General features: G+C 46.7%; 94 protein-coding genes and 1 tRNA gene (2 of these 95 running past the window's edge). 64 read left to right on the forward strand and 31 right to left on the reverse strand.

Annotated features, from left to right (window positions below; all coding sequences use genetic code 11):
- From glsA to UNH61_RS00535, 4 genes are all read left to right on the forward strand, one after another.
- Positions 1-767: the 3' portion of a glutaminase A gene (glsA, locus tag UNH61_RS00520; protein ID WP_326990146.1), read on the forward strand. 235 nt of this gene lie to the left of the window's left edge; only the last 767 of its 1002 coding nucleotides appear in the window; its start codon lies off the left edge, out of view; it ends in the stop codon at positions 765-767.
- A 67-nt stretch (positions 768-834) separates the two neighbouring features.
- Complete coding sequence (locus UNH61_RS00525) at positions 835-1782, forward strand: J domain-containing protein (protein ID WP_326990147.1); 948 nt, start codon at positions 835-837, stop codon at positions 1780-1782.
- Between the two features lie 30 nt (positions 1783-1812).
- The gene (locus UNH61_RS00530) at positions 1813-3234 is read left to right on the forward strand and encodes a DHA2 family efflux MFS transporter permease subunit (RefSeq protein WP_326990148.1); all 1422 of its coding nucleotides are present in this window, start codon (positions 1813-1815) and stop codon (positions 3232-3234) included.
- 43 nt (positions 3235-3277) lie between these two features.
- Positions 3278-4726: an ATP-binding protein gene (locus UNH61_RS00535; protein ID WP_326990149.1), complete on the forward strand. Its 1449-nt coding sequence runs from the start codon at positions 3278-3280 to the stop codon at positions 4724-4726.
- On the opposite strand, the gene UNH61_RS00540 is transcribed toward UNH61_RS00535, so the two are convergent.
- Positions 4723-5553, reverse strand: coding sequence for a S1-like domain-containing RNA-binding protein (locus UNH61_RS00540; RefSeq protein WP_326990150.1), 831 nt, complete (start codon positions 5551-5553; stop codon positions 4723-4725). The two genes, UNH61_RS00535 and UNH61_RS00540, sit on opposite strands and share 4 nt — an antisense overlap.
- 134 nt (positions 5554-5687) lie before the next feature.
- Between UNH61_RS00540 and UNH61_RS00545 the strand changes: the two genes are divergently transcribed.
- Positions 5688-6527 (forward strand): sulfite exporter TauE/SafE family protein, encoded by an 840-nt coding sequence (locus UNH61_RS00545; protein ID WP_326990151.1) that lies wholly within the window; start codon positions 5688-5690, stop codon positions 6525-6527.
- 4 nt (positions 6528-6531) lie between these two features.
- Positions 6532-6927, forward strand: a complete 396-nt coding sequence (locus UNH61_RS00550; protein WP_326990152.1) for a DUF1634 domain-containing protein — start codon at positions 6532-6534, stop codon at positions 6925-6927.
- 62 nt (positions 6928-6989) lie between these two features.
- Here the strand turns inward: UNH61_RS00550 and UNH61_RS00555 are convergent, their stop codons facing one another.
- Positions 6990-8366 carry an alpha-L-fucosidase gene (locus UNH61_RS00555; RefSeq protein WP_326990153.1) on the reverse strand — a complete coding sequence of 459 codons (1377 nt, stop codon included), beginning with the start codon at positions 8364-8366 and terminating at the stop codon, positions 6990-6992.
- Positions 8367-8610: 244 nt separating this feature from the next.
- Positions 8611-10134, reverse strand: a complete 1524-nt coding sequence (locus UNH61_RS00560; protein WP_326990154.1) for a malate:quinone oxidoreductase — start codon at positions 10132-10134, stop codon at positions 8611-8613.
- 214 nt (positions 10135-10348) lie between these two features.
- Between UNH61_RS00560 and UNH61_RS00565 the strand changes: the two genes are divergently transcribed.
- Positions 10349-11185, forward strand: a complete 837-nt coding sequence (locus tag UNH61_RS00565; RefSeq protein ID WP_326990155.1) for a metallophosphoesterase — start codon at positions 10349-10351, stop codon at positions 11183-11185.
- 4 nt (positions 11186-11189) lie between these two features.
- Here the strand turns inward: UNH61_RS00565 and UNH61_RS00570 are convergent, their stop codons facing one another.
- The gene (locus tag UNH61_RS00570) at positions 11190-13556 is read right to left on the reverse strand and encodes an ABC transporter permease (protein ID WP_326990156.1); all 2367 of its coding nucleotides are present in this window, start codon (positions 13554-13556) and stop codon (positions 11190-11192) included.
- A 148-nt stretch (positions 13557-13704) separates the two neighbouring features.
- The gene (locus UNH61_RS00575) at positions 13705-14091 is read right to left on the reverse strand and encodes an SRPBCC domain-containing protein (RefSeq protein ID WP_326990157.1); all 387 of its coding nucleotides are present in this window, start codon (positions 14089-14091) and stop codon (positions 13705-13707) included.
- 58 nt (positions 14092-14149) lie between these two features.
- Between UNH61_RS00575 and UNH61_RS00580 the strand changes: the two genes are divergently transcribed.
- The 6 genes from UNH61_RS00580 to UNH61_RS00605 all read left to right on the forward strand — a co-directional run bounded on the left by UNH61_RS00580 (position 14150) and on the right by UNH61_RS00605 (position 24812).
- Positions 14150-14518 carry a hypothetical protein gene (locus tag UNH61_RS00580; protein WP_326990158.1) on the forward strand — a complete coding sequence of 123 codons (369 nt, stop codon included), beginning with the start codon at positions 14150-14152 and terminating at the stop codon, positions 14516-14518.
- A 136-nt stretch (positions 14519-14654) separates the two neighbouring features.
- Positions 14655-17126 (forward strand): glycoside hydrolase family 9 protein, encoded by a 2472-nt coding sequence (locus tag UNH61_RS00585; RefSeq protein WP_326990159.1) that lies wholly within the window; start codon positions 14655-14657, stop codon positions 17124-17126.
- 149 nt (positions 17127-17275) lie between these two features.
- Positions 17276-20395: a SusC/RagA family TonB-linked outer membrane protein gene (locus UNH61_RS00590; RefSeq protein ID WP_326990160.1), complete on the forward strand. Its 3120-nt coding sequence runs from the start codon at positions 17276-17278 to the stop codon at positions 20393-20395.
- A gap of 18 nt (positions 20396-20413) precedes the next feature.
- Entirely contained in the window at positions 20414-21712 is a 1299-nt protein-coding gene (locus UNH61_RS00595; protein ID WP_326990161.1) for a RagB/SusD family nutrient uptake outer membrane protein, read from the forward strand.
- 120 nt (positions 21713-21832) lie between these two features.
- Complete coding sequence (locus UNH61_RS00600) at positions 21833-23842, forward strand: WG repeat-containing protein (RefSeq protein ID WP_339071604.1); 2010 nt, start codon at positions 21833-21835, stop codon at positions 23840-23842.
- A 643-nt stretch (positions 23843-24485) separates the two neighbouring features.
- Positions 24486-24812 (forward strand): hypothetical protein, encoded by a 327-nt coding sequence (locus UNH61_RS00605; protein WP_326990163.1) that lies wholly within the window; start codon positions 24486-24488, stop codon positions 24810-24812.
- Between the two features lie 104 nt (positions 24813-24916).
- On the opposite strand, the gene UNH61_RS00610 is transcribed toward UNH61_RS00605, so the two are convergent.
- Complete coding sequence (locus tag UNH61_RS00610; protein ID WP_326990164.1) at positions 24917-26092, reverse strand: acetyl-CoA C-acyltransferase; 1176 nt, start codon at positions 26090-26092, stop codon at positions 24917-24919.
- A gap of 160 nt (positions 26093-26252) precedes the next feature.
- Between UNH61_RS00610 and UNH61_RS00615 the strand changes: the two genes are divergently transcribed.
- Positions 26253-26329: transfer RNA gene (locus UNH61_RS00615), tRNA-Lys, on the forward strand.
- Between the two features lie 38 nt (positions 26330-26367).
- Here the strand turns inward: UNH61_RS00615 and UNH61_RS00620 are convergent.
- Positions 26368-26652 carry a helix-turn-helix transcriptional regulator gene (locus UNH61_RS00620; RefSeq protein WP_326990165.1) on the reverse strand — a complete coding sequence of 95 codons (285 nt, stop codon included), beginning with the start codon at positions 26650-26652 and terminating at the stop codon, positions 26368-26370.
- Positions 26653-27347: 695 nt separating this feature from the next.
- On the opposite strand from UNH61_RS00620, the gene UNH61_RS00625 reads away from it, so the two are divergent.
- The 4 genes from UNH61_RS00625 (at position 27348) to UNH61_RS00640 (ending at position 33523) form a co-directional block, all read left to right on the forward strand.
- A complete protein-coding gene (locus tag UNH61_RS00625) occupies positions 27348-28982 on the forward strand; it encodes a DUF1800 domain-containing protein (RefSeq protein ID WP_326990166.1) in 1635 nt (544 codons plus the stop codon).
- 11 nt (positions 28983-28993) lie between these two features.
- Complete coding sequence (locus UNH61_RS00630; RefSeq protein WP_326990167.1) at positions 28994-30574, forward strand: DUF1501 domain-containing protein; 1581 nt, start codon at positions 28994-28996, stop codon at positions 30572-30574.
- Between the two features lie 103 nt (positions 30575-30677).
- Positions 30678-30974: a hypothetical protein gene (locus tag UNH61_RS00635; protein ID WP_326990168.1), complete on the forward strand. Its 297-nt coding sequence runs from the start codon at positions 30678-30680 to the stop codon at positions 30972-30974.
- A gap of 86 nt (positions 30975-31060) precedes the next feature.
- Entirely contained in the window at positions 31061-33523 is a 2463-nt protein-coding gene (locus UNH61_RS00640; RefSeq protein ID WP_326990169.1) for a TonB-dependent receptor, read from the forward strand.
- Between the two features lie 28 nt (positions 33524-33551).
- Here the strand turns inward: UNH61_RS00640 and UNH61_RS00645 are convergent, their stop codons facing one another.
- The 3 genes from UNH61_RS00645 to UNH61_RS00655 all read right to left on the reverse strand — a co-directional run bounded on the left by UNH61_RS00645 (position 33552) and on the right by UNH61_RS00655 (position 36712).
- On the reverse strand, positions 33552-33977 hold the full coding sequence (locus UNH61_RS00645; RefSeq protein WP_326990170.1) for a hypothetical protein: 426 nt from the start codon (positions 33975-33977) through the stop codon (positions 33552-33554).
- Between the two features lie 454 nt (positions 33978-34431).
- Entirely contained in the window at positions 34432-34893 is a 462-nt protein-coding gene (locus UNH61_RS00650) for a DUF983 domain-containing protein (protein ID WP_326990171.1), read from the reverse strand.
- 40 nt (positions 34894-34933) lie between these two features.
- Positions 34934-36712 (reverse strand): ABC transporter ATP-binding protein, encoded by a 1779-nt coding sequence (locus UNH61_RS00655; RefSeq protein ID WP_326990172.1) that lies wholly within the window; start codon positions 36710-36712, stop codon positions 34934-34936.
- Between the two features lie 140 nt (positions 36713-36852).
- Between UNH61_RS00655 and UNH61_RS00660 the strand changes: the two genes are divergently transcribed.
- Positions 36853-38979 carry an elongation factor G gene (locus UNH61_RS00660; RefSeq protein ID WP_326990173.1) on the forward strand — a complete coding sequence of 709 codons (2127 nt, stop codon included), beginning with the start codon at positions 36853-36855 and terminating at the stop codon, positions 38977-38979.
- Position 38980: 1 nt separating this feature from the next.
- On the opposite strand, the gene UNH61_RS00665 is transcribed toward UNH61_RS00660, so the two are convergent.
- The 5 genes from UNH61_RS00665 to ubiE all read right to left on the reverse strand — a co-directional run bounded on the left by UNH61_RS00665 (position 38981) and on the right by ubiE (position 45028).
- A complete protein-coding gene (locus UNH61_RS00665) occupies positions 38981-40519 on the reverse strand; it encodes a YifB family Mg chelatase-like AAA ATPase (protein WP_326990174.1) in 1539 nt (512 codons plus the stop codon).
- Between the two features lie 88 nt (positions 40520-40607).
- Positions 40608-41936: a DNA mismatch repair protein MutS gene (locus tag UNH61_RS00670; RefSeq protein ID WP_326990175.1), complete on the reverse strand. Its 1329-nt coding sequence runs from the start codon at positions 41934-41936 to the stop codon at positions 40608-40610.
- A gap of 193 nt (positions 41937-42129) precedes the next feature.
- Positions 42130-43473, reverse strand: coding sequence for a dihydroorotase (locus UNH61_RS00675; RefSeq protein ID WP_326990176.1), 1344 nt, complete (start codon positions 43471-43473; stop codon positions 42130-42132).
- Positions 43474-43604: 131 nt separating this feature from the next.
- The gene (locus UNH61_RS00680) at positions 43605-44309 is read right to left on the reverse strand and encodes an outer membrane beta-barrel protein (RefSeq protein ID WP_326990177.1); all 705 of its coding nucleotides are present in this window, start codon (positions 44307-44309) and stop codon (positions 43605-43607) included.
- Positions 44282-45028, reverse strand: a complete 747-nt coding sequence (gene ubiE, locus UNH61_RS00685; protein ID WP_326990178.1) for a bifunctional demethylmenaquinone methyltransferase/2-methoxy-6-polyprenyl-1,4-benzoquinol methylase UbiE — start codon at positions 45026-45028, stop codon at positions 44282-44284. Before ubiE ends, UNH61_RS00680 begins: the two co-directional genes overlap by 28 nt.
- Before the next feature lie 88 nt (positions 45029-45116).
- On the opposite strand from ubiE, the gene yihA reads away from it, so the two are divergent.
- The 5 genes from yihA (at position 45117) to UNH61_RS00710 (ending at position 52405) form a co-directional block, all read left to right on the forward strand.
- Positions 45117-45725, forward strand: coding sequence for a ribosome biogenesis GTP-binding protein YihA/YsxC (yihA, locus tag UNH61_RS00690; protein ID WP_326990179.1), 609 nt, complete (start codon positions 45117-45119; stop codon positions 45723-45725).
- A 91-nt stretch (positions 45726-45816) separates the two neighbouring features.
- Positions 45817-46407, forward strand: a complete 591-nt coding sequence (locus UNH61_RS00695; RefSeq protein WP_326990180.1) for an RNA polymerase sigma-70 factor — start codon at positions 45817-45819, stop codon at positions 46405-46407.
- Positions 46408-46476: 69 nt separating this feature from the next.
- On the forward strand, positions 46477-47451 hold the full coding sequence (locus UNH61_RS00700) for a FecR domain-containing protein (RefSeq protein ID WP_326990181.1): 975 nt from the start codon (positions 46477-46479) through the stop codon (positions 47449-47451).
- A 19-nt stretch (positions 47452-47470) separates the two neighbouring features.
- Positions 47471-50818: a SusC/RagA family TonB-linked outer membrane protein gene (locus tag UNH61_RS00705; RefSeq protein ID WP_326990182.1), complete on the forward strand. Its 3348-nt coding sequence runs from the start codon at positions 47471-47473 to the stop codon at positions 50816-50818.
- A 27-nt stretch (positions 50819-50845) separates the two neighbouring features.
- A complete protein-coding gene (locus UNH61_RS00710; RefSeq protein WP_326990183.1) occupies positions 50846-52405 on the forward strand; it encodes a SusD/RagB family nutrient-binding outer membrane lipoprotein in 1560 nt (519 codons plus the stop codon).
- A gap of 307 nt (positions 52406-52712) precedes the next feature.
- Here the strand turns inward: UNH61_RS00710 and UNH61_RS00715 are convergent, their stop codons facing one another.
- The 8 genes from UNH61_RS00715 to UNH61_RS00750 form a co-directional block, all read right to left on the reverse strand.
- Positions 52713-53186, reverse strand: a complete 474-nt coding sequence (locus tag UNH61_RS00715) for a ribonuclease H-like YkuK family protein (RefSeq protein WP_326990184.1) — start codon at positions 53184-53186, stop codon at positions 52713-52715.
- Positions 53187-53390: 204 nt separating this feature from the next.
- A complete protein-coding gene (locus UNH61_RS00720) occupies positions 53391-53768 on the reverse strand; it encodes a CoA-binding protein (protein ID WP_326990185.1) in 378 nt (125 codons plus the stop codon).
- Between the two features lie 4 nt (positions 53769-53772).
- A complete protein-coding gene (locus UNH61_RS00725; protein WP_326990186.1) occupies positions 53773-54729 on the reverse strand; it encodes a TIGR01777 family oxidoreductase in 957 nt (318 codons plus the stop codon).
- A 57-nt stretch (positions 54730-54786) separates the two neighbouring features.
- Positions 54787-55293 carry a MarR family transcriptional regulator gene (locus tag UNH61_RS00730; RefSeq protein ID WP_326990187.1) on the reverse strand — a complete coding sequence of 169 codons (507 nt, stop codon included), beginning with the start codon at positions 55291-55293 and terminating at the stop codon, positions 54787-54789.
- A 184-nt stretch (positions 55294-55477) separates the two neighbouring features.
- Positions 55478-57100: a pyruvate dehydrogenase complex dihydrolipoamide acetyltransferase gene (locus tag UNH61_RS00735; RefSeq protein WP_326990188.1), complete on the reverse strand. Its 1623-nt coding sequence runs from the start codon at positions 57098-57100 to the stop codon at positions 55478-55480.
- 119 nt (positions 57101-57219) lie between these two features.
- Positions 57220-59199 (reverse strand): DNA polymerase III subunit gamma/tau, encoded by a 1980-nt coding sequence (locus UNH61_RS00740; protein WP_326990189.1) that lies wholly within the window; start codon positions 59197-59199, stop codon positions 57220-57222.
- A 76-nt stretch (positions 59200-59275) separates the two neighbouring features.
- Positions 59276-61411: a M48 family metallopeptidase gene (locus tag UNH61_RS00745; protein WP_326990190.1), complete on the reverse strand. Its 2136-nt coding sequence runs from the start codon at positions 61409-61411 to the stop codon at positions 59276-59278.
- Positions 61412-61602: 191 nt separating this feature from the next.
- Entirely contained in the window at positions 61603-62769 is a 1167-nt protein-coding gene (locus UNH61_RS00750) for a hypothetical protein (protein WP_326990191.1), read from the reverse strand.
- 65 nt (positions 62770-62834) lie between these two features.
- On the opposite strand from UNH61_RS00750, the gene UNH61_RS00755 reads away from it, so the two are divergent.
- Both UNH61_RS00755 and UNH61_RS00760 read left to right on the forward strand, forming a co-directional pair.
- Positions 62835-63452 carry a hypothetical protein gene (locus tag UNH61_RS00755; RefSeq protein WP_326990192.1) on the forward strand — a complete coding sequence of 206 codons (618 nt, stop codon included), beginning with the start codon at positions 62835-62837 and terminating at the stop codon, positions 63450-63452.
- Positions 63453-63489: 37 nt separating this feature from the next.
- The gene (locus UNH61_RS00760) at positions 63490-63999 is read left to right on the forward strand and encodes a GNAT family N-acetyltransferase (RefSeq protein WP_326990193.1); all 510 of its coding nucleotides are present in this window, start codon (positions 63490-63492) and stop codon (positions 63997-63999) included.
- 88 nt (positions 64000-64087) lie between these two features.
- Here the strand turns inward: UNH61_RS00760 and UNH61_RS00765 are convergent, their stop codons facing one another.
- Together UNH61_RS00765 and UNH61_RS00770 are read right to left on the reverse strand one after the other, a co-directional pair.
- Positions 64088-65677, reverse strand: a complete 1590-nt coding sequence (locus UNH61_RS00765) for a DUF6600 domain-containing protein (RefSeq protein ID WP_326990194.1) — start codon at positions 65675-65677, stop codon at positions 64088-64090.
- 306 nt (positions 65678-65983) lie between these two features.
- A complete protein-coding gene (locus UNH61_RS00770) occupies positions 65984-67198 on the reverse strand; it encodes an FN3 domain-containing metallophosphoesterase family protein (RefSeq protein ID WP_326990195.1) in 1215 nt (404 codons plus the stop codon).
- A 329-nt stretch (positions 67199-67527) separates the two neighbouring features.
- Here UNH61_RS00770 and atpD point away from each other — a divergent pair, with 329 nt between their 5' ends.
- Both atpD and atpC read left to right on the forward strand, forming a co-directional pair.
- Positions 67528-69030 (forward strand): F0F1 ATP synthase subunit beta, encoded by a 1503-nt coding sequence (gene atpD, locus UNH61_RS00775; protein WP_326990196.1) that lies wholly within the window; start codon positions 67528-67530, stop codon positions 69028-69030.
- Positions 69031-69090: 60 nt separating this feature from the next.
- Positions 69091-69348 (forward strand): ATP synthase F1 subunit epsilon, encoded by a 258-nt coding sequence (gene atpC, locus UNH61_RS00780; protein WP_326990197.1) that lies wholly within the window; start codon positions 69091-69093, stop codon positions 69346-69348.
- Positions 69349-69842: 494 nt separating this feature from the next.
- Here atpC and UNH61_RS00785 read toward each other — a convergent pair whose 3' ends face one another.
- Positions 69843-70400 (reverse strand): YqgE/AlgH family protein, encoded by a 558-nt coding sequence (locus tag UNH61_RS00785; RefSeq protein ID WP_339070609.1) that lies wholly within the window; start codon positions 70398-70400, stop codon positions 69843-69845.
- A 437-nt stretch (positions 70401-70837) separates the two neighbouring features.
- Between UNH61_RS00785 and UNH61_RS00790 the strand changes: the two genes are divergently transcribed.
- Both UNH61_RS00790 and UNH61_RS00795 read left to right on the forward strand, forming a co-directional pair.
- Positions 70838-72205: a HAMP domain-containing sensor histidine kinase gene (locus tag UNH61_RS00790; protein WP_326990199.1), complete on the forward strand. Its 1368-nt coding sequence runs from the start codon at positions 70838-70840 to the stop codon at positions 72203-72205.
- An 11-nt stretch (positions 72206-72216) separates the two neighbouring features.
- Entirely contained in the window at positions 72217-73029 is an 813-nt protein-coding gene (locus UNH61_RS00795; protein WP_326990200.1) for a HesA/MoeB/ThiF family protein, read from the forward strand.
- Here UNH61_RS00795 and UNH61_RS00800 read toward each other — a convergent pair.
- Positions 73026-73913 carry an LD-carboxypeptidase gene (locus tag UNH61_RS00800; RefSeq protein WP_326990201.1) on the reverse strand — a complete coding sequence of 296 codons (888 nt, stop codon included), beginning with the start codon at positions 73911-73913 and terminating at the stop codon, positions 73026-73028. The genes UNH61_RS00795 and UNH61_RS00800 overlap by 4 nt on opposite strands.
- Before the next feature lie 153 nt (positions 73914-74066).
- Between UNH61_RS00800 and metG the strand changes: the two genes are divergently transcribed.
- The 7 genes from metG (at position 74067) to lpxB (ending at position 82879) form a co-directional block, all read left to right on the forward strand.
- Positions 74067-76208, forward strand: a complete 2142-nt coding sequence (gene metG / locus UNH61_RS00805) for a methionine--tRNA ligase (protein WP_326990202.1) — start codon at positions 74067-74069, stop codon at positions 76206-76208.
- A 206-nt stretch (positions 76209-76414) separates the two neighbouring features.
- Positions 76415-78814 carry a 3-hydroxyacyl-CoA dehydrogenase/enoyl-CoA hydratase family protein gene (locus tag UNH61_RS00810; protein WP_326990203.1) on the forward strand — a complete coding sequence of 800 codons (2400 nt, stop codon included), beginning with the start codon at positions 76415-76417 and terminating at the stop codon, positions 78812-78814.
- Positions 78815-78893: 79 nt separating this feature from the next.
- Positions 78894-79793 carry an ATP-binding cassette domain-containing protein gene (locus tag UNH61_RS00815; RefSeq protein WP_326990204.1) on the forward strand — a complete coding sequence of 300 codons (900 nt, stop codon included), beginning with the start codon at positions 78894-78896 and terminating at the stop codon, positions 79791-79793.
- A complete protein-coding gene (locus UNH61_RS00820) occupies positions 79790-80566 on the forward strand; it encodes an ABC transporter permease (protein WP_326990205.1) in 777 nt (258 codons plus the stop codon). The genes UNH61_RS00815 and UNH61_RS00820 overlap by 4 nt, the downstream gene beginning before the upstream one ends.
- An 85-nt stretch (positions 80567-80651) precedes the next feature.
- Complete coding sequence (gene surE / locus UNH61_RS00825; RefSeq protein WP_326990206.1) at positions 80652-81425, forward strand: 5'/3'-nucleotidase SurE; 774 nt, start codon at positions 80652-80654, stop codon at positions 81423-81425.
- A 29-nt stretch (positions 81426-81454) separates the two neighbouring features.
- Positions 81455-81757, forward strand: a complete 303-nt coding sequence (locus UNH61_RS00830) for a hypothetical protein (RefSeq protein ID WP_326990207.1) — start codon at positions 81455-81457, stop codon at positions 81755-81757.
- An 18-nt stretch (positions 81758-81775) separates the two neighbouring features.
- Entirely contained in the window at positions 81776-82879 is a 1104-nt protein-coding gene (lpxB, locus tag UNH61_RS00835; RefSeq protein WP_326990208.1) for a lipid-A-disaccharide synthase, read from the forward strand.
- Here the strand turns inward: lpxB and UNH61_RS00840 are convergent.
- The gene (locus tag UNH61_RS00840; RefSeq protein WP_326990209.1) at positions 82876-83046 is read right to left on the reverse strand and encodes a DUF6728 family protein; all 171 of its coding nucleotides are present in this window, start codon (positions 83044-83046) and stop codon (positions 82876-82878) included. The genes lpxB and UNH61_RS00840 overlap by 4 nt on opposite strands.
- Before the next feature lie 53 nt (positions 83047-83099).
- Here UNH61_RS00840 and UNH61_RS00845 point away from each other — a divergent pair, with 53 nt between their 5' ends.
- The 7 genes from UNH61_RS00845 (at position 83100) to UNH61_RS00875 (ending at position 93581) form a co-directional block, all read left to right on the forward strand.
- Positions 83100-85661: a glycoside hydrolase family 2 protein gene (locus tag UNH61_RS00845; RefSeq protein WP_326990210.1), complete on the forward strand. Its 2562-nt coding sequence runs from the start codon at positions 83100-83102 to the stop codon at positions 85659-85661.
- 2 nt (positions 85662-85663) lie between these two features.
- Complete coding sequence (locus UNH61_RS00850; protein WP_326990211.1) at positions 85664-87097, forward strand: alpha-L-fucosidase; 1434 nt, start codon at positions 85664-85666, stop codon at positions 87095-87097.
- 112 nt (positions 87098-87209) lie between these two features.
- A complete protein-coding gene (locus UNH61_RS00855) occupies positions 87210-87953 on the forward strand; it encodes a response regulator transcription factor (RefSeq protein WP_326990212.1) in 744 nt (247 codons plus the stop codon).
- Between the two features lie 137 nt (positions 87954-88090).
- Positions 88091-90331 (forward strand): RelA/SpoT family protein, encoded by a 2241-nt coding sequence (locus UNH61_RS00860; protein WP_326990213.1) that lies wholly within the window; start codon positions 88091-88093, stop codon positions 90329-90331.
- Positions 90332-90451: 120 nt separating this feature from the next.
- Positions 90452-91723, forward strand: a complete 1272-nt coding sequence (locus UNH61_RS00865) for an adenylosuccinate synthase (RefSeq protein ID WP_326990214.1) — start codon at positions 90452-90454, stop codon at positions 91721-91723.
- A gap of 93 nt (positions 91724-91816) precedes the next feature.
- Positions 91817-92260: a hypothetical protein gene (locus tag UNH61_RS00870; RefSeq protein WP_326990215.1), complete on the forward strand. Its 444-nt coding sequence runs from the start codon at positions 91817-91819 to the stop codon at positions 92258-92260.
- A 112-nt stretch (positions 92261-92372) separates the two neighbouring features.
- Positions 92373-93581 carry an anthranilate synthase component I family protein gene (locus UNH61_RS00875; RefSeq protein ID WP_326990216.1) on the forward strand — a complete coding sequence of 403 codons (1209 nt, stop codon included), beginning with the start codon at positions 92373-92375 and terminating at the stop codon, positions 93579-93581.
- Here the strand turns inward: UNH61_RS00875 and UNH61_RS00880 are convergent.
- The gene (locus UNH61_RS00880; RefSeq protein WP_326990217.1) at positions 93571-94485 is read right to left on the reverse strand and encodes a TIGR01777 family oxidoreductase; all 915 of its coding nucleotides are present in this window, start codon (positions 94483-94485) and stop codon (positions 93571-93573) included. The two genes, UNH61_RS00875 and UNH61_RS00880, sit on opposite strands and share 11 nt — an antisense overlap.
- A 182-nt stretch (positions 94486-94667) precedes the next feature.
- On the opposite strand from UNH61_RS00880, the gene UNH61_RS00885 reads away from it, so the two are divergent.
- The 5 genes from UNH61_RS00885 (at position 94668) to UNH61_RS00905 (ending at position 100713) form a co-directional block, all read left to right on the forward strand.
- Entirely contained in the window at positions 94668-96206 is a 1539-nt protein-coding gene (locus UNH61_RS00885) for a hypothetical protein (protein ID WP_326990218.1), read from the forward strand.
- 15 nt (positions 96207-96221) lie between these two features.
- On the forward strand, positions 96222-97199 hold the full coding sequence (locus UNH61_RS00890) for a hypothetical protein (RefSeq protein WP_326990219.1): 978 nt from the start codon (positions 96222-96224) through the stop codon (positions 97197-97199).
- Between the two features lie 186 nt (positions 97200-97385).
- Positions 97386-98078, forward strand: a complete 693-nt coding sequence (gene purQ, locus UNH61_RS00895; RefSeq protein ID WP_326990220.1) for a phosphoribosylformylglycinamidine synthase subunit PurQ — start codon at positions 97386-97388, stop codon at positions 98076-98078.
- 35 nt (positions 98079-98113) lie between these two features.
- Positions 98114-98569, forward strand: a complete 456-nt coding sequence (locus UNH61_RS00900; RefSeq protein ID WP_326990221.1) for a protein-disulfide reductase DsbD domain-containing protein — start codon at positions 98114-98116, stop codon at positions 98567-98569.
- Between the two features lie 104 nt (positions 98570-98673).
- Positions 98674-100713 carry a cytochrome c biogenesis protein CcdA gene (locus UNH61_RS00905; protein ID WP_326990222.1) on the forward strand — a complete coding sequence of 680 codons (2040 nt, stop codon included), beginning with the start codon at positions 98674-98676 and terminating at the stop codon, positions 100711-100713.
- A gap of 83 nt (positions 100714-100796) precedes the next feature.
- Here UNH61_RS00905 and hisS read toward each other — a convergent pair whose 3' ends face one another.
- Both hisS and UNH61_RS00915 read right to left on the reverse strand, forming a co-directional pair.
- A complete protein-coding gene (gene hisS, locus UNH61_RS00910; protein WP_326990223.1) occupies positions 100797-102146 on the reverse strand; it encodes a histidine--tRNA ligase in 1350 nt (449 codons plus the stop codon).
- An 18-nt stretch (positions 102147-102164) separates the two neighbouring features.
- On the reverse strand, positions 102165-102602 hold the full coding sequence (locus UNH61_RS00915; RefSeq protein WP_326990224.1) for a low molecular weight protein-tyrosine-phosphatase: 438 nt from the start codon (positions 102600-102602) through the stop codon (positions 102165-102167).
- Positions 102603-103169: 567 nt separating this feature from the next.
- On the opposite strand from UNH61_RS00915, the gene UNH61_RS00920 reads away from it, so the two are divergent.
- The 15 genes from UNH61_RS00920 to nuoL all read left to right on the forward strand — a co-directional run.
- A complete protein-coding gene (locus UNH61_RS00920) occupies positions 103170-104093 on the forward strand; it encodes a substrate-binding domain-containing protein (protein WP_326990225.1) in 924 nt (307 codons plus the stop codon).
- 36 nt (positions 104094-104129) lie between these two features.
- Entirely contained in the window at positions 104130-105890 is a 1761-nt protein-coding gene (locus UNH61_RS00925) for a tetratricopeptide repeat protein (protein ID WP_326990226.1), read from the forward strand.
- 69 nt (positions 105891-105959) lie between these two features.
- Positions 105960-106451, forward strand: coding sequence for an NADH-quinone oxidoreductase subunit A (locus tag UNH61_RS00930; RefSeq protein WP_326990227.1), 492 nt, complete (start codon positions 105960-105962; stop codon positions 106449-106451).
- 25 nt (positions 106452-106476) lie between these two features.
- On the forward strand, positions 106477-107040 hold the full coding sequence (locus UNH61_RS00935) for an NADH-quinone oxidoreductase subunit B (protein ID WP_326990228.1): 564 nt from the start codon (positions 106477-106479) through the stop codon (positions 107038-107040).
- A gap of 43 nt (positions 107041-107083) precedes the next feature.
- Complete coding sequence (locus tag UNH61_RS00940) at positions 107084-107599, forward strand: NADH-quinone oxidoreductase subunit C (protein WP_326990229.1); 516 nt, start codon at positions 107084-107086, stop codon at positions 107597-107599.
- A 12-nt stretch (positions 107600-107611) separates the two neighbouring features.
- The gene (locus UNH61_RS00945) at positions 107612-108832 is read left to right on the forward strand and encodes an NADH-quinone oxidoreductase subunit D (RefSeq protein ID WP_326990230.1); all 1221 of its coding nucleotides are present in this window, start codon (positions 107612-107614) and stop codon (positions 108830-108832) included.
- 51 nt (positions 108833-108883) lie between these two features.
- Positions 108884-109387, forward strand: coding sequence for an NAD(P)H-dependent oxidoreductase subunit E (locus tag UNH61_RS00950; RefSeq protein WP_326990231.1), 504 nt, complete (start codon positions 108884-108886; stop codon positions 109385-109387).
- Positions 109388-109404: 17 nt separating this feature from the next.
- Positions 109405-109599 carry a hypothetical protein gene (locus UNH61_RS00955; RefSeq protein WP_326990232.1) on the forward strand — a complete coding sequence of 65 codons (195 nt, stop codon included), beginning with the start codon at positions 109405-109407 and terminating at the stop codon, positions 109597-109599.
- A 63-nt stretch (positions 109600-109662) separates the two neighbouring features.
- Positions 109663-111021: an NADH-quinone oxidoreductase subunit NuoF gene (nuoF, locus tag UNH61_RS00960; RefSeq protein WP_326990233.1), complete on the forward strand. Its 1359-nt coding sequence runs from the start codon at positions 109663-109665 to the stop codon at positions 111019-111021.
- Between the two features lie 87 nt (positions 111022-111108).
- Positions 111109-112197 (forward strand): 2Fe-2S iron-sulfur cluster-binding protein, encoded by a 1089-nt coding sequence (locus UNH61_RS00965; protein WP_326990234.1) that lies wholly within the window; start codon positions 111109-111111, stop codon positions 112195-112197.
- A gap of 21 nt (positions 112198-112218) precedes the next feature.
- Positions 112219-113262 carry an NADH-quinone oxidoreductase subunit NuoH gene (gene nuoH / locus UNH61_RS00970; protein ID WP_326990235.1) on the forward strand — a complete coding sequence of 348 codons (1044 nt, stop codon included), beginning with the start codon at positions 112219-112221 and terminating at the stop codon, positions 113260-113262.
- Positions 113263-113308: 46 nt separating this feature from the next.
- The gene (gene nuoI / locus UNH61_RS00975) at positions 113309-113812 is read left to right on the forward strand and encodes an NADH-quinone oxidoreductase subunit NuoI (RefSeq protein WP_326990236.1); all 504 of its coding nucleotides are present in this window, start codon (positions 113309-113311) and stop codon (positions 113810-113812) included.
- 58 nt (positions 113813-113870) lie between these two features.
- Positions 113871-114362 carry an NADH-quinone oxidoreductase subunit J gene (locus tag UNH61_RS00980; protein ID WP_326990237.1) on the forward strand — a complete coding sequence of 164 codons (492 nt, stop codon included), beginning with the start codon at positions 113871-113873 and terminating at the stop codon, positions 114360-114362.
- A gap of 78 nt (positions 114363-114440) precedes the next feature.
- Positions 114441-114758, forward strand: a complete 318-nt coding sequence (gene nuoK, locus UNH61_RS00985) for an NADH-quinone oxidoreductase subunit NuoK (RefSeq protein ID WP_079469422.1) — start codon at positions 114441-114443, stop codon at positions 114756-114758.
- A 55-nt stretch (positions 114759-114813) separates the two neighbouring features.
- Positions 114814-115343, forward strand: partial view of an NADH-quinone oxidoreductase subunit L gene (gene nuoL, locus UNH61_RS00990; protein WP_326990238.1) — the 5' portion only. 1369 nt of this gene lie beyond the right edge of the window; only the first 530 of its 1899 coding nucleotides appear in the window; its start codon is at positions 114814-114816; the stop codon falls past the right edge of the window.

Consider the following 115343-nt stretch of genomic DNA (forward strand, 5'->3'; position numbering starts at 1 on the left):
ATAAATTCGAATTCGGTATTGAATCTATTGAGAAGGTTTTCACGCTTTGTGTGGCAATGGATCTTTTTGGAGATACCGCTATTCTCCGCAAAGTAGGCGCCAATCAGACCGGCATGCCTTTCAACGCAGTAGCAGCCATTGAAAGCGAAGGCCAGCAGCCATCCAATCCCCTGGTGAATGCAGGTGCATTGACTACCGCCAGTATGTTGACTGGTTATTTCGGACATGCTGATGCCTGGAATAAAATGGACAACTATTTCGCCAGGTTCGCTGGCCGCCGGCTGAAAGTAATTGATGAGTTGTACAAATCGGAAGCTGCTACCAATGCTCATAATCAGGCAATAGCCATGTTATTGAAATCGTATGGCTATATGTACGACGACCCGTTGTTTGCCTGTGATTTCTACACCAAACAATGCTCTTACGGCGTTACTACCCGTGACCTGGCTGTTATGGCGGCTACCCTGGCAAATGGTGGCGTAAACCCGCTGACCCGGGAAAGAGTGATGCAGGAGGCAAATGTTGCTAAAGTGCTGGCTATAATGGGAACTACAGGGCTATACGAAAATACAGGCGAGTGGATGTTTAAGGTGGGATTGCCCAGCAAGAGCGGTGTTGGTGGCGGTATTATTTCAGTGGTACCCGGGAAATACGCGATCGCAGTGTTTTCACCTCCATTGGATAAAGCCGGAAACAGCGTGCGGGCGCAACGGGCCATTCAATATATTTCTGACCGCTTGAATGCAAATATCTATAGGAGCTTTTAGCTAATAGCTTTCCCGGTTAATTCGTAAATTCATAAAACAAGTTATCACTTTAACATGTTTTAGTGCTATGGATGTAAAGGATTATTATAAGATACTGGGAGTAGAGAAAACCGCGACAGCAGAGCAGATTAAGAAAGCCTACCGGAAACTGGCCGTGAAGTATCATCCTGATAAGAACCCCAATGATAAGGCTGCTGAGGATAAATTCAAAGAGATCAACGAAGCGTATGAAGTACTGAGCGACGAGGAGAAACGCAAGAAATACGATCAGTTCGGAGAAAACTATAAACATTACGAACAACATGGAGGCCGGCCGGAAGACTTTGACTGGTCACAGTTTGGCGGAGGTGGCGGGCGCAGCCGTACATATAACTACGGCAGCGGCAACATGGAAGATATCTTCGGTAGTGGAGAAGGCAGTTTCTCCGATTTTTTTGAACAGCTCTTTGGCAGCAGTTTCTCAGGAGGCCGGCGGCAGCAGCAGGGCCCGGGCCGTGGCCGGGATGTACAGGCAACGATGGACGTATCTCTCGAAGATGCCTATTCAGGCGCAACGCGACAAGTGGAAGTAGGGGGCAGTAAGCTTAATATTAAACTGAAGCCCGGCTTGCACGAAGGCCAGGTGATCAGGCTGAAAGGGAAAGGTGGCGCCGGCCGTAAAAGCGGCGAAAACGGGGATTTGCTGATCACCATAAAAATAGCTCCACATCCGCAATTTGAGCTGAAAGGTCTGGATATCCACACAGAACTGGCAATACCTTTGTACACGGCGATACTTGGAGGTAAACTAACCATCAACACACCGGGGCCTTCCCTTAGTATGAATATACCGGCCGGAACTGATAGCGGGAAAATATTCCGCCTCAAGGGAAAGGGGATGCCTGCTTTTGATAATAAAGGAACCGCAGGCGACTTGTATATAAAGGCAATTGTGCATATTCCGGCAAACCTTTCCGATAAAGAAAAAGAATTGTTTCAGCAACTTTCACAATTAAATAAGAATGGCCATGCTTAAACATTTTGACTACCTGAAGAAAGGCAAAGTATGAGAGACGTCAACCGGACAGGCGTTCTGGTAGTGGTGATCATGGGCACTACCATGGCCGGCATAGATTCGAGCATTGTTAATATATCCCTTCCCGTTATGAGCAAGCAGTTTAACTGTACGCTCGACGAGATAGAATGGGTGATCACGGCCTATATGCTGAGTTTTTCAGTGCTGATGCCATTGACGAACTGGCTGAAGAACAGAATAGGTTTTTTCAATCTGTATGTTGGCGCTGTGTCCCTTTTTACATTGGGCTCACTGATGTGTGCATTATCTACCAGCCTGGGATCGCTGCTCGTAGCAAGGGTCATACAGGCATTGGGAGGAGGCGCCATGGCGCCGGTTTCCATGGCCATCATTTCTTACATATTTCCCGCCCGGGTGAGAGGCTCCGTGTTGGGATGGTGGGGATTGGGAAACCTTGTAGGGCCAGCGATCGGACCTACGCTGGGGGGTGTATTGACGGAGAAGTTTGGATGGCCGTCTATCTTCTATATTAACCTCCCTGTTGGGCTGGTAACGGTACTGCTGGCCTTCCGCTTTCTGAATGTACTCCGCAAACAGCCTAAGCTTAAACTTCCATTTGACCTTACCGGTTTCATCGCATTGACTATTTTCCTGGTATGCCTGCAATATGGCGTGGCACGGGCAGAGGTAACAGGAATCAATTCCCCGGAAATACTCGTTACGCTGGGAGTGGCGCTGGTGGCTTTTGCTTTTTTTATATGGGTAGACAGACAGAAAAGCGAGCCGATTATTAATCTCGATCTCTTTTCCAACTACTCATTTGTAAGTTGTATACTGGTGACCATATCCCGGTCGGCCGCCCTTTACGGCGGCCTGTTCCTGATGCCTTTCCTGCTGCAGGAACAGATGGGTTTTTCAGAAGGAATTTCAGGGCTGCTTATATTGCCTAACTCCGTGTTTATGGCGGCGCTGATGCCGTTCGCCGGAAAATGGTCGGATAAGCATGGCTCAAGGGAAGTATCTATTATGGGACTCTTTCTGCTGGCCGTGTCGATGTATCTTTTCTCATGGCTCGACAGGGGAAGCAGCATCCATGGAGTTATCGCCGCGATGGTGGTCAGGGGAATAGGAATGGGGTTACTGGTGGCGCCATTGAATGCGGCAATACTTAGCTCTGTGAAGCCCAGTGAAGTAACAATGGCTTCTTCTATCAGTACCCTGATGCAACAGGTGGGCGGCGCCATCGGCATAGCAGTGCTGGCAATTATTACACAGGCTGCATATAACCGGCATGTGCTGGAAGGTATTGCTAACCTCACTGCGCATCATATGGCGCTCCGGGAGGGATTTCTTATCTCGCTGGCCATACTGCTGGTGTCTATTGTACCAGCCTGGTTTCTGCCACGGAGGAATGTGGCGTTGAAAGATGCGGATGCTCATATCGACACCTGACCAGCATGATTATTGGTAGTTATACGATAATATTTTCCCGGTTATGCCCTTAAGTAGCAAGAAACATATTCTGATGATCGATGATGACGAAGATGATTTTTTCCTCGTAAACGCTTTGTTGCAGGATATTTCGCCAGATCAGTATGTTTTGCAGTGGGTATCGTCCTATAAAGAAGGGCTGCTGGCAATTGAATCCCGGGCACATGATCTGTACCTGGTAGACTATCGGTTGGGAGCTCACACGGGAATCGACGTGTTGCATCATTTCCGCAATCTGGGCTATAAAGCCCCGGTTATATTGTTTACCGGGAAAGGCGATTACCTGATCGATAAGGAAGCTATGCAGGCCGGTGCGGCCGATTATCTGGTGAAGAGTGAAATCACTGCTGCCCTGCTGGAAAGGGCGATACGTTATACCCTCGATAAGTTCGGCCACCTGCTGGCAATTGAGAAAAGTGAGAAACGCTACTTCAGCATCTTCGAAAAATCGAACGACCTGATTCTGCTGGCAGATGCAGGCCTCCGGATTGTGGCCGCTAATCCCGCTGCACTGAACATCCTGAAATACGAGGAAGAAGAATTGTATAGCTGCCACCTGCATCATCTTTTTGCAGATGAAAGCCTGGTGAAGGAATTCCAGGAACAGCTTCAAACCAATGAAGGAGTTGTGCAGAAGGAATACATCTTCAAAAGTAAATTACGGCAGCAACTGGATGTCATGATCAACGCTTCTCTATTGGATGAGAAGAAACAATTATACCTCATCATCATCCAGGATATTACCGCCCGTAAGCGTAAGGAACGGGAGAAGCAACAGCAGGAGAAATTCGCCATTACCGGGCGTATAGCCAGGCTGATTGCACATGAAGTACGTAATCCGCTTACTAATATACTGCTGGCAGTATCGCAGCTTAAAATTGAACCTGCAGGCGCTACCGAAGATGCACAACTGTACCTGGATATCATGGAGCGGAACTGCCACCGTATCAATCACCTGGTAACAGAATTGCTGCAGTCTACAAGGATGACGGAATTGAATATGCTGCCGCAGGGACTGAATGTATTATTGGAAAAAGCATTGCTGCTGGCCGCCGACAGGTTGCAGCTGAATAATATTACAGTCAGCCAGGTCTGGTGTGATCCGGATTGTATGATATTAGCCGATGAAGACAAATTGCTGATCGCTTTCCTGAATATCATTATTAACGGCATTGAGGCCATGAAGGCGGGCGAAGGTCAGCTTAGCCTGCAATCCTGGCAGGACTCCGACCGTGCATTTGTTCGTATATCCGATAACGGTAGTGGAATCTCTCAGCAGAATGTACCCAAATTATTTGAACCATTTTTTACCAGCAAAACCAAAGGCACAGGGCTTGGACTTACAGCTACTCAAAACATCATCCTACAGCATAAAGGCACGATAGCAGTTGACAGCGAGCTGGGAAAAGGCAGTACCTTTATTATCAGTTTCCCGATTGCGGATAATGATTAGTGGTCCGCTTTGCGGATGCCTCCCTGCGTAAGTTCTATTTTACGTTGCTTATACAGGCTACCGATGGTCATCTTGAAGGTTTTCTTGCTCATGCCAAAGAATTCCTGTATTTCTTCCGGGGTGGATTTGTCGTAATAAGGTAGGTAGCCATTGTTTTCCTCCAGCAGACGCAGGATTTTTTCACCCTCATCTTCTACTTTATCAAATCCTGGTTTACCAGCTATGACATCTATTTTACCATCACGGATCTGGCGGATGAATCCAGTGAATTTATCGCCGATATCAACGGCACGGAATATCTCATTATGATGTAATATCCCGGTATGCTGGTTGTTGATGATCACCACATAGCCGATATCTGTGCGGCGGTACGCGACCAGATCTACCTGGTCTTTTTCTTTTATAGTGAGGTTTTCGTTGCTGAGGTACCGGTCGATTTTTTCGGTAGCGGCAAGCCGGCCGGTCAGTTCATCGATGTATATTTTTACGAGGTATTCCTGGCCGGGAGCCATGCGGGTCAGTTGTTGCGACTGTGGCACGAAAAGGTCTTTCATCAGGCCCCAGTCGAGGAACGCTCCCTGCCGGGTGGCGCTGACTACTTTGAGCATTACAATATCTCCGGCTATACCGTAAGGACGCTGGGTGGTGGCAATAAGCCGGTTTTCAGAGTCGTGGTACAGAAACACTTCCAGCTCGTCACCGATTTTGGTTCCTTTAGGTACAAACCTCGACGGGAGCAATATTTCCTGGTCTACTCCTTCCAGGTATACGCCAAAATCTGCTTCTTTTTTAACCCTCAACAGGTTGTATTCACCCACCTTTATCATAAAACTTAGTTATATATGGCTGCAAGTTACTTATAGATTGCGGATTACCGGAATCATATTCTACTTACTTTTGTAAGAACCAGCTTTCGGCTCCTGTAATTCCCGATGCTGTATAAAAACCAACCTGACACCTTATGACTATTCTATCATTCACCCTGGTCCTTTTATGCGGGGCTTTCATTGCTGGTCTGTTGGGATCGCTGACCGGTTTAGGCGGAGGTGTTGTCATCATTCCCCTGCTTACCTTACTATTTCACGTCGACATCCGTTATGCCATTGGAACAGCCCTGGTGGCATCTATTGCAACTTCTTCCGGTTCAGCTTCTGCTTATGTGCGGGAAGGGATTACCAATATACGGTTGGGAATGTTCCTCGAAATAGCCACCACTACGGGTGCGGTCGTCGGTGCCTTCATTGCGGTATATATGCCTACCAATGTAGTGACGATTATTTTCGGACTCGTGCTGATTTTTTCATCGCTGATGTCGTTCCGCAGGAAGATGGAGCAAACAACAGATGACGGCAAGAGCCAGCTGGCTGCCCGTTTACGTCTTAATAATAATTATCCTGGGGAAGATGGGAAAGAAGTGGATTACAAAGTGCACCATGTGCCGGGAGGATATTTCATGATGACATTCGCAGGTATCATGTCGGGCTTACTAGGTATAGGTTCCGGGGCTTTAAAAGTATTGGCGATGGATGGCATCATGCGTATACCCTTTAAAGTATCCACTACTACCAGCAATTTTATGATCGGCGTTACGGCGGCAGCCAGTGCAGTTGTATATCTGCAGCGGGGTTACATAGCGCCTGGTTTGTGTATGCCGGTAGTATTGGGCGTACTGGCAGGTGCGTTGGCAGGATCGCGGATGCTTACCCGGGCTAATGTGAAATGGTTACGTATAGTCTTTAGCGTAGTGATCAGCTTTCTGGCACTGCAGATGATCTACAATGGTATAACCGGAAAATTATAATCCTATGAAGAAGTTATTTTCAAAATTTCTCCGTGATCAGGATATTGAGCAGTTCATCGGACTGCAACTGCGTGTAGGCGTTATCGTTTCCAGCATTGTTGTTTTTATAGGTGGCGTGATATATCTGATCCGTCATGGCCACGAGCAGCCTTCTTATTCTACGTTTACAGGGGTAAGAGAAGGGCTGAATAACCTGCAGGGGATATGGCAGGGCGTGTTAGAGAACAAAGGCATGAACATTATTCAACTGGGGGTTGTGTTGCTGATTGCCACTCCGATCATTCGTATTGCTTTCTCTGTTATTGCATTCCTGTTGGAAAAAGATTATCTCTATGTGGGGCTTACGCTTGTAGTGCTGGGGGTTATTGCATACAGTATGCTGGGAGGGATAGCTGGATAGTCTTTAGCAAATGCAGCGGAGATTAACATATGATCTTCGCTGCATTTGTTAATGACTCAGCGCTAAAGACTCACAGCTATTACCGAATCTATATTATCCGGTGCTTTATCCGGCAAACTTACTACCAGTTCGTTGTTGCTGACGGAGGTAGGTAATTGTTTGTTATTCGCCAGCAGGCGGGCCTGGGTTACAGTGCCTTTTATGCCTGGTACATGGAGCTGGCCATTGGCAGGCCAGTTAAATACATGCAGGTAGATGATGGTTTTGCCGTTTTCTTCTTTTGCTGTGCACCGGCCCCAGTCCTGTGTGGGAAGCGGGCTGCCTTTGGTGCCATAGATGGATGCGCCGTTTATCTTCATCCACTGCCCGATGCCTTTCAGGGCAGTAAGACTACCCTCAGGGATCTGACCCAATGCATCCGGCCCTACGTTCAGCAGGTAATTCCCATTCTTGGACGCGATGTCAACAAGATTTCGTATAAGCGTTTCCGTGCTTTTCCATTTAACATCATAACTTTTATATCCCCAGGTGCCATTCATGGTCATACACGTTTCCCAGTCGCTGCCATCCAGTTCCGCGGCGTTCGGGATCTTTTGTTCAGGGGTTTTATAGTCGCCCGGGAAATTGGGGCGCTTCAGCCGGTCGTTGGTAATGATATTGGGTTGCAAAGTCAGCACCTCCTGTAGCTTTTGGGCATATTCATCTGTCATGTTGGTAGGAGTATCCCACCAGAGTACAGCTACTTCGCCGTAATTGGTGAGGAGTTCTTTTACCTGTGGAACCGCTACTTTGTTGATGTATTCCGACATGGAGACAGATGTTTGCACGGGATCCCAATGCCCGGAATGTGCCTGGGTGTATTCGTCTATCCTGGTGGAATCGGGATTGGGCCAGCCTTCAGCAGCTATCTTGCGGGCAGCAGCGCCACCTGGATTATTCCAGTCCTGCGCCTGGGAGTAATAGAAGCCTAGTTTAATACCATATTTCTTACACGCTGCAGCGAGCGGTTTCAACACATCTTTACCGTAAGGAGTGGCATCTACGATATTCCATTTGCTGGCGGCTGATTTGAACATCGCAAAACCATCGTGGTGTTTGGCGGTAATAACAATATATTTCATGCCGGCATCACGGGCAGCTCTTACCCAGGCATCCGGGTCGTATTTCACAGGGTTAAACTCCCGGGCATATTGCTGATATTCAGCAACCGGTATTTTAGCCCGATTCATGATCCATTCTCCTCCGCGTCCTACCTGATGCCCTTTGTAGTTACCTGCCAGTACAGCATAATCGCCCCAATGAATGAACATCCCGAACCGGGCTTCCCGCCACCACTGCATCCGCTGGTCGCGGGACTGGTTACTCTGAGCCGGTAGCCATATCGCTGGCGCCAGCAAGACCATTGATAATAGTAAGCGCTTTAGGTTTTTAGCATTCATAAAGTGGATATTTTGTATTTATGCAAACGATTGCATTCTTTGCGTAAAAAATAGGCGTATAACGCCATTTATATGAAAGACATACTCTAATATCCGCTAAAAAAACAAGAAAAGGTGAATTGATTTTATCAGAGAAAGATAGTTTTTTATCAATTGAGAATGTGGAATTAAGAAATAAAGCGGAGATAGTAGTGGATTGGTGTTCGCGTTTACTATCTCCGCTTTATTTCCTGGTATTTTGTGCTTAATTTTCCGCGATTTTTTCTTTTTCGCTCAATCCCAGCACGGCTGTGGTCCAGTTGCGAAGTTCATCGCAGAGGGCCGGATTGTTGAGCAGTGACTGACCATAAGAAGGGATCATTTTTTTCAATTTGATCTGCCAGGCCTCGGTTTCCACATCTTCTTTGAAGCAGCGTTTCAGCAGATTGAGCATAATGGAAACTGCGGTAGACGCTCCGGGCGAAGCGCCCAACAGGGCAGCAATAGAGCCATCAGCAGCACTTACCACTTCAGTGCCGAACTCGAGTATACCTCCGTGCTCGGGATCTTTCTTAATCACCTGTACCCGTTGGCCTGCTATTTCCAGTTCCCAGTCTTCCATCCGGGCTTCAGGGAAATATTCTCTCAATGCTTCCAGGCGATCTTCCGGTTTTTGACGTACCTGGGCAATCAGGTATTTCGTCAGGGGAATATTATCAAGACCGGCAGAAACCATTGGCCGGATGTTGTTCACTTTAATAGACAGCGGCAGATCCATGAAGGAACCGTTTTTCAGGAACTTGGTAGAAAAACCGGCATATGGCCCAAAAAGCAACGCACGTTGTCCGTCGATCATGCGGGTATCCAGGTGGGGCACCGACATGGGAGGAGCGCCCACAGAGGCTTTTCCGTATACTTTGGCCTGATGTTGTGCAATGATTTCGGGATTGGTGCAACGCAGCCATTGGCCGCTTACCGGGAAACCACCGAAACCTTTTCCTTCAGGAATGTCTGATTTTTCGAGTAATGGCAGGGAACCACCGCCTGCGCCTATAAATACAAAGCTGGCGTTAATGTTTTCCTTTTCGCGGGTGTCGCGGTTCTTTACCTTCAACAACCAGGTACCGTCGTCCTGTTTCTTGAGATCACGTACATCATAATTGAAGTGCATGGATACGCCATCCAGTTTCTGAAGATGGTTGAACAGCGCGCGGGTCAGTGCACCGAAATTCACGTCGGTACCCAGTTCCATGCGGGTTGCAGCTACTTTCTGGGAAGCTTCGCGGCCTTTCATCACCAATGGTATCCAGTTTTCCAGTTGTGCATGGTCTTCGGAATACTCCATGGATTTGAAAAGATGGCACTGTTGCAATGCCTTGTAGCGCTTTTTCAGATAATCCACATTGTCTTCTCCCCAAACAAAACTCATATGAGGAATGCTTTGAATGAAGCGCTCAGGATCCGAAATGATGTTATTGTCTACCAGATAGGCCCAGAATTGGCGGGATACTTCAAATTGCTCTGCAATGTTCACCGCTTTCTTGATATCTACTGACCCATCAGGTTTTTGTGGTGTATAATTCAATTCGCAAAATGCGGAGTGGCCGGTACCTGCATTGTTCCATGCGTCGGAACTCTCAGCAGCAGCCACATCCAGTCGTTCATATATTGCTATGGTTAACTCAGGCTCCAGCTCTTTCAAAAGCATTCCAAGAGTGGCGCTCATAATCCCGGCGCCGATTAAAACCACATCCGGACCTGTTCCAGCCGTACTTTTGCTTCTAAACATAACCCCATTTTTATTCGAGGTGCAAAGTTACAATCAAAACATTTATGCAGGTAGGAGAAAATGGTCCTTTGGGACACAATTAACAATATTATTACAATTCTTTCTGAACGGATTGAAAGTTTTGAATTCATGGATTCTTATATATAATTTTATCTTTTAGTTAAGCATCTGGCACTGAAATAATTGACAGCCTTGAAAATGTACTTTTACTCCTATGATGAACAGAAGAACTTTCCTGAGAGGAGTGTCTGCAGCAGTGGCAATTTCCGCCGCCGGAAAAATAGCCACCGCCGTTACTCCCCGGCACTTTAGCCGCAAAACCGTATTCCGTTTTGCTGTTGGATCCGACCTGCACTACGGAGAACCTAAAACCCAGTATGATCAGTTTTTCCAGGATCTGCAGTCGGCCTTTCACCAGTTTGAGCGGCAGCATCCCTGCGAGTTCTTTGTATTCAACGGCGATATCTTTCATAACGACCCGGCACTGCTGCCCACAGCTGCGGCTAAGCTGAAAACGCTGCACCCGAAACTGCTGGTGACCCACGGTAACCACGATATGGTAAACGCCGCTACCTGGGAACAGGCCTGGGGCATGCCGCTGAACCACGATGTAGTGATCGGAGATCATGTTATCCTCCTTGGCAATACGGCCGACGACAAAGGAAAATATATCTGCCCGGATGTGGAATGGTTCGCCGCCAAACTGGAACAATACAGGAATGCCAAAAATATTTTCATTTTCCTTCATATAACACCCGTTAAATGGACCGATAACGGACTGGATTGCGCATCATTCCAGGAACTGATCAGGAAGTATCCTAATATCAGAGCAGTATTTAACGGTCATGACCATGACCAGGACGGGGTGAAAATGATGGAAAATTCCAAAATACCCTTCCTTTTCGATGGCCACGCCGGTGGCAGCTGGGGCGTGGGCTACCACGGATTCAGAGTGGTGGAGCTCAAAGACGATGGCAGTTTACTTTCTTATATCATGAATCCATTGAGTAAACAGGATGAAAGAACCTTTGAGAGAATTACGAATTCGTAATTCTCTATTCTGCTTTCAAACTCTTCACAGGGTTGGTCAGTGCAGCTTTGACTGACTGGAAACTGATAGTGAGCAGGGCGAGCAGGACAGTGGAGGCCCCGGCGATGATATAAATTCCTACGCCTACCTGTGCACTATACGCAAAACCTTTGAGCCACTGCACGGTTGCCCACCACGCCAGCGGTATTGAAATGGCAATAGCCGCTATTACCAGTTTAATGAAGTCTTTTGTAAGCATGATGACAATAGTGCCTACGGTAGCCCCCAGTACTTTCCTTATGCCGATCTCTTTATTTCTTCGTTGAGCCGTAAAGGTGGCCAGGCCGAATAGCCCCAGGCAGGATATCAGGATTGCCAGGCCGGCAAAATACCGTGATAATGCGGAGATCTGATTTTCTGCTGTATATGATTCCCGGTAATTGTCATCAAGGAATTGATAGTCGAAAGAGAATCCCGGATTCAGCTGCTGATACAGCAACCGCAATTGAGCAACGACTCGTCGCTCCATACCCACTTCAGTTTTGATCATAAACCGATAAGTGCGATCGGGGGCCAGTACGAAGAACAGGGGCTTTACCTTTTCATAGAGCGATTGAAAGTTGAAGTCCCTGACAACCCCCACTATCTCCATATTGGCTCCTTGTACCTGTACTCTTTTCCCAATGGGATCTTTCAAACCCATAAAGCGGATCGCCGCTTCATTGAAGATCACCTTTGAACTATCTGCACCATAGCTGCGCGAGAAGGATCTGCCATCTTTCAGCTTCACATCGAGGGTTTCCAGCATATCAAAATCTACCGGTACCTGCTCAAATTCTGTTCTGTCACCAGGTGCCTTACCTTCCCAGTAAACGCCACTGGTACCGCTGCTATGCCCGGTAAGACTGTGCGCAATATCAGATGCACTTTTCACTCCGGGTATATTTCGTACCTGTGTGAGGAAAGCTTCCTGCTGTTGCTGATCCTCCAGCGCCCCTTCTTTATAAAATGTAATAATCTGATCCCTGGTATAGCCCAGGTTTTTTTGTTGTATGAAGTTGATCTGTTTCTGTATGACCAGCACTGCAACAATCAGTACAATAGATACCGTAAATTGAAAAATTACTAATCCTTTCCGAGCCAGCAGCTCGCCCAAAGATCCGGTGAGCCTGCCTTTTAATGCAGTTATCGGTTTGAAGCCAGATAGGTACAAGGCGGGATAACTACCCGCTAGTAATCCGGTTAACAGGGTGATGAGGAGAACCGGTACAATAATACCGCTGGCGATTTGTAAGCTAAGTTGCTTACTGGTGATTGCATTAAAAGCAGGCAGGAACAACGCTACTAATATCACGGCAAACAGGAGAGAGATGAAAGCCATCATGACCGACTCACTCAGGTACTGCAGAATAAGCATGCCGCGGCCGGCGCCTATTGCTTTTTTGATACCCACTTCTTTCGCCCGGCTGCCAGCTTTTGCGGTCGACAGGTTCATGAAATTAATACAGGCTACCGCCAGAATAAAAAGTGCAATGAGTGAAAACAGATGTACATAATCTATCCTTCCGCCTACCTGAACGCCATTGCTATAGCGGCCATACAGGTACCGGTCAGAATAATGTGTTATAAATGGGGTACGATAAGCGATCTCATCTTTTGTTTTGAGCTTGATATAGTTGGCTATCCTGGCATTGAACCTGTTGATGTTGGTACCTGGTTTCAGCAGCAGGTAAGTACGGCAAAACGTGGCTCCCCAGTTATCGGTGTTGTTCCGGGCTTCTGAATAATCCATTATAGGAGCTACGAAATCGAACCGGTTGGATGAATTGGTCCCCGGTGCTTCAAACACACCAGCAACTGTGTATGGCTGCTTATGCATCATCATCACTGTTTTGCCCATCGCATTACTGGTACTGCCGAATAATTTTATGGCCAGCTCATCTGTCAGTACAATGGTTTTGCTGCCGGTCAGCACCTGGTCGGCATTTCCGAGGATCAGGCGGTAGGAGAAGATTTTGAAAAAATCCCTGCTGGCATACCGGCCCTCGGCCCTTATATTTTTTTCGTTATTAAAAGAGAGGGTAACATCACCTTCTGCTGTTGTGTTAACGGCATATTCCACTTCCGGCATATCCTTCGCCAGTGCATCGGCCATCGGAATAGGAGAAGATGGGGATGTCCAGATGCCGCTGGCCTGCACACGGTTCTCCATCACCTGGTAAAGCTGCGCATCATTTTTATGGAACTTATCAATGTGCAATTCATCATTTACCCATAAGTAAATCAGTAATGCGCAGGCCAGCCCTGTAGATAAACCAATCAGGTTGAGGAAAGTGAAGCGGCGGTCTTTCATCAGATTACGCCAGGCAGTGTAGCAATAACTCCGAAACATAGTAAAGGTATTGTTGCCAGGGCGACAAAGGCGATGCCACCACATTCCATCTCTGTCAGCCAGTATAATAAATATTATTTATTTACTTATGTGTCCGCTTTTAATACAGCTGTTGTTCACTTGCGAAGCAGTGGTAATTTGATGAAGTTTAGTCTTTGTAGAAATCGATCAGCGACCCGAAATATTGATTGTTCCATCCTGCTACCATATCTTCATAAGCTTCATCAGGTATATTGGTATGCCTTAGTTCTACATCGGTGCCTTTAGGGGAGGCGTGTAAAATAATAGTAACGATGGAAGGGGTTTCATCTTCGTCATCTCCAAAATACCATTGCTGTACAATTTTCTTCCCCGTTTCAAATTCCAGGTTCCTGCCAACGATACTATCTTCCCAAAGAGAGAATTCAGAACCGGGTACGGTCGACATTTCAGCTACATCTCCCGTCCACAGCTGTATAGTGGCCGGGTTGGTAAGCGCTGCATAAACTTCTTCAGGAGCAGCGTTCAGGATAAAGTGTTTTTTATAATCTTTCATGCGGCCAAAGCTACTGAATTGGCGAATTATTAGTTACTTTCCTGTAAAATTTGAGCGTATGCAATTCACCAAACTGATCCCGACTATTTTCTACGCTGATATGGAGGTAGCTTTGCAGTTATTTGTGGATACACTCGGTTTTACAATCGCCTACCGGGATGATAAAGGAGAGCAGCCATTTTGTATCATCAAGCACGACACACTCACGATACACCTCGTCGAGAGCCCGGAATGGGCTGTAAAAGACCGGCCGGAAATAAGGCTGGAAACAGATGATATAGCAGCGGTACATGCGATGGTGAAGGGAAGTCATCCTGAATTACTGCATCCTAATTTACCCGAGGTCAGGCTGCAACCCTGGGGCTGGCACGAGTTTGCACTGCTGGATAGAGAAAATGTATCAGTAGTAGTACAGCAACAGGCCTGACCGCGCTTATTTCCGGGCATAACCTATCCATAAGCATATGCATCATATTCATATGCTACCACTAAATAATTTCCTAAATCGTTTTTTTAAGGTATTTTTATTCATTGCTCTATTCATCTCAACCTGGATAGTAAATATGAGAAAAACCTGTTTGTTTACTGTATACCTGTTTTGTTCATTGTTGCTATGCCTGAATACCCATGCTCAGTCTGCCTGGATACGTGTTAATCAGCTGGGATATCTGCCCGAAGGAATAAAAGTAGCGGTATGGGGAGGAAAAGACATTCAACAACCGGCCTCTTTCGAATTAGTGGACGCCACCACCGGAAAAACTGTTTTCATTACCGGCACAGGTAAGCATTTCGGTGCATATGGTCCGTTCAGTCAGAGCTGCCGGCTGGACTTCAGCGTGTTTAAATCTACCGGAAAATATTACCTGAAAGCAGGCAATACCGTTTCTCCGGAATTTCGTATAGGCGATAACGTTTATGCAGGTACGCCGGATTTCCTGTTACGTTATCTGCGTCAGCAAAGAAGCGGTTTTAATCCATTCCTGAAAGATTCATGTCATACCCGTGACGGCTATACGATGTATGGACCAATGCCCGACAGTACGCATATTGATGTGGTTGGTGGCTGGCATGATGCCAGCGATTATCTGCAATATGTGACCACCTCTGCCAATGCCACTTTTCATTTACTGGCTGCCTGCCGCGATTTTCCGGAAGTATTTGCAGATAAGTATGCCGCTAACGGGTTACCTGGCGCCAATCATATCAGGGATGTGCTGGATGAAGCACGATGGGGGCTCGACTGGCTGTTGAAAATGCATCCGGGTGAAAACCTGATGTTTAACCAGATTGCAGACGACAGAGATCATCACGGAATGCGCCTGCCGGGAGAGGATAACTTCTATGGAAAAGGGTTTGAACGGCCTGTATATTTCTGTACCGGAAAGCCACAGGGACTGGGGAAATACAAGAATAAAACTACCGGTGTAGCATCTACTGCTGGTAAATTTTCCAGCGCCTTTGCATTGGGGGCCGGTTTATTTGCACTAACGGATAGCGACTACTCGAAGAAGCTGGCAGAAAGGGCATTGTCTGCCTGGAAAATGGGAGTGGCTCAGCCAGGTGTTTGCCAGACGGCGTCGGTATTGTCGCCCTACATTTATGCGGAAGATAATTGGACAGATGACATGGAACTGGCGGCCGCCGCGATGTACCATATGACCAGCGATGTTACTTACCGCAACGCTGCGTTCCGCTATGCAGAACAGGAAAAAGTTACACCCTGGTTGGGTGCTGATACGGCTAATCATTACCAGTGGTATCCGTTTATTAATCTTGGCCACTACGCGTTAGCGAAGCAAACTACCGGCGCTGAAAAAGCAGCACTGACCGGTTATTACCGGGAAGGAATTGAAAGAGTATGGTCAAAAGCGCAACACAATGCTTTTTACAGGGGAATACCATTTATATGGTGTAGTAATAACCTGACAGCGGCATTTGCCATTCAATGCTATTGGTACCGGCAATTAACAGGTAAAGATACCTACGCCGTCTTAGAGCAATCCAATATCGACTGGCTTTTTGGTTGCAATCCCTGGGGAACCAGTATGGTATGCGGTCTGCCAGGAAACGGAGATGCGCCGTCGGACCCGCATTCAGCGTTCTCCGTGATCGGCCATTATCCGGTGGATGGAGGGCTGGTAGATGGACCTGTGTATACGAATATCTATAAGAACCTCATTGGGATACATTTGTCGGCCCCGGACGAATATGAAACATTTCAAAGTAACCTGGCGGTGTATCATGATGATGCCGGCGATTACAGCACCAATGAACCAACGATGGATGGAACAGCATCACTGGTATACCTGCTGGCAGCCAAAGCGCACGAGGGAACCGGCGGACGAACTTATGATCATGGTGGAATTGCGAGGGGAGATAGTACCCACCGGCGGCTTACGCTGGTTTTTACGGGAGATGAATTTGCAGACGGCGGCGCTGTAATACGGAATGTGCTGCATGTACAGCGGGTGCCGGCGGCTTTCTTTTTTACGGGGAAGTTTTACAGGAATCCTGCCCATCGGCGGTTGGTTAAACAGCTGAAAGCAGACGGTCATTACCTGGGTTCGCACGGCGATCAGCACCTGCTGTATTGCGACTGGAATAACCGCGACAGCCTGCTGGTAACCCGTGAGCAGTTCCTGGCTGATCTGGATGCGGGGTACGCCAGCGGACATCTTACAAAAAAAAGTGCACCGTGGTTTTTACCGGCTTATGAGTGGTATAACGACAGTATCGCCAGCTGGGCTGCAGCTGCGGGAACGCGGCTGGTGAATTTTACGCCTGGTACCCGCTCCAATGCGGATTACACATTTCCGGAAATGGGAAAACGGTATAAGTCGGCCGCAGAGATCTACGAGTCAGTGTTGCAGTATGAAGCCACGCATCCGGGCGGATTGAACGGGTTTCTGCTGCTGATGCACATCGGCACAGATCCCCGCAGAACAGATAAATTATATTCTAAACTTTCTTCTCTGATAACTGTTCTTAAAGCAAGGGGTTATCAGTTTAGCACAATTGAGCAGACGCTGAAGTAAGGGGTGTCATCAAATAAGCGATTCGGATAAAGTTTACAACAAATAACCAAAATTAGCCTGTCAACCAAAATCAATCGTCACTTGTCATGCCATCTAACTAATCAGAAGTCTGCATAGTACCAGAATTTAAACGCAATTAAAACATTTCTATGAAGCTGTTTTTGTTTATGAGAATAGCCAGAGGCAGGGCCTTTGCGCTATTACTATTCCTGAATTTTGCAGCGGTTGCTGCATATTCGCAGGTGAAAATTTCCGGCCGCGTTACAGATGAACAACAGGCGCCTGTTCCGGGGATAACGGTGGTTATTAAGAATACCAGGTCGGGAGCAATGACGGATCCCGATGGGCGTTACACGATCAACGCGCAGCTACAGCCTGGGAATTACACGCTTTCCTTTTCCGGTATTGGTTTTGCGCCAAAGGAAGCTGTGCTGGTGATCGCAGCTGGTACTTCGGTGTATGTACAAAATGAACAATTATCGTCCGCTGTATCCAGGCTGGATGAAATTGTCGTAACCGGTACATCAGAAGGAACAACCCGCCGCCAGTTAGGAAACTACATCAGCACCGTGAAAGCTGATGAATTGAATAAGGGAGGAACGGGCAACGTGCTGGCGGCATTGCAGGGAAAAACAGCCGGTGCACAGATTACGCAGAATTCCGGAGATCCTTCAGGTGCCATCTCTGTAAAGCTGCGAGGTATCAGTACTATATCCGGATCTACAGAGCCGCTGTATATTATTGATGGTGTGATCATAGATAACTCAACCACTCGTGTTACCAACGCAGATCCAAACTACGCCGGTGATAATTTTGTAGGAAGTGTGGGCCAGAACCGGTTGGCGGATATAAACCCGGCGGATATCGAAAGGGTGGAAGTGCTTAATGGCGCTGCTGCCGCCGCCATATACGGATCACGGGCTAATGCGGGCGTGGTACAAATTTTCACTAAACGCGGCAGCTCCGGTGCTCCGGTGGTGAGTTTTTCTACCAGTCTTTCTATTAACCAGCTCCGGAAAAAACTGGATGTGAATCAATCTCCAACAAAGTTCGGTGGTTCACCTGACGACTCTACACAGAATATACTCACGCCTGCAGTAGTGAGCACCACGCCGGTAAACAGGCATAACTACCAGGACTATATTTTCCGTACTGGCGTGGGTACAGATAACAACGTGTCGGTGGCCGGAGGTCAGAACAAAACGAAGTATTATGCATCTGCCAGTTATTTTTATAACCAGGGTATTATCAGGAATACAGACTTCAGCCGTTACAGCTTCCGCCTCAATCTCGACCAGGAGATTAACGACTGGATCAGTATGAATGCCAGCATGAACTATGTATATAGCAGTTCTGATGAAAAGCCGGATGGGAACACATTTTATTCACCTATGAATGCAGTTACCATCATTGGTAATTATTACGATATACAACGGCGCAACGCGCTGGGCCAGCTGATGAAAGTTGGTGAACGCGGAAGAGTGAATCCTGTTTCAGTGATAGAAGATTTTAAGCAACAGGAACATGTAGGCAGGATCATTGCGGGAGCGGGAATCAAGCTGCGTCCGATCAAAAATCTGACAGTAGATTACAGGCTGGGTATCGATAACTACAATCAGGAAGGAACCACGTTTATGCCGGCATTTGCATATAATGTGAGCCCCGCCTTTTATGGCGGCGGCCCCTCGCTTGATCCGTCGCAGAATGGTTACGCCAGTGCGGGAAACAATAATTCCTTCATGCTTAACCACGATCTCAACGCTACCTATAACTGGGATATCAACAGCAAACTGACTTCTGTAACACAGGTTGGTTATTCCGTACAATACCAGCGGATGCATTTTACGCTGGAGCAGGGAAGAGGTATGCCGCCGTTTGTACAAACAGCAGACAAGGCTACTACCATCATTCCTGGCGCCGATCAGCGTACTGAATTATCTGTTTCCGGAGAGTACATCCAGCAAAATTTTAAATATCGCAATCAACTGTTTGTGACAGGTGCGTTACGTATGGATGGATCTTCGGTATTTGGGGTAGATCAGCGTAATCAGCTATATGCAAAGTTGAGCGGCTCTTATGTATTATCAGGAACGGATTTTTGGGAAAAATCAGCGGTTAATAAATGGTGGAACCTGCTGAAGATTAGGGCCGCCTATGGCGAATCCGGCAACCTGACTGGTATACCGGCGTATGGCCGGTATAATACTTATAATGCCACCGCCTTTATCGGTGCCGCAGCGTTTCAGTCGCCCGGTACCTATACCAATCCTAATGTGAAACCAGAAAAACAAAAAGAACTGGAAGTGGGAACCGATCTGGCATTCTTAAATAATCGTATATCCGTTTCCGTTAACTACTATCATAAGCGTGTGGAAGATTTGCTGATCAGCAGAGCGATTGCACCAACCAATGGTTATTCTTTTTATCTCAACAATATAGGCACGCTGCAGAATACCGGTGTGGAAGTAATGCTGAGTGCTACTCCGGTTAAAACAAAGGATTTTTCCTGGAACCTGACAGCAATCTATAACCGTAACCGCAATAAAGCCGTGGATATTGGCCAGTCGCTCATCCTGTACAATACGGTGGGAGGAGCGCCGGTAGGCATTGCTAATGGCGAGCCGATAGGTTTTTTCTACGGAACCTTCTTTGCGCGGGATGCCAGCGGCAATATGCTGAAAACACCGGCAGGTATACCTGTTACAGAAGCAGGTACTCAGAATACCCCACTAACGTATACGGTTGCACGTGATCCGGCAACAGGGTTACCCCCTGCAAAAGCAACGGCGCTAAATAGAAAGATCGGAGATCCGAATCCGATGTATACAGGAACATTGACAAACGATTTTCAGTATAAGCAACTGGGGCTGCATGTGCAGCTGGATGCGGTACAGGGAGTGGATGTATTTAATGCCGACTTCAGAACCCGTCAGGGAGTTGATAACGGTAAGGTGGCAGAAATGGAAGACAGAGGGCAGCTGCCGCGAGGCTACATCTCAGGGGTTTATAATATCCAGGAGTGGAGAGTCGACAATGGTTCATTTGTTAAGCTAAGAGAAGTATCATTAAGCTATGATTTCGGTAAGCTAAAGCCGTTCAGCGATCTGGCTGTCAGCCTGGGAGGGCGCAACCTGGTTTCCTGGGATCATTACAAAGGCTATGATCCGGAGATCAACGCAGCAGGACAAAGCACAGTATTGCGTGGAATTGATTTCGGAGCAGTGCCTATTCCCAGAAGTTATAACCTGACAGTTCGTGCAAGATTCTAATACTTTAAAAGATCAACTATGAAACGATATATTTCATTTGGCTTATTATTGATAGTTTTATTTTCCTGTAAGAAGGATTACAGGGATCCATCGGGTCCATCATCCCAGGAAGCGTACAGCACACCGGCGGCATTGGCTAATACAGCCGTAGGGCTGCAGGCCTGGTATTCGAAAGACAGAACAGGGTTACTTTATACAACAGTAGCATCCGGAAGTTTGCTTACGGGAGAAACCTTTGTGACAAACCCCGGAAATACCGACGAGGCGCAGATTGGCGCAGGGGGCAGTAAAATTCTGACTACGAACGCTGTAGTGACCGGCATGTGGGCAGTGTCGAACAAGATACGTTATGAGGCGGATAGTATTCTGCGCCACACTAACGTAATCGTTTCTGATAAAGCGTTTGCGAGTGGACTTATCGCTTATGCCTCTATATTCAAAGCGCTGGCAATAGGTGTACAGGCTAATTTCTGGGAGCAGATACCAGCTAACACCGGTAAGCCGGACACCATTACAACGGATGTAACATTCATTCCCGGTAAACAGGGATATGCGCTGGCAGTGGCAGCATTGGACAATGCCATCAATACAGTAACAACAACGCCGATAGGTGGTGGTTTTAGTGCCTACTCTACCGATACGATAAAAATGGTGAGTACACTTTATGCATTGAAAGCCAGGTACGCGCTATGCGCCGGTGATTATGCAGGCGCGCTGGCAGCAGCAGGCAAGGTGCCATTGCAGGACAGATCTCCGTTTGCATTCAATGCGCAGATCACAAACCCGATCTTTACACTGGTAACAGCAACGAACAATATCTACAACGTAGTAGATTCTTCCATGGGGCTGCCAGTTGGATTACAACCCAATCTGGCTGACAAGCGGGTACCGTTTTACATACTAACACAGCAAACCAAAAAGCCACGGTTCATTATCAACGGCTTTTTCCGGTCCAACGTAATTTCGGTGCCCATTTATCTTCCGGGGGAAATGACATTGATCAAAGCAGAGTGTTATACACGTATGCATGATATAGCCAACGGGCTGGCAGAGCTGAATAAAGTAGTGACAAAGAGAATTGCGGATGATGCTTTTGGCGTGGGAGCGGAGCTGCCGCCGGTAACAGCAACCACAGAAGCAGCATTGCTGACACTTATTTATCAGCAGAGAAGGATAGAATTATTTATGAATGGTCAGGAGCTGGAAGATAGCCGCCGGTTTGGACGGCCGGTAGCGGAACGGAAGAGGAATTATTTCCCGTATCCGTTTGTGGAGAGGAATGATAATCCGAATACACCACCGGATCCGGATTTTTGAGGAAAAGGAAAAGCCGCGGAACCCCGCGGCTTTTTTGTGGAATCAGGTGGGCCGGGCTTTTCCGCCGCTTGCATTTTCGTATATTTGCAGGATTGAACATTGTTGATTATGACCCACAATATGCATTTATATAACCTGGCGGATGTTCCGGCGATAGTAAAAGAGAAACATCAGGAGTTGTTGCCCGCTGAAGCCGATCGTGAGACCAACTATTTTTTTACCATGTTGATGGATTGGGAGGAGGAATTTCCTTTGTTCTTCCATCCATTGTTTATCCATGGCATCACAGCGTTGCCAAAGGAGAACGGTGGCACCGAAGGCGGCTTGTATGCGCTGTCGGAAAAAGGAATTGCGGCTCTCCGTGAGTTTTATGATTTTATTGAAGCACATCAGGCCGTGTTGTTAGATGACGTGGGTGCTTTTCTTCAGGCTAAAAAGAAACTGTTTCAATATTTTGACGAGAAAATTAAGCAGAACTATTTTCGTTTGTTTTCTACAGACATATACACCATTGGAGAGGATGATGAAAGCTATATACAGTTTGTAGAAGTGTTGAAAGGTGGTATAGAGAAAAATAATACACTAATCCGCGAAGCCATTGCAGCCGATGATCCTTTGTTGCTGGATAAATGTTTGTTCTCATCAGCAGCAGGCAGCATACAATCGTTCCGGCAATATCTGAATATGGCATTGTACGACTATGGCTGGGCGCTGATCAGATCTTCTGCACATCCTTCACAGAACATGCTGTTTGAGGAGAATGAACTATTGGGGATAAAAGATTCGCTGGGGGATATCTTACTGCCAGCCGAATATGATGCGATATATGAGTACCCTTTTTATGGAGAGCTCGCAGTAGTTTCTAAAGATGGAAAATACGGTTATATCAACCGTCGTGCTAAACTGGTAATCCCCTGCAGCTATGATGAGGCGTTCGAGTTTTTCGGAGGCTATGCACGCGTTGTAATCAATGGAAAGTTTGGTGCGATTGATGAGGATGGCGAAATTGTTATACCAGCTATTTATGAAGATGCCAGTGTACTTGATGGGGGCGTATTTGCTGTTAAAAAGGAAAACGAATGGGGAATTGTTGTTGCTTCCGGCGCAGTGATGCTGCCATTTCAACCCGCGGAAAGTATCACTCCGATAGAGGGTGGCAGTCATGTCTATTTCCGGGTAGAAACACCAGCCGGAGATAGTCTGTTTTTTACACACCGGTTCAAACCCTTATCTGTACAGCCGGATGATAAGATAGCTGTTGCCGGAGGATATTATGTCATTACCCGTGGAGATAAAACAGCGTTGCTGGATGTAACAGGCGAAGAACTGTTGCCCTTTGCAACGCAGCAATTCTTCTGGATGGCGGAGTTGTCCGTATTCATGATAGCGATCAATAAAGGCAAGGGCCTTTATTTGCCGGGAAGTGGCTGGCTGGTGGAGCCTTTATATAGTAATATATCCTCCCTGCATATACCAGAAGAAGAAGAGCACAGGGAGCATTATGCTGTTATCAACAATCGGGAGAAAGCAGGACTTTTCGCTATTGGTGAAAAATCTCATTGGGTGTTTCCGGTAGCATATTTTAATTTCAGCTACCTGAAAAAAGGTTTTTGGGGTTATAGTACTTCGTCTGCAAACTGGGGAGTGGCCGGGGCAGATGGAACGATCGTTACCGAGCCTATATATAATTCTCTGAACGGGAAAATGGGATGGATTCCCGATGCGGTTGCCATTGGAATCAAAGAGAATGAAATTTTAAAGGTTCGGGAAGATGGAAGTGCACGGCCTATGTCGGCGCAGGAAGTATTGGATGAGATGGAGCATTTCAATTCAGCAGGTGCCATTAATCCCGGGATAGATGTATGGCTCAAAGCCAGGCGGGCAGCAAAGAAAGCGATAGGGCTATATCATGAGGGAATGGAAGCATTCAGTGAGGGCAGGTACGAAGAGGCGGTGCGGAAATTGGAGCAGTCGGCGGCGGGGCATTGTTTTGAAGCGATGACGGATTTGGGGCGGTTGTATGAAACGGTGGATGGGTATGGGGATGGGGAGAAGGCGATGGGGTTATATAGGAAGGCAGCGCAGCTGGGGGAGAAGAGGGCGGTGAAGAGAATGAAGGAGGATGGATAGCACAAGGTTAGTGTCTCCAAATACCTATATCAGTTTTTTTATCCTCTTATTTCTGATTGAGAAGTTGATTTTTTAAACTGAGCATTTGAGGTTTCATTTGATCCATATCTTGTTGTAGCTGGTTAAGACTTTTATTTCCCCGAGATCCATATCTTGTTCTTTTACTTCTTTCTGAGATGGAATGTCAGGAAGATGTTGATGGGTTTTAATATAATTTTCAACATGCTGAAGTGTCGGTAAAATATAATCAGCATGAAAAACAAAATAGGACTAGCTACTTTTTTCACTTTAACTTTGCGTACGCCAACAGTACCTTCCACTGTAAGTTTATAACTGCCAGGAAGTGTAGTCCCAATACCTATGTTCCCATCCGCATTGGTAGATAGCGTGTCCGTATTTGTAGTAACATCAAAAAATCTTAAATCCTGTGAAAGATTTAGGTAAATTAAGCAGAGGCACTATATTACGAGAACCACCAGGGGATGGGTGTGGCAGCATCATACTGAGCGGGAATAATGTAATTAGTCCCCCAACCTCAACATCCTGATATTCCTAGAGGGACATTTTGGAGGATTATGAATCCCAATGGAAATGGAGGTATGTCACTCTTGGGAAAGAAATAAGGGTTTAAAAACTAAATAACATGAATATTGTTAGCTTTATTGACCAATTGAAAAGTGTTGCACTTACAGAGCAATTTATTGCCCAAGAGTTACCGGGCGTTGATCTTGGACTTATTGAGATTTATATGCGAGAAAGGGTGGCTTTAGATTCCGAAATAATGCTTTTTGATGCGGAATCAATTTCAAATGAACTTATAATGGAAATTGATGGGATTAAATATGAGAATTTTTTCCCCTTATTTGAAGCACGAGAAATGGTGGAGGCATATGTAACAGAGTATAATAATAAACTCAATAATTTAGATATTGCCAAAAGGATGCTTGATTATTGGTATCAGGATGCCTGAGTAAGTATAAATAAATTGCTGGAATAAAACGACAATAATAAAATAGAAAAAGCCTTTAACCATCAGCTGCCAGCTAACAGTTAAAGGCGTTATTAACAGTTAAATCAAAGTCTTTCAATAATACCGGCAATTCCCTGCCCACCGCCTACGCAGGCTGTAACAATACCGTATTTTTTATTCAATCTTTTCAAATCGCCAAGCATCTGCACCGTCAGTTTAGCGCCGGTACAACCCAGCGGGTGGCCCAGTGCAATCGCCCCACCGTTGATATTGACGATATTGGGATCTATTCCCAGTTCGCGTATTACTGCGATCGACTGCGAAGCAAATGCTTCATTCAATTCCACCAGATCAATATCCTGTAGCTTTTTTCCGGTACGCTGCAGCACTTTAGGAACCGCTGCCACAGGGCCTATTCCCATGATACGCGGGTGAACGCCGGCGGAAACGCAGCCAACGAGGCGACCAATAGGTTGCAGTCCCAGTTCATTTACCATACGCTCACTCATTACCACCACAAAGGCTGCACCATCGGATGTTTGGGAGGAGTTGCCTGCTGTAACAGAACCGCCGGCAGCAAACACAGGTTTAAGTTTGGCCAGAGCGTCTAAAGAAGTATCTGCGCGAGGCCCTTCATCGGTATCAACTGTAAACGATCGTTTTTGTTTCTTCCCTTTCTCATCTACATATACTTCCTCCACAGAAATGGGGAGTATTCCTTCCTTAAAATAGCCGTTTTTAATGGCATTCAGGGCTTTCTGGTGCGAATTATATGAGAACTCATCCTGGTCCTGGCGGCTTACTTTGAATTCATTAGCCACTGCTTCAGCGGTGAGTCCCATACCGATATAATAATCGGGATTTGTACTTGCAACGGTATAGTTAGGTACTGTTTTCCAACCTGCAACCGGCACCAGGCTCATACTTTCCGTCCCACCGGCAATGATACAGTCGGCCATACCGGATTGTATCTTAGCCGTAGCGATGGCGATAGTTTCCAGTCCGGATGCACAATACCGGTTTACCGTCATTCCCGGCACATCAATTCCCAAAGCTCTTACCGAGATCATGCGACCGATCTGCAGGCCCTGCTCTGCTTCCGGCACGGCGTTTCCGACGATCAGATCATCAACCCTTTTAGGATCCAGCTGTGGCAGAGATTTGAGTAATCCGGTAATAACATCCACTGCCAGGTCATCGGATCTGTAAAAGCGAAATCCCCCTCTTTTGGACTTTCCTACCGCGGTGCGGTATCCGGCAACTATATACGCTTCTTGCATGAAAAAAAAATTTTATAATGAGCTATCGGTTAGATTATCAACATAATGGGTATTTATCCACATTTTGCGGTTGTTTCCAAATTTAATTAAATAAAGTACACAAATATTCAGAAGATCCATTAAATTTGCGTCCCGCTTCAGAAGAAGATAACGGAAAAAAGACTCCCTAGCTCAGTTGGTTAGAGCTACTGACTCTTAATCAGTAGGTCCTGGGTTCGAGCCCCAGGGGGGTCACCAAAAAAATAAAAAAAGTGGCTATAGGCCACTTTTTTTATTTAACCATTATCATATATCTCCAGCTTACTCAGATATCTATACACATCAAGACGCACCTTTCCCGGATCATCAAATACAATTCTGTGCATCTCTGCCGGTTGCCTCATATCAATTCCAAATACCTCCAGCATTCGCTCAAAAAAGAAATCACCGCCATTTCGCCGCCCCAGTTCATAGCTGGCATAGCAGGCACGCTGTACGCCAAGTCGACCGCTCATTTCCTGCTGCGAAAGCCGAAGGGCTTTCCTGATCTTTTTCAGAAATCGTTTATTATATGCGTTCATATTTAGTCTTGTTAAAAGTTCTCAAAATTGTGTCACTATCATATTTAATAACTATATTTGTGTATAATATGTAAGTGATTGGTACTAAATAGATTCAAATTGACATGAACGACACATCTATGATAAACGGAATTGCATAATGAGCAATAAATATCCGTTACCGGCGGACCGGTAAAATCATAAAAAATGTATCTGCTTTTTGGTACTATAGATGATCAGGGGCCTGGAGAATGGTAAAAAAGGAGAATTGAAGAAAATTCAAACCGGAGAACCACGGGGTAACCCGTTGAGGAACTCCTTGAAAACAGTAGATCACGCATGGTGAGATATGTTTTGTTGTAAGACAAAAACCAAAGGGGCTGCTACGCTTTGCGAGGGCAGGCAGCCCACTTTTGGTTGTACACCTTTTGCATACAGGCATCAAAGTTAGGTTATTTTATATTAGTTGTCAATTTTTTATTTTTCGTAAATTATTGATTATTATGTAATTAAAACTATCATTTTGATAAATTACCCCCTGTTTTGTCAGCGATTAATATCATAATTGCATGACGATTCTCATGATCAGTGCCCTCATTCTCACGACAGGAAATATCTTCTTTATAAGATAATATCCCCCTTCTGCTAATTAGATTAAACTTTTTGTTAATTTGGAGTTGTAAATCGGTATTCCCCGGTCATTACCATATCGCTTTATGGATCGCAGACAATTCCTAACCTTATCGCCAGATCGCTCCCACACGCGGGCTCAGGCCCCTTTTGCCCGCGCCGCTACTGGCATGGCCCCGTACGCCGGCGCCTGGAGCACCCTACAAATTATTCATCTCCTTAAACGCACCATGTTCGGCGTTTCACCCGCCGATCTCAATGCCTTTAAAGGATTGGGCATGCAACAGGCAGTCGATAAACTCCTGTCCACCCAGCCCGATCCCCAGCCTCTCATCAATAACTATGGGGTGGATAGCACCGGCGTTGCTCCCGGCGCCGTCTGGGTCAGAGCCGCCCTCGGTGATGATATGCTGGAGAGAAAAAGGATGGCTTCCTATAAAGCCTGGTGGACAGGCCAAATGATTAACCAACAGCAAAGCATACACGAAAAAATGGTGCTCTTCTGGCATAATCATTTCGTGACCGAAACAACGACGGTGAACGATAGCCGTTTCATCTACCAGTATAACCTTACCCTGCGCCAAAATGCACTCGGTAATTTCAAGGCGCTTACCAAGGCAATCACCCTGGATCCCGCTATGTTGGTATATCTCAACGGATATCTGAACTCCAAAGGAGCTGCCGATGAAAACTATGCCCGGGAATTACATGAGCTTTTTACCGTTGGTAAAGGCCCTGATTCTCATTATACGGAAGATGATGTAAGGGCCACTGCACGCGTGCTCACCGGTTTTAGAGTAGATCGTGTAAACATCTCCAGCTACTTCGATACCACTAAGCACGACATCACCAATAAAGATTTTTCCAGCTTTTATGGCAACAAAACCATATCCGGTAAAACCGGCCCGGATGGCGCTACTGAGGTCGATGATCTGCTGAATATCATCTTCGCGCAACCGGAAGTGGCGAAATTTATCTGCCGGAAATTATACCGCTTCTTTGTTTACTATGATATCGATCAGGCTACCGAAACCAATGTGATAGGTCCGCTGGCCGATATCTTCCGCAGCAGCGGATATGATATCAAAGTGGCGCTCAACGCCCTCTTCACCAGCGAACACTTCTTCGATCCCGCTAACATGGCCTGCCTGATTAAAAGCCCCGCTGATTTCTGCATTGGCCTCTGCCGGGAATATAATGTACAGTTCCCTGCAGATTATCCCACCAGATACGCGGCCTGGGGAGCTATCCACGACCGTGCCGCTTCCATGCTGCAGGACTTTGGAGATCCGCCGCTGGTGGCCGGTTGGGAGGCCTATTACCAGGCTCCGTCCTTTCATGAATTGTGGATAAATACAGATACGCTGCCTAAACGCAACCGGCTCTCTGATGCATTCATCAGCACCGCCGGATTCAGTAATCTGCATATCGATTCGCTCGCCTTTGCCAGTCAGCTGCCCCACCCCGAGGACCCTGCTGCATTGGTCAGCGATTCCTTGGATATATTATATCGTGTAGGCGTTTCCGATAATGTAAAAGCTTTTCTGAAAAATACTATCCTGCTCAGCGGGCAAAACCCCGACAGTAACTACTATTGGACGCAGGCCTGGAACGCCTGGAAGGCGTCGCCCGGTGATGCCACGCTGAAAGAAAATGTGGAAACACGCCTGCAGGCACTGTATAAATACATTATGGATCTGTCGGAATACCAACTCGCCTGAAATACCTTTTTATGAAAAGAAGAGACTTCATCAAGTATACTGCACCGGCTGCCCTGTTGCCAACGCTTATCAATGGCTTCGCCGTTAAAGCCTTTGGTGCATCCCCTATGCTGAATGCACTCGCGGCTGCGGCCGACAATGATCACGTGTTGGTCATGATTCAGCTGACGGGCGGAAACGACGGGCTCAATATGATCATTCCGCTGGATATATACAGCAAATACCAGGCTGCACGTAGTAACATCGCCATACAGGAAGGCAAGGTACTGCGTCTGGATAGCTACCTGAAATCGGGACTGCATCCGGCGATGAAAGGAATCCAGCAATTATATTCCGATGGAAAAGTGTGTATCGTTCAAAGCGTTGGCTATCCGTCGCCTAACTATTCGCATTTCCGTGCCACTGATATCTGGCTCACCGGCTCTGATTCCAACCAGGTACTAACTACCGGTTGGGCAGGCCGCTACCTGGATACCCAATACCAGGGCTTTCCCGATGGTTACCCGAACTCGGATAACCCCGACCCGCTTGCTATCCAGATAGGTTCTATCGTTTCGCCTGCTTTTCAGGGCCCTAATGCCAGTATGGGAATTGCCATTACCAGTGCTACCAATTTTTATAATTTGATAGATGGGGTAACAGATCCCGTTCCTAATACGAAATGGGGGAAGGAACTCCAGTATATTCGCCTCATCGCCAAACAAACCAACAGCTACGAACAGGCCATCAAGAATGCTGCTACCAAAGTAACGGCCCAGGGCCCGTATCCGGCAAACAACGGATTGGCAGAGCAATTGAAAATTGTTGCACGCCTGGTGGCTGGTGGCCTGAAAACCAGGCTCTACATGGTAAGCACAGGTGGTTTCGATACACATGCCAACCAAACCGAAGGAGGTGATACCAGCAAAGGCGGCCACGCTGCGCTGCTGGGAGGTATCTCCGACGCTATCAAGGCCTTCATGGATGACCTGAAAGGCCTGCATGTTTCCCGCCGCATCGTTGGCATGACCTTCTCCGAATTCGGGCGCCGTATCAAATCTAACTTTAGCATGGGTACCGACCACGGCGCTGCTGCTCCCATGATCATCTTCGGCGATTATGTGAACCAGGGTGTACTGGGTAATTCGCCTGCATTGCCCGATAACAGCACGGTCATCGACAATATCCCCATGCAGTACGATTTCAGGTCTATATACGCGTCTATACTGGAACAATGGTTCTGCGTGGATCAGACAACGCTGCAGAACATTCTGCAGAAAGATTATCAACGCCTGCCTATCATCAGCGGTGTTGCCTGCGGTACCATCACCGGTCTGCCTGACCTGAATACTGATGGGAAGAAACTGATCACTAACGCTCCTAATCCTTTTACCGGGTATACCACCATCACTTACATCACCGGCAGCGGTAACACCATGATCCAGATATTTGATACTACTGGCCGATTGATTAGTGTGCCCGTGAATAAAACACATACGCCGGGCACCTATTCGTTTACATTTGATGCCCATTTGTTGGCACCAGGGATCTATTACGCCAGGTTCCAGAACGGACCGGTACAACAGGTGAGACCCATGCTTAAAGTGGATTAAGCTTATAATTCGATTAATAATGCTGCAACGCTGTTGCAAATAATTGAATTTTGCTACCTTTGCAGTTGTGTATAAAAACTGTCTGCATAAAATATTAGCAGTTATGCTGTTGGGGGTATTTACTATTAATACCATCCCAAGGGAATTTATACACACTTTCGCCGGGCACCACGATACGGAGGATGCCATCCATTACCACGATGGACTCACCATTTCAACAGAACACCGCCACTGCGATTTTCTGCAGATCGGTGTGGAACCTTACGAGGTATTTGTTACTTCATATATAGCCCCGGCTCTTAAAGTGAGCTGGGTATTTTATCCCCTTCCCCTGACAGCACTTGCCGGGGAAATTTATTACAACCTTAGCCCCAGGGCACCTCCACATGTTATTGTATAAGCTTCATTTTTCTTTAACGTGAATAAAAAGAATACGTTCATTATTATTGCTGGCAAAAGCCAGTATTTCATTGATTTTATATTAACATGAATATGTATCATCTGCGTGTATTTATACTCGGACTGTGGAGCGCCATGCTATTTGCGCTACCAGCTGCCTATGCGGGCAATAATCCCAACGATGGAGATTTTTCCAACTCTTTATCCGGTAAGGTGGTAGATAAGTTATCCCACACGCCGCTGCCCGGCGCTACCGTTTACCTGCCCGACCTCCATGTAGGTGCCGCGGCAGATGCACAGGGGAACTATGCTATCAAAAACCTTCCAAAAGGAAAATATGCGGTAGAAGTACACTATGTAGGCTATGCGGCTTATACCGCGTCTGTTGCCATCACTGGGGCTACTACCCAGGATTTCGAACTCTCCGAAACACTGATCGAAAAAAATGAAATAGTGATCACCGGCGTCAACCTGGCTACCTCTGTGAAGAAAACACCTACTCCCATCAGCATTATCCGCCGCGACTATCTGGATCAGAGCATTTCTACCAATATCATTGATGCAATCGCGAAAGTGCCTGGGGTAACACAATTATCGACCGGTCCCGCTATTTCCAAGCCATTTATCCGTGGACTTGGCTACAACCGCGTAGTAGTGGTGGGCGACGGTATTCGTCAGGAAGGCCAGCAATGGGGCGATGAACATGGTATTGAGGTGGATGACTATAATGTAGGGCGTATCGAAATACTGAAAGGCCCTGCCTCCCTGATCTATGGATCCGATGCCTTGGCCGGTGTGGTAAATATCGTACCCCCTGCAACGTTACCGGAAGGAAGAATAAAAGGTAACGTGGAGGCTAACTACCAGACCAACAACGGACTGATGGCGTATCATGCCGATATCGCCGGTAATAACAACGGCTTTAGCTGGGGAGCGTATGTTACCCAGAAACAGGCACACGATTACAAAAACAAATATGACAACTATGTTTTCAATTCCCGCTTTAACAACACCAACTTTGGTGCTGATATCGGTGTGAATAAACAATGGGGATATTCTCATCTGAGCTTTAGCTCCTTTAATCAGCATCTTGGACTGGTAGAGGGAAATCGCGACAGCACCGGCGGTTTTGTGAAACAGGTCATCTTAGATGGTAATGCCGATAAGGCACCCGTTACCTCACACGATGACAAGTCGTATAGTATGATGGTGCCTAAGCAACAGATCAACCACCAGAAAATAGTATGGGACAACAGCCTGTACCTGCACAATGGAGGGCGTTTCGGTCTTACGCTCGGTTATCAGCTTAACCAGCGCCGGGAATTCGGAAATGTGCTGGAGCCCAATACACCCGGATTATACCTCTATCTCCAAACCTTTAACTACGGCCTGAAATACTACCTGCCTGAAATGAATGGCTGGCAAACAACCGTTGGTGTGAATGGTATGTGGCAGCAAAATCAGAATAAAGGAAGTGACTTCCTGATACCGGCGTACGACCTGTTCGATCTCGGCGCTTTTGCCGTAACCAGCAAAACATTCAATAAACTCACGCTCAGCGGCGGTTTACGTTTCGATAACCGTTCCCTCAATTCCAAAGCGCTGTTCCTGGATGCCAACGGCAAACCTGCTTCCGGTGGCGATGCAAAATTCGATCCTTTCAAACGCAACTTCAGCAATGTGTCTGGTAGTGCGGGGCTCAGCTATGAGGCAAGCGACCGTGTAGTGCTGAAACTAAATGTTGCCCGCGGTTTCCGCGCACCGAATATCGCCGAGCTTTCCGCAAATGGTGTACATGAAGGTACCATCAAATATGAATATGGTAACCAGGATCTGAAGCCGGAAGTAAGTTCACAGATAGATGCTGGAATCGATTTCAATACCCAACACGTGTCACTAACAGCGAATGTGTTTTATAATCACATTAATAACTTTATTTTCTCCCGTAAGTTGTTCAATGATGCCGGAGCAGATTCGATTCCTGTAAACGATAATGCGGACGGCTTTGCTGCATTCAAATATCAGCAAACAAATGCGAATCTCTATGGAGGTGAGTTAATGCTGGATATCCACCCGCATCCGATCGATTGGCTGCATTTCGAAAATACCTTCTCTTATGTGCGCGGAACGGCTGCCAATGGAACCGACTCTACAAAGTATCTGCCCAATATTCCGGCTTCCCGCTGGCTGTCTGAATTAAAAGGGAAATTTAAAAAGATAGGAAAAAGCCCCCTGAAGAATGCTTATGTAGGCGTACAGATGGACCTGAACTTTGCACAAAATGATGTGTTCTCAGCCTATCGCACAGAAACAGTCACTGATGGTTACACCTTGCTGAATGCTGGTTTGGGTACTGATTTCGTTAACAGAAAGAATAAAACGTTGTTCTCTCTGCACTTCGCAGTGAATAACCTGACAGACGTGGCTTATCAAAACCACCTCAGCAGGCTGAAATATGCGCCGGAGAATCTGGTAACCGGCAGAGTCGGAGTATATAATGTCGGCCGGAATTTCAGCGTGAAGCTGGCTATTCCAATCGATTTCAAATAAGTGAGAATGAAGATCAGATTGTGTTACATTAAAAAGCTCCTGCATCTGCAGGGGCTTTTTTTGTAGCTTTTTCAGACCGGTTGTGTGTCGCTTTGTTGTTCTTTATTTTGAAGATAATAGGGCCTGATGAGTCCTTTCGTTGGACGTTTAGCACCACAGCAGTATCTGTACCCGCTATATGCAATTGAGGAGTAGGGATAACATTGTTGCCCGTATCAACAGCCCGCATATAATTGATCAGCCGTTTCCCCTGGCGCATAATGTGAATGGTTTGCATGCCTGATCCGGTATTCGCAATGGTGGTAACTATATCTGCCGCTTCAAATACTGCACTGTCGCCCGCAGTATTACCGCTTATCAGCCTAAAGGGTTGGTTGTTTATCTTATCTGATGAGGTAGGCGTTGTAACATGATCCCCCGCTTTTTTATCGGCAGAAGATTGACAACCAGCCATCAGAAATGGGATAAGTATTAAAAATCTATACACGGATACTAAAATATTTGAAGGATAAAGCTATCAATTTTTACTGAACTGATCATGATTACATCCTATGATATAACGCTTCTTTATATATTATTTTCAAATTTAAAATTATGTGTTTTTATAATTTATATAACTTTGCGCCAGCGTCGTTAAATCCAGTACCGGTGGGCTTGATAAGTACATTTGTTTTTTCAGTATAAATGCGACGTTTATTTACCATTGATGTAAATATTTATTTGAAATAAAGGGGGATTTTGTAGTTTAGTGGCTCGTTATACGAAAATTATTGAGCGTCCTGCCAATGTGAATGAACAGTTTCCCTCATTTTCGAAAATTGGTTTTTGTGCTAAGTTTTTTCTGACCACCATTGGTTCAGATTTTGGTTGAAAAAGAAAGGGGCTGTTTTTACAGCCCCATACTTTTATTAGTTATTGTGATGATGTTCATGTTCATGTTTGTGTTCGTGCTCCTCCAGATTTGCAGTATCCTCGTCGTAATAAACAAAGAAGTACAAATAAATCACTCTCGATAATCTCATCAGCCAGGGCTGAATCAGCACCAGCAAAACACCATTCACTGCCAGCCAGATGAAGATGCTGTTATCGCGCCAGGTCAGGCCAAAGAAAAACCAGAACCAGATCAGGTTAAATACACTGAACGCAACAGATAACGCGTAACTCACGTAGCCAGTCCCAAACCAGAAACCAGTTTCCAGTTCATATTTCTGGCCGCACACCGGGCAGTTGTCGTACATGGCGAAGATCTTCGAAAATCTTACGTGAAAAGGATTCTGATCCTTGAACATATGTCCTTTCCGGCATCTTGGGCACTTCATCGTCAGTATGCTGACAAAGTAGTTCGGGCGCTTGGGCTGTTGTGTACTCATACTGCAAAAATAACCAATATATCTGGAGTATCCCAGATCCTTACACCAATTCAGTCTTACGTTCGCCAATCTGCTGGCGCCACATCGCGTAGTACAGGCCTTTTTCCGCCACCAGGTCTGCATGCTTACCCATTTCCACAATCTGTCCTTTCTCCAGCACATATATGCGATCGGCGTGCATGATGGTACTAAGCCGGTGTGCAATCATCACCGTAATATGCTGTTTGCTCTCGGTTACCTCGCGCACTGTTTTAGTGATTTCTTCTTCCGTGATAGAATCAAGCGCCGATGTTGCTTCATCAAATACCAGCAGCCGTGGCCTGCGCAACAACGCCCGCGCAATGGACAGCCTTTGCTTTTCTCCGCCGGAGATTTTGATACCGCCTTCTCCGATCACGGTCTCAATACCCTTGTCGGCCCTTGCCAGCAACGAGTAACAGGAGGCTTTGTCCAGCGCTTCCATGACTTCGGCATCGCTTGCACCAGGATTTACGAACAACAGGTTCTCCTTGATCGTACCCGCAAATAGTTGCGTATCCTGTGTTACAAAACCTACCTGGTGACGCAGGTCTTCCATGTCTACTTCATTGGCATCTACACCGTTGTAGTAAATATGCCCCTCGTTAGGTTTATAAAGTCCCACCAGTAGTTTTACCAGCGTGGTTTTTCCTGATCCGGATGGTCCTACGAAGGCAATGGTTTCGCCAACTTTTACATTGAAGCTTACTTTGTCGAGCGCCTTTGTCGCGGCTGTCAGGTGCTTGAACCCCACCTGCCTGAACAACAGTTCATCGATATGCGATACTTTCACCGGATTAGCCGGCATTTCCTCCACTGGCGTGTTCAGGATGCTCTGAAAATTCAGCAGCGATACCTGCGCTTCGCGGTAGTTAAGAATGATGTTGCCCAGCTCCTGCAACGGTCCGAAGATGAAGAAGGAATACAGCTGCAGCGTCATCAGCTGACCGATACTCACCACATCGCGGTAAATGTAGAATAACAGCAGGAACAGGATGGAAGATCGCATCAGGTTCACGAAGGTGCCCTGCACAAAGCTGATCATACGGATACTCCGTACTTTTGTCAGCTCCAGCGTCAGGATCTTCAGCGTGGTACTGTTCAGCCGCCTGATTTCCTGGTGGGTCAAACCAAGACTTTTCACCAGCTCAATATTTCTCAGCGACTCAGTGGTAGAACCTGCCAGCGCCGTGGTTTCTTTCACGATGGTTTTTTGTATTACCTTAATCTTACGGCTTAATACACTCATGAGTACTGTCAGCAGAATACAGCCGGTGAAGTATACAAAAGGTAACGTCCAGTGTACCGCAGTTGCATAAAACATCACGAATACTACACCAATCAATGAAACGAATAATACATTCACAAAAGATGTAATGAATTTCTCGCAGTCTGTTCTTACTTTCTGCAGTATTGCCAGCGTTTCTCCGCTGCGCTGATCTTCAAATTGCTGATAAGGCAGGCGGAGAGAATGTTTGAGGCCATCCTGGTAAACCTGGGCCCCGAACTTCTGTACGATCACGTTTACAAAATAGTCCTGGAATGCCTTGGCAATCCTCGACACCATAGCTACTCCAATGGCGGCGCCGATAAGCAGCAGTACACCTGTAAGGTACTGGTTCTCCGGCCTGAATATGCTACCTCCTTTCTGGGTAGCCCTGGGATGTGAGGCAAATCTGTCAATCATCCATCCGAATATCATCGGATCCAGCAATGAAAAAAGCTGGTTAATACTGGCTAAAGCCATGGCTAATACAACCAACCATTTATATCTCTTCAAATAATGCAGTAATAGTTTCATATGTCCGTTTTCCTGAGGTGCAAAGTTACTGTATGTTGTCACATATTCCCTGTGAAAAGTACTGGCTATTTTGACCAAAAAACGTTAACTTAATAGTAACGTTCTTTAAGGCACAGCTTTTTCCACATAAATCTCCACATATGAAAACGTATGATGAAAAACATATTAAAAACATCGTACTGTTAGGTGCACCCAAAAGCGGCAAAACAACCCTCTCCGAAACCATGCTGTTCGAAGCCGGCATCATCAGTAAAAGAGGAACGATTGAAGAAAACAATACTGTTTCCGACTATCATGATATTGAGCAGGAACGCGGTAATTCCGTATATGCGACCCTGATGCACACCGAATGGAAAGACTATAAGATAAATATCATAGATACACCCGGACTGGAAGATTTCATAGGCGAGGTCATCGCTGCCATCCGAGTATCTGATACCGCCGTTATGCTCCTGAATGCTCAGTATGGAGTAGAAGTAGGAACTGAACTGATCTGGGATTATGTGGATAAGTACCGGCGACCAACCATCATCGCAGTCAATCAGCTGGATACAGAGCTGGCGAATTTTAATAAGACCGTTGATGACGCGAAAAAAGCATTCGGCCACCAGGTAACGGTGATGCAATATCCCGTTAACCAGGGAACCGGATTCAATGCTATCATCGACCTGCTGAAAATGACGATGTACCGGTTTCCGGAGAAAGGAGGAAAACCGGAAAAATTACCGATCCCTGACAATGAGAAGGAAAAGGCCGATCAACTCCATAATGAACTGGTGGAAAAAGCTGCTGAAAATGATGACTCCCTGATGGAGCTGTATTTCGAGAAAGGCAGCCTCGATGAAGATGAACTGAGGCAGGGAATAAAAATCGGAATGATGAAACATGAAGTATTTCCTGTTTTCTGCCTGTCGGCCCGCAATAATATGGGCAGCGGGCGCCTGATGGGGTTCATCGATAATGTAGCTCCCTCTGCTGTGGAAATGCCCGCTGAAGTAACTGACAGTGGTAAACCTGTTCCCTGTGATCCTGCCGGCCCGGCAGGATTATTTGTTTTTAAGACGCTGCAGGAACCTCATATCGGCCGGCTTACTTTTTTTAAGGTAATGTCGGGAGAAGTGAAAACGGGGATGGAACTGATCAACGAGCAGGGAAACACTACCGAGCGTATCGGGCAGCTGTTTATTGCCGACGGAAAGAACCGCAATAATGTAGACCGGCTGCAGGCGGGCGACATTGGCTGCACCGTTAAACTGAAAAATACGCTTACTAATCATACACTCGCGGAAAAGACCTTCCCCGGTCAGATAGCCCCCATCGATTTTCCATCTCCCAAAGTAAGGGTGGCTATTGAAGCTAAAAATAAGGCAGATGATGAAAAACTCAGTGAAGTGCTCGCCGAGATCCACATGGAAGATCCCACCTTACTGGTGGAATTTAACCGGGAGCTGAAACAGGTGATCCTGCATGGCCAGGGAGAACTGCACCTCCTCGTCACCAAATGGCGGCTGGAGAATATCTACAAAATGCAGGTGGCCTATAACGTCGCAAAAATACCTTACAGAGAAACCATTCAAAAGCCGGCCCAGGCTTCCTACCGTCATAAGAAACAATCCGGTGGAGCAGGGCAGTTCGGAGAGGTATTCATGAAAATAGAGCCCTGGTACGAGGGGATACCACCCTATAAAGAGCATACCGTCCGCGAAACCGAAGAAATCAATCTCAGCTGGGGCGGTAAGCTGATATTCAATAACTGTATCGTAGGTGGGGCCATCGACAGCCGCTTCCTGCCTTCCATACTCAAAGGTGTAATGGAAAAAATGCAGGAAGGACCACTAACGGGTTCGTATGTACGGGATATTCGCGTCAGCGTATATGACGGGAAAATGCACCCGGTCGACAGTAACGATATCTCCTTCAAAATAGCCGGCATGATGGCTTTCCGCGAGGCTTTCCATCACGCCGCCCCCCAGCTGCTGGAGCCGGTTTTCGACCTCGAAGCCGTAGCCCCGGATGTAATGATGGGCGATATCATGAGCGAATTGCAAAGCCACCGTAGTATCATAACGGGAATGGATACACTGAATGGATACCAGGTGATCAAGGCCCGCACGCCGCAGGCGGAAATAGACAAACTGTTTGCCGCACTCCGGAATGTTACGCAGGGTAAAGCCAAACTTACATCGCATTTTGCAGAGTATGCACCTGTTCCCACTGAGTTGCAAAAGAAGCTCAGCGATAGTTATAAGGAAGATCTCAACATCTGAATCAGTTGCCCCAGTTCTCTCTGTCGAGGCTCCGGTATTGTATGGCTTCGGCCATATGCACAGGCTCCACGGTATCGCTGCCAGCCAGGTCGGCGATCGTACGACTTACTTTCAGTATCCTGTCGTACGCCCTGGCAGATAGTTTCAACTTATGCATGGCCTGTCCGAGCTGCTCCCGGCAGCTGTCGCTCACGGCACAAACCTTTGTCAGCAACCTCGTATGCATCTGAGCATTGCTGTAAATCCCCGGGTAACTGCGAAACCGTTGCGCCTGTATATCCCGCGCGGCTATCACACGTTCACGGATACACGAACTTTTTTCTGCCTCTGAGTTGGACGCAAGATCTGCAAATTTAACCGGCGTTACCTGTACATGCAGGTCTATCCTGTCAAGCAGCGGACCGGATACCTTGTTCAGGTAAGCCTGTACCTGTCCGGGTGCACAGCTGCATCCCTTTTCCGGATGGTTGAAATAGCCGCAGGGGCATGGATTCATGGAAGCCAGCAACATGAAGCTGGCAGGAAAATCAATCGCTGTACGTGCGCGTGATATCGTAACCTTCCTCTCCTCCACCGGCTGGCGCATTACCTCCAGTACTTTACGCTTAAATTCAGGCAGCTCATCGAGGAAAAGTACGCCATGATGAGCAAGGGATATCTCGCCGGGTTGTGGAATACTGCCTCCGCCAACAAGGGCTGCATCACTGATGGTATGATGCGGAGAACGGAATGGTCGCCGCGAGATCAGTGAGGTGTGGCCGGGCAGCTTCCCTGCCACGGAATGTATTTTGGTGGTTTCCAGTGCCTCCTGCAACGTAAGCGGAGGTAGTATACTGGGCAAACGCCTGGCCAGCATGGTTTTACCGGCCCCCGGCGGTCCTATTAGTATCGCATTATGTCCGCCTGCTGCGGCAATTTCCAGCGCGCGTTTTATGTGGTGCTGTCCTTTTACCTCACTGAAATCCAGGTCGGATTCATGAGGGGCGAGATAAAAATCATTCCCGGCAGAACGGGTAACAGCAAGACTTTCCGGGGTAGTGAAGAATTTCACTGCATCTGCAATATGAGAAATACCATACACATCCAGCCCTTTTACCATCGCTGCTTCCAGCGCGTTCTGCCTGGGCAGTACAAAGCCGCGGAAGCCATCTTTCAACGCCTGCATGGCCATGGGCAACGCCCCTTTGATAGGTTGGATGGTACCGTCGAGCGACAGCTCGCCCATCATCAGGTAATGTTCCAGGTGCAGGGCCGGAACTTGTGCAGATGCAGCCATGATGCCAATGGCAATAGGAAGGTCGTATGCAGCCCCGGCCTTGCGGATATCGGCAGGAGCCATGTTTACCACCGTTCTGGTACGGGGCATTCTCAGCCCCATACATTGTATGGTGGATTCGATACGCCGTTCGCTTTCTTTTACGGCATTGTCAGGCAAACCAACAATAAACAGTTTGTTGCCTCTTGCTGATACATTTACTTCTATGGTGATGCTAATGGCATTTACGCCGAGAATGGCGCTGCCGAAGGTTTTAACAATCATATGGATATTGGGTTAACTCGTACAAAGATAAGACAAAAAAGCGCCGGTACATTCCTGTTAAATTGTACCGGCGCAATGTCCTGGTTGTTTATCGGATCTCTTTGAGCAGATCCAGCACTTTCTCCCGCTTCAGAATGAGGTATCCGATTTTCTCTTTCGCTATCCCATCTCTCAAAATATAGGTAAAATGCAGGTCATCATCTATTACGTTGGATTCAAAATATTTGAACTGTATTCTTTTTTCGCTGCTGAGGTCTTCGGCAATTTCATAGAGGTGAGTAGAAAGTATAAACAGGCAGTTAGTACTCTGTAACAGGCCGCGGATAACGGCCAGTGAGCAGTTTCTGGCATCTTCCACATTGGTACCTTTAAACATCTCATCTATCAGTACCAGCCAGTTCTTTCCGTTATTGATCTGCAGAATAGTGTTTTTAATACGCAGTACTTCGCTGTAGAAATAACTTTCACCTTTGAATATGTTATCCTGTACCTGTATGTTACTGAAGATACCATCGAAGAAACTGAGTTCCATTTGTGCTGCCGGCACGCCCATTCCGAGATGTGCCAGGAATACAGCTACCCCCACGGCTTTGATAAAGGTAGTTTTTCCAGCCATGTTGGCGCCTGTAAGAAACATGAAATGGCTGTTTTCGTCCAGCGTTACATCATAGGCAACAGGCGAAGAAAGAATGATATGATACAGCTGCGTAGCCTTGATCATCGGCCGGTTGGTAGCAGCGAACGAAGGAAAATGCAGGCCGAATTTTTTAATAGCCTGGGCCATGGCGTAATATGCGTCCAGTTGCTGATACAGCTCCACCAGCTCCTGGATTACTTTCCGGTGCCTTTTCCGGATGTAGTTATCGTATCGCAATATATCCAGGAAGCCCAGCTTTCCATCCTCGTCTGCTTTCAGAATATCGTAGAAATCCTTTCGCGTAAGCAGGTGTTGCGCCCTGTCCAGTAGCGTTTTCAGCACTTTCGGCGCATGATCCGAATTAAACCCGTTGATGAGTAAACGAAATCCTTTCAGTAACAGAACAAGTTGAGTGAAGGAGAATTTGATAAAGCCAAAATCCGGCGCGTACAGTGTTTTTTTGATGGTGCCTTCTATATACAGTCCCAGCCCATCGGTATTGGATATAGGTTCTATCTGGGCTTCCATGTAGTTTTCTACTACTACAATAGTGCCGTTGGTAATAACAGTAGGCCAGCTGCTTTCCATTTCCAGAATATACTGCAGCATTTTTTGCCGGTTGGAGATGGCATTGATGTCCTGTAACGGATTGCTGAACAGATGGCGAAGGAACTCCCGGCCGCCGGCTGTAGTAGTGCAATCAAGCCGGTGAAAAAGCGAAAATTCTTCCTCCCGGTTGAAGATCGACAGGTCGTAATAGGATGTTTTGTCCAGTTGCATGCAGCATCGTTTTTTGTGAATATACGGTGAAGATGCTAAGATTGGAAAAATCCATAAAGAAGAGAATTACGAATTAGGAATTACGAATTACGAAAATGCCGGGGAGATAGTAGCGAAGTGAATCTTCGTGTTTACTATCTCCCCGGCATTTTCGTAATTCGTAATTCCTAATTCGTAATTCTTTTCAACAAGACTATCTGCTGAACAGTAATCTTTTCCCCTTCTCATTCTCATTGAAAACGCCGTTTTCGTAAGCCAGATGACCACTTACAAATGTATGCGTGATGGCCGCAGGGAAAGTATGGCCTTCAAATGGGCTCCAGCCGCATTGATAGTAGATATTTTGTTTATCTACCTGCGTTTGTCCGCGGAGGTCGGCAATTACACAATCAGCGTAATAGCCTTCCCGCAGGAATCCTCTTTCTTTTATCTGGAAGCAGATAGCGGGAGCATGGCTCATCTTTTCTACTACTTTTTCGAGACTGATATCGCCTTGTTTCACATGTTCCAGCATCAGCAGCAGGCTGTGTTGTACAAGCGGAACCCCTGATGGAGCCTGCATATAGGGGAGTTGCTTTTCTTCCCGGGTATGAGGCGCATGGTCGGTCGCAATGATATCCAGCCGGTCGTCGAGTAGGCCCTGCCATAATGCTGTTTTATTTTCTGCTGCTTTGATAGCAGGATTACATTTGATCAGGTTGCCATATTGCGCATAATCGTCGGCTGTGAAATGGAGATGATGCACGCAAACTTCTGCAGTGATCCGTTTTTCCGCCAGTGGCAACATATTCCCGAACAGCTGCAGCTCCTTTGCTGTGGAGATGTGCAGGATATGCAAACGGGCATCATGTTTCTGCGCAAACTGGATGGCTACCAGCGATGACTCAAAACAGGCTTCCACACTTCGTATCAGGGGATGATCGGCCGCTGTGAGCCGATCCCCCTTTTCCCGCTGGAAAGCTTCCATATTGGCCCTTATAATTTTCTCATCCTCGCAGTGAGTAGCAATCAGCAGCTCACTGTTAGCGAAAACGGTTTCCAGTGTGAGGTAGTTATCTACCAGCATATTGCCGGTAGAAGATCCCATGAAGATCTTCACCCCGCACACCGTTTCCTTTTTTGTATTTGTTTTCAGTATTTCTTCCACATTATCATTGGCTGCTCCCATGAAAAAGGAGTAGTTGGCCAATGAGTGTTGAGATGCAATGGTATATTTGTCTTCCAGCAACTCCTGCGTAAGCGCTGCCGGCTTGGTATTCGGCATTTCCATAAAACTGGTGGTGCCGCCAGCTACAGCAGCCCTCGACTCTGAGTAAATAGTGGCCTTATGCGTCAGGCCCGGCTCCCGGAAATGTACCTGGTCATCTATAACCCCCGGAAGCAGGTGCTTACCTTCTCCGTTTATTTCCGTGTAATTGCCGCTGACAGTGATATTAGGTGCTATTTTTTCAATCCGGCTGTCTTTGATCCATACATCCTGAACCGTGGTGCGCCCTTCGTTTACCACGGATATATTTTTGATAAGGTAGTTCTGCATGTTGCGAAAATAAAGAATAAAGAATTAAGAATATGGAATGAAGAATTAAGAAACAGCGCGAAGACCTCGGCAAATAGTGCATCCGCTAAGGCCTTCGCGCTGTTTCTTAATTCTTCATTCCATATTCTTAATTACCCTTCGAGGTGTATCGAAAACACAAACATCCTCGACTGTAACTTATCTATCACATTTGAATACCGCAGGTTGGGATCTTTTACGTGTACATTGCCAAACCCGTTGCTGATCTTGAATTCAGGGGCAAAAATGAAGCTTTCAAAGTAGAATTCGAAGCCGGCGCCCACTTCATAGCCGTAGTCGCTTTTGCGGATCTTTACCAGATCTTCCGCCCGGCGCAGGCGCGCGTTGGAGGCAAGGTCGTAGTCGTATTTAAGACCGGCAATGGTATACACCCGCATATTGCCGATGCGGTCCGATTTGAATTTGACCTGTAATGGGAAACTCAGCAGTATGGATTCTATCTTCTTATCAGTATCCTGTGGCTTGGGATAGGTGTCCCGGTAATACAGGTTCTTGGAAGCAAAGATCAGCTGAGGATTAAAGCGAAGGTCGAAATGCTCACTGAGCCTGGCATTAGCCAGTAACCCCAGGTTGAACCCCATTGTTTTAAGGGGCTCGGCTATCATAATGGAATCAGTAGCCAGGAAGGCCGGCGAATGCTCCAGTTTAAAATACGACTGGTTGGCTGCCAGCGTAATACCAAAATAATAGGGCTTTGCATCATGTTCCTCCATATTCAGGTTGGTACGCTGCGCCATAATCGGGAGCGAACCAGCTAATAATATGAAAATCAGCGCGTAGCGCAATAAATGGAACATATGCCGAATGTAAGCGTTTTGCATGTAACGGCCTGGAAACCTACGTTAGTTAAAATGGTTCTCATTGCTTCACCCTGCGGAAACGCTTTCACAGATTCAGGTAGATAGCTGTAAGCCGCCTGGCTTTTGGCTATAAATTTTCCAATCAGGGGTACTATATAACGAAAATACGAATTATATAATTGTTTAATGGGAAAAACTGTTGGATTGGAAAACTCCAGGATCACCAGTTTACCCCCCGGCTTTAATACGCGCAACATCTCGGATAATCCCTTTTCCAGGTGCTCAAAATTCCTTACGCCAAAAGCCACAGTTATCGCATCAAACGTCTGGTCAGGAAAACTTATTGTTTCACTGTCACCGTTCTGAAGGGTAATTTTATCACTCAGACCCAGTTTCCGGATCTTTTCCCGGCCATTTGCCAGCATGCCGTCAGAAATATCGATGCCCACTATCTTTTCCGGGCGCAGGCGCTTTTCAGCCATGATGGCAAAATCACCGGTTCCGGTAGCCACATCCAGCATCAGCTTGGGCTGCAGCGACTTTAGATACCCCAGGGCTTTCTTACGCCAGATAATATCGATTCCGAGCGACATAAAATGGTTGAGAAAGTCGTACCGGAAGGCAATATCATCGAACATGGTCGCTATCTGCTCCTTCTTGCTTAATTTTGACCCTTCAAAGGGAACAATCTTCTGAACATTTGCATTTTCTGACATAGTGCGCAAAGTTAAAGAAATGTAGTCATGTGACAGTATGTAAAAAGCAGAGATCCCCAAATTTTTAATGGAATAAAGTATTATCATTATGGTTATTAAATCGGCGGAATATCTTATCAGCAGCCCGGATTGGGAAAAATGTCCTAAACCCGTCTGGCCGGAATATGCGTTTATCGGCCGTTCTAATGTAGGTAAGTCTTCTTTGATCAATGTACTGGCCAATAATGAGAAATTAGCCAAAACTTCCGGAACCCCGGGAAAAACGCAGCTGATCAACCATTTCGCCATCAACGATTCCTGGTACCTCGTGGATCTGCCCGGCTATGGATTTGCTAAAAGAAGTCTGACCCAGCGCCGCCAATGGGAGAAAATGATTGAAAACTATCTGCGTAAACGCCAGAACCTCGTCAATGTATTTGTGCTGATCGATAGCCGTCACCAGCCACAGAAAATAGATATCGACTTTGTCAACCAGCTGGGCGAATGGGAAATCCCTTTCAGCCTGGTGTTTACCAAGGCCGATAAAAGCACGCAGGCGGAAGTAAGCCGCAATGTGAAAACATTTCTCAATAAAATGAAGGAAACCTGGCAGTTCCTGCCTCCCCATTTCGTCACCTCTACCGTGAAAAAAACAGGCAGGGACGCTATTCTTGGATACATTGAAGAGCTGAACGCACAGTTCAGGGCCATCGCCTGAAAAAGTTAAGTGCTGCCCATCTTCTCTCCATTTTCTGAACACTATCTTTTTATTCAATTTACTTTTATCTTGTACACAAATAGCTGTTGGTATGTTGGAAGTAACCGATGAAATATTGTGCAGGCAGATAATGGAGAGAGATGAAGATGCCTTCCGGCAACTGTATGAAAAATACAGGGATCCCATTTATGGCTATACCCTGAAACTTTGCGGACTGCCGGAGATAGCTTCCGATGCCGTTCAGGAGGTGTTCATGAAAGTTTGGGCCAAGAAAGATACCCTCGACCCATCCCTGTCGATCAAAGCATATCTCTATAGCTGCACACGTAATTATGTATTTGATTATCTGAGAAGAGCCGTACACGATAGAAACTTCCGGGAGTATTTTCTCCGGATGTATACGGAAGATATCGGCGCTATGGATGACCTGCTCTACACCCGGCAGCTGGAGCAGATTAAAATGGATGCAATTGCACGCCTGCCCGCACAACGACAGCTTATTTTCAAGATGAGTAAAATGCAGGGGCTTTCAAATCAGGAAATAGCCGATCACCTGGGCATCTCTGTAAATACCGTCAGAGACCAGCTGGTGAAGGCTTCCCGCTTTGTCAGACATTTCCTGTATCAGCATGCTGATATCACTGTGCTGATGGCCGTTTTCTTTCATATCAACAGACTCTGAAAAAAATTTTTTCAACCAATCGTCTTTTCTCTTCCTCCGATCGTATTAGTACCATGTCAACGCTGAACAATGGAAGAAAATAATGATCGTATCAAAACCCTTTTTATAAACCTGGCCAAAGGGAAAGGTACACGGGATGAGCGTTTACAGATTATTCAATGGCTGCAGAATAACCCATCGCCGGAACAGCTGCCGGAAGTGGAAGAACTGTTAGCCGGTAACAACCTGCCGGTAATGCCTGCCGATACCGCCGATGCAGTGTTTGCTGTTATAGCGGGTCATGACGCGCGGCAACCAAAACGGTTGTTTTGGAAACGCCCGGGCATCAGGGTGGCTGCTGCATTAGTACCATTGCTGGGGCTGACCACCATTTTGTTGTTGTTCCGGAAGATGGAAACGCCGCAGGTATTTGTGAATAATACGCGGGCCGTGAAAACTGTGCTGCTGGACGACGGGACTACCGTACAGCTCAACCGCAATACTACCCTGAAAGCCATTGGGCTGAATGGCAAAGGAAAACGCCGCGAGCTGTGGCTGAACGGAGAAGCATTCTTTCATGTCACACACAGCGCTACACAGCCGCTCACATTGCATGCCGGCAACCTGTTGGATGTGAATGTACTCGGTACTGCTTTTAATGTCAATACCCGGGAAGGAATCGCCAACGTGGTATTGAATGAAGGAAGTGTGAATGTACAGGTGGGAACTGAAAAACCACTGCTCCTGAAACCTGGTGAGATGGCCGGTTTCAACAGCAAAACAGGTATCCTGTCCAAAAGCTATGTCGACACACTGTTTCAGACTTCCTGGAAGTACAACCTGATGGCCTTTAAAGCTCAACCATTAAAGGTAGTGCTGCAACAGCTCGGAGAACAATATGGCTACCATATAGTATTTGAGAATAAAGAAACGGAAGATCTTCTTTTTACAGGTTACCTGCCGGCTGATAACCTGCAGCAGGCAGTTTTTATGATCGATCAGTCATTTAATCTAAAAATCTATTTACACAACCAAACGATTTACGTGAATAAAAGAATCCTTTAGAGACAACCAAAATACTTTTATGAACAGAATTAAATCAATCAGTTACCAACTGATAATGGTTACTGTTGTGCTATGCTCTTTAGAATGGTCAAAAGCACAGGTACTACAGGCCACCCCGCGTGGAAACATCAGCGCTACGCCATTGATATCAGTGATCAATGAACTGGAAGCAAAATTTGATATTCGCTTCAGCTATAATACCAACCTCCTTAAAGGAAAGAACATTGTTGTAGAGAATATAAATGCATTTCAGGCAGAGAATATTGAAACAAGCCTGAATAAATATATCGCTCCACTCGGACTGGTATGCAAAAAAATAAATAACAAACTCTATGTATTGAAAGCCGGCGAAAACCCCGCAGAAAAATTACTGGCTGCTGATGCCTCTTTTGTGGCGAAGCAAACAGTGAAAGGCGTCGTGCACGACGCTCAGGGTAATCCGCTTCCCGGTGTGACCGTTCAGGTGAAAGGCGCCGCCAAAGGCGCGATGACCGATGCAAAAGGTAATTTTTCGCTGGATAATGTGAACGATGGCGATATACTGGTGTTCAGCCTGATTGGCTTTGCTCCAAAGGAGTACACCGTCAGCGGACAGGGAAATATCGCGATCGTACTGGCCGACCAGGCAGTGAATATAGACCAGGTGGTGGTAACTGCATTAGGCATCAAACGGCAGGAGAAGGCACTGGGATATGCCGTGCAGAAAGTAAAAGGCGACGCAGTACAAACTGTGAAAGGTGTGGATATGGCTACCTCTCTCACCGGACAGGTATCCGGCCTCGTGATAAAAAACTCTACCGAGTTCTTTGCCAGGCCCACTATCGAGTTGAGAGGAGAAGGGGCATTGCTGGTAGTGGATGGAGTGCCTTACGGAAACACCCAATTGCGCGATGTACCACCGGATGATATTGAAAGCATCGATGTGCTGAAAGGCCCCACTGCGTCTGCTTTGTATGGTTCCCGCGCCGCCGGCGGAGTGATACTGATCACCACAAAAAAAGGAAATGGTAAAGAAGGATTGGCTGTAAATATCAATAGCAATACCATGATCCAGACCGGCTTCCTGGCGATTCCTAAAACACAGTCGTCGTACGGCCGCGGACAAAATGGTAAAATCGACAACGACTATGTATGGGGGCCAAAACTGGATGCCGGTAATACAGCTACCGACTGGAACCCCGACACCAAGCAGTTTGAACCTAACAGACCATTAAACTCCGTGGGTAAGAACAACCTGAAAAATTTCCTCGAGCTGGGTGTAATCACCAACAATAATATCAACGTTTCCCAAAGTGGTAAATACGGAAGTTTCAGGGCATCACTGAATCATATTTACAACAAAGGACAGTTCCCCAACGCTAAACTGAATATGTACAACTTCACACTGGGCGGAGAATTGAAGGCAACAGAGAAATTCACCCTCGAAGGACATATGGGACTTAGCAAACGCATGGCGCCGCAAGTCTGGGGTACTGGCTACGGCAACCAGGGATATATTTATCAGCTCACCATGTGGACAGGCCCCGAATATGATATCCGCCAGTACCGCGATTACTGGAAGGTGCCTAATAAAACCCAGAACTGGATGTACACTAACTGGTACGACAATCCCTACCTGATCGCATACGAAAAACTGGACGCTATCCAGCAGAATACCACCAATGCAAGTCTGACCGCCAACTATAAATTCACCCCGGACCTCAACCTGTTGGTACGTATTGGCTATGATGTGTACAGCAATAAAGAAACATTCACCAACCCAACTGCCAATATCTTTTCCACACGCGGAGGCTGGAATGCCAAAGGTCTTTATAGTATTAATAACACCTGGGGCTGGAGCACCAACGACGATGTGATGCTGAACTATAATAAGAAAGCCGGTAGCTGGACCTTCGAAGGAATGGCCGGCGGAACCATTTATTACTGGGTCGATGAAGGGTTAAAAGCATCTACCAAAAATGGGTTGACTTCCCCCACATTCTTTTCGCTCAATGGCTCTGTAGAACCTCCGACCTTTAGTCCGGCCTATAGAAGCAGACAGGTGAACAGCCTGTACGGAAGAGCCGCTATCAGCTGGAAGAATGCGGTGTTTATTGATGCAACCGGCCGTAACGACTGGAACTCCGCACAGCCTAAATCACAGCGCGACTACTTCTATCCATCTATCGGATCCAGCGTAGTATTGTCAGAATTATTCAGGATGCCGGAGTTTACAGATATGTGGAAAGTACGTGGTTCATGGGCTACTTTTAAAACCCCGGCAGATGTGTATGATATCAACCGCCTGTATAGCACTACTACTGCAGCCTGGGATAACTTAAACTCCGCGAGGTATCCCAGCCGCCTGCTGAGAGCCGATGTACTGCCAAGTGCTCAACGTACCTGGGAGATAGGAACCGCTGCGTATCTGTTCAAAAAACGACTCAGCTTCGATGTGGCATACTTTAATAAATATTATTACAACCGCCAGATAGAAGTGGCTATTCCCAATTCTTCCGGCTTTGAAACCACACTGGTAAATACACAGGAAACCTACGTGAGAAAAGGAATGGAAGTAACACTGAGTGGTACTGTAATCCAGCGGAAAGACTTCCAATGGCAATCCACCATCAACTGGTCTAACCAACATCGCTACTACGTAAACCTCGATCCTGTTTATTCCGCCAAGCAACCCTGGGTGGCAAAAGGAGAACGCCTCGATGTGTATACTGATAACTATTGGCTGAGAGATCCCAATGGCAACGTGATTCACAATAGCGGCCTTCCGATGAGAAGCGACTATCAAAAGGTATACGGATACACAGATCCCCGTTTTAGTTTTGGATTCGTGAATACCTTCTCCTACCGGAATTTCACAGCTAACATCAATATCGATGGTCGTATCGGTGGACTGATGTACAATTATGTATATGATAAGATGTTTGATACCGGTACCAACCCGGAAACGGATAACCAATTCCGTTACGACGAAGTGGTAAAAGGATTGACCAATTATGTAGGAAAAGGCGTGAAAGTAACTGCAGGCGATGTTACTTACGATAACTATGGAAACATTACCAGCGATACCCGCAAGTATGCAGAAAATGATGTGAAAGTATCTTATCAGAACTATGCACAAAACTTCCGCGGCGGCGACTATGGTGTGCAGAAAAAATCGTTCGTAAAAGTACGTGAAGTATCGGTGGGCTATCGTTTCCCTGCTACCATGTTAGGAAAGAGTGGTATTAAGAATGCTGCAGTTTCCCTGACCGCACAGAACCTTTTCCTCTTTACGAAGTTTAAATTCTCCGATCCTGATGTGGACGATGAAAACCTGAATTCCCCATCTCAGCGCATGATAGGCGTTAACTTCAGAGTAGGCTTCTGATATCACTCACGATCAAAGTAAATGCATATGAAAAATAAATCACTGAAATATATATGGGCAATACCGCTGGCGGCAGTTTTTGCCGGTGGCTGTTCCAAATTTGAGAAAATCAATACGAACCCCAACCAGACAACACAGGTAACGTCCGGGATGCTGGCCACCAACATGATCCTGTCGATCACAAAGTCGGATATCAGCTCTGCCAAAAGTTTTATGCAGCCTTTTCTGCTAAGTAAATATCTTACCTGGGGAGAAGGACAGGAGGGTTTCCAGTATAATAAATTAGGCCGCTCCGGCTTCGGACGAATGACCCTGCTGAAAAATGTGCCACCCATGATCGGTTACGCGCAGGACGAAGGACAACGAACCTCTTACCGGGCACTGGGGCACTTTATCCGCGCCTGGCAGTTCTTCCAGACAACCATGCAGGTAGGGGATATCCCTTATTCGCAGGCAGTGAAAGGCGAATCAGATAATATCATACAGCCGGTATATGATAAGCAGAAAGATGTATTCATGGGAATACTCAATGAATTGGATAGCGCCAATATACTGTTCGCAGGTGGAGCAAACTTCGACGGAGATCCTATCTACAATGGAAAAGCAGATAACTGGCGTCGTCTTACAAATAGCTTCGAACTGCATGTGCTGATGAACCTGTACCGGAAAACAGCTGATCCTGATCTGAAAGTAGTGAGCCGATTTGCGGATATTGTTGCTAACAGGCCACTGATGCGTAATTACCAGGATAACCTGGCGCTTACTTACAAGGCCACTGCCGGGCAAAACTATCCCTGGTCCGACGTGCCTGCAGGCTCCGGCAACTCCTTTGTTAAATCAAATTACACAATGCTTTCAGCTACCCTGATCAATCCCCTGAAAGCGCTACAAGACAAACGCCTGTTCTATTATGCGAAGCCATCTCCGGTAAAAATTGCAGCAGGCAAATCGATGACCGACTGGGATGCCTACGTTGGTGCGGAACCATCGGATCCTTTTCCGGCTTTGCAGACAATGAGGGTTTCCAAAGATTATTCAGATCTGAATAACAGGTATGTAAACCTCGTGAATGCTGAACCGGTAAGTGTATTCAGCTACCAGGAGCTGCAGTTCATTCTGGCAGAAGCTACCCTGCGTGGCTGGATTTCCGGTACACCTGCACAAAGCTACTATACAGCCGGTATTACCAGCGCAATGAAATTTACAGCAGCTTATACACCCGATGTAGAAGACTACCATCACAACATGAAAATAGATGACAGCTATATTCAGTCGTATGTCACGAGTGTTGCACTGGCAGGCAGTTTCCAGCAACAGCTGTCGCAGATCATTACGCAAAAATACCTGGCGGGTTTCCTGCAGGGGTGTAACTATAACGCCTGGTATGAACAGCGCCGTACAGGATATCCCGTATTCGTGCTGAACAGCAGTACCAACCTGAATATCCCTACTACCAGTTTCCCGGTTCGTTGGTTGTATCCCTCCAATGAATTGAGTTATAACAATGCCAACCTGGATGCTGCTATCCAGCGGCAGTTTGGAGGCAGCGATAATGTGAACAGCGTGATGTGGCTGTTGAAAGATTAAGCGAGATGTGAGTGCGCCCCGGGATATGCTCCCGGGGCTCTTTGTATCAGTTCTCTCTGATATAAAGAGAATTCATACCATCGGGAAAGTCGTTTTACAGGCGGAAGCAAGGAACAATACAATGGCAGCCGCAAGGATAGATTTTGGCAAGCCCATGATTTGATCTGTTTAATTGATGTTATAGCGTGGCAGACGAGGTAAAAGTTACAGTAATCAGGCAGGATATAGAGTGGGATAAGGGGAGAAAATGCCATGTGACGTGAAAACACGTCAGTCAGATATTTGAGAGAGGTACAAAACAGGCGCCTTAATTCACTACCTTATTGGCGCAGCTGCTGCTGGCGAAAGCTTCTGGTTTGGCTTTAAACGCAAAGCCCATACCCAGGATATAGCCCATTGCTTCACGCAACGCCAGATTACTTTTGAACTGTGGGTTAGTATTGATGTCGGCATGAACTTCCATGTCTACATCATACTCAGTAAAGAGATCACACAATTCATAAGCGATCTCGATACTTTTAGCTACTTCTATCAGCATACGTTCCTTGATAGAGTAGCGGTCTTTGGTCTTCTCATTATGGATAAACATAAATCCGCCGTGGCCCTCCCTGAGGAAAACAATCACGGTTGCGAACTCCGTATCCAGTCCTTTTACCTGTGAGTCAGTGCCGATGCAAACTTTGAGCTTATAACCGTTAGCGGTTTCGCGCACAATAGCCTGCCTCACTTCTTCCTTCACCGGAAGGTGGATGACCTCTCCATTAAATCTTCTCCATTGCATAAAATGTATAGTTAAAGGGTGAACATGCGTAATGGGTTACGTTGCAATGCCTGTCTGATGAAGTAATGCCATGCGATCAAGGGTCAACAAGATGGAATCAGTTCATTGGGTATAACAACAATATTCACGAATATACGAAAAAGCTGTTAGTTGTAACTAACAGCTTAATATTAAAAATCAATTAACGTTTTATAAGTATATAGCCTAAAACTGGCCAGTACTGAGTAAAACGAGCGTGCAGGCTTCTACAGGCTGAATATTGTGCTCCCTGGCAATTTCTTCCAGTTCCGGATTTTCTGCACCGGGATTGAAAATAATACGTCGCGGTTGCAACTGCAGTATATAATCGTAATACTCCCTTTGAACAATCGGATTGAGATACATCGTTACCGTATCCACTTTTTCCAAAGGAGGATGTTCAGTAATAACAGGTATGTCGCCGATAGCTGCAGCGCGATTACCAATGGCTACTACCGGATGTCCCTTGGCAGTAAGCCTGTTCACCGCCATGTTACTGTATCTTTCAGGGTTGGGAGAAGCTCCCAGCACCACAGTGAATTTCTTTTCATTGCTAGTTTCCATATCGCTAATTTACAAAATCTGTATGACCAGACCGCAGTTGTAAATGAGCTACAATATCGCTGAGGGCCTCCTGAATAGCCGGAAACCGGAATGCAAAGCCCGCCCGCAACGCTTTCTCCGGAAGCACCCATCTGCTTTTCAGTACCAGTTCTGTTTCGGTGCCAATCAATGCAGCGCCCATTTTCAGCAACGGTGTTGGTGCCGGTAGCCCGAATGGCGCGCCCACGGCCTGTCTGACTGCCTGCATGAAAACCTTGTTCGGTACCGGGCCTGGCGCGGCGCAATTAAAAACTCTGGAGGGCTGTTCATTATCATATAACCATTCCACCATCCTGCACACATCCGTTATATGCACCCAGGAGCACATTTGCCGGCCATGCCCCTGATAGCCTCCCAGTCCACATTTAGCAAGCCGGAGGTATGGATGCATGGCGCCACCCGGCTGCCATCCGAGCGCAATGGCAATACGCAGTACTATTTTGCGGGTATGCGGCAAATCATAGGCATCAAATGCTGCTTCCCATTGTTTGCACACCTGTGTGGAGAAATCATCCACCATTTCTCCATTATATTCGTTCATGGCCCTGTCTTCCGCATGACGGTAAATGGTGGCGCTTCCCGCATTGATCCATAATGCCGGTGGGTATTTCAGTTGCTGAATAGCAGCGCCCAGCGCTCTGGTAGCATTAACCCTGCTATCCATAATCAGCGCTTTATTGGCAGCCGTATACCGGCAGTTTACACTCCTCCCGGCAAGATTGATCAGCATGTCGGCTTTTTCCAGGCAGCTGGCCCAGCTTCCGGGATGTACGGCATCCCATTGTACATGGCGTATCCGGTTTGTATCCGGAAGCAATTGCCGGGTGAGTATGGTGATGTGATTATGCCGACTGAAGTAGCTGGCCAGACTGCTGCCCAGAAATCCGGTTCCCGCAGCAATCACAATATGTTTGTTTTTCATTTTTGTTTTTTATATTCAGAATTTTCAGAAAAAAATGAAAATTTGATGCAAAAAAAATTACTTAATGAGTTTGAGCAAACTGCTATAGAACCAGCTTTCTTCTGATTTTATGAATGCACTGATGGTTTTATCAGTCTGCTGGGCAAACTTGGTAATATTGGAGATGGAATCTTTGAAGGCTTTCATCTCTTTGTCTTTCGGATTGCCTTCCGCCTGTTGCAGTTGCAGCAGTACTTTCATGATCGGATCCAGCTCGCGTTTTTTCCTTTCACGGGCAATATAGGTGGCTACTTTCCAGATATCTTTTTCTGCTACGAAAAACTCCTTTCTTTCGCCAGGAATAAGGATACGTTCCACCAGTCCCCAGTTGATCAGTTCCCGGACGTTCATATTGGTGTTACCGCGGGAAATGTTCAATTCTTCCATGATATCGTCTGCGCTCAGAGGATCAGGCATCACCAGCAACAGCGCGTGAATCTGGGCCATCGTACGGTTAATGCCCCATTGGGCGCCAAGTGAGCCCCATGTTTGAATAAACTGTGCTTTTGCTTCCACTAAATTCATGTAGGTCTAATTTATTATAGCGTTGACAAGATACTGCATCAAATGTATGCCAAGTTTTTGAACTTTCAAAAGTTAATGAAACATTTTACGGCAGAATGACGTAGCGGGCGAGGGATACGGCAGGGTTTTACATAAAAAAAGGCGGAGTACTCACTCCGCCTTTCATATAGCTATTATAATTCTTTTATACCAGCATTGTTACCGGATTTTCCAGGAAGCCTTTCAGCGTAGCCAGGAAACGTGCGCCTACCGCACCATCGATAGCTCTGTGATCACAGCTCAGGGTCAGCTTCATGATATTAACGACCTTCATCTGGCCTTTTTCAATCACAGCAGTTTCTTTAATACCACCTACAGCGAGGATAGCAGAATCCGGTGGATTGATAATGGCAGTGAATTCGTCGATACCCAGCATACCCAGGTTGGAAATGCTGAAAGTGTTACCACTGAATTCGGGTGGCTGCAGTTTTTTGTTCTTGGCTTTATCGTACAGGCCTTTAGCTTCTGTAGCAATCTGGCTCAATGTTTTCTGGTCCGCGAAACGGATAACAGGTACAATCAGGCCATCTTCGATCGCTACCGCAGAACCGATGTGAATATGCTGGTTCTCACGGATGAAATCGCCCATCCAGCTGCTGTTCACCGCCGGATGCTGGCGAAGAGCCATCGCTGCGGCTTTGATCACCATGTCGTTGAAGGAGATCTTAACCGGAGAAATTTCATTAATGACTTTGCGCGCCTCCATGGCCTTATCCATGGCTACATCTATTTTCAGATAGAAGTGAGGTGCAGAGAATTTGCTTTCGCTGAGGCGTCGTGCAATAGTCTGACGCATTTTGCTCAACGGAATATCTGTAAAGCCTTCCTGACCGGCAGGTACAAACGCAGCAACTGCAGGAGCAGCACTGGATGCAGCAGGAGCTGCTACTTTAGCCGCAGGAACGAAGGTGTCTATATCTTTCTTAACAATGCGGCCATTGTCGCCGGAACCAGGAACCTGGCTCAGATCGATGCCTTTCTCCTCAGCCAGCTTTTTAGCCAGCGGAGAGGCTTTGATACGGCCATCGGTATTACCGGATGCTACCGGGGCAGCAGCTGCAGTGGTAGCAGGTGCGGCAGCCTGAGCAGGTGCGGCAGTTGCCGATGCAGCAGGAGCGCCATTTTCGGCAGCCAGTATAGCGTCTACATTGGTGCCTTGCTTGCCTACGATGGCGATGATGCCATTCACTTTAGCAGCATCTCCTTCTTTTACACCGATATATAATAAAGTACCGTCGGCATAACCGATTACTTCCATGGTTGCCTTATCAGTTTCCACTTCCGCCAGTACATCATCACTTTTTACTGTGTCGCCTAGCTTCTTGTTCCAGGCAACTATTTTACCTTCTGTCATGGTGTCGCTCAGGAGCGGCATACGGATAACAGTAGCATTTTTCAGCGCTTCTTTGAGGGCAGCGTCATCAGCCGGTGCAGCAACAGCAGGAGCTGCCTGTGGTGCTGGTGCCGGAGCAGCAGCCGCCGGAGCAGGAGCATCTTTTTTACCTTCAAGCAGAGAAGCGTAATCTTCTCCCGGTTTACCTACAATGGCAATAATCTCATTAACCTTAGCTGCTTTTCCTTTTTCAACACCTATATAGAGGAGGGTTCCTTCAACGTACCCCATCACTTCCATTGTTGCTTTATCCGTTTCCACTTCAGCTATAACGTCGTCTGCCTTAACTGTATCGCCCACCTTTTTATGCCATTCCGCAATCACCCCTTCCGTCATCGTATCGCTTAAAAGGGGCATTCTGATAACTTCTGCCATAGTGTTTTATTCAAAATTTTGCTCAAACCTACAAGTTTTTGCGCAAAAACGCAAAGAAGGAATTGTAAACCGTTTAAAAATATCTATACCTCGTTAATATTTAATCAGCGCCACCACCATTAGAAATCCAGCTCCATATTAAGTCTGTCTTTCAGCTCTTTTACCAGCGGATATTTCTCAGCCATTTGCTGGAATTGTTCCCGGCTGGAAAGAGGAGCCGGACCAATATCCTGTGTCTGCTGCGATTCATCCAGCTGCAGGGTCAGCACGATGGTGGGATTGTTAAATTTTTTCTTCAGGAAGTCAGCTATTACCAGCTTTTCTTCCTCCATAAACCGGAACTGTACGATATTCCGGCTTACGATGCCTATTTCCGCCGCTCCCAGCAATTTTAGCTGTGCCAGCTGCAGATTACTTACTACAGTCATTTTATTGGCCTGCCGGTACAGATCTATAAATTCATCCCAGTACACATGGAGTGCGCCCAGGGTAAGAGGGATGGTCTGTAGCTGTGTGGTGTTCGTTTGTTTGGCAGCCATGGCTTCTTTCATCGCTGCAAGGCCTGTCAGTTTGCCTGCTGCAGCTGCCTGCTGATTGCCGGCGGGAGGCGGAGCGGGCCTGGTGGCAGCAGCCCCGGATGCCGTTTGTGCCGGCGGAGTGTTTACGGGAGCTGTTTGCGGTATGTTTGCGGCCGGAGCACTGGTAACGGGTGCCTGAGGTGCCCGGTTATCAGATGCAGGGGGAGCTGTAACTGCCGTTGCTGCCGGGTTGCCGGCAGTTGTCCCATTCGCCACAGCTGGCGCGGGTTGCTGAGCCGTAGGCTGACTGGGCGGTGTTTCCACCGTCAGCCGGGCGACTGGTATGCTTTCCGTAGTGGCGGGCTTTTCTGCGATGGTACGGGCGGTAACAGGTTGGGCCGCCCGCAGCTTCTGAGGAGGAGCTCCGTCAGCTACCAGTTTTTTTTTTGCTATTTCTCCATTACCATCGTCGCTCACCAGGGTCACGGCCTGTTGCAGATAACAGAGCTTGATCAGCGCCATTTCTACGTGCAGCCGCTTATTGCGGGCCATACGGTAATTGATCTCGGTATCGTTCAGCAGGTGCAGTGCGGTAATCAGCCACGCCGGACTGATCTGCCCGGAAAGCTGCTTGTACCGGTCTTTCAGATTTCCCGATACTTCTACCAGGTGCAGGGCTTTATCTTCTTTACATAACAACAGGTTACGTAAAAACTCAGCCCACCCGTTCAGGAAATTATCTCCTTCAAATCCTTTCTGTAAAATTTCATCAAATAAAAGCAGGGCATTGGCTATATCCTCCTGTAATACTGCTCCCATTACCCGGAAGAAGTAATCGTAATCGAGTATGTTCAAATGCTCCAGGGTATTCTGATAGGTAAGATGGCCGCCGGTGAAGCTGACTATCTTATCCAATGTGCTCAGCGAGTCGCGCATACAGCCGTCTGTTTTCTGCGCCACCAGGTGAAGCGCATCAGGTTCGGCCTGTATGTGTTCTTTCGTGCAGATCTCCTGCAGGTGATCTACCGTGTCCTGAATAGTGATCCGTTTGAAATCGAAAATCTGGCATCGGCTCAGAATAGTCGGTAATATCTTGTGCTTTTCTGTGGTAGCCAGAATGAAGATAGCGTAAGATGGAGGCTCTTCCAGTGTTTTCAAAAATGCGTTGAAGGCAGAAGAACTCAACATGTGTACCTCATCTATGATATAGATCTTGTACTTTCCGGCCTGCGGGGCAAACCTGACCTGCTCCACCAGCGTACGGATATCATCTACTGAGTTGTTGGATGCGGCATCCAGCTCGTGGATATTGAAGGAACTTCCTTCATTAAACGATTTACAGGAATGACACTCGTTACATGCCTCCCCATCCGGCTGCAGATTTTCACAGTTAATGGTTTTGGCCAGGATACGGGCACACGTGGTTTTCCCTACTCCGCGCGGACCGCAAAATAAAAAGGCGTGTGCCAGCTGGTTATTGCGGATGGCATTTTTTAAAGTGGTGGTAATATGTGCCTGTCCTACTACTGTTGAAAAGTTCTGTGGACGGTATTTACGGGCTGAAACGATAAAATTCTCCATATAACTGCTACGCTTTCGGGAGCGTCGAAAATACGCACAAATTCAGTAAGAGAAAAATGCACGGCTTTAAGAACGCTTATCCCGGATTGTTATTCGCTGGCTCCAAAGTTAATACAAATTCCAGGTACGACTTTTTTAACAAGATGACACTGTTATTAAAATGTTCCATGATGGCCGAACAGATCTCATGTAACTCCTGTATGGCCGGATAATCAGGCACCATATCCATTCCGTGCAGGAAGGTATTGTTCTGTTCTCTGAACCAGGCGAGCTTCACGGCCATTTCCGGCGGAAAATCTTTCAGCAGGCCGGCAGCGGACAGCTTTTCCACCATTTCCTGGAATTTCCGGGTTTCTGTCGACAGTTCCCCGAAGAGTACCGGCACGGAAGGAGAGTCCTGCTCTCCATTGTTAAATACCTGGCTAATGCAATGTATGATACGGAATACCTGCTCATTCAGCTGCAGCCCCATTTCCTGGTAACGGAGCACTTCTGCATATTTTTCTTTCACCAGTGCGGCAGTATCCTGATTTAGCTGTGCAGCTTTGGTATAATGATAACGGAATGCATCCTGGTCATGTTCTTCAAGCCATGTCATTTCTGAAGTTACTTTTTCTGACAGCATCCTGGCCAGCTGCCGGGCCCTGGGCATACTGTATTTTTGCCCGTCGAATTCAAAATAATTTGTCTGAAACTGACCACTACTGATAGCCTGTAAGGTTTCCGCATCCTGCCGGTCCCGGAAGAATGAACGCATCCGCCACACTACATCCGGATGATAGAGCGTTTGAAGGTTCCGTTCCTGCATCTCTTCCGGGGGGAGCTGCAATGGTTGCCTGGAGTACAGGTCACTGAATGGCCGGTTGTCGTAGTAATCATTGAACATCCTGGGATATTCATATTGCTGATGCCGCCGGGCCAGCTCTGAGATATACGCTGCCGGCGCTATGGCTGCAAACTGAATTGCCTGTGGCTGCGGGGTCAGACGATATACCCGCGCCGTCATCTGTTCCTGCAATTTCTCCGGGATATTGAACAGGCGCCAGGCGCTGTCGGTATTAATACGGCAGCTGATATCTGCCTGTATATAATGCGCTTCCCTGGCTTCCCTCGACAGATGGGAGGTCCACTGCTCACGCAGTTGTACGCGGCTTTTCAGGAAGTTGTGGAAATAATTGTCTGTGATAACCGGCAGGCCGGCGGCATCAGGTTCCAGGTGGTATTGTGCTGCATAATATTGAACCAGCGCGCGTTGTACCGTGAAAATATTGGAGAACCGGAGTGTCTGGTCTGACAGTTCAGATAATTTATGAAAACAATGATCCAGGCAGTATCCTGCCATCTCCACCCTACGCAGGCTGCTGGTGGCGATCGCGGAACTGCTGAGGCCAACTGCAATGGTATCTGCATAAAACTCCATCTCACGGCTCAATTCCAGGTACTGCCGGTTGATCATCGCATAGATCTTCCTCAGTACATATTGCATCATATTAAGTATCCTCGTGGTGATACGCGCAAAGAACCCGAACAGGCCACCGCCATACCGCCACCGGTGCTCTGCTTCCTGCCACCGGTCGTTCTCATACAGCATGTTGTACAATATCTTGTTCACCGAATAGATGTAACTGCCCAGTTTCATACTCCGCTGCGAAAAATGCGCAAACTCAAAAGCCAGCAGCATCTTGAATTCGCTGATATTAACGCTGTTGATCAGCCCCAAACCAATTTCCAGGTTTCTGTGCCCCGGCCGGAATAAACTCCGCAACCCGGATTGGTAAAACACGTTGGCGTTCATATCCGGAACAATGAATATCTTCTCCGGGAAACGAATACGCATGTCTTTCACCAGCCTGGCTACAAAGTCGAATACGCCGGGCTGATTATCCGCGAATATCTCAATGCGGTAGGGATTGGCCTGCTGATGCCTGTTAAAAAGAAATTTTGCGAGAAAAAATAATACCATCACCCCGGGCAAAGTAAGGCAAAGCCCCAGTACGCCCGTAGTCCAGGCAGGATTGGTATGAAATAACCATATACCCCCTGAAATCAATACAACAGCCAGGGCAAGGGCTGCAAGCAGTAAAACCACGTAAAGAATGAAGAACAACACAACATAACCGAGCGCTTTCACTATTTGTTGCCTAAACAATAACGTGGGTGCTGCGAATGCCAGATCCGCATTTTCAGGGCATTCAGGATACAAGCTGGTCATAATAATCTCTGGTTAGATACAATCAATCCAAACAAAGGAGTTTAAATGTAGCCAATATTCAGCAACTAATAAGCTGACTTTGTGTTACCATATGAATATATGGTAAATGGGAATAGCAGCTGCTATGGGGTGTTTTCCGGACGGAATAAGAAAAGCGGGCATTTGCCTGCTTTTCTTATAATTATCTTGTATTACCCTATAAAAGGGTGCCTTTCATAAGGAGCTGTTCGGTCAAACAGGTAGCGATAGGTAGTCAGTTGTCGGGAGATGTCGGCACCCAGGTTCTCCACCACATTGATCATCTTGGGATTGAAATCGCCAATCCACTGCATTTCGTATTCCTGGTAACCGAGTTTGTCGCCCTGGATAACTTTAGATCCCTCCACTATGATGAAAGAATCCACGCCTTTGGCCTGGAATTCCGGTACAACGCCGAAAATGATCCCGGTCATTTTCTTGCAATAGCCGGTTTTTTTGAGCCAGAGGAACTTCAGTTTTTGTAACAGGCCGAACTGACCATTCATGTGTTTGATATACTGATTCAGGTCCGGCAGGTTCAGCCAGATGGCTACCGGTTCGTCATTGTAATAGACAAACCAGGCGATTTTTTCATCCAGCAAAGGTTTCATTTGTTTGAACAGGGCCAGCGCCTGCGCTTTCCCCATATCTTTTCCTCCGGCATGCTTTGCCCATGCCTTGTTGTATACCGTACAGAAAGCATCTGCGAATTTTTCCAGTTCGTTTTTCCGGATATGCATTGCTTTAAACGCAGGATCGGCAGCGATGGCCTTATGCCGGTCGTAGAACCGTTTTGGCAGCTGCTCGCTTACTTTCATGCCATAGCAAAGCTGGTTAAAGAAGAGCCTGAACCCATATTCCTCAAATAAACGGATATAGTAAGGAGGGTTGAAGTTCATGCTGTACAAAGGCTCATGAAATCCCTTTGTGAGCAACCCCCACCAGTTGTTCCGTTCACCGAAATTGATAGGGCCGTCCATGGCGATCATTCCCCTTTCCGCCAGCCATTGTTTACCGGTATCGAAAAGAAGATTGGCTGCCGCCTGGTCGTCGATACAGTCAAAGAACCCAACCCCGCCCACAGGTCCGGGGTCGTCTTTCGACCTGTACTTCTTATTTACAAATGCTGCAATGCGGCCAATAAGGCGGCCATTGTCATCTTTCAAAATCCATCTGCTGCATTCACCATGACGGAATGCCTTGTTGTGCTCCCGATCAAATACGCTGTTGATGTCCTTATCCAGCGGCCTTATCCAACCTGGTACATCTTTGTTTATTACGATATGCACCTCTAGAAACTGCCTGGCTGTTTTTTCATCTTGTACAATTATCAGTTCCATTCGTGACCATTTGCGCAAATGTAATAAAAAGCTTCATTGGCACTATTTTTTCTGTCGCTCACTTTATGAAAAGAAACTATGTTTATCCCCTCGTTATAGTAGTGCTGGTGGCGGTTTTTAGCCTTGGATACTGCCGGCAGCAGCAAACGGTCCGGAGGGTGCTGGTTGAAAATCAACGTCTTTGGAACGAAAATCGGGATCTGCGTAAAAGCCTGGAACAATCCTCGGCTGTCACCAGCCAGATCACCGGCCGCCAGGAAATGCAGCAACGCACTGCCGGACAGTTTGTGGAACGCAGGGCCTATTACCGCCGGAACTGGCAGCAGTTTATTGCAGTAACTGCCGGCGATTACCGCACAGGTTTTCTTGGCGGCATCAGGGATCTCCAGATTAATGTGAAAAACCAGACGGAATATCCGCTGGATAATGTGGTAGTGCAGGTAACCTATCTTCGCAATAATAATGATGTTTTCAAGACAGAAGAATACACGATTACCAATATTCCGGAAAAGGGCAGCAGAAGCATTCCTGCCTCCAACAGCCGTAAAGGCAGCAAAGTAGAAGTAAAACTGCTCAGCGTTACCAGCCAGCCAATGAACTTCTGCTGGTCCGTCAATAAGCCTGTACCCCCCAATAACCCCGATCCATTCGAATGCGTGCCGTCGGCGAAAACTAATCAGTAATTTAGCGATACTGAAAAGCAATGCTAAAACTACTTTCATGATCAGACTGATTCAGGAAACATCTGCAGACGACAGGATAAAAGCGCTATATGAAGAAGCATTTCCTTTGCAGGAAAGAAGGCCATGGCCGCTGCAGGAGCAACTGATAGCTGCCGGCAGGATACATATCCTGCGTATTACTAAAGAAGACCGGTTTGCCGGTTTTGTTTTCTTCTGGAAATTACCTGCTTTCAGCTTTATAGAGCATTTCGCTGTTGATCCGGCTTCCAGGGGCGGAGGTACCGGTACGCAGGTGATGAAGGAGATGGAGACGTTATTGGGAACAATTATCCTGGAAGTAGAACCGCCCGACACGGAACAGGCTATACGAAGAATACATTTTTACGAGCGGCTGGGGTATCATACATTCCCCGAACCCTATCAGCAGCCATCCTATTATCCGCCGCACCCTCCGCTGGATCTGCGGCTGATGCATAAGAACCTGCCTGCCACCGTGAATTTTGCTTTTGTCCGGGATCAGCTCTATGAGCTGGTTTATCACAAATAAAAAGTACGAATGATGATCCGGGCCCTCACAATATCATCTCACAAAACACTGTAATCTCCGGACATCATTCGTACTATATCATGATGGCTTATCCTTCGCGGCTGGGGCGGTTATCACCTCCCTGTTGTTGCTGGGACTGCCGTTGTTGTTGCTCCTGCGCTCTCTGCTGCTGTTCCTGTGCCCTTTGCTGTTGTTCCTGCATACGCTGCTGTTGCTGCTGTTGCTGCATTTGCTGCTGTTGTGCTCTTTGCTGTTCCTGCTGTTGCTGACGTTGTACCCTTTCTGCCTGTTGTTGCTGTTGTTGCTGTTGCTGCATCTGCTGTTGTTGTATCCTTTGCTGCTGTTGCTGCATCTGTTGGTCTCTTTGTACCCGTTCCGCCTGTTGCTGCTGCATGCGTTGCTGTTGCTGTATTTGCTGCTGTTGTACCCTTTGCTGTTCTATCTGTTGCTGTTGTTGTTGCTGTTGTATCCTTTGCTGTTGCTGCTGCATCTGCTGCTGGCGTATCTGGTCGGAATTATCTACCCTGGAAGGCCTGCTATAGCCGTTATTGTTACCCTGGTTGTTATCCATTACCTGACCGGGGCGCACCCGTCCATTGTTGTTGTTGCTATTATCCGTATTGCCCGGGAACCTTCCGTTGTTTATCGGCTGATTGCCATTATTGCCCGGAGTTACCCTGCCCGGACGATTGTAGCTGCCGTTATTATTGTTATCTACCGGTTGTACACCAGTGTTACCACCCGGGGTAACCCTGCCCGGACGGTTGTTAAAATTACCGTTGTTGCCGTTATCGGGCTGCACGCCGGTACCAGGATTTACACGTCCCGGACGGCTGTTATCGACAGACTGCACCGGTCTTGTGCGGTCAGCTTCACGGCCACGCTGGATAGCGGCAGCATCCGGCCGATAAATGCGCAGCTGGTTGTTTTCCACTCTGCCACCGCCGCCAACATTCGGTCTGTTGGTGTTTTCCACTCTCACCGGCCTTACTGCCATTCCGGAATAATTGGATACTTCATTGGCACTCGGGCCAGTGTATACCCTTCCGCTTCCGTACCTGGAGGAGTTGTTGATAACAGTGGTGTTATTGATGATGGTAACGTTACGACTGTTGTTGATATAGTAATTGTTGATCTGCGGACTGTTGATGTACTGTCGGGGTACGAATGTCCAGTAAGAGGCAGGGGAACTATATCCATATCCATACTGCGGCCCCATTGGTGCCCAACCATAACAATCGCCACCTGATCTCCAGCTTACCCATGCCGGACCCCAGTCATAACCCGGTACCCACATCCAACCCTGGTAATCATCGAATAACCAGCGGCCATAGTGGAATGCGGCCCAACCCCAGGCATAATCAGACGCCCAGGTCCAGCCGTAATCAGTATATACCCAGTGACCATTAGTTGCATACGGACGGAATCCGGGGCCTGCATTAGGTATCCAAACCCGGTCGTAACCAGGATAGGAGGTCCATCGGCCATACGGACTTAATTCGTCGTAAAATGAAACGGAAGCGTTTACCTGTACCTGCGGGCCCTGATTGTAGCCCTGGTTATACCCCTGATCATAGGTGCCATCATAAGCCGGGGCGTAGTAGGTAGAGGCACAACCTGCGAGGAATAATGGTATAAGTAAGAGAGATATTCCTGTATGTTTCAATAATGTGTTCATAACTCCTGATTTTTTGTCTTTTGAAATTAATATCAGACACCCTGGAAGAAATGAATGTTGTTTAGTAAAGTTCAGTTTATTTCAACAAGCATTTTTTTGATGGTCGTAAGAAAGATTTCGAAGGTCGTATGATTTTTAAATGTTAAAGGATATTGTTAAAATTTTTATAACGCTTTATGCTGCAGTCCAGCGTTATAAACAGTAAGACAAAAATGATTCCAATTTGTAAAACCCGGCAGTAGCTGAAGAAAGCGGGGGGAACGACAGAAAATGAAAACGCCGGAGTTACTGCTCCGGCGTTTGTACTTACACGGTATATTCACCCACTTTAGTGCCATCGTCTTTCAGCATCGTCAGTACCAGCCGGTGCTGGTCGGCCTTGATGCTGATCAGGGTACGATAGCCTTCTTTCGGGCCACCACCAATGATCAGCGGATATTCATGCTGTCCTTTTACAGGGGCATATACGCCGTACTGGTGAGTATGGCCACAGATCAGGATATCGATCTTATGTCTGTTGAACAGGTCGCCGAACATTTCCCGGCAATGCTTCACACCATGCCATTCGCCGGAGTGGTAGTGTGGAATGTGCATCATCACTACCTTATGTTTCGCTTTTCTGAAAGCCGGACTTTGCAATTGCTGTTCCAGCCAATGTGCCTGCTGTTCGCGGTAGGCGTCGAAATCAACGATGCCGGCATATACCGGGTGGTTGTCTTCTTTGTCTTCTCCCGTATCCAGTACAATCGCGGATACCGGCCCGATCGTAAAGGTAAAGTAGTTATGATGCCCTGGATTATCGAAGTACTGGTGCCATTCGCGTGCGTATTTACCGCGGGTTTCATGGTTACCTCTGACATACATGAATGGCGTATGCGTGGAAAACGTTTCACCACAGGGCGATAGCAGGTGATCGATGATTTGTTGTTCGTCGGATTGATAGTCGAACATATCACCGTTCAGGAAAACGAAGTTATAAGGATGCTGACCGTTCAGCCCTATCAGGTGCGGAATAGAGGCTGGCCGGTCGTGTATATCGTTGAGAATAAGCCACGACACCTCTTTTGCCTGCGGATCCGGCGCAGTAAAAGTATAAGTATCACTGGAGATGGTATCGCCATAGGTGAGCTTATAAGGTTCAAACTCCACGATATCCTTTGAAAACACTTTGTAGCTGTACTGTTTACCGGGTTGCAGGTTATCCAGCAGAATGCGGTGCAGCCGATTGTTGGCATCTACAAGTCCGTTGGTGACGCTGTGGGCTTTATTATTCAGTTGGCCGTCGGTGCCATATTCCACCCAGCTGTAACAGGGGCGGCTGGTGAGCCACATCACGGAAATGGCGTCGGGACCGGGATATTGGAGGTATGGTTTGCAGAGGAAAGAATGTGCGGTTGCAGCTGGCCGGGTAATGCCTGCGCTGGCGGCAACAGGTGCCAGCCCTGTCATGCCCAGCAATCCTGCTTTCGACAGGGTGCCGATGAAGGAGCGGCGGGATTGTTCACTGTTTGATTTTTTCATATGTGTATATTGTGCAATAGGTGAGTGGGATTAAAAATAGCAAAGCAATAAGGAAAAAGAGACTATTTTTATATGAATGGCCGGAATAAAATTATAGATAAAGAATATTAATAATTTGACAGGCTGTGCTATAGATTGCAGGGGAGTAAAAGTTTTATAACAGGAAGGCGGGTAGATATTGCTGTGGGAAAAGGTTTTTTTTCGTCGTTACTGTTTTGATATTCATCTATTAACTATTACCTTTGCGGCAAATTTCAGGAACTGTATGCCTATGCTGAGGTTTCTGTTCAACTAACATTTTAGTATTTTTTATAAACTGCTTTAAAAATATGCCTAACACAGGTAAGATCAAACAAATTATCGGTCCCGTGGTGGACGTGCATTTTGATGACAAGTTGCCCGAAATCTACAGCGCATTGGAAATTACCCGCGAAAATGGCCAGAAGGTAATCCTGGAAGTTCAGCAGCACCTGGGTGAAGACAGTGTACGTACTGTGGCAATGGACTCCACTGACGGTATGGTTCGTGGTATGCCCGTAGTTGATAAAGGCACGCCTATTAAAATGCCCGTTGGCGACCAGGTTAAAGGACGTTTGTTCAATGTGGTAGGTGAGGCGATCGATGGTCTGGGAGACATTGATACTTCAAATGGTTATCCTATCCACCGTGAGCCGCCTAAATTTGAAGATCTCGCAACTGAAACAGAAGTACTGTTCACAGGTATCAAGGTAATTGACCTGATCGAGCCATATGCAAAAGGTGGTAAGATTGGTTTGTTTGGTGGTGCCGGTGTGGGTAAAACAGTATTGATCCAGGAGCTGATCAACAACATCGCAAAAGGTTACGAAGGGTTGTCTGTATTCGCCGGTGTGGGTGAGCGTACCCGTGAAGGGAACGATCTGATGCGCGAAATGATCGAGGCAAACATCGTGAAATACGGTGATGAATTTAAAGAATCCATGGAGCACGGTGACTGGAACGTTACCGCTGTAGATAAAGAACTGCTGAAACAGTCGCAGGCTACCTTCGTGTTCGGTCAGATGAACGAACCGCCCGGAGCCCGTGCCCGTGTAGCATTGTCCGGTCTGACACTGGCAGAATACTTCCGTGATGGAGATGGTTCTGCAGGTGGTGGTCGTGATATCCTGTTCTTCGTAGATAACATTTTCCGTTTCACCCAGGCTGGTTCTGAAGTATCGGCGCTGCTGGGACGTATGCCTTCTGCGGTAGGTTATCAGCCTACACTGGCTACTGAAATGGGTCTGATGCAGGAGCGTATTACTTCTACCAAAAATGGCTCAATCACTTCCGTACAGGCGGTTTATGTACCTGCGGATGACTTGACTGACCCTGCTCCGGCTACTACCTTCTCTCACCTGGATGCTACTACTGTATTGGATCGTAAGATTTCCGATCTTGGTATCTATCCTGCTGTGAGCCCGCTGGATTCCACTTCCCGTATCCTGACTCCTGTCATCGTTGGTGAAGCTCACTATAACTGCGCACAGCGTGTGAAAATGATCCTCCAGCGTTATAAAGAACTGCAGGATATCATCGCGATCCTTGGTCTGGATGAGCTGAGCGACGAAGATAAGCTGACAGTATCCCGTGCACGTCGTGTACAACGTTTCCTGTCACAGCCTTTCCACGTAGCAGAGCAGTTTACCGGTCTGAAAGGTGTATTGGTACCGATCGAAGAAACTATCCGCGGTTTTAACATGATCATGGACGGTGAAGTAGACGAATATCCGGAAGCAGCTTTCAACCTGGTAGGTAATATCGAACAGGCTATCGAAAAAGGTAAGAAATTACTGGAAGCAGCGAATAACTAATTAAGTCAGTGATCCCGGCAACCCCGGGATCATTTACCCTTCACCATTTACGATTATAACATGCTATTAGAAGTATTAACACCAGAAAGAAAATTATATACCGGCGAAGTGTACGGAGTACAATTGCCAGGTATTGATGGTTCTTTTGAAATACTGGATAAACATGCGCCATTGATCGCAGCTCTCGGAAATGGTAAAATGAAAGTGATGACCGATAAAAGCCGTGCTGAATTTTATACTATCAGTGGCGGGTTTGTGGAAGTGTTGCGTAATAAGGCTACCGTACTCGTAGAAGGCGCTGTAGCAGTGGAAAAATAAGCATACCAGCAAAAATAATGACCAGGGGCCGGGTAGGAATACCCGGCCTTTGTTTTTGTCCTAACTATTCCAATCTTAGAAGACCCGGCCCCCGACAAGACTATCCACCGGGATTTCCTCGTTATTCATTATGCACAATAAATTACTCCCACGGCTATACGGAATAGCCGCTGTAACTATATGTACATCAATAAACAGCCGACTGTACGACTGTATATATACCTAATGAATATTCCTTGATAATAACGCTGCTGATCAGGTAAAACTCTGGTTCCGGTCTATAGAAGGGGCAAAATATTTCTCATAGGTTTTGGCCTTCATAGGTGTATTCTTATCTGTATTTAATTACCTGAACGGGTTAGGTAATTGCCCGTTGTTTAGCAATTACTTTAGCAATATATCTAATTTGTTTTAAATAAACGGCATTCATGTTGTTCATTTTTTGTTACAAAAAACGAACACAGCCGATGTGCTTCTGTTTCAGATTATTAGTGCTAATTAAGCGAGGGATCTATCGGATAATTTGCCATCATGGCAAAGGTGCTGCCAAGGTTTTTCAACGCTTGCTGCCATATTTGCTGTTCCTGCGGATTAAATACAAGAGAGGCATCAGTTTGCGACAATATCCAGGATTTTTCCTTTACCTCCTCTTCCAGTTGTCCTTCCGTCCACCCGGAATATCCTATAAAAAATTTAACCTTATCCGGCTCCAGCAGCCCCTTGTTCAGGGCATCCACCACCTGTTCAAATTTACCGCCCCAAAACACGCCTGGCAACACTTCCATGCCTCCGGTAATAATCTCCGGATAACAGTGAATAAAATGAACGGTATCCATCTGCACAGGCCCACCATAGTATACTGGTATATTGGAAATCAACACTTCAGGAACAAGATCTCCCAATGTCTGGTCAAATAACTTATTGATAACAAAGCCAAAACTGCCTTTTTCCTGGTATTCACAAAGAAGCACCACTGTACGGGCAAAGTTCGGATCTTTCAGAAACGGATCAGCTATCAGCAAAATGCCGGGCGACAAACTAACCATAGTCATACAATTTTATAGCTAACCAAATTTAGCTAATAAATGATTGAATTGTAGTGATAAAAAACGAGTGGGAAAAAAGTAAGGAAAATAAAAAAGGAGGCTAGAAAACCTCCTTACCATTTTATCAACCAAAATCTAAATCGCTTATGGAACGAATCCACATCGATGTATGTAGAAAGTTTAATTACTTTGTTATGATCTTGAACTAATCAAATTTAGTACCAAGATGCTGAAGCAAAGGTAAGGAAAGATGCAATAAGAAAATCAGCGTCGCCCAGTTAAAATTACGTTAAAGTGATGGTCGATTGCTGGAATTCAGTATGGATGCAGTATTCCGCCCAGAATTTTGTATCATAGTTGCTATAGCAAGAATATTTTTTAACATTATTTAATATTTCCCTAACCTTATCTTTGAAAGAACTAAAGTCTGACAAAAAATTTGCATGATACCACTCAAAAAGATCTTCCCCGTAATTGTAATACTGATCACACTCTCCCTCTTCGGAATCATCTATATACAGGTAAGCTGGATCCGCAGCGCCATGCTTATCAAACAGGATCAGCAGTTTCAACGGGCCGTCAACATGACAACGGATGTCTATAATGAGATCATAGCCCGTACTCAGGCTGGTGTTGTGTTTCGGCTGGATAATCCCGTGAACAAAGGTCTGCCCTTCGATATTAACACTAAAATAAGCCCGTCGCCTAGCGATATCCTTAATGTAAATGAATTGAGGCGTTATATCCTGAACAGTATGAGGAAAAACCGCCTCGATACGTCCAACTTTGAGTTCGCTATCGTTCGCAATATTCCCGATGCTCCTAACCTTGCTGCGATCAGGCTGCAGTCGGCCGGATTTGAAAAGCTGTTCCATATCAACAGCATCGACAGCGCCCGGGCACAGGAGAAATATAAAGTACAGGTAATCCCGCTGGCATCACCATCAGACCCCTATAACCCGAGAACAGAAAGCCTGTATATCATCATGGCAACAGACGATACCGTGGCCAGGCAGCTGGGAATCATGATCACCGGTGGGGTACTCTTTACCATGATCATTATCACCGCCTTTGCCCTGACCATCCGAACGATGCTGAACCAGAAAAAGCTCTCGGAAATCAAGTCAGACTTCATCAACAACATGACGCACGAGCTGAAAACGCCGCTGGCAACTATTTCACTCGCAATAGACGCTATCCGGAACGAAAAGGTAATGTCGAAACCGGAAAAGATCCAGTATTTCTCCGGTATCATCAAGGAAGAGAATAAACGCATGAATAAACAGGTGGAGAGCATTCTGCAATCAGCTCTCCTGGAAAAAGACGAGATCGGGCTTAAACTGCAGGCAACGGATGTACACCAGGTCATTCAGAATACGGCCGACAATCTGCAACTGCAGCTCGCTGCCAAAAATGGCGTGGTGGACCTGGAACTGGATGCTATTAATCCGATCATCATGGCCGATGATGTACATTTCTCCAATGTGGTCTTCAACCTGATAGATAATGCCATCAAGTATTCCAACGATAACCTGGAGGTCAGGATTCAAACCTATAACACCCGCAAAAGCCTGTTCATCATTATATCAGACAATGGTATTGGGATGAGCCGCGATACTATTTCACGTATCTTTGAAAAATTCTATCGCGCACATACCGGGAATGTCCACAATGTAAAGGGCTTCGGCCTGGGACTTACCTATGTAAAGGCGATAGTGGATGCTCATAAAGGAAAGATCAAAGTAGATAGTACACTGGGTAAAGGCAGCAAGTTTACGCTCGAATTTCCCCAGGAATTGGATAAAGTATAAAGGGCAGCTATATGATACTGAGTGAAAAAGAGATACAGCATTTTAAAAATCCGATCGCTGTTCCCGGACTGGGACTGGACATGCAGGAGAAACTGAAGGAATCCCGCGTGCTGGTGGTGGGTGCAGGTGGACTGGGAAGCCCGGTGATTCAATATCTCAGTGCAAGCGGAGTAGGCGTACTGGGAATTGCTGATTATGGCGTGATCAACGACGAAGATATGCACCGGCAGCCGGTTTACCAGATGCAGGATATCCGTAAACATAAGGCGAAAATGGCCGCCAGCAGGCTGTGGGCAGTGAATCCCTACACGAAGCACTATCCCATCCTGATGCAGGTAAAGCCTGAAACCATCGCTATGATGCTGGTGGGATTTGATATGGTCATCGACTGTTCGCAGCATCCCCCCACTCACCTGGTTATTAACGATGCCTGCCTGGTACATAATAAACCTTACATCACCGGAGAAGTGCATAACTGGCTGGGCTGGTTCGGTGGCTTCAATATGCCGCAACCGGATGGCTCTTATACAGCTTCTTACCGTTGCGCTTTACCGCTCACGGAAGAATACCGCAATTTCGACGCAGGCGCCATCGGTGCTACCCACGGTATCCTGGGCATGCATATGATGGGTGAGGCATTGAAATATCTGATTGGCGTTCCGGCCGGGATCGCCGGAAAACTGTATGGTATCGATTTTCTGCACAACAATACGCAGGTGCATGAACTGCAGCCGGATACTGCGGCTATTGAAGCCGTGCGTGCTGCGGGCATACTGACCGCCGAAGCATATGGACTGGAAATAGTGCCGGACGTGGAGGATTAGGCATTCACCGCCAGCACCGTCTTGGAACCGATCTTCAGATCATGTTTCATTCCGAGTTTCAGGGAGTAGTTGGCATCCTGATGTCCGCTGGAGAAGCCGAAGCAAACAGGATAATCGTATTCCTGCACCAGGTTGCTGATAATTTCGTATTCGGTTTGTCCAAACGGGGTATCGGTATCTTTACCGTCTGTAAAAGCGCCTACTACCAATCCGGCGAGCTTATCGAGCCAGCCGGCCCTTTTCAGGTTATACATCATACGGTCTACATGATACCGGTATTCTCCGATATCTTCCAGCAGGAGTATTTTATCCCTGGTATTAATCTGCGAACGGGTACCGGAAACATTTGCCAGCATCGAGAGGTTACCACCTACCAGTATTCCGGAGGTTTTACCTTCTTTGTTCAGCGGATGTGAGGGGGCGGAATAACGGTAAGGTTTTCCTTTCAGCACGTTCGCCAGGCTTTCCACATATTCATTATCGATAGTGGTTGGTGTAATACCACTGCAGTTCATGGAGTGAATAGTGGCAATACCCAACTGTCGTTGCACATGCGCATGCAACGTGGTGATGTCGCTGTAGCCACAGAGCCATTTGGGGTGTTTACGAAAACGGGTGAAATCCAGCTTGTCGATGATACATACCATTCCGTAGCCGCCACGGCCGAAAACAATCGCTTTAATTTCAGGGTCGTCCAGCATATCCTGTAGTTCCTCCAGCCGGAGTTCATCAGGGGCTGAAAAATTATGGAAACTGGTACCCACTGTAATGCCCATATGTACACGGTAACCCCAGGAGCTCAGCACGCCGCGGGCGTACTCCGCAGCCTGCAGATCCATTTTACTGCTGGAACAGGTAATTCCGATCAGATCACCTTTTTTCAAATATGGCGGAATTTTTACCATTGTACCTTTTGTTTACCTTTGCGGATTAGTTAGCGTAAATTGTTTTATTCGCGGACTAAGGTGATAAATTGTTATGGTGATTCCAAAAACTATCGACGATTTAAATTTTATTTAAGCATTCTTTAAGAGAATATGGGAAAATTTAATAGATATTTAATAACTGCGGCATTACCCTATGCCAACGGCCCTGTGCACATAGGGCACCTGGCCGGTTGTTACCTGCCTGCAGATATTTATGTACGTTATCTGCGCGCTAAAAAGGCAGATGTAAAATTCGTATGCGGAACTGACGAACATGGGGTGCCTATCACTATCAAAGCCATGAAGGAAGGCGTGAGCCCGCAGGATGTGGTAGACAGATATCATAAGATCATTGGCGACAGTTTCGCTGCCATGGGTATTTCTTTCGATATATTTTCCCGTACCAGTAACGAAATTCATCATAAAACATCCCAGGAATTTTTTCTGAAGATGTATAACGACGGGCTGTTCGAAGAGAAGGAATCGGAACAGTATTACGACCCGGAGAAGAATATTTTCCTGGCCGACAGATATATCATGGGTACCTGCCCCAAATGTGGTAACGACAAGGCTTACGGCGATCAGTGCGAGCGCTGTGGAAGCTCGCTCAGCCCTGATGACCTGATCAACCCGCATTCTACCCTCAGTAATGCAGTACCGGTGAAGAAGAAAACCAAACACTGGTACATGCCGCTGCAGAATTATGAACCGTGGCTGAAACAGTGGGTACTGGAAGAACATAAAGAGTGGAAAAATAACGTATACGGACAATGCAAAAGCTGGCTGGAAAGCGGATTGCAAAGTCGTGCTATGACCCGCGACAGCAGCTGGGGCGTTAAAGTGCCGTTGCCCGATGCAGAGGGAAAAGTGCTGTACGTTTGGTTCGATGCGCCTATTGGCTACATTTCCGCCACTAAGGAACTGACAGAAAACTGGGCTGACTACTGGTGTAAAGACGATACCAAACTGGTACACTTCATCGGTAAAGACAATATCGTTTTCCACTGTATCATTTTCCCGGCTATGATGAAAGCTCACGGGGGCTTTGTACTACCGGACAATGTACCTGCGAACGAATTCCTGAACCTGGAAGGGGAGAAAATTTCTACTTCCCGTAACTGGGCTGTATGGGTGAACGATTATATTCAGGATTTCCCGGATCAGCAGGATGTATTGCGTTATGTACTTTGTGCTACCGCGCCGGAAACAAAAGATAACGACTTCAGCTGGAAAGATTTCCAGGAGCGCAATAACAGCGAACTGGTAGCCGTTTTCGGCAACTTCATCAATCGTGCAATGGTATTGATGCACAAACTCTGCGGAGGAAAAGTGCCTCGTTTGCATGAAGAATTCAAGAGTGAAGACGATCGGGCAATGCTGGCAGAATTCATTCCGGCAAAAGAAAAGATTGAAACCAGCCTGGAAAATTACCGTTTCCGGGAAGCACTCGCGGAAGTGATAGAGTTTGCCCGAAAAGGTAATGGCTACCTGCAGAAATGCGAGCCCTGGATACTGGTAAGCATACTTGAGAAGTTGAATGCCGGAGAACAGCATCCGAAATATCCTGATTACACCGAAAAGGATATCCCGGCGTTGCAGGCACGTATCGACAACTGTCTGCATATTTGTTTGCAGATGGCGGCTAACCTGGCGATCTTCTCTCATCCGTTCCTGCCTTATACCGCCCGTAAGATCTGTCATCAGCTGAAAGTGGTAGACCGTATGCTGGAATGGGAAAATGCCGGTAGCGAGAAGTTATTGAACGTGGGCTATTCGCTGCGTGCACCTGAACTGCTCTTCAAGAAAGTGGAAGACGCACAGGTACAGGCAGAAGTGGAAAAACTGCATGCACGCCGCCGTGAAGCGGAAGCCGCTGCGGCCGCAGCAGCCGGAACCGTGGCTCCTGTTGTGGAAGCAGCTCCTGCCAAACCGGAAATACAATACGAAGATTTCGTGAAGCTGGATCTGCGCGTAGGCACCATCGTTAATGCTGAAAAAGTGGAAAAAGCAGACAAATTGCTCAAATTGCTCGTTGATATAGGTACAGAAAAACGTACTGTTGTTTCTGGTATTGCTATGCACTTCAAACCGGAAGATATTATCGGCAAACAGGTTACGCTTGTAGCAAATCTTGCTCCACGCAAGATGCGCGGTATCGAAAGCCAGGGCATGATCCTGATGGCGGAAGATAATGGCAAACTGGTGTTTGTAAATCCGAATGAAAACGTTGCATCGGGTAGTTCGGTAAGCTAGTAGTTCATATCAGCTGATAGCTGGCAGGAGAGAAGAGATGAATGCAGTATTTCATTTCTTCTCTCTTTTTTATTCAAAAAACTATTACAGAAATCATCCCTCTGTTGCTGATCGAAATACAAAAAATGCTAAATTCAATGATCAGTAAACTTAAAACCGCTGTGTCCTTACTAAAAGCGCTGGTCAACAGCTAAAAAGCTACTACTATGCTTCATATTAACAAGGTTGCCGTTCTAGGCTCGGGTGTAATGGGATCAAGAATTGCCTGCCACTTTGCAGGCATTGGAGTACAGGTGTTATTGCTGGATATCGCTCCAAAGGAATTAAATGATGCAGAAAAAAAGAAGAACCTGACGCTGGATAGTCCCGTTGTGAAGAACCGGATTGTAAATGATGCGTTGCAGGCTGCCGTTAAATCAAATCCATCGCCGCTCTTTACCAAAGATGTGCTCAGGAATATAAAAACGGGCAATTTCACGGATGATATGAAGCGCCTGGCCGACATGGACTGGATCATCGAAGTAGTGGTGGAAAACCTTGATATAAAAAAATCCGTATTTGATCAGGTGGAAAAATTCCGCAAACCGGGCACCCTGATCACTTCCAATACCTCCGGGATTCCTATTCACCTGATGACAGAAGGCCGTAGTGATGATTTTAAGAAGCATTTCTGCGGTACTCACTTCTTCAACCCTCCCCGCTATCTGCGTCTGCTGGAAATTATCCCTACTCCGCATACAGATCCGGCAGTGATCGATTTCCTGATGCACTACGGCGATTTGTATCTCGGTAAAACCACCGTATTATGTAAAGATACACCGGCATTTATAGCTAACAGGGTAGGCGTTTTCTCTATCATGGCCATTTTCCATATTATGCAGGAAATGGGGCTGGGCATCGATGAAATAGATGCGCTGACAGGCCCCGTTATCGGCAGGCCTAAATCCGCCACCTTCCGCACTGCAGATGTAGTAGGTATAGACACGCTGGTGAAAGTAGCCAAAGGCGTGATGGACAACTGCCCCGAGGATGAAGCAATTACTATTTTTAAAATACCTCCCTTCCTGCAGAAAGTAGTGGAGAACAATTGGCTGGGCGACAAAACAGGACAGGGATTTTATAAGAAAACCAAGGGCGAGGGCGGTAGTAAAGAGATCCTTACGCTGGACCTGCAGACCATGGAGTATGGGCCAAAACAAAAAGCGAAGTTCGCCAGTATAGATGCCGCTAAGCCGGTGGAAGACCTGAAACAGCGTATTAAAATGCTGACAGCAGCTTCCGATAAGGCCGGTGAATTCTATAAGCAATTCCATGCCTTCCTGTTTTCGTATGTTTCGCACCGCATACCTGAAATAGCAGACGACCTCTATAAAGTGGATGATGCCATGAAGGCCGGTTTCGGCTGGGAAATAGGTCCGTTCGAATCCTGGGATCTGCTGGGTACAGGCGAGTATGTAAGCCTGATCGAACAGAAAGGGCTGACAGTGGCACAATGGGTAAAAGATATGCTGGCAAAGGGTATCAGCAGTTTTTATAAAATCGAGAATGGGAAAAAGCTGTATTACGACGTGGCTACACAGGCTTACAAACCATTGCCTGGGGAAGGACAGTTCATTATTCTGGAAAACTTCTCCAAAAACGTGGTGTGGAAAAACAGTGCCTGTAGCCTGATCGATATTGGTGATGGAGTAGTTTGCTTTGACTGGAAAACCAAAATGAATACAATCGGTGGGGAAGTGCTCGACGGTTTGAATAAGGCGGTAGACCGCGCGGAGAAAGATTTCCGTGGCCTTGTGGTTGGTAATGAAGGAACTAATTTCTCTGCCGGCGCTAATGTAGGAATGATTTTCATGCTGGCAGCAGAGCAGGAATATGATGAGCTGGATATGGCAGTACGCCTGTTCCAGCGCAGCACGATGCGACTGAGGTACTCATCTGTTCCCGTGGTAGTGGCGCCTCATGCGCTCACCCTGGGCGGCGGCTGCGAGATGTGTTTGCACGCCGATAAAGTGCAGGCAGCGGCTGAAACCTATATCGGACTGGTGGAATTGGGCGTAGGCCTGATCCCGGGCGGTGGCGGTACCAAGGAAATGACCCTGCGTGCCAGCCTGGAGTTTAAAGAGGGACGCATTGAAGAAGAGCCGCTGAAAGATTACTTCATGACGGTAGCTACCGCGAAAGTAGCTACTTCCGGTTTTGAAGGATTTGATATGGGGGTGCTGCGCAAAGGGCACGATGAAATCACCATGAATAGCAGTCGCCTGATTGCCGACGCGAAACGCAGTGTGATAGCGCTGGCAGATGAAGGGTATACCCGTCCGGTTGAAAAAACAGCTATCAAAGTACTGGGTCGTGGTGCGTTGGGAGCGCTGTTGTCTGGCATTTACGCCATGAAGTTTGGTAACTATATTTCCGAACATGATCAGAAGGTGGCCAACAAGCTCGCCTATGTGATGTGCGGAGGTGATCTTACTGAAACATCACTGGTGAGCGAGCAATACCTGCTTGACCTCGAAAGGGAAGCTTTCCTGAGCCTTTGTGGAGAAAGGAAAACCCTGGAACGCCTGCAAAGCGTGATTAAAACGGGCAAGCCTGTACGAAATTAATAGAACTCATTTTTAAACGCTGGAAATGTAGTGAAGATTAGCCATAAGATCATTCGCTGCATTTCCTTTTTTTTCGGTAGTGTCAGTCTTATCCTTACATAATATTTCCAAACGCTTCGGCGCCGTACAGGCCCTGGCGGATGTATCTTTCGAGGTGCCTCCCGGAAGTGTATTCGGAATACTGGGGCCAAATGGTAGCGGAAAAACCACTTTGCTCGGCATTGTAACCGATGTGTTGAAAGCGGATACCGGCCACTTCACCCTGTTGGGGAAAACTCCTGATGGTGGGGTACGGCGCCAGATCGGCACGTTACTGGAAACACCAAATTTTTATCATTACCTCAGCGGATATAAGAATCTTGAAATTGCAGCTGCCATAAAAGAGCGGGGAAAAGAGGATATTCCCCGTGTACTGGAGTTGTGCGGGCTAACCCACCGACAGCATGCGGCGTTCAAAACCTATTCCCTGGGCATGAAACAGCGGCTGGCGCTGGCATCGGTACTGTTGGGCAATCCTGATGTGCTGATCCTGGATGAGCCCACCAACGGCCTTGATCCTTCCGGGATTGCTGAAGTGCGTGAACTGGTACAACACCTGGCGCAAACGGGGAAAACCATACTGCTGGCCAGCCACCTGCTCGATGAAGTAGAGAAAGTATGCACACATGTGGCCATCCTGCGTTCCGGAAAACTGCTGGTATCAGGCGCGGTAAGTGAGGTAATCAGCCGGAATGATTATGTGGAAGCAGGAGCCGCCGATAATCAGCAGTTACTTGCTGTAATACAGCAGTACCCGGGTTGTACCGGTGCTGCCATTCAAGGCCCGGTGGTGAGAGCAATGTTTGCGGCTGCTCCCGATGCCGCTGCCATCAACAGTTTCTGTGCCCGGCAGGGCGTCTGGCTGCAACATCTGCAGGTACGGAAGAAAAGCCTTGAAACTGCATTCCTGGAAATCACTAATATTCCCCCGGCTTCATGAAACAGATCATCTATATCGAATGGCTGAAAGTAAAGCAGTACCGTACCTTTTGGGTAATGCTGATATTGGCGCTGGCCGTGATACCAGGTGGTAATTTCATCGTTGCCAGCAAGTTCAATGAAAGCCCCAAAGAGTTGAGTAAGCTTCTGGGCAATCCTTTCAGTTTCCCGGATGTGTGGCTGACAACGGCTGTTACCAGCAGTTATATCTCCATCATGGGTGGTTTGTTGCTCATTATCCTGGTAACAAATGAATTTACCTACCGCACGCATCGGCAGAATATCATAGACGGCTGGGACCGGAAAGATTTTGTACTGGCCAAGTTGTTCTGGCTGGTATCTGTTGCCGTGCTGACATTAGTGGTAGCTACGCTCAGCGGAGCCGCTATCGGCTGGATATACGGCAATACATCATTCAGTCTGGAGGGCTACCAATACATGCTTTATTATTTCATGCAGGTGCTGGTGATGCTGACAATTGCACTGCTATTGGGAATATTGTTGAAAAGAGCAGGGCTGAGCATTGTACTGTTCCTGGCCTACAATATGATGCTGGATCAGGTGTTGTCTTTTTTAATCAAGAAAAGCGCCGGGAAGATAGGCGGCCTGCTGCCGCTGCAAAGCGGTGATGAACTGCTGCCTTTTCCGCTGGTAGGTAAAATGATAGCAGTGGACGACCAGTACGATACCCAGGTATATGTAATCGCAATGTTCGCTTACATCGCGTTAGGGATCTGGCTGGTTTTCCGGAAAATGCTTAAGTCGGATCTGTAGAATTATCTATATATTTCACATTCTTTTAAAGCGAAATGTGTGAGAGAGAGCTTAAATTTGTTAAGCCAAGCTAAAAGAACGAATTATGGCTAAAAAAGAGCGTGTTATTCTTGTAACGAACGATGATGGAGTTACAGCGCCCGGAATAAGGGCTTTGATTGAAGCGGTGAAGCCTTTGGGAAAAGTGGTGGTAGTGGCGCCGGACAGTCCGCAATCCGGAAAGGGACATGCCATTACGATTGGTGTGCCGCTCCGGTTAAATCAGGTAGATATTTTCGAAGGTATTGAAGCCTGGCAATGTTCCGGTACGCCGGTGGATTGTGTGAAACTGGCGAGGGACAAAATACTGAATGGTCAGAAACCGGATATCTGTGTGAGTGGTATCAATCACGGGGCTAATCATTCTATCAACGTGATCTATTCCGGGACGATGTCGGCCGCCATGGAAGCTGCTATTGAGGGGATCCCTTCTGTTGGTTTCTCTTTCCTCGAATACAGTTATGATGCTGATTTCTCCCTGCCCCGGAAAGTAGCCCATGAAGTAACCAGGAAGATGCTGGAGGGTAAATTGCCTGCTGGTTCCCTGTTGAATGTGAATATACCGATAGTAGGGGAAAAAGATTTCAAAGGACTGAAGATCAGTCGCCAGGCGGATGCCAAGTGGGTGGAAGCATTTGATGAACGCCGCGACCCGCACGGGAAAAAATACTACTGGCTCACCGGTGAATTCCAAAACCGCGATTTTGGCGAGGACACAGATGTATGGGCATTGGAAAATAACTACGCATCCGTAGTGCCGGTGCAATTTGACCTGACCAACTATTCGCTGAAAAAAAAGCTGGAAGAGGAATGGCGCTAAGCTATGCCTACCGCTAAACGCAAACAAGTATGTTAAAGAAAGACAATCTCCCGTTAGGAATTTTACTGGGGTTTCTGACCCCGGTGGTAGCCTTTTTTCTATACTATTTCTTCGTGATCAGGCCGCATAATAATGTGAGCTTCGGACAGTTTCTGGGTATCCTGAAAGATAACCGCCAGATGATTCCTAAACTAACCAGTATTTGCCTGTTATTGAACGGACTGGTGTTTTTCCTGTATACCAGGGTAAGACTGGATATTACTGCAAAAGGGATCTTTCTGATGACCATGCTGTACGCCATTGCTATCCTGTTACTCAAACTCATCAGATAATTTTTAATCAGTATAATATTGAAATATTACATTATTGCAGGAGAGGCCTCAGGTGATCTGCATGGCAGTAATCTTGTAAAACAGATCAGGCAGCTGGATACGGCCGCGGATATACGCAGCTGGGGCGGCGATATGATGGAGGCAGCCGGAGCCAAAGTGGTGAAGCATTACAAGGAACTGGCTTTTATGGGTTTTGTGGAAGTGTTGATGAACCTGCGCACTATCCTGAAAAATATAGATAATTGTAAGAAAGATATCACAGCGTTTAAACCGGATGTACTTGTGCTGATCGACTATCCGGGGTTCAACATGAGAATAGCTGAGTGGGCCAAATTACAGGGACTTAAAATCGTATATTATATTTCTCCGCAGGTTTGGGCCTGGAAAGAAAACAGGGTGACCAGGCTGAAGAAAAGCGTGGATAAAATGCTTTGTATCCTTCCGTTTGAACCGGCATTTTATCACAGATGGAATTACGACACTGAATATGTAGGCCATCCGTTGGTGGAAGTAATCAAAGCGGCCAAAGAAGCACCTGCAGATCCGCCGTTGTCTGATAAACCCATCATCGCTGTATTGCCAGGCAGCCGCAGGCAGGAAGTGAGTGTAAAGCTGCCCATCATGCTCACGATGGCAAAGCATTTTCCGGACTATCAGTTTGTAGTGGCCCAGGCGCCCAGTTTAGATGACCATTTTCTGGAAAGCCTCACCGGTCAGCATCCCAATGTGTCGATGGTAAAAGGACAAACCTATAAACTGCTCCGGCAGGCTAAAGCTGCACTGGTGACTTCCGGCACAGCTACCCTGGAAACAGCTTTATTTGGCGTACCGGAAGTGGTTTGCTATAAAGGGAATCCCATCTCCTATATACTGGCAAAAAAACTTATCAAAGTAAAATACATCTCTCTGGTAAATCTTGTAATGGATAAACTGGTAGTGAAGGAACTGATCCAGCACGATCTGACAGAAGCCAACCTGCTGAAAGCACTGAACGCATTATTGAACGATGAGATTACTATTCAACAGGTAAAAAAAGATTATGCTGCCCTCTGGCATCAGCTCGGGGAAAAAGATGCATCCCGCCGCGCCGCCCAGGTAATTTATGAATATGCCATCAGCTAATGCTTTTTGATCAGCCTGATGATCATAATAATCACTGCTATGACGAACAGTAGCAGGGATATCCTGTTCATCCCATGCATCATGGCCACATAACGTGTTTTTGGTGCATTGGGATCTTTCCTGCCTATATAGAAATACCGCAATATTTGTTGCCAGATACTTTTCATATCTCAAAGATCGTAAATCAGTACTATTTTTGGCCCTTCTGAAAAATTAAGACATGAAATATCTACTGTTATCCGCATGTTTGTTTTTAACCGCTTTCTTTCGATTATCTGCACAGGAAAATCCCATGTCGAAAGGATGGGAATTTGCACGCGCCGACGAAGGCATCTGGCGTCCGGCCACTGTTCCGGGCACTGTACATACCGACCTGCTCGCCCAGAAATTAATCCCCGATCCGTTTGTGGGGGCCAATGAAAAAGCAGTACAATGGGTAGATAAAAAAGACTGGCAATACCGCAGGAGATGGGTGGTAAAAAAACAGGATCTGAATTTTGATGTAATTGAACTGGAGTTTAAAGGATTAGATACTTATGCAGATGTATACCTCAACGACCACCTCATTCTACAGTCCGGCAACATGTTTGTTGCCCACACGATGAATGTTAAGGAATGGCTGGTGGCCGGTAATAATGAACTGCGCATACTTTTCCGCAGTCCGGTTAAAAACGATATGCCCAAATTCCTGCAAGACAGCATCATCTATCCTGCAGGCAACGACGCCAGCGATATCCCGCTGAGTGTGTATGCCCGCAAAGCTCCTTATCACTATGGCTGGGACTGGGGCCCCCGCCTGGTAACATCCGGCATCTGGCGCCCGATATACCTGCACAGCTGGAATAAAGCCGGGATACGTGATGTGTATTGGCAACAACTGAAACTGGATTCAGCAGAGGCCAGCCTGGAAGCTGCTGTTACCATTGATGCAGCAGTGCCTGGCGATTATACGATAAAAGTACAGGATGCTGCATCCGCACGGAACCTGGCTTCCGTGCCCGTTACTTTACAGGCTGGTGTGAATACGGTAAAAGTACCATTCGCTATTAAACAGCCTAAGTTATGGTGGCCGGCAGGTGAGGGCGATCAGTACAGATATACTTTTCAGGTAGCGGTAGTCAGCAAAGGTAAAACCGTGGCTACTACGAAGAACAGGATTGGGTTGCGCACCGTGGAAGTGGTGAACAAACCGGATGAACAGGGCGAATCGTTCTTTGTAAAAGTGAATGGCCGCCCGGTTTTCATGAAAGGCGCTAACTATATACCACAGGATAATTTCCTGACCCGGGTTACGCCGGCAAAACAACAACAGCTGTTCCGTGATATGACAGAATGCCACTTCAATATGGTGCGTGTTTGGGGCGGCGGTATATACGAAGATGACAACTTCTACGAACTGGCCGATCAGGCAGGTATCCTCGTGTGGCAGGATTTTATGTTCGCCTGCACACTGTATCCCTGGGATGCAACCTTCCTGGAGAACGTAAAACAGGAAGCTGCTGATAATATCAGACGTCTCCGTAATCATCCCAGTCTTGCACTGTGGTGTGGAAACAATGAGATTGCAGTAGCCATTAAAAACTGGGGCTGGCAGTCCGGTTACGCCTATACGAACGCCCAATGGGAAAACATGCAGAAAGGATACGATAAACTGTTCCTGGAAATACTACCGGAACAGGTAGCCTCCCTGCAGCCGGGAACTTTTTATTTCCCATCCTCTCCCATCAGCAACTGGGGCCGGAAAGAAGACTTTACGAAAGGCGACAACCACTATTGGGGCGTGTGGCACGGCATGGAATGGTTTGAAGCATTTAACACGCACATCCCGCGCTTTATGAGTGAATATGGCTTTCAGTCGTTCCCGTCGATGGAAACCATCCGCACATTCGCCACCAAAGACGACTACGATATTTTCTCCAATGTCATGCAGGCGCATCAGAAAAGCCCGGCTAAAGGCAATACCGCCATTCGCACTTATATGCTGCATTACTACCGGGAGCCAAAAGATTTCCCCTCCTTTGTTTATCTCAGCCAGGTATTACAGGCCGAAGGAATGAAAATAGCCATAGAAGCACATCGCAGGGCAATGCCTTATTGTATGGGCACGTTGTACTGGCAGCTGAATGATTGCTGGCCGGGAGCTTCCTGGTCGGGCCGCGACTACGATGGCCGCTGGAAGGCCCTGCAATACTATGTAAAGGAAGCTTTCAACCCGCAACTGGTATCCAGTGTTATAGAAAACAATCAACTGGCTACCTATGTAGTAACAGACAATGTGCTGGGGCCGGCGGATCTGGAAATGACGGCGATCGACATTACCGGCAAAGTAATCTGGCACAAGGAGCTGAAGGGGCTGGAGCTGAAAAGTAACACCAGTGAAAAAGTACACACCCTCGATACAGCAGCTATGCTGCAGGGAAATAATCCGGCAAGGGTAATATTCTATGCGCAACTGCGAATCCACAATAAGTTTGCAGGCAGGAATATCTTTTACTTTGCTCCGGCGAAGGAAATGCCATTGGAAACGCCCCACCTGGATGTGGCTACCAGTAAGGCACCTAACGACGAAGGGGTGGTGTTGATCAGGGTGAAAACAGATAAGCTGGCAAGAAACGTTTATCTATCACTCGATAAACCTGCGCCGGCAGACCGTTTTGAGGAAAATTACTTCGACCTGCTGCCCGGAGAGAGCAAGACCATCAGGTTGCGTACCCGGCAGATGCCTGAGCTGATTCACCAGGCACTGAAAGTGACCACTTTAATTGAGTCTTATAAAAACTGACTATGAAAAAAATCTGTATGGCATTGGGCCTGGCCTGGCTGGGCATCAGCGCCGCTCACGCGCAGGAACCGGCTTATGTGCCTGAAAAAGACCAGGCGGTTGTGAAAAAGCTGGATGAATGGGAAGACTGGAAGTTTGGCTTACTCATGCACTGGGGGCCATATTCCCAATGGGGTGTTGTGGAGTCGTGGAGTATTTGTCCGGAAGATGAAGGCTGGACACAGCGTAAGCCTGCAGGCATCCCGTATTACGACTACCTGAAGAAATACGAGGCGCTCGGCAAAACTTTCAATCCGGTGAAATTTAACCCGGAAAAATGGGCGAAGGCAGCAAAAGATGCCGGAATGAAATACCTGGTGTTTACCACCAAGCATCACGATGGCTTTTGTATGTTTGATACCAAACAAACAGATTATAAGGTAACCGCCCCGGATGGTGCGTTTAGCAAAGATCCCCGGTCGAATATTGCCAAAGAAGTGTTTGAAGCTTTCCGCAAAGAAGGTATCCATGCGGGTGCTTACTTCTCCAAACCAGACTGGCATACAGAATATTACTGGTGGAGCTACTTTCCGCCGAAAGACAGGAATGTTAACTATGATCTGAAGAAATATCCCGAAAGATGGGAGAAATTCAAACAGTATACCTATAACCAGATAGAGGAATTGATGACCGGTTATGGAAAGCTGGAAATCCTGTGGCTGGATGGAGGCTGGGTTAGGCCTCATAAGGAAAAATCACCGGCTCCGCAGGCCTGGGGCCAGATGGTAGAGCAGGATCAGGATATTGATATGGGCAGAATTGCCGGTATGGCCCGCAGTCATCAGCCGGGTCTGATTGTAGTGGACCGCAGTGTACACGGACCATACGAGAATTACCGCACGCCGGAACAGGAGATCCCCAACAAGCCCCTGGATTATCCCTGGGAAACCTGTATGACAATGGGCGGATCATGGTCGTATGTACCGGACGATAAATACAAATCAGTAAATGTATTGATCCACAACCTGGTGGATATCGTAGCCAAAGGGGGTAACTACCTGCTGAACGTAGGTCCTGGTCCGGATGGCGAGCTGCACGAAGCAGCCTATACTACCATGAAACATATCGGTGAATGGATGCATATCAATGGTGATGCTATCTATGGAACCCGGGCTGTGGCTCCTTACAAAGATGGAAAAGTGTGCTTTACCCGTAAAAAGGACGGAAGCGTATACGCAATATACCTGTTGGACGAAAATGAAAAGCTGCCGGCAGAGATCTCCTTTAAAGGAATTACCCCGGCTCGCGGTGCCCGGTTGCAGATGTTAGGAACTTCAGACCGGCTGGTGTGGAAAACCTCGGCAGAAGGGGTGACCATTCAGATTCCTGAATCTGCCCGTAATAAGGGCTTACAACATGCGGTGGCTATCAAAATACCTGCTGTTAATAAGATGTGATTCGTGTGTGAATTAATGTGAGTTAATGTTGATAATTAAAAAAGAGGTGGTGCCTACCCCGGTGCCGCCTCTTTTCTGTTTTATAGTTGATATTCTCACAATTGATAGCTATATGAACAGAAACCCAAAAGTTTTACTTGTCGAGGACGACAAGGTTTTCGGGGCCATTGTTAAGCAGCGCCTGGAAGAGGCTGGGTATAACGTAGATCATTGTTACGATGGAAATGAGGCCTGGAGCTTATATGACAGCGTTCGTTATGATATTTGCCTGTTGGATATTGTACTGCCCGGCAGGAACGGTTTTGAGCTGGCAAAGGAAATCAGGAACAGCACTATGCTGACGCCTATTTTCTTTCTCACTTCTGAAAGAGTACAGGAAGAAGACCGCCTTGAGGGATTCAGCCTGGGAGGAGATGGATACCTGATTAAGCCTTTCAGTTTTGAAGAGTTGCTGAGAAGGATGCAGGTAATCCTGAAATGGACCCGGCCGCCGCGGACGGAGCTTACCATCGGCCATTCGCTGGGGATGTACACCTACCACTACCACAAACTGAGGATCTTCGAAACCGAGAGCAAACAGGTGAAATGTAAACTTTCACCCATAGAAGCTAAGATGTTGCGTTATTTCCTGAGCCGTCCCAACATTATCGTACAGAAAGATGAAGTACTGTTGCGGGTTTGGGGCAAGGAGGATTTTTATGCCAGCCGCAGCATGGATGTTTTTATCGGCCGTATCCGGAAACAGCTGAAGCTGGAGCCTAGGGTGGAGCTGGAAACAGTGTATAATGTAGGACTGCGGTTGAATGTCCCCGATACCTTACTACCAGTCAGGATCAGCGTACCACTTAACAGTTAGTCACTACTTTTTCCCTTTGAAAACGACCAGATTCCCCTTCCTGGCCCTGTGGCCCGGAGGGGGAATTATTTTTACAGTCGCCCCGCATTTTCCGGCCGCTTTTCTTTCAGAATATATTAAATCGTAACTTTATACCAATGGAAACAGTGGCTGTACAAAAATATAACTTAGACGAAGAGCAGGAAAAGAAAGAAATCGTTCGACATTACCGGGCTTTATTGAGGGCGTTAAAACCGCGTTTGAAAAAAGGTGACAGGGAGTTGGTACGTACTGCTTTTGAAATGGCAGCAGATGCACATAAGGAAATGCGGCGTAAATCAGGAGAGCCCTATATCCTTCATCCGCTGGCAGTGGCACAGATTTGTGTGGAAGAGATCGGGTTGGGCGTACGCTCTGCCATCTGTGCTTTGTTACATGATACTGTGGAAGATACAGAAGTAACGCTGGAAGATGTATCCAGGGAATTTGGTAACGAGATCGCGCACATAGTAGATGGTCTTACCAAGATATCTACCGTGATAGATTCCAGCACCAGCACCGCTCAGGCGGAAAATTTCAAGAAAATACTGCTTACACTGGCCGATGATCCGCGGGTTATCCTTATCAAGCTGGCAGACAGGCTGCATAATATGCGTACACTGGACAGCATGAGCCGTGAAAAACAGCTGAAAATAGCTTCAGAAACCGTATTTATTTACGCGCCATTGGCCCACCGTCTTGGTTTGTATAATATCAAATCAGAGATGGAAGACCTGGCCATGAAATACACCGAGCAACAAACCTACCGCGAAATAGCGAAGCGCCTCAAGGAAACCAAACGTGAGCGCACCCGCTATATCAACGAGTTTATTAAACCTATCAAGGAAGTGTTGCAGGAGGAAGGATTTAATTTTGATATTTTCGGAAGACCCAAATCCATTCACTCCATTCACAACAAGATCAAAACCAAGGGTGTTGCCTTTGAGGAAGTATATGATCTTTTTGCCATCCGTATTATCCTGGATTCCCCACTGGAAAGGGAAAAAGCGGACTGCTGGAAGGTGTATTCGATCATCACCGATTTCTATCATCCCAGCCCAGAAAGAACCCGCGACTGGCTCAGCAACCCTAAATCCAATGGGTACGAAGCTTTACACGTAACAGTAATGGGGCCGCAGGGAAAATGGGTGGAAGTACAAATCCGTTCCAAAAGAATGAACGACTATGCTGAAAAAGGCGTAGCCGCTCACTGGCGTTACAAAGAAGGAAGCGCCAATCCACAACAGGAGTCGAAATTTGATCAGTGGTTTACACAGATCCGGGAAATACTCAGCAACCCCGATTCAAATACGCTCGACTTCCTGGCTGATTTCAAGAGCAACCTCTTTACAGAGGAAATATATGTTTACACGCCGAAAGGCGATCTGAAAATCCTGCCGGTAAACTCAACTGCGCTGGATTTTGCCTATTCTATACACAGTGCGGTGGGAAATAAGTGTATAGGCGCTAAGGTGAATTATAAACTGGTACCGCTTAGCCATAAATTGCGTAGTGGAGATCAGGTGGAAATCATTACCTCCAGTAAACAAAAGCCGTCGGAAGACTGGCTGAATTTTGTACTGACTGCCAAGGCCAAATCCAAGATCAAGGATGCACTGAAAGAAGAGAAAAGGAAAGTGGCCATGGATGGGAAAGCTGCACTGGAGCGGAAATTGTCGCATATGAACATCAGTACCAGTCAACATAACATCAACGAACTGGTACAATTCTATAAACAACCATCTCCGCTTGACCTGTATTACCAGGTAGCGGTAAAGAACATCGATCTGAAGGAACTGAAGCAGTTCACGGTGCTGGGCGACAAACTGGAACCGCCCAAACCTGTGAAGGTGCCGGAACATCTGCCAGAAGATCATGTGAAGCATCAGCTGCCCTCTAAAAAAGACGCAGAGCTGATCATTTTCGGGGAAAGCTCCGATAAGATTGCCTATAAGCTGGCTAACTGCTGCCGTCCTATTCCTGGCGACGACGTATTTGGCTTTATTACTGCCAGCGAAGGGCTGAAAATACATCGTACCAACTGCCCGAACGCCGCCCAACTGTTGGCAAATTATGGTCACAGGGTGGTGAAAACGAAATGGGTGAAGAACCGGGAGATCTCTTTCCTGACAGGTTTGCGCATTATAGGTATGGACGATGTGGGTGTGATTCACAAGATTACCAATATCATCTCCGGTGAATTGAAAATCAATATCTCTGCCCTCAGTATTGAATCCAAAGAAGGCTTATTCGAAGGCCTGATTAAGGTCTACGTACATGATAAGGAAGAACTGGACGAGCTCGTGGAACGCCTTAAAAAACTGGACGGGATACAGTCGATACAGCGATTGGAAGAATAGTTCCCGGATACTGATGGATAGCTACTGGTTGCCAGTAGCTAAAATTTGTATTTGTTAATATTCGCCTTAATTTTGCGTCTTCTTTTAAAGCAACAACCTCCGATAATTAATTAAATCATTATGGTAGACGTTTTGTTAGGCCTGCAATGGGGCGACGAAGGCAAAGGTAAAATTGTGGACTATTTTGCCGGCAGGTACGACGTGATTGCCCGTTTCCAGGGTGGCCCGAATGCTGGTCATACTTTGTATGTAAACGGACAGAAAGTAGTATTGCGCACCATCCCTTCAGGTGTATTCCATGATAAGACCATCAATCTTATCGGTAATGGCGTAGTGCTGGATCCTGTCGCTTTCAAAAAGGAGAGCGAAGATATTGCAGCATTGGGTGTAGATCTGACAAAAAACCTGTTTATTGCAGAAAAAACGCATATCATTGTACCTACGCACCGTGCGCTGGATAAAGCGTCTGAGATAGCTAAAGGCAATGAGAAGATCGGCTCTACCCTTAAAGGCATCGGACCTGCCTATATGGATAAAACCGGCAGAAATGGCTTACGTGTGGGCGACGTTTTATCTCCTGATTTTAAGAACCTGTATGAGAAACTGAAACAGAAACATCTGCAACTGTTGTCTCATTTTGATATATCAGAATTCGCTGAAGATATTGCCAACTGGGAAGCTGAGTTCTTCGAAGCCATCCCTTTCCTGAAGAAAATGAATGTTGTTAGTGGTGAATATTTCATCAACGAAAAACTGAAAGCCGGTAAGAAAATACTCGCGGAAGGTGCTCAGGGAAGCATGCTGGATGTGGATTTCGGCACTTACCCGTTTGTCACTTCTTCCAATACCATTTCAGCTGGTGTATGCACCGGACTGGGTATTGCACCCCGCTGGATCAAAGATGTGATCGGTGTTACCAAAGCCTACTGCACCCGCGTGGGTAGTGGCCCTTTCCCGACTGAGCTCCACGATACTACCGGTGAAAGACTGCGTTCCGCAGGTCACGAATTCGGCGCCGTTACCGGCCGCCCCCGCCGCTGTGGCTGGATTGACCTCGTTGCGCTGAATTATACCTGCATGCTGAGTGGTGTTACTCAACTGGTGATAACAAAAAGCGATGTACTCGACGAATTCGACGAAATCCGCGCCTGCACCGCATATGAAATAAATGGAAAGCAAACGAAAGAACTGCCTTTCCAGCTAAACGGTCTGGACATTAAACCAGTGTGGGAATCCTTCAAAGGATGGAGCGACAAAACATCTACATGCAAGCAATTCAATGAGTTACCGGCTGAGATGAAAGCATTGGTTTCGACGATAGATAATTATCTGGGCGTTCCCGTGAAATACGTTTCCAATGGCCCCGGACGCGATCAGATCCTTGAAAAGTAGAAGGAAAAAAGTAAGGAAAAAAAACGGCAAAAAAAATTTGGCGAATAAAAAAAACTATTAAAACTTTACGGCAAAGAAATAAGGTAACCTATTATGAAATCAAAATCTGATAAAGAGAAAGAGACTAAAAAAACTACTTCTCCTAAGACTGCAAAAGACGCTCCCAAAGCTGCGGAAAAGCCTAAGAAAGAGGTGGATGATGATGACGATGAGGAGGAAGATGATGAAGATGCAAAAACTTCTAAATCTACTTCCAAAAAATCAGATAAGTCTGCATCAAAATCCAAACGTAAAGATGACGATGAGGAGGATGATGACGATGATGAGATAGACGATATGGATGACGCCTGGGAAAAAGGAGAAGATGAGGATTATGATCCTGACTTCGAAGAATTTGATATGCCTAAATCCAAAGGTAAACGCGGTCGCCCTGGTACTAAGAAACAGGACGATGACGATGACCTCGGCATTGATGATGAATTCAAAGACATGGATCTGTTCAACGATCGCTTCGATGATGACGACGATGATTTTTAAGCATTAAAACACGATTGTTATCAGGATATTTCACACCTTCCAGGTTGAGGATCTGAAGATATTCAAACAACAAATGTTGAATTGGGGCAACCAGTTCAACATTTGTTGTTTTTTGGACAATAATAACTATCAGTCGCCCTCAGGTCAATTTGAGGCCATGTTGGCCGCAGATGCGCTCTATACCATTGAAACAGGCCCTGGCAACGCTTTCGGGGTATTGAAAAATTTTCATCAGGCACATCACGACTGGCTCTTCGGACACCTCGCTTACGATCTCAAAAATGAAACAGCCCCCGGGTTGTACTCGCAGCATCACGATGGTATCGGTTTCCCCGATATGTGTTTTTTCGTGCCCCGCATCCTCATCCAACTGCAACGCGATGGGAGTGTGCGCATAGGTGGCGAAGCGCTTACTGCAACTGCTGCTGCCGAAATATTTAACGATTGCCAGAGAACAGCTGCTACTACAGTTGCTGCGCAAGATAAATTCCAGTCGCCGCTACAGAGCCGTTTGCATCACGACCACTATATTGCTGCTGTAAAACACCTGCAGCAACATATCCTTCATGGCGATTGTTATGAAGTGAATTTCTGCCGTGAAAATTTTATGGAACAGGTAAACGTTCATCCGCTTATGTTGTTTGAACACCTGAATGCCTTATCGCCGGCGCCTTTTGCGGCCTATTACCGCCTGGGGCGCCGTTACCTGGCCTGTTCCAGCCCCGAACGTTTCATGCAGAAAAAAGGGGATACCGTGATTTCCCAGCCAATCAAGGGTACCAGCCGGAAAGATCCTGATCCGGTCAGGGATCAGCAGCTGAAGCAACAACTATCGGACAGCGCAAAAGAAAGGGCTGAAAATGTAATGGTGGTAGACCTGGTGCGGAATGATCTTTCCCATACTGCTGTTCAGGGAAGTGTGAAAGTGACAGAGCTTTTCGGTATCTATTCGTTTGCGCAGGTGCATCACATGATTTCTACTATTTCCGCCAAACTGGCGCCGGATGTGCATTTTACGGAAGTGCTGCGGACTGCTTTTCCAATGGGATCCATGACAGGGGCGCCCAAGATCAGGGTAATGCAGCTGATAGAACAATACGAGCAAACCCGCCGCGGGCTTTATTCCGGAGCCTTGGGATATATTACACCCGATGGCGATTTTGATTTCAACGTAGTGATCCGCAGTATCCTTTACAATGCAGAAAATCAATACCTGTCGTTCCAGACCGGTTCTGCGATCACCTTTTACAGCGATCCTGCAAAGGAATGGGAAGAATGCCTGTTGAAAGCTGCGGCAATGGAAAAGGCCATCACTGGCTGAATAATTGCTCCATGGCCTCCTTGATGGTAGGATAGGAGAACTGGAATCCCGTTTGCTGAATAGCTGATGCAGAGGCCCGCATACTTTTCAGTACCTCCACACTCATTTCTCCCAATGCCAGTTTCAATACAAATGCAGGTACATAAACTGTCATAAAGCTGCGTCCTTTTGCGATCCTTGCCATGGTAAGGATCAACTCCTTATTGGTGACCGGATTAGGACCAACGGCGTTGTAGATACCCGTTAGTTTGTCGTTCACTATAGCATTGAAAAATAACCTGACGATATCGTGTATATGTATCCATGAAATATACTGATCACCCGAACCAAGTACGGTCGCAAACCCGAATCGCAGGGGCTTGTAAAACTCCTTCATGGCACCACCATCCCGGCTCAGCACGAGCCCGGAACGGAAAATAACCAGTTTTTTTCCCAGGGTGGTTATCTGGGATATGCTTTTTTCCCAGGCCTCCGTGGTAGTACCGAGGTAATCGGTAGCTGCCGGATCGGATTCTGTAAAAACATGATCCGTATATTCGCCGTAGTAGCCGGTTGCCGAGGCACTGATTACTTTCCTTACTTTGTTAGGAGTTGTTTTCAGGGTATTGAAAAGCAACTCACTGCTTTTTGTACGGCTGTCTATGATTTCCCTTTTGCGGGAGGATGTCCATCGTTTTTCTCCAACGTTGGCTCCCGCCAGGTGAATGATATAATCGGCCTGTTCTATAGCTGTTTTGTCGATAGTTTGCTCGTCTATGTTCCAGCGGGCATAGGTAACCTCACTGTTATTCCCCTTTTCGGGCCGCCTGGTCAGGATAATTACCCGGTAACCGCGCTCCAGCAACAGTTTAGTCAATGCCGTGCCTATCAGTCCAGTTCCACCGGTGATGATAACGGTATCCATTCAAGTATAGCTACGTTTTAAAATAATTTATTAAAAATACACAATAAATCTGCCCTTTTGGAATTTATGTAAAAGCAGGGCTTACCAGCAGTAATTTCTGAATTTTTAGTGTAAGTTTGAAAATGGTACATACATTGTGCCATCTGCATTATCCTAACAACATCTGAAATCTATTTTACCGCATGCATACGCTATACCGTCTACAACTAGTATTGCTGTTGATCTTTATCAGCACAGCAGCAATGGCGCAGAAAATAACCTATTCTGAACCGGAGAAGGATGACTATAAAAGCACCGAGTTCGAAATTATCGGCCGGGTGGCCGGTAACATCCTGGTGTATAAGGCGGACCGCGGCGATTATGTGGTATCTGTATACGATAATGAAATGCAGCTGAAAGACAGAGTAAAGCTCGATTTCCTGCCCCGCAAGATCATCAGTATGGATTTCGTGGCCTATCCGAACAAAGTGTTGATGATCTACCAGTTCCAGCGTAAAGATGCAGTTTACAGTATATGTGCCACCATGTCGCCGGATGCGAAGTTTGCGGATGCGCCTGTAGTGCTGGATTCTACCCGTATCGGCATGTATTCCAAAGACAATAAAGTATATTCTACAGAGATCTCGGAAGATAAGAACCGCATCATGGTGTATAAAATCAACCAGGATAAGGAAGACAATAACGTGTTCTATACTTTCCTGTACGACAGTACCATGAGCCTCGTGAATAACAGCCGCCTTGCCCTGCCCATGCAGAAAAGACAGTTCCTCAGCAATTTCAATCTCACCAACTCCGGCGATTTTGTATTCACTAAGCTGGAACGCACGTCTAACAGGGATTATGTGGTTAATGGCAGTATGGTGATAAAACGCTCGCTGGTCGACAGTTTTGAAATAGAACCCATGGCATTCAAAGCTCAGCTGCTCGATGAAATTAAAATGAAGCTGGATAACAGTAAACATACGGCATTGGTCACCGCGTTTTACTATAAGCAGAAGCGCGGCAATGTGGAGGGGCTTTACCTCTATAAGTACGATTATGGCGAGCATAAACTGCTGTATGAGCGTTCCCAGCTATTCCCGGATGATCTGAAATCCAATGCCCGTGGAGAATCCAGCACCAACGCTGCGTTTAATGACTATTTTATCCGGAAAGTCATCAATACTGCCAACGGAGGATTTCTGCTTACTGCGGAATCATTTTCTACTTCTTCCCGGTACCAGCCCTGGAACCGCTGGAACTATATGTACGGGCCTTATGGCAGCTTTTATGGCCCCTATGGAGGCTGGTATTCTCCGTACTATTATTCTCCGTTCTCTTCCATGTATTATAACCCTTACTACTGGAACAACTCCCAGGGACTGCGTTATCACTATGATAATGTAGCGGTAATGTCGTTTGATGAGGAAGGCAATATGCAATGGTCTAATTTCGTTCATAAGAGCCAGTTCGATGATAATGCTGATCTGTATCTGTCTTACCTGATGGTAAATGTGGGCAGCGAGCTTCGTTTCCTGTATAATGAGCTGGAAAGAAGGAACTTTATGTTGACCGATGTTAGCCTGGCGCCGGGCGGGAAGGTGAACCGCATGCCAACCCTGCGCAACCTCGACAAAGGATTCACGTGGATGCCCCGTTACGGAAAACAGATTGGTGCACGGACAGTGGTGATACCCTGTGTTTACAGGAATTATATTTGCTTTGCTAAAATTGACTTTTAATCACACCTTTGCACTGTGATAAAATTTTTCCGTTCCGGCAATCCTCTGACGGTATTGCTGCTGTTAATATACACACTGGTTGTTAAATTCTATTATCTGCTGCATCCATCGTCTTTTCTGGCGGATGGGTCGGAGGGATTATTGTACCATTTGCTGGTAAAGTGGATGCAAACCATTTTGGGTAACAGCCCGCTGGCATTTACATCACTGGCCATACTGCTGCTCTTCCTGCAATCGCTGTTATTTACCAGGATCATTAACCATCACCGGTTATTTGCCAGGGCTACGTACCTGCCGGCAATGTGTTACCTGTTGTTTACTTCGATGCTGCAAAGCTGGAATGTTTTTTCTCCGGCGCTGATCGTCAACCTGATCATGCTGTGGGTGTTTGCCAGTATAACAGAGCTGTATACACGTACTTCGGCGAGAGATGTGGTATTCAATATCGGATTTGCATTGGGGATATGCGGGTTATTCTATTTCCCGGCAGTGATTTTCTGCCTGTTACTACTTGCCAGTATGCTGATCATGAGGGCATTCAGGCTGGCAGAATGGATCATTGCCTTGCTGGGACTGCTCTGTCCGCTGTACCTGATGGGTACTTACCTGTTTCTGACCAGCCGGATGACATTGTTGTGGAAGATTCCGAATATCGGGTTATCACTTCCGTTGATCACTGATTACAAAGTATGGGGCGCTATGGTGGCCTGTGTGCTGTTTTTCGTGATAGGCTGGCTGCTGTTGCAGCGTCCTTTGAAAAAAATGTTGATACAGGGCCGTAAAATATGGGCCGCTCTTATCATATACGTACTGGTAGCCATGCTGGTACCATTCTTCAATGTTCACTTTTCTGCTGCTTACTGGGTGCTGGCGGTACTACCGGTATCAATGTTCGCAGGTAACGTATTCTGGTCGATTACTAACGATACTTTTGCCAACATTATCCACCTTATTACACTGGCATACGTAATCGTCATGCAATATTTCAGCTGATAGCAATCTTTAATGAGCTGATTACCAGTTTTTTGTTAAAACAGGACAAACGGCAATGGAAAATTGCGAACGGCGAAGTAATTTTGTCCTTTCCTTTTAGTTTTGTTATCCGCATAAAATGGGGGTAATGACAGGGAAAAACAGTTTTTAAAGCATTATTTACATATAAACACAAAACATTTTCAGATGAAATTTGGCGTTGTCACCTTTCCCGGCTCTAACTGCGATCACGATATGATAGATTCCCTGCGTAATGACCTGGGACAGGAAGTTATAGAACTGTGGCATAAGGATAAGGACCTGAGCGCATTCAGCACAGCAGATTGCATTGTATTACCGGGAGGATTCTCTTATGGCGACTACCTGCGTTGCGGTGCTATTGCCAGATTCAGTCCGATGATGCAGAGTGTGATCGAGTTTGCCAATAAAGGTGGCCGGGTAGTGGGTGTTTGTAATGGTTTCCAGGTATTATGCGAAGCTGGCCTGTTACCGGGTGTATTGTTGCTGAATCAGCACCAGCAGTTTGTTTGTAAGAATGTATATCTGAAAAGCGAAAATAATGTAGCATCTATTACGAAAGACGTGACCGGCCGTCCGCTGATGATTCCTGTTGCTCACGGAGAGGGTCGTTATCACGCAAATGAGGCTACACTGGACGAGCTGTTTAAGAACAACCAGGTATTGTTCCGTTACTGCGACGAATTTGGCAATATTGTTGACACTGCTAACCCGAATGGAGCGCTCCGCAATATTGCAGGTATCTGTAACAGTGAAAGGAATGTATTTGGTATGATGCCTCATCCGGAAAGAGCTACCAGCACTGTTCTGGGCAATACAGACGGACAGCTGATATTACAAAGTCTTATTAATAACAATTAATAGATCAAACCAACCAACCAATTAAAAAGAAAAGCATGAAAAAATTATTAACAGTACTGGCTTTATTTGCCTTGCCTATCCTGGCCAGCGCCCAGATAGAGAATCCAGTGAAATGGAGCTTTACCGCCAAGAAGGTAAACGCTACTACTTACGAGGTGCATGCCACTGCATCTATTCAGGCCGGATGGCATTTATATGCACAGGAATCAGGAGAAGGACCAGTACCTACGTCTTTCAAGTTTACCAAGAATCCGCTGGCAGCTACTACCGGTAAAGTAGAAGAAGTGGGTAAACTGCATAAATCTTTCGATAAGAACTTTAACACCGAACTGAAATACTACGAAAACACTGTTGACTTCGTACAAAAGGTGGCTGTTAAAGGGAAAGCCGCTACTAAAGTAAAAGGCTCTGTAGAATTCATGGTGTGCGACGATCACCAGTGTCTGCCGCCTAAGGAAGTAGAGTTTGCGGTAAGTGTGGGAGGAAAATAAATTGAATCCGTTAACAGATAACAATATTCGCAAAACGAGTTCCTCTCACCGGGAACTCGTTTCTTGTTTTCTTTTATCAATATTATTTAAAGCCTATTGACTTTATGAAGCAACTGCTTTCATTTTTAATACCTGTTCTTGCACTGTTCTCATTAAGTGCAAAAGCACAGGACGCAACAAGCCCAAAACCTGTGAAGTGGGAGGTTTCCGCGGAGAAGAAAGGTGATCAGGAATATGTTTTGCATCTGAAGGGCAAGATAGAAAAGGGTTGGCTGATTTTCTCCACTACCATGGGGAACGACGACCCGAACACAAGGATAGTGCTGGATAGCAGCGTTAATGGGGCTATTGCCGGTATTACCGAAAATGGTAAGCTGGAAAACCGCAAGGAGCCGCTGTTCGACAACCTGGATATCAAATATTTTGAAAATGAGGTAGAGTTGGTGGCCAGCGTAAAAGTTAAAGCCGCTATTCCTCAACTGGCTGGTACCATCACTTACATGGCATTGAAGGGGCAGGATGCTGTACCGGAAGAAGAAGCATTCAGTGTGTCCGTCGGAGATGGGACCGCAGCTAAAGCCGCTACTGCTGGCACTCCGGTCACTACTCCTTTGAAAGATGACGTGGCAGAAGATGATGCCTCCAACAAATCGTTATGGTGGATATTCATCGCCAGCTTTGGTGGTGGATTTATTGCATTGATCACACCCTGTGTGTTTTCGATGATCCCCATTACGGTTAGCTTCTTCACCAAGCGTAGCGGCACCAGGGCACAGGGCATCAAAAATGCCTTTACTTATTCGTTGTCGATTATCATCATTTATACGCTGCTGGGATTCATTATCACGAAACTGTTCGGAGCCAGCGCGCTGAACTCACTGGCCAGCAACGGTATTGCGAACATGATTTTCTTTGTGATTTTCCTGTTGTTCGCATTTTCTTTCCTTGGGGCATTCGAGATCAGTTTACCCAGTTCCTGGGCGAATGTATCTGATTCCAAGGCCGGAATGGGCAGCATGTTAGGGATCTTTTTCATGGCGCTTACGCTTGCCATCGTATCATTCTCCTGCACTGGTCCGATCCTCGGTAACCTGCTGGTGCTGGCAGCAAAAGGAGGTAACTCCGGTCCGCTGGTGGGAATGTTTGGTTTCTCACTGGCCCTGGCTATACCTTTCTCCCTGTTTGCATTATTCCCAAGTCTGCTGAACAAGATCGGCAAATCAGGCGGATGGCTGAATGCAGTGAAAGTAACCCTGGGTTTCCTGGAACTGGCGCTGGCATTGAAATTCCTGTCGAATGTGGATATGGCTTATCACTGGAATCTGCTCGACAGGGAAATATTCCTGGCGCTGTGGATCGCTATCTTCGGATTGCTGACCCTGTATCTCATAGGGAAGCTGAAATTCAGCCACGACAGTGATGTGCCTTTCCTCACTGTAACAAGGCTTTGCTTCGCTATTGCTACCTTCACCTTCGTGATCTATATGATTCCGGGAATGTGGGGTGCACCATTGCGAGGTATCAGCGGATTCCTGCCGCATGAAGGTTCTCAGGACTTTAACCTGAATAAATCACTGGTGGATATTCAGGCATCGCTGGAAAGCGGTGCTGGCAGTGGTTCGGGTGGTGGCAGTCATGCTAATACCATCAAACCGGTGAAGCTGGCAGGCATACTTCATTCTGAGATCCCGGGCGTTGAAAATGTATTCTTTGATTACGAAGAAGCGCAGGCAGCAGCCAAAGCGGCCAATAAGCCGCTGATGCTCGACTTCACAGGGCATACCTGCGTAAACTGCCGTAAGTTCGAGAAATCAGTGCTTTCTAATCCGGCTGTGATGAAGATCCTGCGTAACGACTTTATCGTAGCTTCTCTGTATACCGATGAGAAATCTTCGCTACCGGAAGCAGAGCGTTTTGTATCGAAGTTCGATGGCAGCAAGATCACCAACGTAGGTCAGAAGAACCTGGATCTGGAAGCCACTCATTTCAACCGGAACTCGCAGCCATATTACATTCCGGTGGATCTGGAAGGCAAGCCGCTGGTAAATAAGGGATATGGTTATGATCCGAAAGAAGATGTGGATGAATTTGTGAAATACCTGGAAGCAGCAAAAGCTGAGTTTCAGAAGAGAACTAAGAATTAAGCATATAACATTAAGCAATAAGCCGAAGGCCTTAGCAGATAATAGTCGTCTGCTAAGGCCTTCGGCTTATTACGTGTTATATCTTAAAACTGGTACGAAAGAATTTGTTCAGCCCCGATCTTCTCCTGCTTTCCGCTTTCGAGGTTCTTAATGCTCATCATATTCTCCTGCAGTTCAGATTCTCCGAGGATGACTACAAAAGGAATATTCCGCTTGTTGGCATATTTCATTTGTTTGTCCATCTTGGCGTTTTCATGGAATATTTCTGCAGCGATACCTTTCCCCCTCAGCGCCATCATGTATTCAAAAGCTTTTCTGGCACTGGTTTCACCAAGATTCAGGAACAGCACTCTGGTAGATTGCTGAGCAGTAGGGGGGAAGAGGTTGAGTTCTTCCAGTACATCATATATACGATCCACACCAAAGGAGATGCCCACGCCGGAGATGCCCGGAAGGCCGAAAAGGCCGGTGAGATCATCGTACCGGCCGCCACCGCCGATGCTACCCATTTTCACGGAGGCAGGGGCTTTTACTTCTACAATCAGGCCGGTGTAGTAGTTCAGGCCACGTGCGAGTGTAACATCGATGACAGGTTCGGTATTAAAGCTGGCATATCCGGAATTAATAACAAATGATAATTCTTCAATTCCTTTAAGCGCGGTGGCTGATGATTGCAGCAGCTGGCCCAGTTGCGCGAGTTTTTCTTCGCTGCTACCGGTAATGCCGAGGAATTTTTCGATGATGTTGATTTCATCGTCTGTCAGGCCTCTGGATTGCAGTTCTTTTCTCACTCCTTCTGCGCCGATCTTATCCAATTTATCGATCGAAATGGTGATATCCATTAATAATTCCGGTTTGCCAATAACCTCTGCAAGACCAAACAGGATCTTGCGGTTATTGATCCGGAGCTCATAGCCCTGCATACCAAGTCTGGTAAGTACAGTATCATAAATCAACAATAATTCCACTTCATTTAAGAGGGAATTGCTGCCTACCACATCTGCATCACATTGATAGAATTCGCGATAGCGGCCTTTCTGGGGCTTATCGGCACGCCATACCGGTTGCATCTGATATCGCTTGAAAGGCAAGGCCAGTTCATGTTGATTCATTACCACATAGCGGGCAAACGGAATGGTAAGATCATACCTGAGAGCTTTTTCCGTAATGGCGGATATCAGTTCTTTATTATCTGTAGCTTGTTGGGCATCGTTGAAGATATCGCCGTTGTTCAGCACTTTGAACATCAGTTTATCCCCTTCCTCACCATATTTCCCGGTAAGTGTCGATAAATTCTCCATTGCAGGGGTTTCCAGTGGCTGGAAACCAAATAATTCAAAAGTTTCGCGGATGGTCTGGAAAATGTAATTGCGTTTGCGTACTACTACCGGGCCGAAATCGCGGGTGCCTTTTGGAATACCAGGCTTTATCATTTCAAAAGAATTAAAGTTTTATAGTTGACGGTCTGTGATGGTATCGCAGGCCTCGTAGATCATTTTATAAACAGGTGCAAACAGTGCATCATCATACCAGGGGTCAGGAACATCTTTATTACCTGCCAGCAGGAATTCCACCTTCGCTTTATCGGCTTCGTTGCGGGCTTTACGCAGTACATCGGCGTAATTGTTCCGGTCCATCACGTATATATGATCGAACTGATCGAAGTCTGCCGTTTGAAATTGCCTGCCACGCAGTCCGGAAATATCCACACCATGTTTCCGGGCTTCTCGGATGGAGCGATGGTCCGGCGCATGGCCCACATGCCAGTTACCGGTGCCGGCGGAGTCTATTTCCCATTGCAGTCCTTTTTCTGCAGCCAGATGCCTCATTATGCCTTCTGCCAGTGGGGAACGACAAATGTTACCCAGGCAAACCATCAATATCTTCATCTCAAAAAGTTAAATTTCAGGCCGCAAACCTACAAGATATTGTGGAAATCTGCATCTATTTGCATCTTTTTAGGGAAGTAAAGAGATGTTAAAATGTTACTTTTTTTCCAGAAAATGCCCGAAATGACGGCAAATCATAAATTGCGGAAAATGATTGGGTTTCGAATGAAAAAATTGCAACATGTTGAGAAAATAGCTCAAATTGCGGCTGGATAAGCAACAGAGTGTAGTTTTAAGGCCATTTTTTAGTTTTCTTCTAAAATTCTCTTTACCCGATTAAAAAATTTTTTTTTGTATAATTGTAACTCGCATCATGGAAACACACGAAGAACAAACCGGCAGAAGACTGGAAAACAGGTATCGGCCAATGGGGGAGCTGATCAGGGGAATTTTTTTTATTCTTTTTGGTTTGTTTGCAATTTTTGCACAACAAATGGGATTGGCACAATTTCGGTTACCTCCCACAGGCATGAAGATAGTAGGTGCTGTGTTAATTATCTACGGCCTCTTTAGGGTTTACAACGGTTCAAGGAAACTTTTTTTTAACAGGAACTAAAGAGGTAAGATATGTTTTTCAGGTTTAGTAAGATGAATGCTGTATATTTAACGGCACTGGCAACTATAGTAATGGTCTCCTGCGGACCAAATCCAAATGCGAAAAAATTAGATACAGCCACGGAAGGTACCATACACATCAGTGTAGATGAAACGTATAAACCGCTGATAGATTCTGAAATAAAAGTTTTTGAATCACTGTATCCCAAAGCTCATATCATCCCTGTTTATAAACCAGAGGCTGATTGCTTTAAAGATCTTTTAAATGACAGCGCCCGGATGATACTCGTTACCCGCGATTTCAACCAGCAGGAACGAGATTACTTCAAGCAAATCAGAATTACGCCTCAGAGCCTTTTGCTGGCTTGGGATGCGCTTGCTCTGGTAGTGAACAAAAGTAACCCGGATTCTATTCTGTCCATGGATCAGGTGCGTGGCATCATGAATGGCACCAACGCCGGAACAGACCGTAAATGGCAACTGGTGTTTGATAATGCCAACTCAAGCACAGTGCGATATATCATGGATTCCATCAACAAGGGTAAACCTTTGCCGACCAATACAATGGCTGCTAAAACTAACCCGGATGTAGTGGATTACGTGTCGAAAAGTAAAGACGCGATTGGTGTGATAGGCGTCAGCTGGATCTCAGATCCGAATGATTCATTGTCTATGGCATTTACTCAGAAAGCTTCTGTAGTAAGACTGCGGGCCGACAATGGATCTGATTTCGTTAAGCCATACCAGGCATATATCGGTATCGGCACCTATCCGTTAAAACGTGGCTTCTTCTTCTGCCTTAAAGAGCCTCATCATGGCCTCGGTAGCGGATTTGCAACATTTCTCGGTAGTTATGAAGGACAGCTGGTGATGAAACAGTTCCGTCTATTCCCTGCCAGGTTAAATGTGGTATTCAGGGAAGCCAGCCTTAAGTAGAAAAAAAACACAACTAAAACTAAAAAACCAGATTGCATGAACAAACGGAAAAGTTTAATCGTAGCATTGCTTTGCGCCGCCTCCAGCGGTGTGATGGCCCAATCTGTGGAAGATGGACTGAAAGATCTTTATTATCAAAAGTATCAGTCTGCCAGGCAAAATCTCGAGAAAGCGATTGCGGCAAAGCCTACGGATGACAAAGCCTATTATTACCTTGGTATAGCTCAGCTTGGAGAAGATGATGTTGCCGGTGCCGCTGCTACCTTCCAGAAAGGACTGCAGGCAGTGCCTACTTCTGCTTTACTACAGGCCGGTATGGGCCGTATTGACCTGCTGAAGGGAAATGCTGCAGCCGCCAAAACGAAATTTGATGGTGCCAGCACTGCTACACAGGGCCGTGATGGAGATGTTGCCCGTGCTATTGCCGATGCTAACTCAGAAATAAAAGGTGGCGATCGCGCATACGCCCTCACTGTTATGGAGAAACTCATGAACAATGAAGGCCGTAAGAAAAAAGAGGCGTATACTCCAACTGCAGCCGATTATATTGAGCTGGGAGATGCTTACCGCTACCTGGGTGGTGAAAACGGTGGTAAAGCTATTAGTTCTTACGAGAAAGCCCTGGAGCTGGATCCTAAGAATGCAGAAGCTGTAACCAAAGAAGGTCTTGTAAACTACAATGCCCGCCTGAAAAAGGATGCTGTTGCTGATTTCGCCCGTGCCGCTGAACTGGATCCTAACTATGGTCCGGCTTACTACGAGCTCTTTAACTTCTATATCACTCCGAAGAAAGATCAGCTGTCATGGGATAACGCTGCTACCTACCTGGAAAAATACATGGCGGTAGCTGACCCGGCAGATAAAACCAAAACACAATATCTGTCTGCCTACATTTCCTTCTTCAAAAAAGATTATGATGCAGCGATCAGCAAAGGCCAGGCTATCCTGCCCAGTGCCAACGAATTCTACCAGAACAAGCTGAGCCTCCTCGTTGGGGATGCTTACCTGCAGAAAGGTGATTCTCTGAACGCGCAGAAGGTAATGGATGCCTACGCAGCAAAAGCTGGAGATGCAAAACTGGACTCTAACGACTACAAATTGCTGAGTACTATTTACATGCGTCTGAAATCCAGCGATTCTGCTACTCAGAATCAGTATACTGATAAGGCGCTGGGTTACCTGCAGAAATATTCCAACTCTATCACTTCCAAGGAGCCGGAAACCTTTATCCAGATTGCAGAAAACCTGAAAGCTGCCAGAAAATATACTGCTGCAGCTGAATACTACGAAAAAGCTAACGAATTATACGTGGCTAACAAAGAACAGCCACAGGCGATCGATTACTTTAACGTAGGTATTAACTACTACTATGGAGCTGTGTCTTCAAATCCGGCGGATACTGTTCAGCTGAGCAAAGCGGATGCTGCCTTCCAGAAAGTAATCGAAGTAAAGCCAGACCTGGGTACCGGTTATTTCTGGAGAGGTCAGAGCAATTTCGCGAGAGACCGTCAGGCGCAATCCGGTGCAGCTAAGCCATACTTCGATAAGTACATTGAAATGTCACAGGGCGATCCTGCAAAGAACAAAAGCACGCTGACCACTGCCTATACTTACGAACTGCTTTACTACTATTTTAAAGAGGATAAAGCAAATGTAAAAGTATATGCTGAAAAGCTGGGTTCCGTGGATCCTAATAACATTACATTGAAAGAGATCAACGAAAACATGGCTGCCCGTGAAAAGGCGTCTAACAGACCTGCTGCAAAGCCAGCTGCTAAAGGCCAGAACAAGAAATAAGGGATAAAATACCCGATATATCTCAAAAAAACCTCCTGTACTCACAGGAGGTTTTTTAGTTTCCGTTTGGTGAAAAAAGATAATATTTTAACTCCTAATAGATTTGATATTTGGTTTAGTTACAGTATTTTTGCGCATTCGGACAATGTTTTTATCGGGAAGCTTATGTATACAGAAACTGTATTTTTGTCAGCAACGACTACTCCAATCAGCTATTTCCCTATAGTATTGCAATTACTTGCTGCTCTAGGTTTCGTTGGGATCACAATGCTAGCTACTCACTTTTTAGGCCCCAAGCGTAAAACCAGCGATAAGCTTATTAACTTTGAAAGTGGAATTGAACAGAAAGGGAATGCCCGTCAGCCGGTAGCTATTAAGTACTTCCTGGTGGCTATTCTTTTCGTGTTATTTGATGTTGAGGTGATCTTTTTCTACCCTTACGCTGTTAATTTCAGGGAATTGGGTTGGGAAGGCTTCACTGCCGTGCTGATGTTTGTTGGGTTCTTCCTGTGTGGGTTTATCTATATTGTGAAGAAGGGCGCTTTGAAATGGGAAGACTAATTGTAAATCATTAAATTAAATCAAAATGGCTCGTCCGGTTCAATATAACAACAAAGTGAAGATGGTGGAGATCCCTGAGGGATATTCCGGGGAGGGATTTTATGCCACCTCTTTTGATAAGGTAATAGGTCTGGCGCGTAAAAACTCCATCTGGCCTTTACCATTCGCCACTTCCTGCTGTGGTATCGAGTTTATGGCCACTATGGCGGCTACTTACGACCTGGCCCGTTTCGGGGCAGAGCGTATGGCTTTTACGCCGCGCCAGTGCGACCTGCTGATGGTAATGGGAACTATCTCCAAAAAAATGGGCCCCATTGTGCGTCAGGTATACCTGCAGATGGCTGAGCCCCGCTGGGTAATGGCTGTTGGAGCCTGTGCATCCAGCGGTGGAATTTTTGATACTTATTCCGTATTACAGGGTATTGATCAGGTGATCCCGGTAGATGTGTATGTACCCGGATGCCCGCCAAGACCGGAAGGTATCATAGACGGATTCATGAAAATTCAGGCCCTGGTTGGCCAGGAAAGTCTTCGCCGCCGTAACTCCGACAGGTATAAAGAACTGATGGAATCTTACGGTATCAAGTAAGAAGGTGAACGGTTATTTGTAAAACGTAAATTTCAAATTGTTAATGTCTTTAACAAACGAACGCATACAGCAACGCCTTACGGAGAAGTTTGGAGATGTGCTAACCGGCTTCGAGGAGCCGTTTGGGATGCTTACCCTCACCGCTCAGAAAGATTATAACCTGAAAGTAATGCAATTCCTGTTTGATGATGAGGAATTGCGTTTTCGCTTTTTAACGGACATCACTGGTGTCCATTATCCGGAGCGGAAAAATGAGGAGCTGGCAGTAGTTTATCATCTGCACAACCTGCAGGATAATATCAGGCTTCGCCTGAAGGTGTTTGCTCCGGTAGCCAAACCAGATGTATTCACCGCTACCGCCCTGTATGAATCTGCCAACTGGATGGAACGCGAAACCTATGATTTTTTCGGAATCAATTTCGTTGGGCATCCTAACCTGATACGTGTGCTGAATGTGGACGAAATGACCTATTTCCCAATGAGAAAGGAATATCCGCTGGAAGATGCCATGCGTATCGATAAGGATGATGAAATGTTTGGAAGGGGAGGAAATTTTTAATACTACCAGGTTATGTTAGATCAGAAACAACATATAAAACTGCCGGAAGGCTCTATTGAAAAGGATACGACGACGCTTAACCTCGGTCCTACTCACCCGGCTACCCATGGGGTTTTTCAGAACATTCTGGAAATCGATGGCGAAAAGATTGTGAGCGCGGTATCTACCGTAGGGTATATCCACCGTGCTTTTGAGAAGATAGCGGAACGTCGCCCTTATTACCAGATTACGCCACTGACAGACCGTCTGAACTACTGTTCTGCTCCTATTAATAACATGGGTTGGTTGCTGACAGTAGAGAAGCTGCTGGGCATTGAAACGCCTAAGCGGGTGGATTACTTACGTGTGATCATCATGGAACTGGCCCGTATTGCAGATCACCTGATCTGTAGTTCGGTAATGGGCGTTGATACCGGCGCACTCACTGGTTTTGTGTATGTAATGACCTATCGCGAACTGATATATGAAATATACGAGGAAATATGTGGTTCCCGTCTGACTACCAACATTGGCCGGATCGGAGGGTTTGAGCGGAATTTCTCTGATGCAGCATTTGCAAAGATCCAGCGTTTCCTCGATGAATATCCTGCTGTGCTGAAGGAGTTTGAAACGCTGCTGACCCGCAACCGTATCTTTATGGAACGTACGCAGGGTATTGGTGGCATCAGTGCGGAAAGGGCGCTCAGCTATGGTTTTACAGGACCCAATCTGCGTGCTGCCGGTGTGGATTATGATGTACGTGTAGCCAATCCTTATAGTTCCTACCAGGATTTCGACTTTTCTATACCGGTTGGTACCACGGGCGATTGCTACGACCGTTTCCAGGTGCGTAACGCCGAAATGTGGGAAAGTATCAGCATTATCCGTCAGGCTATGGAAAAACTGAAAAGCCTGCCTGATGATGTGTATCATGCAGATGTTCCTGCCTACTATCTTCCGGAGAAAAAAGATGTTTATACAAAAATGGAAGCGCTGATCTATCACTTTAAAATAGTGATGGGAGAAGCGGAGATACTGCCGGGTGAAGTATACAACTCGGTAGAAGGCGCTAACGGCGAACTGGGCTTTTACCTGATCAGTGATGGAGGCCGCAGCCCTTACCGTTTGCACTTCCGTCGTCCGTGCTTCATCTACTACCAGGCCTATCCTGAACTGGTGAAAGGTACTATGCTCAGCGATGCTATCATCGTGATGAGTAGCCTGAACCTGATTGCGGGTGAGCTGGATGCATAACAGTGTTGAGAACGGTAAGAATATTTAAGAAGATTTAAGCTGATTAAAATAATGGCTGTGGTTCAATTTTCTGAAGAGAAACTGAATAAAGTAAAAGAGATCATCGCACGCTACCCGGAAGGGAAGCAGAAAAGTGCGCTGATACCGGTGCTTCATCTGGCCCAGGAAACATTTGGGGGATGGCTGAGTGCAGAAACGATGGACTACGTTGCAGGCCTGCTGCAACTGGAACCGATCGAGGTATATGAGGTGGCCACCTTCTATAGCATGTTTAACCTGAAACCGGTAGGCGCTTTTCTGTTTGAGGTGTGCCAGACAGGCCCCTGCATGGTAAGCGGTTCCGATCAGATCATTGGTTATATAAAAAATAAACTGGGTATAGGTGTGGGCGAAACTACACCGGACGGGCTGTTTACGCTCAAAACAGTAGAGTGCCTCGGAGCCTGTGGATATGCACCCATGATGCAGCTGGGCAAACATTACCGTGAACACCTGACTCCTGCAAAGGTGGATGAAATCATTGCAGAATGCCGGGCTAAAGCAAACGCAAACTAACGTAACTGAAAAGCTATATGTTCATACGCGTAAGAGAAATGTACCTGCGCCACAGACTTCAGGCTGTGGAAGCACTGTTGCTGGTAGGATTACTGACAGCATTATGGCGGGTCGACGACTCGCTGGTTTCATTTATTTGCGGCGGAGGTGCCGGCCTGCTGTTCTTCAGACTGGCTAACCGCATCTCGCAGCATGGTATACGTAAAGCATAATAGTGATATACAAAATCTGAATGGAGCCGGGTGAGCCGGTAACATTTCACCATAAGGAAGACAATGGGACGCAAATTATTGTTAGATAAAGCACATATTGAAGGCATCCGGTACTACGACACCTACCGGAGCAATGGTGGTTATGCAGCAGCTGAAAAAGCACTGAAAACCCTGGGGCCTGACGGCGTACTGGATGAAGTGAAGAAGAGTGGCCTGAGAGGTCGCGGTGGTGCAGGGTTTCCAACCGGTCTGAAATGGAGTTTCATCGCCAAGCCGGAAGGAGTTCCCCGTTACCTGGTCTGCAACGCCGATGAATCGGAACCAGGTACCTTCAAGGACCGCTACCTCATGGAATACATCCCCCACCTGCTTATCGAAGGACTTCTCATCTCCAGTTTCGCTCTCGGCGCCAATAGTTGTTACATCTACATTCGTGGTGAATATGCCTGGATCCCCGATATCCTGGAACAGGCTATTGCAGAAGCTAAGAACAAGGGCTGGCTGGGTAAAAATATCCTCGGTACCGGCTACGACCTGGAAATATATGTACAACGCGGTGCAGGCGCCTATATCTGCGGTGAAGAAACTGCCCTGATAGAATCACTGGAAGGAAAGCGCGGTAATCCCCGCATTAAGCCGCCGTTCCCGGCTGTGAAAGGATTATGGCAATGCCCGACAGTAGTGAATAACGTAGAGACATTATCTGCCGTAGTTCCTATTATCAACATCGGCGGCGACGAATACGTAAAAATCGGTACCGGTAAATCTACCGGTACAAAACTGATCTCTGCCTGTGGTAATATCAACAAGCCGGGTGTATATGAGATCGAGATGAACATCTCTGTAGAAGAATTCATTTTCTCTGACGAATATTGTGGTGGTATCAAAAATGGCAAGCGCCTGAAAGCCTGCATTCCCGGCGGATCTTCTGTTCCGGTACTGCCGTCTAACCTGTTGCTGAAAACAGCCAAAGGCGAAACCCGTATGATGACCTACGAAAGCCTGGCTGATGGCGGTTTTGCGACCGGATCCATGTTGGGTTCAGGAGGCTTTATCGTAATGGATGAGGACCAGTGTATCGTACGTAATACCCTTACTTTTGCCCGCTTCTACCATCACGAAAGCTGTGGTCAGTGCAGCCCTTGCCGTGAAGGTACCGGTTGGATGAAGAAAGTATTGCACAACATCGAGTACGGTAAAGGTAAGATGAGCGATATTGACCTGTTGTGGGATATTCAACGCAAGATAGAAGGAAATACCATCTGCCCGCTGGGCGATGCTGCTGCCTGGCCTGTTGCCGCAGCTATCCGTCATTTCCGTGACGAGTTCGAATGGCATGTGGCTAATCCGCAGGAATCCCAGACCCGTAACTTCGGTCTGGCACATTATGCAGATCCGCTGCCAGTGCCTGCTGCCGTGTGATATAGCTCTGAAAAATAAACGCATATAAAAATATAAACTTTGCTCCCTGGCCCCCCCGGTGGCGTTACGGGCAAAAAAAATAATAAAATGGCGGACGAAAAAAAATTATTTAAGGTTAAGATCGATAACATCTCTGTAGAGGTGGAACCCGGTACAACCATATTGAATGCGGCCAGACAGATAGGACGAGACGTAGTACCGCCGGCCATGTGTTACTACTCTAAACTACAGGGCAGCGGTGGTAAATGCCGTACCTGCCTCGTAAAAGTTACCAAAGGCTCCGATGCGGATCCGCGTCCTATGCCTAAACTGGTTGCCAGCTGCCGTACTACTGTAATGGATGGTATGGAAGTGGCAAATATTACTTCCCCGGAAGTACAGGATGCCCGCAAAGGCATCGTGGAATTCCTGCTGCTGAATCACCCGCTGGATTGCCCTATCTGCGACCAGGCTGGTGAATGCCACCTGCAGGATCTGAGCTATGAGCATGGCGCAGATGCTACACGCTACGAATTCAAACGCAGAACTTTCGATAAAGTGGACCTGGGCGATAAGATCAAGCTGCACATGACACGTTGCATCCTTTGCTACCGTTGTGTGTTCACTGCTGACCAGCTCACTAATAAACGCGAACACGGCGTGCTGGGTCGTGGAGATGCCTCCGAAATAGGTACTTATATCTCCCAGTCACTCGACAACGATTTTATCGGAAACGTAATTGATGTTTGTCCCGTAGGTGCATTGACAGATCAGACCTTCCGCTTTAAAAACCGCGTTTGGTTCCTGAAGCCGGTAGATGCTCACCGCGACTGTGAAAATCCGAAGTGCTGTGGTAAAACTGTGCTGTGGATGCGTGGTAACGAAGTGTTCCGCGTAACTGCCCGCAAGGATAAATATGGCGAAGTAGAAGACTTCATCTGCGATACCTGCCGTTTCGATAAGAAAGATATTAAAGACTGGGTGATTGAAGGCCCGCGTAAAGTAGAGCGTAACAGCGTTATTTCACAAGGTCATTACGTGAATACCGTAAAACCTAAGGATCCGCTGGTGGAAGTACTGGATGGAAGACAGCCAAGGCTGTTGTTTGATATTCACTCTGAAAGCCAGGTAAACAGGCCGGAAATAGACCTGTCGAAGATCAACGGCCCGGCTCACTCTGATGATTTTAAGAAGTAACAATCGTAATTACGTGTAAGTATGACCTTATTAAGCATAGATTGGTTTTTTATTATTGAAAAAGTGCTCCTGATTTCGGGAGTGCTGGTGTTGTCACTGGTAGTAGCGATGTACTCTACCTGGGGCGAAAGAAAGATTGCGGCCTGGATACAGGACCGTTTAGGCCCGAACCGTGCCGGTCCGCTGGGGCTATTGCAACCGCTGGCGGATGGGGGAAAACTCTTCTTCAAAGAAGAGATCATTCCTACCAATTCCAACCGTTTCCTCTTCGTACTGGGTCCGTCTATCGCTATGCTGGTAGCCTGTATGACCAGTGCGGTAATTCCCTGGGGAGATACGCTGACCATTGCCGGTCGTACTATCTCACTGCAGGTTGCGGATGTGAACATCGGTATCTTGTTTATATTCGGTGTAGTGAGTATGGGCGTATATGGAATTATGCTTGGTGGCTGGTCTTCCAATAACAAATACTCCCTGCTGGCATCTATCCGTGCAGCTTCCCAGATCATCTCCTATGAACTGCCGATGGGGCTGGCTTTGATCGCATTGCTCATGTATACAGGCTCTCTCAGCCTGAAAGATATTGTGGAGCAACAGCGTCATGGATTGTGGAACGTCGTCGTACAACCGCTGGGCTTCTTCATCTTCCTGGTTTGTGCTTTTGCTGAATGTAATCGTGCTCCGTTCGATTTACCGGAAGCAGAGAATGAGCTGAATGGTGGTTATCACCTGGAATATTCTTCCATGAAACTGGGTTTCTTCCTTTTTGCGGAATATATCAACATGTTTGTCAGTTCAGCACTGATGGCTACCATGTACTTCGGAGGTTATCATTTCCCGGGCATGGACAGGCTGCAGCTGGATCCTAACATCATTACGTTATTAGGCTTTTTGGCGCTGTTCATTAAAATACTGGGCTTTATATTCTTCTTTATGTGGGTAAGATGGACGCTTCCAAGGTTCAGGTACGACCAACTGATGCGTTTGGGCTGGAGAGTAATGATACCACTGGCGCTGGCGAATATGCTGGTTACAGGAGCGGTGATACTGGCGCGTCAACATTAATTCATCTAATTAAATACACACGATAGTGTGGATTAAATAAAGCATTATGCAAGCATTAACAAACAGGGCAAAACAGGTGGACCGCCGTCCGATGACCTTCCTCGAGAAGGCCTACATTCCTGCTATTGCCAGAGGTATGGGCATCACGTTTAAACATATTTTCCAGCGTAAGGCAACTGTGAGCTTTCCTGAAAAACAGCGTGAATTCAGCCCGGTATTCCGTGGACTGCACATTCTGAACAGGGATGAAGAAGGACGTGAAAGATGTACAGCCTGTGGGTTGTGCGCGGTGGCATGTCCTGCTGAGGCTATTACCATGGAAGCAGCAGAGCGTAAGCCAGGTGAGGAAAATCTGTACCGGGAAGAAAAATATGCGGCAAAATATGAGATCAATATGCTGCGTTGCATCTTCTGTGGTTTTTGTGAAGAAGCTTGTCCTAAGGATGCCATTTACCTGTCTGAAACCTTTGCTCCGGCTAACTATCAGCGTAAAGGCTTCATCTATGGCAAAAATGACCTGCTGATCCCTGATCCGAAAACAGGTAAATAATATTTTTCACAGCGCACATAAGCTAAAAATATAATAGTCAAACATAGCAGAGATGGGAATGAGTATACAACAAATAATTTTCATGGTGCTGTCGGTCGTGGCGTTGGTATCAGCGTTAGGCGTGGTATTGAGTAAAAATCCTGTGACGAGCGTGTTGTGCCTGATCGTAACATTCTTTACCATAGCGGGGCATTATATTATGATGAATGCCCAGTTCCTGGCTGTTGTGCATATCATTGTATATGCAGGCGCTATCATGGTATTGTTCCTGTACGTGATGATGCTCATGAATCTGAATGCCGAGCTGGAACCGCAGAAACGTAACTGGCTGAAATATGCCGGAGCTATTAGCGGAGGAGCTTTGCTGGTGGTGCTGGTAGCAGCACTGCGGGATGCAAGTATGCCGGCACTGAGCGCTCAGGCAACTGACATCGGATTGATCAGGAACCTGGGGCAGACCCTGTTCAAACAGTATGTGGTACCATTTGAAGTAAGCAGCATCCTGTTCCTGAGTGCAATGGTGGGAGCCGTAGTAATCGGTAGAAAATAGCAGCCAATCTGTCTGTTCCGCTATGCGGGCAGCTGACTGGTAATTCTTAAATCTTAATTCCTAATCCGCAATTTTTTTATGCCTGTTCAATATTACATATTCCTGAGTATCGCCCTGTTTTGTATAGGTGTGATGGGTGTGCTGATGCGCAGAAATGCGATCATTATTTTTATGTGCATAGAGCTGATGCTGAATGCCGTTAATCTCCTGATGGTATCTTTCTCCAAGATGTGGGCGGATGCAGGAAGGGTGGATGCAGGATCTGCACAGCTTTTTGTGTTCTTCATTATGGTGGTGGCAGCTGCAGAAGTAGCAGTGGGACTGGCTATTATTACAATGGTCTACAGAAATACACACTCAGTAGATATTAACATTCTTAACAGGCTGAAAAATTAATAATTCCGCTTGCAGTAATTATTAAATTTTTCGACGTCGTAAATAGAATTGATAAATGATTAATCTAGTTTGGCTGGTACCATTTTTACCGTTATTAGGTTTCCTGGTAAATGGATTGGGACGCAGATTTTTATCCAAGTCTCTCGTTGGAATTGTTGGAAGTGGCGCAGTACTGGCGTCCTTTGTGATTAGCTTGCTGATATTTTTTGAAGTAAAAGCCCCGGGATTTTCTGCACAGACAGTTCACCTGTTCGATTTTATCAATGTGGGCGCTCTGCATATCCCTTTTGCATTCCAGGTAGATCAGCTGAGTGCCTTGTTCCTGCTGGTGATCACTGGTGTAGGTACCCTGATTCATATCTACTCTACTTCCTATATGCATGAAGAAAGCAGCGAAAGTTTCGCGAGATACTTTGCTTATCTGAACCTCTTCGTTTTCTCCATGCTGATCCTGGTGCTGGGCGCCAACTATGTAATGATGTTCATTGGTTGGGAAGGTGTAGGACTTTGTTCTTATCTCCTGATCGGTTTCTGGTTTAACAATACGAATTACAACAACGCGGCTAAGAAAGCATTTGTTATGAA

It is taken from the genome of Chitinophaga sp. 180180018-3 (assembly GCF_037893185.1).
GTDB lineage: Bacteria > Bacteroidota > Bacteroidia > Chitinophagales > Chitinophagaceae > Chitinophaga.

Coding starts and splice junctions, on each gene's coding strand:
- UNH61_RS00525 (WP_326990147.1), top strand. CDS start 835: ATGGATGTAAAGGATTATTATAAGATACTGGGAGTAGAGAAAACCGCG.
- UNH61_RS00530 (WP_326990148.1), top strand. CDS start 1,813: ATGAGAGACGTCAACCGGACAGGCGTTCTGGTAGTGGTGATCATGGGC.
- UNH61_RS00535 (WP_326990149.1), top strand. CDS start 3,278: ATGCCCTTAAGTAGCAAGAAACATATTCTGATGATCGATGATGACGAA.
- UNH61_RS00540 (WP_326990150.1), bottom strand. CDS start 5,553: ATGATAAAGGTGGGTGAATACAACCTGTTGAGGGTTAAAAAAGAAGCA.
- UNH61_RS00545 (WP_326990151.1), top strand. CDS start 5,688: ATGACTATTCTATCATTCACCCTGGTCCTTTTATGCGGGGCTTTCATT.
- UNH61_RS00550 (WP_326990152.1), top strand. CDS start 6,532: ATGAAGAAGTTATTTTCAAAATTTCTCCGTGATCAGGATATTGAGCAG.
- UNH61_RS00555 (WP_326990153.1), bottom strand. CDS start 8,366: ATGAATGCTAAAAACCTAAAGCGCTTACTATTATCAATGGTCTTGCTG.
- UNH61_RS00560 (WP_326990154.1), bottom strand. CDS start 10,134: ATGTTTAGAAGCAAAAGTACGGCTGGAACAGGTCCGGATGTGGTTTTA.
- UNH61_RS00565 (WP_326990155.1), top strand. CDS start 10,349: ATGATGAACAGAAGAACTTTCCTGAGAGGAGTGTCTGCAGCAGTGGCA.
- UNH61_RS00570 (WP_326990156.1), bottom strand. CDS start 13,556: ATGTTTCGGAGTTATTGCTACACTGCCTGGCGTAATCTGATGAAAGAC.
- UNH61_RS00575 (WP_326990157.1), bottom strand. CDS start 14,091: ATGAAAGATTATAAAAAACACTTTATCCTGAACGCTGCTCCTGAAGAA.
- UNH61_RS00580 (WP_326990158.1), top strand. CDS start 14,150: ATGCAATTCACCAAACTGATCCCGACTATTTTCTACGCTGATATGGAG.
- UNH61_RS00585 (WP_326990159.1), top strand. CDS start 14,655: ATGAGAAAAACCTGTTTGTTTACTGTATACCTGTTTTGTTCATTGTTG.
- UNH61_RS00590 (WP_326990160.1), top strand. CDS start 17,276: ATGAAGCTGTTTTTGTTTATGAGAATAGCCAGAGGCAGGGCCTTTGCG.
- UNH61_RS00595 (WP_326990161.1), top strand. CDS start 20,414: ATGAAACGATATATTTCATTTGGCTTATTATTGATAGTTTTATTTTCC.
- UNH61_RS00600 (WP_339071604.1), top strand. CDS start 21,833: ATGCATTTATATAACCTGGCGGATGTTCCGGCGATAGTAAAAGAGAAA.
- UNH61_RS00605 (WP_326990163.1), top strand. CDS start 24,486: ATGAATATTGTTAGCTTTATTGACCAATTGAAAAGTGTTGCACTTACA.
- UNH61_RS00610 (WP_326990164.1), bottom strand. CDS start 26,092: ATGCAAGAAGCGTATATAGTTGCCGGATACCGCACCGCGGTAGGAAAG.
- UNH61_RS00620 (WP_326990165.1), bottom strand. CDS start 26,652: ATGAACGCATATAATAAACGATTTCTGAAAAAGATCAGGAAAGCCCTT.
- UNH61_RS00625 (WP_326990166.1), top strand. CDS start 27,348: ATGGATCGCAGACAATTCCTAACCTTATCGCCAGATCGCTCCCACACG.
- UNH61_RS00630 (WP_326990167.1), top strand. CDS start 28,994: ATGAAAAGAAGAGACTTCATCAAGTATACTGCACCGGCTGCCCTGTTG.
- UNH61_RS00635 (WP_326990168.1), top strand. CDS start 30,678: ATGCTGTTGGGGGTATTTACTATTAATACCATCCCAAGGGAATTTATA.
- UNH61_RS00640 (WP_326990169.1), top strand. CDS start 31,061: ATGAATATGTATCATCTGCGTGTATTTATACTCGGACTGTGGAGCGCC.
- UNH61_RS00645 (WP_326990170.1), bottom strand. CDS start 33,977: ATGGCTGGTTGTCAATCTTCTGCCGATAAAAAAGCGGGGGATCATGTT.
- UNH61_RS00650 (WP_326990171.1), bottom strand. CDS start 34,893: ATGAGTACACAACAGCCCAAGCGCCCGAACTACTTTGTCAGCATACTG.
- UNH61_RS00655 (WP_326990172.1), bottom strand. CDS start 36,712: ATGAAACTATTACTGCATTATTTGAAGAGATATAAATGGTTGGTTGTA.
- UNH61_RS00660 (WP_326990173.1), top strand. CDS start 36,853: ATGAAAACGTATGATGAAAAACATATTAAAAACATCGTACTGTTAGGT.
- UNH61_RS00665 (WP_326990174.1), bottom strand. CDS start 40,519: ATGATTGTTAAAACCTTCGGCAGCGCCATTCTCGGCGTAAATGCCATT.
- UNH61_RS00670 (WP_326990175.1), bottom strand. CDS start 41,936: ATGCAACTGGACAAAACATCCTATTACGACCTGTCGATCTTCAACCGG.
- UNH61_RS00675 (WP_326990176.1), bottom strand. CDS start 43,473: ATGCAGAACTACCTTATCAAAAATATATCCGTGGTAAACGAAGGGCGC.
- UNH61_RS00680 (WP_326990177.1), bottom strand. CDS start 44,309: ATGTTCCATTTATTGCGCTACGCGCTGATTTTCATATTATTAGCTGGT.
- ubiE (WP_326990178.1), bottom strand. CDS start 45,028: ATGTCAGAAAATGCAAATGTTCAGAAGATTGTTCCCTTTGAAGGGTCA.
- yihA (WP_326990179.1), top strand. CDS start 45,117: ATGGTTATTAAATCGGCGGAATATCTTATCAGCAGCCCGGATTGGGAA.
- UNH61_RS00695 (WP_326990180.1), top strand. CDS start 45,817: ATGTTGGAAGTAACCGATGAAATATTGTGCAGGCAGATAATGGAGAGA.
- UNH61_RS00700 (WP_326990181.1), top strand. CDS start 46,477: ATGGAAGAAAATAATGATCGTATCAAAACCCTTTTTATAAACCTGGCC.
- UNH61_RS00705 (WP_326990182.1), top strand. CDS start 47,471: ATGAACAGAATTAAATCAATCAGTTACCAACTGATAATGGTTACTGTT.
- UNH61_RS00710 (WP_326990183.1), top strand. CDS start 50,846: ATGAAAAATAAATCACTGAAATATATATGGGCAATACCGCTGGCGGCA.
- UNH61_RS00715 (WP_326990184.1), bottom strand. CDS start 53,186: ATGCAATGGAGAAGATTTAATGGAGAGGTCATCCACCTTCCGGTGAAG.
- UNH61_RS00720 (WP_326990185.1), bottom strand. CDS start 53,768: ATGGAAACTAGCAATGAAAAGAAATTCACTGTGGTGCTGGGAGCTTCT.
- UNH61_RS00725 (WP_326990186.1), bottom strand. CDS start 54,729: ATGAAAAACAAACATATTGTGATTGCTGCGGGAACCGGATTTCTGGGC.
- UNH61_RS00730 (WP_326990187.1), bottom strand. CDS start 55,293: ATGAATTTAGTGGAAGCAAAAGCACAGTTTATTCAAACATGGGGCTCA.
- UNH61_RS00735 (WP_326990188.1), bottom strand. CDS start 57,100: ATGGCAGAAGTTATCAGAATGCCCCTTTTAAGCGATACGATGACGGAA.
- UNH61_RS00740 (WP_326990189.1), bottom strand. CDS start 59,199: ATGGAGAATTTTATCGTTTCAGCCCGTAAATACCGTCCACAGAACTTT.
- UNH61_RS00745 (WP_326990190.1), bottom strand. CDS start 61,411: ATGACCAGCTTGTATCCTGAATGCCCTGAAAATGCGGATCTGGCATTC.
- UNH61_RS00750 (WP_326990191.1), bottom strand. CDS start 62,769: ATGGAACTGATAATTGTACAAGATGAAAAAACAGCCAGGCAGTTTCTA.
- UNH61_RS00755 (WP_326990192.1), top strand. CDS start 62,835: ATGAAAAGAAACTATGTTTATCCCCTCGTTATAGTAGTGCTGGTGGCG.
- UNH61_RS00760 (WP_326990193.1), top strand. CDS start 63,490: ATGATCAGACTGATTCAGGAAACATCTGCAGACGACAGGATAAAAGCG.
- UNH61_RS00765 (WP_326990194.1), bottom strand. CDS start 65,677: ATGAACACATTATTGAAACATACAGGAATATCTCTCTTACTTATACCA.
- UNH61_RS00770 (WP_326990195.1), bottom strand. CDS start 67,198: ATGAAAAAATCAAACAGTGAACAATCCCGCCGCTCCTTCATCGGCACC.
- atpD (WP_326990196.1), top strand. CDS start 67,528: ATGCCTAACACAGGTAAGATCAAACAAATTATCGGTCCCGTGGTGGAC.
- atpC (WP_326990197.1), top strand. CDS start 69,091: ATGCTATTAGAAGTATTAACACCAGAAAGAAAATTATATACCGGCGAA.
- UNH61_RS00785 (WP_339070609.1), bottom strand. CDS start 70,400: ATGACTATGGTTAGTTTGTCGCCCGGCATTTTGCTGATAGCTGATCCG.
- UNH61_RS00790 (WP_326990199.1), top strand. CDS start 70,838: ATGATACCACTCAAAAAGATCTTCCCCGTAATTGTAATACTGATCACA.
- UNH61_RS00795 (WP_326990200.1), top strand. CDS start 72,217: ATGATACTGAGTGAAAAAGAGATACAGCATTTTAAAAATCCGATCGCT.
- metG (WP_326990202.1), top strand. CDS start 74,067: ATGGGAAAATTTAATAGATATTTAATAACTGCGGCATTACCCTATGCC.
- UNH61_RS00810 (WP_326990203.1), top strand. CDS start 76,415: ATGCTTCATATTAACAAGGTTGCCGTTCTAGGCTCGGGTGTAATGGGA.
- UNH61_RS00820 (WP_326990205.1), top strand. CDS start 79,790: ATGAAACAGATCATCTATATCGAATGGCTGAAAGTAAAGCAGTACCGT.
- surE (WP_326990206.1), top strand. CDS start 80,652: ATGGCTAAAAAAGAGCGTGTTATTCTTGTAACGAACGATGATGGAGTT.
- UNH61_RS00830 (WP_326990207.1), top strand. CDS start 81,455: ATGTTAAAGAAAGACAATCTCCCGTTAGGAATTTTACTGGGGTTTCTG.
- UNH61_RS00840 (WP_326990209.1), bottom strand. CDS start 83,046: ATGAAAAGTATCTGGCAACAAATATTGCGGTATTTCTATATAGGCAGG.
- UNH61_RS00845 (WP_326990210.1), top strand. CDS start 83,100: ATGAAATATCTACTGTTATCCGCATGTTTGTTTTTAACCGCTTTCTTT.
- UNH61_RS00850 (WP_326990211.1), top strand. CDS start 85,664: ATGAAAAAAATCTGTATGGCATTGGGCCTGGCCTGGCTGGGCATCAGC.
- UNH61_RS00855 (WP_326990212.1), top strand. CDS start 87,210: ATGAACAGAAACCCAAAAGTTTTACTTGTCGAGGACGACAAGGTTTTC.
- UNH61_RS00860 (WP_326990213.1), top strand. CDS start 88,091: ATGGAAACAGTGGCTGTACAAAAATATAACTTAGACGAAGAGCAGGAA.
- UNH61_RS00865 (WP_326990214.1), top strand. CDS start 90,452: ATGGTAGACGTTTTGTTAGGCCTGCAATGGGGCGACGAAGGCAAAGGT.
- UNH61_RS00870 (WP_326990215.1), top strand. CDS start 91,817: ATGAAATCAAAATCTGATAAAGAGAAAGAGACTAAAAAAACTACTTCT.
- UNH61_RS00880 (WP_326990217.1), bottom strand. CDS start 94,485: ATGGATACCGTTATCATCACCGGTGGAACTGGACTGATAGGCACGGCA.
- UNH61_RS00885 (WP_326990218.1), top strand. CDS start 94,668: ATGCATACGCTATACCGTCTACAACTAGTATTGCTGTTGATCTTTATC.
- purQ (WP_326990220.1), top strand. CDS start 97,386: ATGAAATTTGGCGTTGTCACCTTTCCCGGCTCTAACTGCGATCACGAT.
- UNH61_RS00900 (WP_326990221.1), top strand. CDS start 98,114: ATGAAAAAATTATTAACAGTACTGGCTTTATTTGCCTTGCCTATCCTG.
- UNH61_RS00905 (WP_326990222.1), top strand. CDS start 98,674: ATGAAGCAACTGCTTTCATTTTTAATACCTGTTCTTGCACTGTTCTCA.
- hisS (WP_326990223.1), bottom strand. CDS start 102,146: ATGATAAAGCCTGGTATTCCAAAAGGCACCCGCGATTTCGGCCCGGTA.
- UNH61_RS00915 (WP_326990224.1), bottom strand. CDS start 102,602: ATGAAGATATTGATGGTTTGCCTGGGTAACATTTGTCGTTCCCCACTG.
- UNH61_RS00920 (WP_326990225.1), top strand. CDS start 103,170: ATGTTTTTCAGGTTTAGTAAGATGAATGCTGTATATTTAACGGCACTG.
- UNH61_RS00925 (WP_326990226.1), top strand. CDS start 104,130: ATGAACAAACGGAAAAGTTTAATCGTAGCATTGCTTTGCGCCGCCTCC.
- UNH61_RS00935 (WP_326990228.1), top strand. CDS start 106,477: ATGGCTCGTCCGGTTCAATATAACAACAAAGTGAAGATGGTGGAGATC.
- UNH61_RS00940 (WP_326990229.1), top strand. CDS start 107,084: ATGTCTTTAACAAACGAACGCATACAGCAACGCCTTACGGAGAAGTTT.
- UNH61_RS00945 (WP_326990230.1), top strand. CDS start 107,612: ATGTTAGATCAGAAACAACATATAAAACTGCCGGAAGGCTCTATTGAA.
- UNH61_RS00950 (WP_326990231.1), top strand. CDS start 108,884: ATGGCTGTGGTTCAATTTTCTGAAGAGAAACTGAATAAAGTAAAAGAG.
- UNH61_RS00955 (WP_326990232.1), top strand. CDS start 109,405: ATGTTCATACGCGTAAGAGAAATGTACCTGCGCCACAGACTTCAGGCT.
- nuoF (WP_326990233.1), top strand. CDS start 109,663: ATGGGACGCAAATTATTGTTAGATAAAGCACATATTGAAGGCATCCGG.
- UNH61_RS00965 (WP_326990234.1), top strand. CDS start 111,109: ATGGCGGACGAAAAAAAATTATTTAAGGTTAAGATCGATAACATCTCT.
- nuoH (WP_326990235.1), top strand. CDS start 112,219: ATGACCTTATTAAGCATAGATTGGTTTTTTATTATTGAAAAAGTGCTC.
- nuoI (WP_326990236.1), top strand. CDS start 113,309: ATGCAAGCATTAACAAACAGGGCAAAACAGGTGGACCGCCGTCCGATG.
- UNH61_RS00980 (WP_326990237.1), top strand. CDS start 113,871: ATGAGTATACAACAAATAATTTTCATGGTGCTGTCGGTCGTGGCGTTG.
- nuoK (WP_079469422.1), top strand. CDS start 114,441: ATGCCTGTTCAATATTACATATTCCTGAGTATCGCCCTGTTTTGTATA.